General features: G+C 72.2%; 74 protein-coding genes and 1 pseudogene (1 of these 75 only partly in view). 44 read left to right on the top strand and 31 right to left on the bottom strand.

Annotation, left to right across the window (positions count from 1 at the left end):
• Both IF43_RS0119725 and IF43_RS0119730 read right to left on the bottom strand, forming a co-directional pair.
• Window positions 1-434 carry the 5' end (the start) of a M14 family metallopeptidase gene (locus tag IF43_RS0119725; protein ID WP_030202136.1) on the bottom strand. It extends 898 nt beyond the left edge of the window, so 434 of the gene's 1,332 nt are visible here — the first part of the coding sequence; it begins with the start codon at window positions 432-434; its stop codon lies off the left edge, out of view.
• A 242-nt stretch (window positions 435-676) separates the two neighbouring features.
• Window positions 677-2,395, bottom strand: a complete 1,719-nt coding sequence (locus IF43_RS0119730; RefSeq protein ID WP_030202139.1) for a chitinase — start codon at window positions 2,393-2,395, stop codon at window positions 677-679.
• Between the two features lie 258 nt (window positions 2,396-2,653).
• Between IF43_RS0119730 and IF43_RS36610 the strand changes: the two genes are divergently transcribed.
• The 14 genes from IF43_RS36610 to IF43_RS0119795 all read left to right on the top strand — a co-directional run bounded on the left by IF43_RS36610 (window position 2,654) and on the right by IF43_RS0119795 (window position 14,969).
• Complete coding sequence (locus IF43_RS36610) at window positions 2,654-3,640, top strand: hypothetical protein (protein ID WP_037889198.1); 987 nt, start codon at window positions 2,654-2,656, stop codon at window positions 3,638-3,640.
• A 228-nt stretch (window positions 3,641-3,868) separates the two neighbouring features.
• Window positions 3,869-4,567 (top strand): Flp pilus assembly protein CpaB, encoded by a 699-nt coding sequence (cpaB, locus tag IF43_RS0119740; RefSeq protein WP_030202144.1) that lies wholly within the window; start codon window positions 3,869-3,871, stop codon window positions 4,565-4,567.
• A gap of 7 nt (window positions 4,568-4,574) precedes the next feature.
• The gene (locus IF43_RS0119745) at window positions 4,575-5,930 is read left to right on the top strand and encodes an AAA family ATPase (RefSeq protein ID WP_051795653.1); all 1,356 of its coding nucleotides are present in this window, start codon (window positions 4,575-4,577) and stop codon (window positions 5,928-5,930) included.
• A 247-nt stretch (window positions 5,931-6,177) separates the two neighbouring features.
• A complete protein-coding gene (locus IF43_RS0119750; protein ID WP_234332333.1) occupies window positions 6,178-6,618 on the top strand; it encodes a TadE/TadG family type IV pilus assembly protein in 441 nt (146 codons plus the stop codon).
• Window position 6,619: 1 nt separating this feature from the next.
• Window positions 6,620-7,045 carry a TadE/TadG family type IV pilus assembly protein gene (locus IF43_RS0119755; RefSeq protein ID WP_078910293.1) on the top strand — a complete coding sequence of 142 codons (426 nt, stop codon included), beginning with the start codon at window positions 6,620-6,622 and terminating at the stop codon, window positions 7,043-7,045.
• On the top strand, window positions 7,045-8,382 hold the full coding sequence (locus IF43_RS0119760; RefSeq protein WP_030202152.1) for a CpaF family protein: 1,338 nt from the start codon (window positions 7,045-7,047) through the stop codon (window positions 8,380-8,382). The genes IF43_RS0119755 and IF43_RS0119760 overlap by 1 nt, the downstream gene beginning before the upstream one ends.
• Before the next feature lie 171 nt (window positions 8,383-8,553).
• Window positions 8,554-9,492 (top strand): type II secretion system F family protein, encoded by a 939-nt coding sequence (locus IF43_RS0119765; RefSeq protein WP_030202155.1) that lies wholly within the window; start codon window positions 8,554-8,556, stop codon window positions 9,490-9,492.
• A gap of 19 nt (window positions 9,493-9,511) precedes the next feature.
• Window positions 9,512-10,402 carry a DUF5936 domain-containing protein gene (locus tag IF43_RS0119770; RefSeq protein ID WP_030202158.1) on the top strand — a complete coding sequence of 297 codons (891 nt, stop codon included), beginning with the start codon at window positions 9,512-9,514 and terminating at the stop codon, window positions 10,400-10,402.
• 100 nt (window positions 10,403-10,502) lie between these two features.
• Window positions 10,503-11,945, top strand: coding sequence for a sensor histidine kinase (locus IF43_RS0119775; protein WP_030202160.1), 1,443 nt, complete (start codon window positions 10,503-10,505; stop codon window positions 11,943-11,945).
• Window positions 11,946-11,982: 37 nt separating this feature from the next.
• Entirely contained in the window at window positions 11,983-12,759 is a 777-nt protein-coding gene (locus IF43_RS0119780; RefSeq protein WP_051795655.1) for a response regulator transcription factor, read from the top strand.
• A 116-nt stretch (window positions 12,760-12,875) separates the two neighbouring features.
• Window positions 12,876-13,109, top strand: a complete 234-nt coding sequence (locus IF43_RS0119785) for a hypothetical protein (RefSeq protein WP_030202164.1) — start codon at window positions 12,876-12,878, stop codon at window positions 13,107-13,109.
• Window positions 13,109-13,687: a pilus assembly protein TadG-related protein gene (locus IF43_RS39610; RefSeq protein ID WP_078910294.1), complete on the top strand. Its 579-nt coding sequence runs from the start codon at window positions 13,109-13,111 to the stop codon at window positions 13,685-13,687. The genes IF43_RS0119785 and IF43_RS39610 overlap by 1 nt, the downstream gene beginning before the upstream one ends.
• Window positions 13,688-13,720: 33 nt before the next feature.
• Window positions 13,721-14,320: a hypothetical protein gene (locus IF43_RS42795; protein WP_030202167.1), complete on the top strand. Its 600-nt coding sequence runs from the start codon at window positions 13,721-13,723 to the stop codon at window positions 14,318-14,320.
• 4 nt (window positions 14,321-14,324) lie between these two features.
• Window positions 14,325-14,969, top strand: a complete 645-nt coding sequence (locus tag IF43_RS0119795) for an OmpA family protein (RefSeq protein WP_030202170.1) — start codon at window positions 14,325-14,327, stop codon at window positions 14,967-14,969.
• A gap of 84 nt (window positions 14,970-15,053) precedes the next feature.
• Here the strand turns inward: IF43_RS0119795 and IF43_RS0119800 are convergent, their stop codons facing one another.
• Together IF43_RS0119800 and IF43_RS0119805 are read right to left on the bottom strand one after the other, a co-directional pair.
• A complete protein-coding gene (locus tag IF43_RS0119800; protein ID WP_030202174.1) occupies window positions 15,054-15,839 on the bottom strand; it encodes an SDR family oxidoreductase in 786 nt (261 codons plus the stop codon).
• Window positions 15,840-15,983: 144 nt separating this feature from the next.
• Complete coding sequence (locus tag IF43_RS0119805; protein WP_051795656.1) at window positions 15,984-16,604, bottom strand: TetR/AcrR family transcriptional regulator; 621 nt, start codon at window positions 16,602-16,604, stop codon at window positions 15,984-15,986.
• Between the two features lie 114 nt (window positions 16,605-16,718).
• Between IF43_RS0119805 and IF43_RS0119810 the strand changes: the two genes are divergently transcribed.
• A complete protein-coding gene (locus tag IF43_RS0119810) occupies window positions 16,719-17,147 on the top strand; it encodes a nuclear transport factor 2 family protein (RefSeq protein WP_030202185.1) in 429 nt (142 codons plus the stop codon).
• A 6-nt stretch (window positions 17,148-17,153) separates the two neighbouring features.
• On the opposite strand, the gene IF43_RS0119815 is transcribed toward IF43_RS0119810, so the two are convergent.
• From IF43_RS0119815 to IF43_RS0119825, 3 genes are all read right to left on the bottom strand, one after another.
• A complete protein-coding gene (locus IF43_RS0119815; protein ID WP_051795658.1) occupies window positions 17,154-17,978 on the bottom strand; it encodes a DUF4239 domain-containing protein in 825 nt (274 codons plus the stop codon).
• Window positions 17,979-18,111: 133 nt separating this feature from the next.
• Window positions 18,112-18,303, bottom strand: coding sequence for a hypothetical protein (locus IF43_RS0119820; RefSeq protein ID WP_030202187.1), 192 nt, complete (start codon window positions 18,301-18,303; stop codon window positions 18,112-18,114).
• A 10-nt stretch (window positions 18,304-18,313) separates the two neighbouring features.
• Window positions 18,314-19,165 carry a helix-turn-helix transcriptional regulator gene (locus IF43_RS0119825; RefSeq protein ID WP_030202188.1) on the bottom strand — a complete coding sequence of 284 codons (852 nt, stop codon included), beginning with the start codon at window positions 19,163-19,165 and terminating at the stop codon, window positions 18,314-18,316.
• 270 nt (window positions 19,166-19,435) lie between these two features.
• On the opposite strand from IF43_RS0119825, the gene IF43_RS0119830 reads away from it, so the two are divergent.
• The 9 genes from IF43_RS0119830 (at window position 19,436) to IF43_RS0119870 (ending at window position 34,666) form a co-directional block, all read left to right on the top strand.
• The gene (locus IF43_RS0119830; protein WP_051795659.1) at window positions 19,436-19,957 is read left to right on the top strand and encodes a hypothetical protein; all 522 of its coding nucleotides are present in this window, start codon (window positions 19,436-19,438) and stop codon (window positions 19,955-19,957) included.
• A gap of 1,443 nt (window positions 19,958-21,400) precedes the next feature.
• Entirely contained in the window at window positions 21,401-22,201 is an 801-nt protein-coding gene (locus IF43_RS40865; protein WP_030202193.1) for a polysaccharide deacetylase family protein, read from the top strand.
• Between the two features lie 453 nt (window positions 22,202-22,654).
• The gene (locus IF43_RS0119840; protein WP_030202195.1) at window positions 22,655-22,879 is read left to right on the top strand and encodes a hypothetical protein; all 225 of its coding nucleotides are present in this window, start codon (window positions 22,655-22,657) and stop codon (window positions 22,877-22,879) included.
• 401 nt (window positions 22,880-23,280) lie between these two features.
• Entirely contained in the window at window positions 23,281-24,918 is a 1,638-nt protein-coding gene (locus IF43_RS42800; RefSeq protein WP_030202198.1) for a CHAP domain-containing protein, read from the top strand.
• 175 nt (window positions 24,919-25,093) lie between these two features.
• Window positions 25,094-26,353 carry a transglycosylase family protein gene (locus IF43_RS43720; protein WP_051795661.1) on the top strand — a complete coding sequence of 420 codons (1,260 nt, stop codon included), beginning with the start codon at window positions 25,094-25,096 and terminating at the stop codon, window positions 26,351-26,353.
• Between the two features lie 453 nt (window positions 26,354-26,806).
• Window positions 26,807-32,911 carry a DNRLRE domain-containing protein gene (locus IF43_RS0119855; protein WP_078910299.1) on the top strand — a complete coding sequence of 2,035 codons (6,105 nt, stop codon included), beginning with the start codon at window positions 26,807-26,809 and terminating at the stop codon, window positions 32,909-32,911.
• 120 nt (window positions 32,912-33,031) lie between these two features.
• Window positions 33,032-33,409: a hypothetical protein gene (locus IF43_RS0119860; protein WP_030202208.1), complete on the top strand. Its 378-nt coding sequence runs from the start codon at window positions 33,032-33,034 to the stop codon at window positions 33,407-33,409.
• A 160-nt stretch (window positions 33,410-33,569) separates the two neighbouring features.
• Window positions 33,570-33,896: a hypothetical protein gene (locus tag IF43_RS0119865; protein WP_030202209.1), complete on the top strand. Its 327-nt coding sequence runs from the start codon at window positions 33,570-33,572 to the stop codon at window positions 33,894-33,896.
• A 122-nt stretch (window positions 33,897-34,018) separates the two neighbouring features.
• The gene (locus IF43_RS0119870) at window positions 34,019-34,666 is read left to right on the top strand and encodes a hypothetical protein (protein ID WP_030202213.1); all 648 of its coding nucleotides are present in this window, start codon (window positions 34,019-34,021) and stop codon (window positions 34,664-34,666) included.
• Between the two features lie 313 nt (window positions 34,667-34,979).
• Here IF43_RS0119870 and IF43_RS0119875 read toward each other — a convergent pair whose 3' ends face one another.
• The 3 genes from IF43_RS0119875 to IF43_RS0119885 all read right to left on the bottom strand — a co-directional run bounded on the left by IF43_RS0119875 (window position 34,980) and on the right by IF43_RS0119885 (window position 37,782).
• Window positions 34,980-36,269 carry an extracellular solute-binding protein gene (locus tag IF43_RS0119875; RefSeq protein ID WP_030202215.1) on the bottom strand — a complete coding sequence of 430 codons (1,290 nt, stop codon included), beginning with the start codon at window positions 36,267-36,269 and terminating at the stop codon, window positions 34,980-34,982.
• Between the two features lie 432 nt (window positions 36,270-36,701).
• On the bottom strand, window positions 36,702-37,313 hold the full coding sequence (locus IF43_RS0119880) for an SMI1/KNR4 family protein (RefSeq protein ID WP_030202216.1): 612 nt from the start codon (window positions 37,311-37,313) through the stop codon (window positions 36,702-36,704).
• Window positions 37,314-37,356: 43 nt separating this feature from the next.
• Complete coding sequence (locus tag IF43_RS0119885) at window positions 37,357-37,782, bottom strand: DUF192 domain-containing protein (protein ID WP_030202219.1); 426 nt, start codon at window positions 37,780-37,782, stop codon at window positions 37,357-37,359.
• A 131-nt stretch (window positions 37,783-37,913) separates the two neighbouring features.
• Here IF43_RS0119885 and IF43_RS0119890 point away from each other — a divergent pair, with 131 nt between their 5' ends.
• Window positions 37,914-38,633, top strand: coding sequence for an A24 family peptidase (locus IF43_RS0119890; protein ID WP_030202222.1), 720 nt, complete (start codon window positions 37,914-37,916; stop codon window positions 38,631-38,633).
• Between the two features lie 202 nt (window positions 38,634-38,835).
• Here IF43_RS0119890 and mgrA read toward each other — a convergent pair whose 3' ends face one another.
• On the bottom strand, window positions 38,836-39,873 hold the full coding sequence (gene mgrA / locus IF43_RS0119895) for an L-glyceraldehyde 3-phosphate reductase (RefSeq protein ID WP_030202225.1): 1,038 nt from the start codon (window positions 39,871-39,873) through the stop codon (window positions 38,836-38,838).
• Window positions 39,874-39,995: 122 nt separating this feature from the next.
• Here mgrA and IF43_RS0119900 point away from each other — a divergent pair, with 122 nt between their 5' ends.
• From IF43_RS0119900 to IF43_RS0119910, 3 genes are all read left to right on the top strand, one after another.
• Window positions 39,996-40,757, top strand: a complete 762-nt coding sequence (locus IF43_RS0119900; RefSeq protein ID WP_030202228.1) for an isoprenyl transferase — start codon at window positions 39,996-39,998, stop codon at window positions 40,755-40,757.
• A gap of 354 nt (window positions 40,758-41,111) precedes the next feature.
• On the top strand, window positions 41,112-42,428 hold the full coding sequence (locus IF43_RS0119905) for a PhoH family protein (protein WP_030202229.1): 1,317 nt from the start codon (window positions 41,112-41,114) through the stop codon (window positions 42,426-42,428).
• Window positions 42,429-42,867: 439 nt separating this feature from the next.
• On the top strand, window positions 42,868-43,557 hold the full coding sequence (locus tag IF43_RS0119910; RefSeq protein ID WP_030202232.1) for a transglycosylase SLT domain-containing protein: 690 nt from the start codon (window positions 42,868-42,870) through the stop codon (window positions 43,555-43,557).
• A 116-nt stretch (window positions 43,558-43,673) separates the two neighbouring features.
• Here the strand turns inward: IF43_RS0119910 and IF43_RS0119920 are convergent, their stop codons facing one another.
• Window positions 43,674-44,060, bottom strand: a complete 387-nt coding sequence (locus IF43_RS0119920; RefSeq protein ID WP_030202235.1) for a hypothetical protein — start codon at window positions 44,058-44,060, stop codon at window positions 43,674-43,676.
• A gap of 3 nt (window positions 44,061-44,063) precedes the next feature.
• The gene (locus tag IF43_RS0119925) at window positions 44,064-48,053 is read right to left on the bottom strand and encodes a GDSL-type esterase/lipase family protein (protein WP_030202237.1); all 3,990 of its coding nucleotides are present in this window, start codon (window positions 48,051-48,053) and stop codon (window positions 44,064-44,066) included.
• A 553-nt stretch (window positions 48,054-48,606) separates the two neighbouring features.
• Between IF43_RS0119925 and IF43_RS0119930 the strand changes: the two genes are divergently transcribed.
• The 3 genes from IF43_RS0119930 to IF43_RS0119940 all read left to right on the top strand — a co-directional run bounded on the left by IF43_RS0119930 (window position 48,607) and on the right by IF43_RS0119940 (window position 51,506).
• Window positions 48,607-49,128, top strand: coding sequence for a hypothetical protein (locus tag IF43_RS0119930; RefSeq protein ID WP_051795668.1), 522 nt, complete (start codon window positions 48,607-48,609; stop codon window positions 49,126-49,128).
• A gap of 142 nt (window positions 49,129-49,270) precedes the next feature.
• Window positions 49,271-50,776 carry an AI-2E family transporter gene (locus IF43_RS0119935; protein WP_030202241.1) on the top strand — a complete coding sequence of 502 codons (1,506 nt, stop codon included), beginning with the start codon at window positions 49,271-49,273 and terminating at the stop codon, window positions 50,774-50,776.
• Window positions 50,760-51,506, top strand: a complete 747-nt coding sequence (locus tag IF43_RS0119940) for a hypothetical protein (protein WP_030202242.1) — start codon at window positions 50,760-50,762, stop codon at window positions 51,504-51,506. Before IF43_RS0119935 ends, IF43_RS0119940 begins: the two co-directional genes overlap by 17 nt.
• A gap of 107 nt (window positions 51,507-51,613) precedes the next feature.
• Here IF43_RS0119940 and IF43_RS0119945 read toward each other — a convergent pair whose 3' ends face one another.
• Entirely contained in the window at window positions 51,614-52,150 is a 537-nt protein-coding gene (locus IF43_RS0119945) for an alkyl hydroperoxide reductase (protein ID WP_030202244.1), read from the bottom strand.
• A gap of 2 nt (window positions 52,151-52,152) precedes the next feature.
• Window positions 52,153-52,707, bottom strand: a complete 555-nt coding sequence (locus IF43_RS0119950) for a peroxiredoxin (RefSeq protein ID WP_030202246.1) — start codon at window positions 52,705-52,707, stop codon at window positions 52,153-52,155.
• 135 nt (window positions 52,708-52,842) lie between these two features.
• On the opposite strand from IF43_RS0119950, the gene IF43_RS0119955 reads away from it, so the two are divergent.
• Window positions 52,843-53,790, top strand: coding sequence for a LysR substrate-binding domain-containing protein (locus IF43_RS0119955; protein WP_030202249.1), 948 nt, complete (start codon window positions 52,843-52,845; stop codon window positions 53,788-53,790).
• Between the two features lie 100 nt (window positions 53,791-53,890).
• Here the strand turns inward: IF43_RS0119955 and IF43_RS0119960 are convergent, their stop codons facing one another.
• From IF43_RS0119960 to IF43_RS0119980, 5 genes are all read right to left on the bottom strand, one after another.
• Window positions 53,891-56,185, bottom strand: coding sequence for an ABC transporter permease (locus IF43_RS0119960; RefSeq protein ID WP_030202250.1), 2,295 nt, complete (start codon window positions 56,183-56,185; stop codon window positions 53,891-53,893).
• 83 nt (window positions 56,186-56,268) lie between these two features.
• Window positions 56,269-56,967, bottom strand: a complete 699-nt coding sequence (locus IF43_RS0119965; protein ID WP_030202252.1) for an ABC transporter ATP-binding protein — start codon at window positions 56,965-56,967, stop codon at window positions 56,269-56,271.
• Window positions 56,964-57,488 carry a PadR family transcriptional regulator gene (locus IF43_RS0119970; RefSeq protein WP_030202254.1) on the bottom strand — a complete coding sequence of 175 codons (525 nt, stop codon included), beginning with the start codon at window positions 57,486-57,488 and terminating at the stop codon, window positions 56,964-56,966. The genes IF43_RS0119965 and IF43_RS0119970 overlap by 4 nt, the downstream gene beginning before the upstream one ends.
• Window positions 57,489-57,658: 170 nt before the next feature.
• On the bottom strand, window positions 57,659-57,841 hold the full coding sequence (locus IF43_RS0119975; protein WP_037889237.1) for a hypothetical protein: 183 nt from the start codon (window positions 57,839-57,841) through the stop codon (window positions 57,659-57,661).
• 149 nt (window positions 57,842-57,990) lie between these two features.
• Complete coding sequence (locus tag IF43_RS0119980) at window positions 57,991-58,929, bottom strand: SPFH domain-containing protein (protein ID WP_051795669.1); 939 nt, start codon at window positions 58,927-58,929, stop codon at window positions 57,991-57,993.
• A 269-nt stretch (window positions 58,930-59,198) separates the two neighbouring features.
• On the opposite strand from IF43_RS0119980, the gene IF43_RS0119985 reads away from it, so the two are divergent.
• Together IF43_RS0119985 and IF43_RS42160 are read left to right on the top strand one after the other, a co-directional pair.
• Window positions 59,199-61,445: a transglycosylase domain-containing protein gene (locus tag IF43_RS0119985; protein ID WP_030202257.1), complete on the top strand. Its 2,247-nt coding sequence runs from the start codon at window positions 59,199-59,201 to the stop codon at window positions 61,443-61,445.
• A 231-nt stretch (window positions 61,446-61,676) separates the two neighbouring features.
• Window positions 61,677-62,534, top strand: a complete 858-nt coding sequence (locus IF43_RS42160) for a hypothetical protein (RefSeq protein ID WP_051795670.1) — start codon at window positions 61,677-61,679, stop codon at window positions 62,532-62,534.
• An 80-nt stretch (window positions 62,535-62,614) separates the two neighbouring features.
• On the opposite strand, the gene IF43_RS0119995 is transcribed toward IF43_RS42160, so the two are convergent.
• From IF43_RS0119995 to IF43_RS0120005, 3 genes are all read right to left on the bottom strand, one after another.
• Window positions 62,615-64,852, bottom strand: a complete 2,238-nt coding sequence (locus IF43_RS0119995) for a SpoIIE family protein phosphatase (RefSeq protein WP_037889211.1) — start codon at window positions 64,850-64,852, stop codon at window positions 62,615-62,617.
• Window positions 64,853-65,082: 230 nt separating this feature from the next.
• Window positions 65,083-65,781 carry a DUF402 domain-containing protein gene (locus IF43_RS0120000; protein ID WP_030202261.1) on the bottom strand — a complete coding sequence of 233 codons (699 nt, stop codon included), beginning with the start codon at window positions 65,779-65,781 and terminating at the stop codon, window positions 65,083-65,085.
• Window positions 65,782-65,922: 141 nt separating this feature from the next.
• Entirely contained in the window at window positions 65,923-67,326 is a 1,404-nt protein-coding gene (locus IF43_RS0120005; RefSeq protein ID WP_030202262.1) for an aspartate ammonia-lyase, read from the bottom strand.
• A gap of 108 nt (window positions 67,327-67,434) precedes the next feature.
• Between IF43_RS0120005 and IF43_RS0120010 the strand changes: the two genes are divergently transcribed.
• The gene (locus IF43_RS0120010) at window positions 67,435-68,958 is read left to right on the top strand and encodes a ricin-type beta-trefoil lectin domain protein (RefSeq protein WP_030202265.1); all 1,524 of its coding nucleotides are present in this window, start codon (window positions 67,435-67,437) and stop codon (window positions 68,956-68,958) included.
• Window positions 68,959-69,248: 290 nt separating this feature from the next.
• On the top strand, window positions 69,249-69,740 hold the full coding sequence (locus IF43_RS0120015; protein WP_030202267.1) for a hypothetical protein: 492 nt from the start codon (window positions 69,249-69,251) through the stop codon (window positions 69,738-69,740).
• A 138-nt stretch (window positions 69,741-69,878) separates the two neighbouring features.
• Here the strand turns inward: IF43_RS0120015 and IF43_RS0120020 are convergent, their stop codons facing one another.
• The gene (locus IF43_RS0120020) at window positions 69,879-71,543 is read right to left on the bottom strand and encodes a fumarate hydratase (protein WP_030202271.1); all 1,665 of its coding nucleotides are present in this window, start codon (window positions 71,541-71,543) and stop codon (window positions 69,879-69,881) included.
• 159 nt (window positions 71,544-71,702) lie between these two features.
• Between IF43_RS0120020 and IF43_RS0120025 the strand changes: the two genes are divergently transcribed.
• Window positions 71,703-72,353: a DUF1707 domain-containing protein gene (locus IF43_RS0120025; RefSeq protein WP_030202274.1), complete on the top strand. Its 651-nt coding sequence runs from the start codon at window positions 71,703-71,705 to the stop codon at window positions 72,351-72,353.
• Between the two features lie 247 nt (window positions 72,354-72,600).
• On the top strand, window positions 72,601-72,978 hold the full coding sequence (locus IF43_RS0120030) for a WhiB family transcriptional regulator (RefSeq protein WP_030202277.1): 378 nt from the start codon (window positions 72,601-72,603) through the stop codon (window positions 72,976-72,978).
• 112 nt (window positions 72,979-73,090) lie between these two features.
• Here the strand turns inward: IF43_RS0120030 and glpX are convergent, their stop codons facing one another.
• Complete coding sequence (glpX, locus tag IF43_RS0120035) at window positions 73,091-74,122, bottom strand: class II fructose-bisphosphatase (RefSeq protein ID WP_030202280.1); 1,032 nt, start codon at window positions 74,120-74,122, stop codon at window positions 73,091-73,093.
• Between the two features lie 215 nt (window positions 74,123-74,337).
• Here glpX and IF43_RS0120040 point away from each other — a divergent pair, with 215 nt between their 5' ends.
• Entirely contained in the window at window positions 74,338-74,853 is a 516-nt protein-coding gene (locus IF43_RS0120040; protein ID WP_234332342.1) for a DUF4245 domain-containing protein, read from the top strand.
• A gap of 235 nt (window positions 74,854-75,088) precedes the next feature.
• Here the strand turns inward: IF43_RS0120040 and IF43_RS0120045 are convergent, their stop codons facing one another.
• The 4 genes and pseudogenes from IF43_RS0120045 to IF43_RS0120060 all read right to left on the bottom strand — a co-directional run bounded on the left by IF43_RS0120045 (window position 75,089) and on the right by IF43_RS0120060 (window position 79,058).
• The gene (locus tag IF43_RS0120045; protein ID WP_030202286.1) at window positions 75,089-75,676 is read right to left on the bottom strand and encodes a malonic semialdehyde reductase; all 588 of its coding nucleotides are present in this window, start codon (window positions 75,674-75,676) and stop codon (window positions 75,089-75,091) included.
• Window positions 75,677-75,897: 221 nt separating this feature from the next.
• The gene (locus IF43_RS0120050; protein ID WP_030202290.1) at window positions 75,898-76,149 is read right to left on the bottom strand and encodes an exodeoxyribonuclease VII small subunit; all 252 of its coding nucleotides are present in this window, start codon (window positions 76,147-76,149) and stop codon (window positions 75,898-75,900) included.
• 278 nt (window positions 76,150-76,427) lie between these two features.
• Window positions 76,428-77,633: pseudogene (gene xseA, locus IF43_RS0120055) on the bottom strand (exodeoxyribonuclease VII large subunit); the annotation flags it as partial.
• Between the two features lie 9 nt (window positions 77,634-77,642).
• A complete protein-coding gene (locus tag IF43_RS0120060) occupies window positions 77,643-79,058 on the bottom strand; it encodes an APC family permease (RefSeq protein WP_030202295.1) in 1,416 nt (471 codons plus the stop codon).
• 88 nt (window positions 79,059-79,146) lie between these two features.
• Here IF43_RS0120060 and IF43_RS0120065 point away from each other — a divergent pair, with 88 nt between their 5' ends.
• Window positions 79,147-80,142, top strand: coding sequence for a 4-hydroxy-3-methylbut-2-enyl diphosphate reductase (locus tag IF43_RS0120065; protein ID WP_199922750.1), 996 nt, complete (start codon window positions 79,147-79,149; stop codon window positions 80,140-80,142).
• Between the two features lie 96 nt (window positions 80,143-80,238).
• Entirely contained in the window at window positions 80,239-80,994 is a 756-nt protein-coding gene (gene ppgK / locus IF43_RS0120070; RefSeq protein ID WP_030202303.1) for a polyphosphate--glucose phosphotransferase, read from the top strand.
• Window positions 80,995-81,108: 114 nt separating this feature from the next.
• On the opposite strand, the gene IF43_RS0120075 is transcribed toward ppgK, so the two are convergent.
• Window positions 81,109-81,657, bottom strand: coding sequence for a DUF6542 domain-containing protein (locus IF43_RS0120075; RefSeq protein WP_030202309.1), 549 nt, complete (start codon window positions 81,655-81,657; stop codon window positions 81,109-81,111).
• A gap of 139 nt (window positions 81,658-81,796) precedes the next feature.
• Between IF43_RS0120075 and ychF the strand changes: the two genes are divergently transcribed.
• The 3 genes from ychF (at window position 81,797) to IF43_RS0120090 (ending at window position 83,618) form a co-directional block, all read left to right on the top strand.
• Window positions 81,797-82,885, top strand: coding sequence for a redox-regulated ATPase YchF (ychF, locus tag IF43_RS0120080; protein ID WP_030202312.1), 1,089 nt, complete (start codon window positions 81,797-81,799; stop codon window positions 82,883-82,885).
• A gap of 200 nt (window positions 82,886-83,085) precedes the next feature.
• A complete protein-coding gene (locus IF43_RS0120085; protein WP_030202315.1) occupies window positions 83,086-83,367 on the top strand; it encodes a type II toxin-antitoxin system Phd/YefM family antitoxin in 282 nt (93 codons plus the stop codon).
• Window positions 83,364-83,618: a Txe/YoeB family addiction module toxin gene (locus IF43_RS0120090; RefSeq protein WP_030202317.1), complete on the top strand. Its 255-nt coding sequence runs from the start codon at window positions 83,364-83,366 to the stop codon at window positions 83,616-83,618. Before IF43_RS0120085 ends, IF43_RS0120090 begins: the two co-directional genes overlap by 4 nt.
• Before the next feature lie 100 nt (window positions 83,619-83,718).
• Here the strand turns inward: IF43_RS0120090 and IF43_RS0120095 are convergent, their stop codons facing one another.
• Window positions 83,719-84,300 (bottom strand): Uma2 family endonuclease, encoded by a 582-nt coding sequence (locus IF43_RS0120095; RefSeq protein ID WP_030202322.1) that lies wholly within the window; start codon window positions 84,298-84,300, stop codon window positions 83,719-83,721.
• Window positions 84,301-84,861 lie beyond the last annotated feature (561 nt).

Genomic DNA, 84,861 nt, shown 5'->3' on the forward strand with positions numbered 1-84,861 from the left:
ATGATGGACGGGTACGCGGCCAGCCGGGTGTTGATCTCGGCGTTCATCTCCGCGTAGTTGTGGTAGCTCGCGTCCGAGGTCGGGAAGTCGAACGGAGTGGGCTTGACGCCCGTGCCGCTGCGGTTCCCCGGCCCCGGCAGGGCCTTGAGGACGTAGCCGAGCCGGCGCAGGTGCCGCGCCTGCGCCGTGTCGGCGCTGACGACGACCGAATGGGCGTCGACCTCGTCGATCGCGACCCCGGTCCGGGCGATCTTCGTCCGGTCCGCGACGGTCGAGGGTCCGTGGATCTCGTACTGGACGATCGCCTCGTCCTGCGTCGCGGTGGAAGGGGCGGGTGACGGGGAGGCGCTGGCGCTCACGCCGACGGCGGGTGCGCCGAGCGCGAGCGCGAGAAGGGCCGCGAGGGTGGCGGCCTTCCTGGGGCGTAGCCGCATTGAGATCTCCTGGGGTCGGAGGTGTGGGGGTGGCTCCGTGCGGACGCGCACAGCGTGCGCTCATGACATGGACCGGTCAAGAGTCGTAGTTCGGCCAAAGTTCGCGGCCGTCGCCGGACCGTCCGGAAGCCGTACGCGCATGTCCGCAAGTCGTACACCGCCCCACCCCCTCCCCCCGGGCGCGGCATGCCCGGGATGCCCCTTACGGCAGACCGTCCGCTACGGGAAGTCAGGACCGTTGGCTACGGCAGGCCGTGGACCTTCGGGCCCACCGAGCCGGACCACGCGTTGCCGGCCTTCGCGTCCCAGTTGGTCGACCACGTCATCGCCCCGCGCAGCCCCGGGTAGGTCCTGCTCGGCTTGAACGAACCGCAGCCGGCGCCCCGCGCCAGGCAGTCGAGGGCGCTGTTGACGACGGACGGGGAGACGTACCCGCTGCCCGCACCGCTCGGCGAGGCCGGCAGCCCGAGGCCGACCTGCGAGGGGGCGAGGCCGCCCTCCAGCTGGATGCAGGCGAGCGCGGTCAGGAAGTCCACCGAGCCCTGGGAGTACACCTTGCCGTCGCAGCCGAGCATCGAGCCGGAGTTGTAGTACTGCATGTTGACGACGGTGAGGATGTCCTTGATGTTGAGCGCGGTCTTGAAGTACGCGTTCGACGTGGACTGCATGTCGATGGTCTGCGGCGCCATGGTGAGGACCAGGCCCGGGCCGGCCTTCTGCGACAGCGCGCGCAGCGCCTGGGTCATGTAGGTGGCGTCGAGGCCGTTCTCCAGGTCGATGTCGATGCCGCTGAAGCCGTACTCCCGCATCAGCGCGTACGCCGAGTTCGCCAGGTTCGTCGCGGAGGCCGAGTCGTTGACCGTGATGGTGCCCTTCTCGCCGCCGACGGAGAGGACGACGGACTTGCCGGCCGCCTTCTTCGCGGCGATGTCGGCCTTGAACTGGGCGGCCGTGTAGCCGCCCAGGCCCGCCGAGTCGAGGTTGAAGGAGATGGCGCCGGGCGTGGTGGTGGCGTCGGCGAAGGCGACCGCGATGATGTCGTACTGCGCCTGGACGTCCGAGAGCTTCTGGACGGTGGCGCCGTTGTTGAAGTTCTGCCAGTAGCCGGTCAGGGCGTGCTTGGGCACCGAGGGGTTCGGGCCCGGGTCGGTGCCGCCGCCGGCGGTCGTGGTGGCGGTGACCGGCGCGGACCGCGGACCCTCGCCGGCGGCGTTGTACGCGCTCACGCCGAAGGAGTACGAGGTCGAGGCGGCGAGCCCGGTGATCGTGGCGGCGGTGGCGCCGGCGACCGTCCTGACCCGGACGCCGTCCTGGTAGACGTAGTAGCCGCTCGCCCCGGAGACCGCGCTCCAGGAGAGGTCGACGGAGGAGCTGGTGGCGCCCGCGGCGGACAGGCCGGCCGGGGCGCCGGGGACCGTCGGGCCGGGGTCCGTGCCGCCGCCGCCGTCCGGGCCGAAGACGCTGAACTCGTCGGCGAGGTAGGCGGGCTGGCCGTACCAGCCGTGGGTGTAGACGGTGACCTGGGTGGTGTTCGCACCGGTGGTGAAGGTGGTGGACAGCTTCTGCCACGCGCCGGTGCCGCCCGGGGTCCAGGTGGAGGCGTCGGAGGTGCCGGTGCCGGTGGCGCCGAGGTAGACGTAGCTGCCCTGGACCCACGCGCTGAGCGTGTAGGTGGAGTTCGGCCTGACCGTCACGGTCTGGGAGCACCTGGCGTTGTCCTGGCCGGAGGGGGTGGCCTTGAGGGCGGCCGCGCCGGCGTGCACGGGCGCGGCGACGGTGCTGCCGCTGCCGGCGCTGCACGACCAGTTGGCGAGGCCGTTCTCGTAGCCGCCGTTGCGGGCGACGTCGACGTCGGCGGCGTACGCGGTGCCGGCGGCGGCGACGGCGAGGGCTCCGGTCAGGGCCGCGGTGGCGGTCAGCGCACCGGCGCAGAGCAGGGCGGAGGGACGGATGCGGTTCACGAAGGCTCCGTGGGGGGAGGCGGATTCGAGTGGGGGCGCCCGCCCCCAAGTTGGTCCAGACCAATCCCGCTGTCAAGGCTTCGCGCAGCCGAAGGTTTCGGCCAACTCTGGTCAGAGGTCGGACAACAGGAAGCCGCAAGGCCCTGCCTTCCCAGGTGGCACGCGGATAAGGTGCTCCGCAGGAGGGACGAGCAGTGATCGTCCGTGGACGCGCAGTGAGCGCGCGCCCGCGGCGAACGGGGTGAATGGGGGATTCACGTGCCGACCGCCATCGCAGTGACCAGCCTCGACCTGGTGCTGCCCGCCCCCGACCGGCACACGCCCCCGGCCGCCGCCCTCCAGGCTCCCGAGGGCGCCGGACTGGAGGCCTCGCTGGCCGAGATGACGGGCTTGCTCGAACGCCACGGGTACGTCGTGGCGCTCGTACCGTCCTCCCTTCCGGTGGCCTTCGTCCGGCGCCTGCACACCGTTCGGGCGATCCTGGAAAGTGACCGGATCGCGCTGCTCGACATCGATCTGCCGCCGCTCGGGACCGCGCTGCTGGCCCGTCAGCTGCGCCAGCTCTCCGTCACCGACTTCAGCCCGGGCGTCCTGGCCTCCGCGGCCCGCCTGCTCGCCCACTACGTCTACGCCGGCGCCCTGCTCGGGTCGGTGGCCCGGCTGGACCGGGTCCCGGTCAGCCTGAAGACGCACGCGCGGTCGTGGGTGCCCGGCTCGCAGTTCGCGGTCATGGCCAATCCCGCGCCCTACCTGGCCCGGTTGGGCTCGGAGCGGGCAGGGGGCGGTGGTAGGTCCGCGGGTGGTGGCAGGTCGGGGGGTGGTGGCACATCCGCGGGTGGTGGCAGGTCCGCGGGTGGTGGCAGGTCCGGGGGTGGTGGCAGGTCCGGGGGTGCCGGGCGGTCGGTGGTCGCCAGGTCGTCGGTGGGGGCGGGGCTGCCGCCCGGGCCGGACTTCGCTACGCAGCTCACCTTCGCGCGCGGCCAGCTCGCCTCCGACTGGGTGGCCTCCGACCTCGCCCCCGCCTGGCAGGTGCAGGGCGTCCTCGAGAGCCCGCTGCCGGCGGACTCCGCCCGCTGGTGGGGGACCGGCCGGCTGGTCGAGTTCGCCGCGGGCATCCCCGACATCGCCGTGCTGTACCAGCTGGTCGCCTCGGTGCGCCGGGCCCAGTGCCACTGGTGCGGCCTCGAACTCATCGGCGACCGCTGCGGGTTCTGCGCGGCGCCGCTGGGGAAGGCGGCGGCGTGAGCGGCCGGGCGGCCGACCGGCGGGGACGGCCGGGCCGGCCGGGCGGCGGGGGCGGCTGGGGCAGATGGGGCGGTGGGGGCGGCTGGGCGGTGGGGGCGGCTGAGGCGGCTGGCGCGGCTGAGCAGCTGACCGGTCTGCGGACGACGACGTAGAGGGCGCGCACCACCCCGCACACGTGCGGCACGACCACGACGAACAGGGACAAGGACGAGGTAGGTAGCCCGGCTCATGAACTCACGCCAGCGACGCGGTGTCATCCTGCTCCTGCTGTCCGTCCTGTGCGCCCTGGGTGCCTTCTTCGGGGTCCTCTCCGTCATCGCCGACGTGAACTCCAAGGTCGGCCCCGAGGTCGTGGCGTACCGCGTGAAGGGCGACATAGCACCGTACACGGAGCTCGGCCCCGCCGACTTCGAGAAGATCAAGATCCCGAAGCGCTGGCTGCCGGACAACTCCGTGACGGACCTGGCCGAGGTCCGCGGGAAGACGGTGCTCACCACGCTCAAGGCCGGCTCGCTGCTCCAGGACGACATGTTCGTCGACCGGCCCGAGCTCAAGCCCGGCGAGCAGGAGATCTCCGTCAAGGTCGACGCCGAGCCGGGCGTGGCCGGGAAGATCCGCCCCGGTGACCGGGTCACGGTCATCGCGACCTTCAAGGGCAAGAAGGACGGCGCCGACGTCTCCAAGATCATGGTGGCCGACGCGCGCGTCCTGGACGTCGGCAAGGCCACCGTCGTCGAGCGGGGCGCCGCCCCCCGCAGTCCCTCCGAGGCCGTCCCCGTCACGTTCGCGCTCGAACCGAAGGACGTCCAGCGCGTCGTGTACGCCGACACCTTCGCGGAGCACCTGCGCCTCGCCCTGGTCGTGCCCGGCAGCACCACTTCCCTGAGCCCCGGCGACCGTACGTACACCCTCGAAGGGGACAAGTGAGGCCCGGATGACCACGCGAATCCTGCCCGCGGTCGGCGACCCGGACGCCACCCGCTCCATCACCACCCTCCTGAGCCAGCTGCCGGCCGCCGAGCCCGGCCCGCCCGTGACCGACTCCACCACCCTCCTCGACACCCTGGCCCGGCTGGCCGCCGAATCCCTCGACGAACTGCCCGAGGTGGTCCTCGTCCACGAGCGGATCGGACCGGTGCCGGCGCTGGAGCTGATCCGCGAGGTCGCGCTGCGCTTCCCGGCCGTCGGCGTCGTCCTCATCACCGCCGACGCGAGCCCGGGGCTGTTCTCCGCAGCCATGGACTCCGGCGCGCGCGGCCTGATCGGGCTGCCGCTGTCGTACGAGGAGCTCGCCGCCCGCGTCCAGGCGGCTGCCCAGTGGTCCGCGGGCGTCCGGCGGCACCTGGGGCGCGGCGGCGACGTGTTCACCGGCCCCGGCGGGCAGGTCGTCACCGTCACCGGCGCCAAGGGCGGGGTCGGCGCCACCCTCACGGCCGTCCAGCTCGCCCTGGCGGCGGCCGCGTCGGGGCGGCGTACCGCGCTGGTGGACATGGACCTCCAGGCCGGCGACGTGGCCTCGTACCTGGACGTGCAGTTCCGGCGCTCGATGGCGGACCTGGCCGGCATCCAGGACATCTCGCCGCGGGTACTCCAGGACGCCGTCTACGACCACCGCACCGGCCTCGCGCTGCTCCTGGCACCGGCGGAGGGCGAACGCGGCGAGGAGGTCACCGACCGGGCGGCCCGGCAGATCGTCAGTGCGATGCGCAACCGGTACGAGCTCGTCGTCATCGACTGCGGCACCCACCTCGACGGGGCGAACGCGGCCGCCGTCGAGATGGCCGACACGGCCGTGCTGGTCACCACCCCGGACGTGGTCGCGGTCCGGGCGGCCAAGCGGATGGTGCGGATGTGGGAGCGGCTGCAGGTGCGCAAGGCCGAGGAGACCACGGTGATCGTCAACCGCCACACCAAGAACACCGAGATCCAGCCCGCGCTGATAGAGAAGATCACCAAGACCCGGGTGGCCCGCATCGCGGTTCCCGCGGCCTTCAAGGAGCTCCAGGGCGTCGTCGACGCGGGCCGCGTCCAGGACCTCGACAACCGGTCGACGGTCAAGCAGGCCCTGTGGGGGCTGGCGGGGGAACTCGGGTTGACGAAGGGGCCGGAGGAGGACGGTGCCGGTGCCGGGCCTGCGGCTGGTTCGCGGGGGCGGGCGAAGGCACTGGCGTTGCGGGGTGGGGGCGGGGACCGCGGGTCGATCGGGGTGTGGAGGCGGCGGGGTGGGTCCGGGTCTGGGTCCGGGTCGGGGTCGCGGTCGGGTGCGGGGTCGCCGGCGGGGGAGGGCTGAGGGGTGGGTTCGGGGTGGGGTGCGGGTGCGGGCGCCGGTGTGGGTGCGGGCTGGGGTTCAGGTGCGGGTGCGGGTGTGTGCCTCTACCGGCCGCCCCGTGGTGTGTGGGGGAGGTGCTTGACGCGGCACGGCCTGCAGGCCCTGCGGCAGGCCCACCCCAGGGGCAAGGGGCTTCGCCCTGGCCTGCGGCCACCCCTGGCCCGGGCCTGCCTCCGGACCAGCCTGCCGGCGGCACTCCCTCGAGCCGTTGACCGGGGTCTCTGCCAACGGGGCGGCCTGGCAGGGGGCTTCGGAGGGCGCCGGCCCCTGGAACGGGCGGGGGGAGCGGTGGACGCGGCTGCGGAGGGAGGACCGCGGGCAGACCGCGATCGAGTTCCTCGGGGTCTGGCCGTTCATCCTGATGCTCCTGCTGATGGGCTGGCAGTGCATCGCCATCGGGTACGCCTTCAGCCTCGCCGGGGACGCCGCCGACAAGGCGGCCCGCTCGGGGGCCGTGCACGGCCCGGGCGCGTGCTCGGCCGGGGGGCAGGTCGGTGGTTCGTGGATCACCAGCACGTCGTGCGAGGACGTGGGCGGTGTCGTCCGGGCGACCGTCCGCATGAAGGTCCCCGTGCTCAGCCCCGGCCTGTTCAACCTGCCGATGACCATCGAGGCCAGCGCGGGCGCGCGGAAGGAGACGGACGACTGACATGTGCGCACACCAGGAACGTCGTCCCCGCCCCGCGCGGGTGCGGGGCGGCCGCACGCCGCGGGGCGCTGTCCGGCGCCACGACCGGGGGCAGGCCGCGCTCGAGACGCTCGGGTTCGTGCCGTTCCTGCTGCTCATCGCGCTGGCCGCGATCCAGCTCGGGATGGCGGCCTACTGCGCCCAGCAGGCCAGTACGGCCGCCCGGGCCGCCGCGCGTTCGGAGGCCACCCAAGCCGGCTACGGCGACGTGGCGGGGCACGCGGCCGTCAGCGGCTGGGTCTCGGCGCGGCTGACGGTCTCCGGGTGCGGTGGTGGGGACGCGGTGTCCTGCACGGCCTCGGTCTCCGTGCCCTCGATCATCCCGGGCCTGAGCTTCGGCCCCGCCACCCGTACGGCCACCATGCCCAACGACAACGGGACCAACTGATGAGCCTGCGCTCCCGCGTCAGCCACCCCGAGGACCGGCACAGCGCCCGCGAGGACGGCCACCTGGTCGCCTCCTACCGCGCGAAGCTGCTGGAGGAGATCGACCTCGCGGAGATGTCCGCGCTGGCCCCCGCAGAGCGGCGGGCCCGGCTGGAACGCGTCCTCGGCCACATCATCAGCCGCGAGGGCCCGGTGCTCTCGACGGTCGAGCGCTCGCAGCTGATCCGCCGCGTCGTCGACGAGGCCCTGGGCCTGGGCATCCTGGAGCCGCTGCTGGAGGACGCCTCCATCTCGGAGATCATGGTCAACGGGCCCGACCACATCTACGTGGAGCGCGGCGGCCGCGTCGAGCAGTTGCCCATGCGCTTCGCCTCGCACGAGCAGCTGATGCAGACCATCGAGCGCATCGTGTCCACCGTCAACCGCCGTGTGGACGAGGCCAATCCGATGGTCGACGCCCGCCTGCCCAGCGGCGAGCGCGTCAACGTCATCATCCCGCCGCTGTCGCTGACCGGGGCCACGCTCACCATCCGCCGCTTCCCCCGGGCGTACACCCTGCACGAGCTCCTCGGCCTCGGCTCCCTCGACGAGCAGATGCTGCTGCTCCTCGCGGGCCTCGTGCAGGCCAAGATGAACGTGATCGTCTCCGGAGCCACCGGCACCGGCAAGACCACGCTCCTCAACGCCCTCTCCGGTCTGATCCCGGACGGCGAGCGCATCATCACCATCGAGGACTCCGCCGAGCTCCAGCTCCAGCAGTCCCACGTCATCCGGCTGGAGTCCCGCCCCCCGAACGTCGAGGGCAAGGGCCACATCACCATCCGCGACCTCGTCCGCAACTCCCTGCGCATGCGCCCCGACCGCATCATCGTCGGCGAGGTCCGCGGCGGCGAGACGCTCGACATGCTCCAGGCCATGTCCACCGGTCACGACGGCTCGCTCGCCACCGTCCACGCCAACAGCGCCGAGGACGCGCTCATGCGCCTGCAGACGCTGGCCTCGATGTCCGAGGTCGAGGTGCCCTTCGTCGCCCTCCAGGACCAGATCAACAGCGCCGTCGACGTGGTCGTCCAGCTCACCCGCCATCCCGACGGCGCCCGTCGCATCACCGAGATCGCCATCCTCGACTCGCACGGCCGCGAGCCCTTCCGCATCACGTCCGTGTGCCGCTTCCACGCCCAGCCCATGGCGTCCGACGGCCGGGTGTACGGCCACTTCGAGTACTACCCGCTGCCGCGCCGCATCGCCGACCGCCTCTACATGAACAACCAGCCGGTCCCGCAGGCCTTCGGGGTCGCGGTCACGGACGACCAGCTCGCCACGCGGGTCGCCCGCTAGTCCGCACTCGTGACTCCGTACCCCGTACCCCTGACCCCGCACTCCTGACCCCGTACCCCGTACCCCGTACCCCGTACCCCTGACTCCTGCCGACTGCTCCTCCCCCCTCCCCGTCCCGTCGTCGTCAGCCCCGTCAACCGCCTCAGCTCCGCACAGGAAGCCGGACCACCCATGAACAAGCTCGTGCTCATCACGATCGGCGTGACCCTGCTGGGCTGCGTCCTCGTGGTCATGGGCGTGCACGCCTACTCCAAGGGCCGGGCCGAGCGGGCCGCGCTGATCGACCGGCTCACGGTGGCCGGCCCGTACGAGACCGCCGGCCGCCGGCGGCGCTTCCGGGGGCTGGACCGGCGCCTCCGCGGGACCGCCCTCGGGCGCCGGCTGGAGCGCAAGCTCGCCGTCACCGGCCTCGACGTGACGCCCGGCGAGTTCTTCGTCTACGCGGTCGCGGGCCTGGCCGCCGTCTGGCTGGTCGCCTCCGCCGCGCTTGCCAGCTTCTTCGGTCCGGTCGCCGCCCTGATCGGCCTGTGGGGCGCCAACGCCTTCCTCAACTGGCAGCGTGCCAAGCGGATAGAGAAGTTCATCAACCAGCTCCCCGAGCTCTCCCGGATCCTCGCCAACGCCGCCCAGGCCGGCCTGGCGCTCCGTACCGCCATCGGCCTGGCGGCGGAGGAGCTGGAGGCACCGGCGGGGGAGGAGCTGGCCCGGGTGACCGACCGGCTGGCCGTCGGCGCCTCCATCGACGAGGCCCTCGGCGAGCTGGCCGAGCGGCTGCCCTCGCGCGAGCTCGTCGTCCTCGTCACCACGCTCGTGCTGTCCAACCGCGCGGGCGGCGCGATCGTGGGCTCCCTGCGCAACCTGACGACCACCCTGGAGGAGCGCAAGGAGACCCGGCGCGAGGTCCGCACGCAGCTCTCCCAGGTCACGGTCACGGCGTACGCGGTCCCGGTCTTCGGCGTCGGGTCGCTGCTGCTCGTGGACGCCGTGATGCCGGGCGCGCTGGACCGGATGACCGGGGCGTTCGTCGGCCAGATGGCGGTGATCGTCTCCATCGCGCTCTACACGGTCGGCTTCGTCCTCATCCGTCGCATGTCCAAGATCGACGTCTGAGGCGGGAGGGACACACGACATGACCGCCCTGCTCCTCGCCCTGGCCGCCGCGCTGTGCGTGGTCGGCGCGTTCCACGGCATCCGCATGTACCGGGCGGAGGTCAAGCTCCCTTCCGATCTGGAGCTGGCCCTGGAGGTCGGTGCCACCCGCACCACCGCCGTGGGCTCCGCCGTCGACCGGCTCGGCATCCGCTGGGCCCCGGCCGTGCTGCGCCTGATGGGGGCGAAGCGGGTCGCCCGCAAGCGCCGCCAGATCGACATGGCCGGCAACCCCAACGGTCTGACCATCGACCGGTACGCCGCCCGGCGCGCGGTCTACGGCTTCCTGGGCGCGCTCGGCGCGGCCGCGATGCTCCTGCGCGGCCAGGTCGTCTTCGCGTTGCTGATGGTGGCCTTCGGGCTGTTCTGGATCGAGGTGGGCCTGTGGTCCGCGATCCGGGTCCGGCGGGACGACATCGAGCGCACGCTGCCCGACTTCCTGGACGTCCTGGCCGTCGTGGTCAGCGCGGGACTGGGCTTCCGGCAGGCCCTGGAGCGGGTGGCCGACAAGTACCAGGGACCCTGGTCGGACGAGGTGCGCATCACGCTGCGGCAGATGGACATGGGCGTCAGCCGCCGCCAGGCCTTCGACGAGCTGCGCCGGCGCAACGACTCCGAGCAGGTGGCCCAGTTCGTCACCGCCCTGCAGCAGGGCGAGGAGCTCGGCTCGCCGATCGTCGAGACGCTCATCCAGATCGCCGACGACATGCGGCGCACCGACGCCCAGATGGCCCGCCGCCGGGCCGCCCGCGCCGTCCCGAAGGCCACGTTCGCCGTGACCACCTTCCTGCTGCCGGGCACCCTGATCCTGCTGGTCTGCGGGTTCGTCTACGGCGCGGACATCGACTTCGACTCCTTCCTCGCGGGATGAGGGGGGAGCGGGCGACGTGGGCGGTGCGGGTGGTGTGGCCGGTGTGGGTGTGGGCGTGGGTGTGGGCGTGGGCGCGGGCCTGGGTGTTGGTGGTGCGGCGATGACCTTCCGGAGGGCCGAGGGGAGGGGGGCTTCCGGTGCGGGGACGGCGTCCGGTCCGGGGGCGGCCTCGGGCTCGGGGACCACCTCCGGAGCGGCGTACCCCAGCGGTGGGGCCGCTCCCGCCCTCCAGTTGGGCGGGCCGCTGCGCGAGGCGGTCGCGGTCGGCGGGCCGCTGGCCGCGGGCCAGGTCCGGCAGGACCCGGCCCCGGCGCTGCCGCTCCAGGTCAACGCGCTCCAGGCGCTGTGCCGGCAGGTCTTCGGCTTCCGGCTGGCGATGATCGCCCTCGGCACCCCGTTCGCCCTGGGCCGGGCGGCGCCGGGCGCGGCGACGTGGCTGGTGGCGGGGTCGGTGCTGGTCACGTTCATGGGCTCGTACGTCCTCTTCCGCGACTGGGAGCGGTTCGGCCCGTACCTGCTCCGGCACCGCTGGGTGCTCGCCGTGGACATGCTCCTCGGCAGCCTGCTGCTCATCTCCGCCACCCCCGAGTCGCCGCTCGGCTTCGTGACCGTGTGCACGCCCCTGCTGGCCGGCCTGGTGTACGGGTGGCGCGGCTCGGCCCTCTACGCGGCCGCCCAGGCGGTGATCGTCGCGGCGGTGTTCAAGGCCGAACCCGCCGTCCGCGGCTCGGTGACCGGCATGGTGACGCTGGCCTGCCTGTGCCTGGTGGCCGGCGCGGTGGGGGTCGCCCTGCGCAACCTCCTCTTCCGCTTCGGCGCCGCGAGCCAGGCCCTGACCGAGACCCGGGCCCGGCTCGCCGTGACCGAGGCCATCGGGGCCGAACGCGCCCGGCTGGCACGGGAGATGCACGACTCGGTCGCCAAGACCCTGCACGGCCTGGCCCTCGCCGCGGACGGCCTGGCCGCCTCCGCCTCCGCCTCCGCCGCGCCCCTTGACCCGCAGGTCCTGCAGCAGCAGGCCGAACTCGTGGCACGCTCCGCCCGCCGCGCCGCCGCCGAGTCCCGCGAGCTCCTGGCGGACCTGCGCCGCGAGGACCCGTCGACCGCCGGTGTCGACCTCGCCGCGGAACTGGACGCCCGGGTACGCGACTTCGCCGCCCGTACCGGCATCCCCACCGACTTCCGCCCGACCGGAGCTGGCGCACTCCCCCCGATCCCGCGTCCCGTGGCGCGCGAGATCCTCACCGTCACCGCCGAGGCCCTGGAGAACGCCCACCGCCACGCCGAACCCCGGCAGGTGGTGGTCGAGGCGGGCGTCGTCGAGGGCCTGCTCCGCGTCGGCGTCCTGGACGACGGCCGCGGCCTGCCCCCCGGCACCACCCTCGAAGCCCTCCGCACGGCCGGCCACTTCGGCCTGGTCGGCATGGTCGAGCGCGCCGCTGCCATAGGCGCGCGCATCCGCATCGGGCGCGGCCGCACCGCCTCCGGCACCGAGGTGCGCCTGGACCTGCCCGTGGCGGCGTTCACCCGTGCCGACCCGTGAAATCCGTGTACCCAACCCTCGGAGAGGAGGCCGCAGCATGCCGGAACCGGCACTGAGAATCCTGATCGCCGACGACAACCCCGTCGTACGGGCGGGCCTGACCGTGCTGCTCGGCGGCCGCGACGACATCGAGGTCGTCGCGGAGGCCGTCGACGGCCACGAGGCCGTCCGACTCGCACGGCTCCGCCGCCCGGACGTCGTCCTGCTCGACGTCCGGATGCCCGGCATGGACGGCATCTCCGCGCTGCCGTACCTGGTGGACGTCGCGCCGGTGATGATGCTGACGTACAGCAGCGAGGACGAGATCGTGCGCGAGGCGCTGCGGCTGGGCGCGGGCGGCTACCTGGTGCACGGCGAGTTCAGCGCCGAGGAGCTGCTCCGGGCCGTCCGCGACGTCCGCGAGGGCCGCGCCCACCTGACCCCGTCGGCGGCGACGGCGTTGCTCGCGCAAGCCCGCTCGATGCCGGGTGCGCCGGGACCGCTCCCGGATGGCCTGGGGGGCGTCCTCCCGGCCCTCCCGCCGCAACCCGGAATTCATCGCCGAACCTCTTCGCAAACGCAACCTCTTGTGGCACGCTCTTCTGAACGTGCGCACAACCATGCGGACCACGGGCTGAGTTCGAGGGAGGTGGAGATCATGGAGCTGATCGCGACCGGGATGAGCAACCAGCAGATCGCCGCCACCTGCTTCATCAGCGAGAAGACGGTGAAGAACCACATCAACCGCATCTTCGCCAAGCTCCACACCGCCAGCCGCAGCGAGGCGATAGCCCTCTGGCTCGGCACGGCCCGCCCGGGGGTGGGCCATGTCTGACCGCCGCCCGCTCCGCGCCCGGCTTTGGGCCCGCACGTGGGCCCAGGGACCCTCCGCAGCTCCCTCCGGCCGGTCCTACGGTGCTGCGGTCACGGACCTACCGGGAGGGGAATCGCATGTCGAACGACACGATGCTCAAGGCGACGGTGCGCGTGAACGGCTGGGCGAACACCGCCGCCGCGAAGATCCGCCGGCGCTACTCAGCCTCGGACCGCGGCCAGACGGCGTTCGAGTACCTGGGGATCATCCTGGTGGTGGTCGCGATCATCGGCGCGATCATGGCTACGGGTATTGGTGGGGCGATCAGCAGCCGTATCTCCGGGCTCGTCAACTCGATCGCGTCTGGCTGATGCCTCGCTGCTTCCGCAGCGATCGAGGGCAGGCCTTCCCCATGTACGCATGGATGATGGGGGGCCTGCTCTTTGCTGTCATCGCGTTCTTCGCCATCGGACAGGCAGGCGCAAGGCGCAATGAGACTCAAGGAGCAGCTGACGCAGCAGCGTTGGCGGCGGCGCAAGCGGCGCGGGACGAGCTGGCCTCGGGATGGGATCTGAGCCTGCTCCAGCGTGACGACTGGGAGCGGCTGCTGGAGGGTGGGGCCTTCAACACGGCCAATTCCTGCGCTGCGGCTGAGACGTTCGCCAAAGCCAACGGCGCCTCTCTGACCAGTTGCGGCGTCGGCGCTGTCTTCGCTGTTCGGGTACGGGCCAGCGAAGGTATCGGCAACCCCAAGGTGACGGATGTGCGGGCTACAGCGGGTGCATCAGCTGAGATCAAGCCTCGCTGCGAAATAGCCACCTGGGACGACCCACAAAAGCCCTTCGACATCACGTGTAAGGGTCGTCGTCTGATTTCCCTTGATCCCTCTCACCTGGACCCTTGGCGCACTTTGGCTAGAACGCTGTTCGATGTGCGCTTGGTCGACTGACAGCCCAGCGAACGAGACAAGGAAGCGGCACATATGAGCACTCGGTACACCACGAAGGCCCGTCGGGGGGCGGCAGCTATTGCCATGGCGGCTGCATTGGCTCTCGCAGTGTCCGGTTGCGGTGATGATGGCGGTGGTGGCGAGCCAAACGATTCCAAAGCGTCGTCAAAAGCGCCACGCCAGACCACCAGGCAGGCAGATGAGCCGACCGAGAGTGCGCAGCCAGAGGAGAGCGCGAAGCTTGCAGAGGTGAGAGGTTCGGGCGGCGCCGTGCTCATCGTGAGCGAAGCCAAGCGGGATGCGGGTGGCTTCGTCACGGTGAGCGGGACGATCACAAACAATGGCGGCGAGGCTGTTAACACGGTCCACTGGGCAGGGACCGAAACAGACGTCCTTGCCAAGAACCCGAACTCGGTGGCAGGGGCTACGCTGATCGACAAGGTGGGGAAGAAGCGTTATTACACGCTTCGAGACACCGATGGACGCTGCCTCTGCACGACCGGTCTGGGCGTCTTGGTGCCGGGCAAGACCAGCAATTTCTTCGTCCAGTTCCCCGCACCCCCCGAAGGCACCCAAGAAGTCGACTTCACCCTCCCCACCTTCGCCACGGCGACCATCAAGATCTCCGGGTGACGCCATGACCGAGACCACCAAGCGCCCGACGCTGGCGGCCGTGACGGCCGTGGCGGCGGTGCTCGTGTTCGCAGGGGCCGGGGTCGGGGCCGGCACCGCGTACGCCGACGACAATCCGAGCGTCCCGCCCGGGACCGAGCCGTCCGCCACCGCGCCGGTGCCGATCGACTCGAACTCGCCCGGGCTGAAGCTCCCGCAGGGGGCCACGCTCGCGCCGCCCAAGGTGCTGGACATCGCGCAGGTCGTCGAGGACCTCGGCGGTGAGGAGCGGCGGCAGGACACCAACGAGTCCGTCATGTTCGCCCTCCAGGCCGAGGTGCTCTTCGGCAAGGACAGCGCCGTGCTCAACGCCCAGGCCAACGCCCGCATCCGGGCCATCGCCGACGAGATCAACCGCCAGCACGCCACCAAGGTCCGCGTCTTCGGCTTCACCGACAACCTCGGCAGCTACGAGCACGGCAAGACGCTCTCCAAGCAGCGCGCCGACGCCGTCCAGCGCGAGCTCGCCAAGACCGTCGACCCCGGAATCACCTTCGACATCCGCGGCTACAGCGAGGACTACCCCATCGCCGACAACGCCACGGAGGAGGGCCGGCGCAAGAACCGCCGCGTCGAGATCACCTTCCCGCGCGGGGAGAGTGGCCAGTAGCCCGGCAGACCCCCCACACGCCCCCGTGACGCGGCCCCGCCACCACCCTTCCGGCGGGGCCGCTTCCGTGCCCGGAGGGCCGGCTCAGCCGGCGACCCGCTCCGCCAGGAACGCCTCCCACGTCCGCCGCCCCCGCTCGCTGCCGTTCACCGTGGCCAGGTTGTCGCCCGCCCGGTACGCCTTGCCCGCCCTGCCCGGCATCCGGACCCCGAGCTGGGGCCGCCGCTTCCGGCCGCTCGCCGCCGCGTACCCGGCCACCAGTTCCCCGAGCCCGTACACCCGCGGCCCCGCGAGGTCGGCGACCCGGCCGGCGGGCTCGCCGAGGGCCAGTTCCACCAGCCGCTGCGCGACCTCGCGCGCGTCCACCGGCTCCAGCCGTACCCCGCCGGGCACCGGTACCACCGGCAGCTTCGCCATCTTCTCCGCGACGGTCAGCACCAGGTCGTGGAACTGCGCCGCGCGCAGCACGGTCCACGGGATCGCGGCCCCGGTGACGATCCGCTCCGCCTCGCGCTGCGTACGGAACCACGCCAGCGGCACCGCGTCCGTCCCGATCACCGAGATGTACACCAGGTGCCGCACCCCGGCCCGCTCCGCGGCGGAGACCAGGTTCCGGGCCACCCGGTCGTCGTCCTTCACGCCGCCCGCCAGGTGCAGTACGGTCTCCACCCCCGCGAGCGCCGCGTCGAGTCCCTCGCCGGTGAGCAGGTCCACGGCCACGTACTCCACCCCGTCGGCGTCCGGGCGGGCCCGGCGCGACAGCACGCGCACGTTCCGCCCGGCCGCCCGCAGCAGGGGCAGCACGTGCGCCCCGAGCGTCCCGGTCCCGCCGGTGACGAGGATCGGTGCGGTGGTCCTCGTGTTCTCCATGGCCGTCCCCTTCGCGTGTTCCGCAGGTGCGTGCCGCCTGCGTCTCCTTGCGTCCTGCTTCCCTGACGGAGCGGGGGCGGGAGATGTGACAGGGCGGTGCGCCGGGGCCGTCACCCGGTCGTGCGGGTCGCCGCGACGGGGCCCTCATCCGGTCGTGCCGGCCCCCGTCCGCGGCGCGAGGATCGCCGCCGCCAGGCCGCGGGCGGTGGTGGCCGGGGCGGTCGGCGGGGCGTCCCCGGTGGCCAGTGCGGCCCGTACCGTCGCTCCTTCGACGAGCAGCACCAGTTGGTCGGCCAGCTCGGGCGGGCCCCCGGCGGCCTCCGCGAGCCGGGCCAGGAGGGCGTGCAGCCGGGCCTTGTGGGCGCGTACGACGACGGCGACCGGCTCCGAGGCCTCGCCCAGCTCGCCGAAGGCGTTGAGGAAGGCGCACCCGCGGAAGCCCGGCTCGGCGAACCAGCCGCCCAGCCAGTCGAAGACCCCCAGGACCCGCTCCCGCGGCTCGGGCAGGGCCGTGACGTATGCGGTGAGGTCGTCGATCCAGCGCCGGTCGCGCCGTTCCAGGTACGCCGCCACGAGCGCTTCCTTGGACGGGAAGACCCGGTAGAGCCGCTTGAGCGGGACCCCGGACCGCTCCCGCACCCGGTCCATGCCGACGGCCTGGATGCCGTGGGCGTAGAAGAGCTCCTCCGCGGCGTCGAGCAGGAGCGCCCGGGCCTGCGCGTCCGGGTCCGGGTCCGGGTTCGGTGTGCTGGGGGTGTGTGCCATGGGGGCATTCTCCCTTGCGTCGAGAACGAGCGTTCTCTAGGGTGCGGGGAGTCGGTGGAGAACGCTCGTTCTCCCCCTTGTCCGTGCCGCACCCGTCGCCTTCAGGAGCCCTTCATGAGCCAGGCCCGTCCGGCCCCGATCCTGCCCCCGTTCACCGAGGCCACCGCCCGCGCGAAGGTCCAGGCCGCCGAGGACGCCTGGAACACCCGCGACCCCGAGCGCGTCGCGCTCGCGTACTCGGAGGACTCCGTCTGGCGCAACCGCGACCGCTTCCTCACCGGCCGGGCCGAGATCCGCGACTTCCTGCGAGAGAAGTGGAACCGGGAGCTGGACTACCGGCTCCGCAAGGAGCTCTGGTCGTACACCGGCAACCGCATCTCGGTGCGCTTCGAGTACGAATGGCACGACACGGCCGGCCAGTGGTACCGCAGCCACGGCAACGAGCAGTGGGAGTTCGCCCGCGACGGCCTCATGAGCCGCCGCGAGGCCAGCATCAACGACGTCCCCATCGAGGAGTCCGAGCGCCGCCTCCGCCAGCTGTAGCTAGAGCTAGACGGCGGCTCGGGTGCGGACGCCCTGCGCGTCGCAGGGCAGCGGCCGGCCCGGATGGTCGTGGGTGAAGTCCTCGCCGATGTCGGCGGCCGTGTCGGCCATCGCCTCGCTGGTGATCGCGATCTGCCCGGAGAACGGCCGGTCGATGTCCTCGATCAGCAGCAGCGAGCCCGTGAAGAGCCCGGCCAGCACCACGAGGAGCACGAGGTGCGAGGGCCCGCGCTGCCGCGGCAGCCCGAACGCGAACGCCCCGACCGTCGCCGCCAGCGACAGCACCATGAACCAGTAGACAACGGACGGGATCGCCGGCATCGCCTCCGACAGCCGCGTCTGGCGCGCCACCGAGCGGTCGTCGTCGGTCTCGACGAGCAGCTGGAAGGTGTTGGCGTCCTTGCGCGCGAGGTCCTTGAAGTGCCGGCGGAAGTCCGTGGACCACACCGACGCCTCGGGGGCCTTCCGGCCCTCGTCGACCATCGCCGGCCACTCGTACGTCATGATGGCCCGCGCGTAGCAGACCGCGGCCCCCTGCAGCCGCTCGCGCTGCGGCTCGGGGGCGTAGTCGGCCACCTCGTACAACTGGTCCAGGCGGTGCGCCTCGGCCCCGACGGCCGAGCCGGCGGCTCCGTACGACTCGGCCGCCACGACGATCACGAACGCCACCAGCAGCACCGCCAGTGTCTCCAGCGGGCTGATCAGGTCGCTGACCGAGGCCTCTTCGTCGTCCGATCCGTCAGCCGCGTGGCGTCGGCGGCGGAGCTGGTTGGCGCACAGGCCGACCGCGAGCGCGGCGGCCATGATGACGACGGTGATCGCGGTGAGCATGAGTGCGGCGGCCCCGGGTCGGTGGTCGGTCGTTCCCTGTCGCGGCCCGACCCCACCACGTCCGTGATCTCCCGGGAACCCCCGTTACGCCCAACGGCCCAACGGCCCCACACCCGTCCGCCGTGCCCCCCGCCTACAGCAGGTGGTCGGCCTTGCCGGCCTTGATGTCCCGGATCATCTGGCGCAGGGCCTCCGCGGAGTCGGTGAGGTGGTTCTGCTCGGCGCCGGCTATCGCGACGTAGCCGTTCCCGTCGGCGTCCGTGCCCAGCCGGAAGCAGCTCGCGCCCTCCCCGCAGAATGCGTCTTCCCAGATGATGTCAGCCATGGTCGTCTCCTCAGAGGTGCCGGGCCAGGTCGCGGATGAAATCGCGTGACCGTTCGGGGGACAGCGACAGCTTCTCCAACACGTCGAGATGGGCGCGGTATTTCGCGAGCTGGTTCTCGCCGTGCAGGAACTCCGGCCCGTGGTTGCTGTCCAGCTGGACGGTGTCGAGCTGCGGCACCCGGGACTCCACGTAGTTCACCGTGTGCCCGGCGCCGGGGAAGCCGCCGGCCGTGAACGGCAGCACGCGGAGCTCGACGTTGTCCCGGTCGGTCATGTGCAGCAGGTACTCCAGTTGTGCCCGCACCACTTCCGGGCCGCCGAACCGCATCCGCAGCGCGGCCTCGTGCACGACTCCGGTGTACTGCGGAGCTCCGACGCCTTCGAGGACCTGCTGCCGCTCCAGCCGGTGGGCCAGGCGCATGGCCACCTCGTGCTCGGGCAGGGCCGGCAGGACGCACCGGAACACGGCGAGCGCGTGGTCGCTGGTCTGGAGCAGGCCGGGGATGTGGACGGTGTGCGAGTGCCGTACGCGCACCGCATGGGCCTCCAGCTCCGCGATGTCGAGCACGGCCGCCGACAGCAGCCCCCGGTACCGCTCCCACCAGCCCCGTTGTTTGGGCGCGGCCATCCTGACCAACTCGTCGACATAGGCCGCGTCCGCGCAGTCGCAGTGGCACATGAGCGTTCGGAGCCGCTCCTCGCTGATGGCGCGGGTGCCCGACTCGATGGCGGAGATCTTGCCGCGGTCCACGCCGAGCAGCCCCGCGGCCGACTCGGCGGAGACGCCCGCGGCCACCCTTGCCTTGCGCAGCTCAGCACCGAGCCGCCTCTGACGTTCCGTCGGCGAAGTCCTCTGGGCCATGCACGCAGTCTGCCCGGTACGTCAACCCCGGAGCGATGAGTTGGCTCATGTCCACACAGTGAGTGGCATAAAGACCACCTGACGGTCTACATTCGGTAATGCACCGCTCACGCACGGGAGTTGAAGTGCATCGGGAGGGGTATGCCCATGACCCCGCCGACAAGCCACAACCACCCCACCCGCCCCGCGTAGCCATTCGTGCGCATCGAACCTCGCCGCTCACCCTCCGGCACGTCTGCCGTATACGCCTCGTATTCAAGGGAGTTCGCGATGCTCAGCCCCTTCCTGCCCGCCGCCCGCCGTGCCGGCTGCCCGGTCTCGCCGCCCGCGCCGGTGCGGTTCGCGCCCCCGCCGCCCGAACTGCTCTCCTGCTCGCTCACCATGCCCGGCGAGCCCTGCAGCGGGCGCATCGCCCGCAACACCGTGCGGGCCGCGCTGTACGCGCACGCGCTCGAACCGCTCGTGCCGGCCGCCGTGCAGTGCACCGGCGAACTGGTCGCCGCCGCCTGCCACCTCAACCCGGGGGAGGACCTCTATCTGTCCGTCCGGTACCGGGACGAGGCGCTGCGGCTCATCGTGTACGACTCCCACGCCCCGCACACCCACCCGCGCATCGCGGCGGCCTGCGACGCCCGGCGCCGATCCGCCCTGCGGCTGCTGTCCATCGTCGTCCGGGAGTGCGGTGGGGACTGGGGTTTCGGGGAGTCCCGGGAGCCGGGCGGCGGGACGCGCTCGTGGGCGGTGCTGCCGGGTGTCGGCGCCGGTGCGTACGGAAACGGCCAACCGGATTGAACCTCCGCGTGAGATGTGGTTCTTGTTACTCCGACAGCTTCACGGGGCACGTGGCCCCAGGGGGGCGGGCCGTTCGGCGGTGCCGCCCGAGGGCCTTGGTCCTGAGGGTGTCCGAGTTGTCACAGAACGATCAAATACCGGCGCAACCTCCCGCTTGGAGATGACGTCATGGCAAGCGGGAGGAGCCGACCGATGAAGATGCCGAAGAATCCCCGGGCGACGACCGGGGTGAACCACCGCGTACCGCAGCAGCCGTCCGGGCCCGCTGCCGAACCGTCGCAGCCGCCGTCCGTACCTTCGGAACCGGCTCCCGCCGGTCCCGAGGCCCGGGCGGAGGACAACCCGCCCACGCCCGCCTCGTCCGGCCCCGCCCCGGATGCCGACGACACGGGTGCTGCCGCGCCGGGTGCTGCCGCCCCGGACGTGGCCGCGCCCGTCGAGGACGCGACCCTTGCTCTGGCGAAGGGTGCCGCCTCCGCCGCGTCCAAGGACGTCGGTCCCGCGGGCCGTACGCCGTCGAAGGACGAGACCGTCAAGCTCTCCAAGGTCGCTGCCTCCGTCCCGCGCAAAGGCGCCCCCGCGGGCGCTGCAGCGGCGAAGGACGACACCGTCACGCTGATGAAGGGTGCTGCCTCCCCCGCGTCCAAGGGCGTCGGCCCCGCGGATACCGCCGCCGCTGCCGCGGACGCCGGTCCGCCGAAGGAAGCGACCCTCACGCTCGCGAAGGGTGCCGCCTCCGCCGCGCCCAAGGGTGCCGCCCCCGCGGGCGTCACCCCGTCCAAGGACGCGACCGTCACGCTCGCCAAGGGCGCGGCCTCCGGCCCGCGCAAGGGTGCCGCCCCCGCGGGCGCCGCGGACGCTGCCCCGCCGAAGGACGCGACGCTCACGCTCGCCAAGGGCAGCAAGGGCACCCAGGACGCCAAGGGCGCCACGGGCGCCAAGGGGACCCAGGACGCCAAGGGCGCCCCGCCCAAAGGCGCGGGCTCCGCCCCGTCCAAGGACGTGACCCTCACGCTCACCAAGGGCGCCGCCTCCGCCGTGCCGAAGGACGCGACCCTCGCGCTGAAGAAGGGTGCCGCCACTGCGCCTGCCGGGGGTGCCGCCGCAGTACCTGCCGAGGCCGCCCCTGGGCCCGCCGAGGGGGTCCGCCCAGCGCCCGCCGAGCGGGCGACGGCCGCCCGGAAGAAAGCGGCCCCCTCGTGGGCCAAGGGCGCAGCCTCCGCACCGACGGACGACGTGGCCCCTGAGCCCGCCGAGAGGGAAGCGCCCGCGAGGGACGCGGCCTCCGCCCCCGCGAACGGCGTGGCCTCCGTGCCCGTCACCTTCACCGTCGCCGGCGCCGCCGCCGACGACGCCGACGTGCCGGCAGAGGAGGCTCCCCTCGCCCTCGTGCCGGGCCCGGCACGGGCCGCCGAGGGCGGCAGCCCCGCCCCGGGAGCGCGGATACGCAAGTTCAGGTACCGGGCCCAGCTCGCGGTCCTGGCCTCGGCGGCCTGCCTCAGCCTGGCGGTGTGGGGCGCGGCCGAACTGACCGCCACGGAGCGCGGCCGCGAGGCGGCCGCACCCGTCACGGGCCACCGCAAGCCTCCCGTCAAGGCGGCGGCCCCGCCGGCCGCGCCGCCCGTGGCCCGCGTGCCGGAGGACATCGCCCACGCCCCGGAGGGGGGCGGCACGGCCATCACCATCACCATCGACGACGGACCGGACCCGACCTGGACGCCGCGGGTCCTCGACGTGCTGCGCGAGCACCACGTCAAGGCGGTCTTCTGCATGATCGGCCCGCAGGCCGCCGCGCACCCGGACCTGGTCCGCAAGGTGGTCGCCGAGGGCCACCGGCTCTGCGACCACACCATGTCCCACGACGTCCGCATGGACAAGAAGCCGGTCGCCTACCAGCAGAAGGAGATCCTGGACGCCCAGCGCCTGATCGCACAGGCCGCCGGCGGCACGGCCGAGGTCGAGTACTACCGCGCCCCGGGCGGCGCCTTCACGCCGGACAGCCGCCGCATCGCCGCCGCCCACGGCATGCGCCCCCTGGGCTGGAACGTGGACACCAAGGACTTCGAACGCCCCGGCGCCGACGCGATCCTGCGCACCGTCCAGCGCGAACTCCCCTCCTCGGGAGGGACGGTCCTCTTCCACGACGGCGGCGGCGACCGCACCCAGACCGTCACCGCCCTCGACCGCGTCCTGGCCTGGCTCAAGGACCAGGGCCGCGCCACGGCCTTCCCGGTCCGGCGCTAGGCCGGCCGCTTTCGGACCCGGGCCGTGCGCCCGGCTCCCGTACGACCTTCCGCCCGGGCGGCGTCCCTGTGACGCCGCCCGGGCTCTTCTCGTCCCCTCGCGCAGGTCAACTCCCTGTCGGATAGGCCTAGTTCGTCCACTGCGCGCGCGTCGGGTGCGGAACGCCCGCCGGTGGCCCCTCTCGCTGCGCGTCCGCGCGGCCGGATCCGGCCCCGGACCGGCCCCGCTGACCGCAAGCGTCCACCGCCGGTTCCGTCCAGCCGGATGCCCTTCCGCCTGCCCTGAGCTGCGACGAAGCTATTGATCAACGGCAGGGACGAGCGAAGCGAAGCCCGCCGGAAGGACCGGAGAGACGTCACCGCGGGACGTGGAACCGGGCCGACGACGCAGTGAACGCGACGGCGCACCCCGTGCCGGAAGCGTCCGACCGACTCCAGGAAAAGGGCCACTCCCATGTTCCGCACCCGTATCGCCCAGGCCGCCGCGGTCGCCGCCTTCGCCCTCGCCGCCCTCGTCCCCGCCCTGGCCGCCCACGCCACCGCCGACCAGCACACCCGCACCACCGCCACCACCGTGTGGGAGACCGCCACCACCGGCAAGCCGAAGCCCACCACCGTGTGGGAGACCGCCACCACCGGCAAGGCCACCAAGCCCCAGGCCACCACCGTCTGGGAGTAACCCGGCCAGGCCGCCACCCGCCGGCCGTCCCCTCCAGCGGCGCCCTCCGCGCGAGGCCTTCCCCCGCGCCCGCCGCACCGCCCCACCAGGCGCCTTCCGCGCCCGGCCCCCAAGGCGCCTTCAGCGCCCGGCCCACCAGGCGCCCTCCGCGCCCCGCTCCACCCGCGCCTCCCGCGCCGCGCCCCACCGGCGCCCCGCGCGTCCGTGCCGCCGTCCGACTGCTGCGCCTGCAGGGCAGCCGTCCCCGAACACGGCCTCGACACGGGTCCCGACACGGCCACCACGGCCCGACCCGAACCGGCACGGCCGCCCCCAGTCTTCGGCCTTCGACAGGCCGGCCGCGCCCCGCGCGGCACCCACCAGACCTGCTCTTACTCCGTCCTGCCTCCAGGAGCCACGCCATGTCCAAGAACCTCAAGACCGCCGCGATCCGCCTCACCTCCGCCTCCGCCCTGGCCGTCTCCGTGCTCACCGCGGTCGTGGCCACCCCGGCCACCGCCTCGCCGCTCACCGACGGCATCGCGGCCACGGCCAAGGCCGAGAACGGCAACGGCTACTGCGCCCACGGCGGTTACGTCGGCGGCCCCAACCAGTCCAGCAGCTGCACCGGCGGCACGACCCGTACCCACGCCTGGTGCGCCGACTTCGCCGGCTGGGTCTGGGCCCGCAACGGCGTCACCGGCCTGGCCACCCTGGACGACCGGGCCGCCAGCTTCATGGACTACGGCAAGAAGTACGGCACCCTCTCGAGCACCCCGCACGTCGGCGACGCGGTCGTCTACAACTACAACGGCGGCGACTACGCCGACCACGTGGCCGTCGTCACCGGCGTCAGCGGCGACACGGTCACCATCACCGGCGGCAACCAGGGCGGTTACCCGGGCCACGTCTCCACGAACTCCACCCCCTACTGGCGGGTCGGCCAGTCGCCGTGGGGCCAGCGCATCAGCGGCTACATCTCCCCGGCCGGCACCACCAACCCCCAGTACCCCAACCCCGCCTCGCTCCCCAGCGGCACGCTCGTGAAGTCCCCGAACGGCCCCGAGGTGAAGGTGATGATCTCCGGAGCCGGCGTCCCGGTCGCGGCCTCCGACGTCACGCCCGACAACTACGACCTCAGCAAGCTCGTGCTGGTGGACGACGCGGCCTTCCGCGCCCTGCCGAGCGCGCCCCCGGCCGGTACGGTCGTCCACGACCAGGCGGGCGGCGCCGCCCGCTACGTGATCATCGACAACGCCGCCCTCCAGATCGGTGGCGACGACTGGGTCCCGGCCGGCTACAACCAGCGCCCCGACATGGGCGTCCCGACCGCCTGGCTGAAGGCCGCGGCGCAGCGCACCGTACCGACCGGCACCGTCGTGATGGACCAGACCGGCACCGACCCCGCCCGCTACGTGATGGTGAACGGCACGGCGCTGCACATCTCGGCCTCCGAGTGGACCGAGGACGGCTACAACACCCAGATGCTGATGGGCGTCCCGGGCGAGTGGCTGAAGGGTGCCGTCGCCAAGACGCTGCAGGCCGGCACCGTGATCATGAACCAGTCGGGTACCGACCCGTCCCGCTACGTGATGGTGGGCGGCGCGGCCGTGCACATCTCGGCGTCGGAGTGGACGGCGAACGGCTACAACACCCAGGCCGAGATGGGCGTCCCGGGTACGTGGATGGCCGCCGCCGCGGGTAGGCAGGTCGCCAACGGGACCATCGTGAAGGACTCCTCGGGCACCGACGCGACCGTGTCCGTGATGGCGGGCGGGGTGGCCGTTCCGCTGACGTACGCGGACTTCACCGGCCTGGGTTACGACAAGCGCACGCTCGAGCTGGCCCCGGGCGAGTTCCTGAAGGCGGCCATGGCGAAGGCCGCTCCGGTGGACGGCACGATGCTGCTCTCGCCCGACAGCACCACGGTGTGGCAGGTCGTCGGCGGCAAGAAGAAGGCCCTGACCGCTGACCAGTTCGGCCCGGGCAAGCTCAACCGCGACGACGTGGTCAGCGTCCCGACCGCCTTCACCGCGAAGTTCCCGACCGTCACCGGCTGAGCCCCGCCCGCCCCGGCCCCGCTCCGGGGCACCCCCCAGGCCCGGCCCGGGACACCGCCCGAGGCGCCGCCCCCGAGCCGCCCGCCCGCCCCTCCCCGGGCGGGCGGCCCGGGTCCGGCCCGGCGCCCGGCCCGGCCCCGCAGACCACCGCCCGCACCTGCCCGAGGGATCCACCATGCGCTCCGCCGCCCGCCAGAAGTCCGCGCTCGCCGTCACCGCCGCCGCCCTGCTCGCCCTGGCCGCCCCGCTCCTGACCACCACCGAGGCCGCCGCCGCCTCCGTGGCCACCTGGGACAAGGTCGCCCAGTGCGAGGCCAGTGGGAACTGGAGCATCAACACCGGGAACGGCTACTACGGCGGCCTGCAGATCTCGCTGTCGACCTGGCGCTCCTTCGGCGGCACGGCGTACGCCTCCCGCCCCGACCTGGCCACCAAGCAGCAGCAGATCCTCACCGGCGAGAAGATCCTGGCCGGCCAGGGCGAGGGCGCCTGGCCGTCCTGCGGCCCCGCCGCCCACCTCGGCTCCGACCACACCGACCCGTACCCGGCGGGCCCGAGCTACCCCAACCCCGCCTCGCTCCCCGACGGCACGCTCGTGAAGTCCCCGAACGGGCCCGAGGTGAAGGTGATGGTCTCCGGTTCCGGCGTCCCGGTCGCGGGCTCCGACGTCGCCCCCGACAAGTACGACCTCAGCAAGATCGTGCTGATCGAGGACGGGGCCTTCCGCGCCCTGCCCAGCGCGCCCCCGGCCGGTACGGTCGTCCACGACCAGGCGGGCGGCGCCGCCCGCTACGTCGTCATCGACGGTGCCGCGCTGCCGATCTCGGCGGCCGACTGGACCGCCGACGGCTACGACCGGCGCGCCGACATGGGCGTCCCGACCGCCTGGCTGCAGGCCGCCGTCCAGCGCACCGTCAACAACGGCCGCGTGGTCATGGACCAGTCCGGCACCGACCCGGCCCGCTACGTCATGCTGGGGGGCGCCGCCCTGCACATCTCGGCCGCCGAGTGGACCGCGAACGGCTACAACACGCGGACCCTGATGGGCGTCCCGGGTGACTGGCTGCACGCGGCCGCCGCCCGTCAGATCGGCAACGGCACGATCGTCAAGGCCGCGGACGCCGACCCGACGGTGTACGTGATGGCGGGCGGGGTGGCGGTACCGCTGACGTACGCGGACTACACGGGCCTCGGCTACGACAAGCGCACCCTCGAGCAGGCGCCCGGCGAGTACCTGAAGGCCGCCGCGGCGAAGGCCGCCCCGGTGGACGGCACGATGCTCCTGTCCCCCGACAGCAACACCGTGTGGCAGGTCGTCGGGGGCAGGAAGAAGGCCATGACCGCCGACCAGTTCGGCCCCGGCAAGCTCAGCTTCGACGACGTGGTCGCCGTCCCGACCGCCTTCACCGCGAAGCTCCCGACCGCCACCGCCTGACCTGCCGGCCGCCCGCCCCCGGCCACGCGGCCGCCCGACCACCTGACGCCCCCGACAGCCTGACCGTCCCCTGCCCGACCGTTGCCGGCCTCCCTCCCTCCGGAGTGGAGGCCGGCGCCGTTGCTGCGGAGGGGTTTGAGGGGCCGTCGGTTCCTGGATGTGACGCACGGCACTCGATCAACGTGATCTGGAATGTCTCATTCCGCCCCCGATCTTCATGTTTACTCCCCCTTTACCTGTGATCTTTTTCGATTATGTTCCACGTCACCTATGCAAATCGCGAGGACGCCCTCCGCTTGTCGAGGGCCGTGCCCCGCCGACCCCGGGCCGCCCGCGGTCCGGAATAGGAGACATGTGAACACCCCCTTCGCGGGCCGCGCCCGCGACCGCGCACTGCCGCGGCGCCGCCGGACACGAGGGATCCCCGCGATAGCCGCGGGACTCGCCCTCGTCATGTCCACCTCGGTCCTGTACGGGGCCGAGGCCGCCGTCGCCGCCGACCGTACGCGCGACGCCGGGCCGGACCGCCCGAGTACCCCCACCACCGCCCCCGACGTCCCCTCCGCGAGGATCGCCGCCCGTCTGTCGGGCAAGCGCGTCGAGGCGCTCGCGGAGCGCACCGAGACGTCGACGACCTGGGTCAACCCCGACGGCGACCTCACCACCGAACTCACCGCCGGCCCGGTCCGTTTCCGCGACGCCTTCACCGGGGACTGGCGCCAGGTCGACCTCGACCTCGCCGCCAACCCGGACGGCTCCGTCGAGCCCAAGGCCCACCCGCACCGCCTGCGGCTCGGCGCGCCGGGCGGCAGGAAGCTTGCCCGGCTCTCCGACAACGCTGTCGCCGCCGCGCGCGACCTGGTGACCCTCGGCGAGGGCGACCAGCAGGTCACGCTCCAGTGGAAGGGCGGCCTGCCGGCCCCGAAGCTCGACGACAACCGGGCCACGTACGAGAACGCCGTCCCCGACGGCGACCTGGTCGTCGAGGCCACCCGCACCGGCTTCGAGCAGTACGTCCGCATCAACAAGCGCCCCGCCGCCGAGGGCTACACCTACACGCTGCCGCTGAAGGCCAAGGGCCTGAAGGTCGAGCAGCAGGGCGACGGCAGCCTGCTCTTCCTCGACAAGAAGAACAAGAAGCAGGCCGTCATGCCCGCGCCCGTCATGTGGGACGCGAGCGTCGACAAGGTCTCCGGCGAGTCCGCGCACCGCGCGAAGGCGCAGATGAAGGTCGTCCGCCACGGCGGCACCATCGACCTCGTCATCACCCCGGACGCGAAGTTCCTGGCCGACCCGGCCACCCGCTACCCGGTGACCGTCGATCCGTCCACCGCGTCGCTCGGCAACGTCTTCGACACCTACGTCCAGCAGGGCGAGACCGTCGACTGGTCGACCGACACCGAGCTGGACCTCGGCAACCCGGGCACGAAGAACGCCGACGGCACGTTCCGCACCGCGCGCTCCTTCATCACCTGGAACACCGCGCCGATCTCCGACGCGCTGGTCACCAGCGCGACGCTGAGCCTGTGGAACTTCCACTCCGGCAACACCGACTGCGTGGCCTACCCGTGGGAGGTCTGGTCGGCGGGCAAGGCGTCCACCGCGTCCCGTTGGACCGCCCAGCCGGCCTGGACGGCGAAGAAGGCGACGTCCACGGAGACCAAGGGCAACCCGGGTTGCACCTCCGCCCCGGACGGCTGGATCAACGCCAACGTCTCCACGCTGGTCCAGGAGTGGGCCTCGGCCAAGGCCGCCACCTCCGGCATGGGCCTGCGCGCCACCGACGAGTCGGTGACCGCGCAGTGGAAGCGCGTGAACTCCGCGAACGCCGCGAGCAACCCGCCCAAGCTCGTCGTGACGTACAACTACCGGCCCCGCACCGGCACCAAGCAGGAGGCGGGCCCGCCGTACTTCTCGTACAGCGGCAGCTACGTGGTCAACACCGCCACGCCGACCCTGCGCGACACCTTCGTCGACCCCAACGGTGACAAGGTCAACGGCACCTTCGAGATCCGGGACGCGGTGACCGACACGCAGGTGGGCACCTACCTGGTCTCGCCGTGGACCCCCTCCGGCCAGGTCGCCTCGGTGACCGTGCCGGCCGGTGTGCTGACCAACGGCAAGACGTACAAGTTCCGCACCTCGCCGTACGACGGCACGCACTACAACCTGGGCTGGTCCGCCTGGAAGAACTTCACGGTGGACACCTCGGCCCCCTCGGCCCCCACGGCGATCACCTCGACGGACTACCCGTCGAACGCCTGGGTCAAGGGCGGCGGCCAGGCGGGCGTCTTCAACGTCACCCCGCCCGCGGCCGACCACAACTGGCTGGAGTGGTCCCTCGACGGCGTGACGTGGACCAAGGTCGCCACCGGCGGCACCGCCGGCGCCAAGGCCGTCACCGTCACCCCGCCGCGGGACGGCAACCACACCCTCCAGGTCCGCTCCGTCGACAAGGCGGACAACAAGTCGGAGCCCCTGGAGTACGCCTTCCACGCGGGCCCCGGCGGATTCGTCCAGCCCGCCGAGGGCACCCGCACCGCGCGCCGTCTCCCGCTCGTCGCGGAGGCCGACGCCTCCAAGTACGACGCGGTGTCGTTCTCGTGGCGCCGTTCCGCCGCCGACGCCTGGACCCCGGTCCCGGCCGGTGACGTCACCCAGGGCGGCACCGCCCTGACCGCCTGGCCCGTCGCCCTCACCGGCGGCAAGAGCCCGGCGCTGACGTGGAACGCCACCGACACCGTCGACCCGGACGGCAGCATCGAGATCAAGGCCGACTTCACCGGCCCCAACGCCGCCGCCGGCAGCACCGACCCGCTGGCCGTGGTCGTCGACCGCAACGCCGGTGTCGCCGCCACCGAGACGGTCGGCCCCGGTTCCGTCAACCTCCTGACGGGTGACTACACCCTCACCGAGGCCGACGTGAAGAGCCAGGGCCTGTCCGTGGAGCGGTCCGCCTCCTCGCGCACCCCGGGTGCCGTGCAGGAGGGCCAGCTGCCCATCTTCGGCAAGGAGTGGGTCGCCGGTACGCCCGCCGAGCTCACCGGTTCCGACTACGCCTTCGTCCAGCAGCTGTCCGCGACCGCGGTGGACGTCGTCACCTCGGACGGCACGCCCATCCACTTCACCGCCGACGCGGGACAGACCGGGTGGATCCCCGAGCCCGGCTCGGAGACGCTGACCCTGACCGGCTCGGTCACCGGCTCGTTCACCCTGACCGACTCGGAGGGCGTCACCACGGCGTTCACCAAGCCGGCCGGCGCCACCACGTGGCAGCTCAGCAGCACCGGCAACCAGGGCCAGTCCGACTCCACGTCGACCGTCGAGTCGAGCACGGTCACCGTGGGCGGCAAGCAGCTGGCGCGCCCGGTGCGGGTCTTCGCCCCGACCTCCGCGACCACCGTCGCGGCCTGCAAGGCGAACCCGTCCACCAAGGGCTGCCGCGTCCTCGAGTACGTCTACGCGACGGCGACCACCGCCACCTCCGGCGCCTTCGGTGACTTCGTCAACCAGGTCAAGGAGATCAAGCTCTGGTCGACCGCGTCCGGCGCCGCCGCCGCCACGGCCAAGACCGTGCAGAGCTACGCGTACGACGACAGCGGCCGCCTGCGCGAGACCTGGGACACCCAGATCACGCCGGCCGTGAAGACTGCGTACGACTACGACGCCGCGGGCCGGGTCACCAAGCTCACGCCCCCCGGCGAGCTGGCCTGGAACTTCACCTACGGCAAGGCCGGGTCGAGCAGCGCGGCCGGTGACGGCATGCTGCTCAACGTCTCCCGCGCCGGCCTGAAGCAGGGCACCACCGACGTCGTCGAGGGCAACGCCGTGACCACCCTGGTCTACGACGTCCCGCTGTCCGGCGCCGCCGCCCCGTACCAGCTCGGCACCGCCGACGTGAAGCGCTGGGCCCAGACCGACGCCCCGAGCGACGCGACGGCCGTCTTCCCGGCCGACTCGGTCCCGTCCTCCAACGACGGCGGCACGCTCACCGCGGGCGCCTACACCCGCGCCACCGTCCACTACATGGGGACCTCGGGCCGCACCGTCGACAAGGCCGAGCCCGGTGGCGACATCACCACCACCGAGTACGACCGCTTCGGCAACACCGTCCGCGAGCTGACCGCGGCGAACCGCGAGGTGGCCATCGGCACCTCGGCGGCCGCCGTCGCCGCCCGCACCGGGCTCGGCATCGCCCAGCTCACCGAGGCGGAGCGCGCCGACCTGCTCTCCACGAGCACGGTCTACGACGCCCGCGGCACCCGCGAGCTCGAGGAGTTCGGTCCGCTGCGCCGGATCGACCTGACGGCCGACCTGAAGTCCGGCGCCACCACCCTGGTCGCCGCCGGTACCCCGGTCACCGCCCGCTCGTGGAAGGTCACCTCGTACGACGAGGGCCGGCCCACCGACGGCAGCGCGGTCGTCAAGGACCAGGTCACGCACGTGACCACCGGTGCCCAGGTGCGCGAGCACCCGACCGTCCAGGGTGAGGCCCGGACCGTCGAGACCCAGTACGACTGGGCCAAGGGCCTGCCGGTCAAGACGATCGAGGACCCGGCGGGCCTGGCGCTCACCACCACCACGGAGTACGACGCCCAGGGCCGCGTGACCAAGGTCATCCAGCCCGGCGGCACCGGCACCGACGCCACCACGAAGGTCACCACCTACTGGTCGGCGACCGGTACCGGCGCCTGCCAGGGACGTCCGGAGTGGGCGGACATGATCTGCTCCACCGGCCCGGCCGGAGCCGTCACCGGGGGCGGGTCCAACCCGACCACGCTGCCGGTGAAGACGTTCGAGTACGACTGGTGGGGCATCACGTCGAAGGTCACGGAGACCTCCGGGGCCACGACGCGCACCACCACCACGACCACGGACGCGGCGGGCCGCGTCGCCTCGGTGTCGACCACCGGCGGCCTCGGACAGGCCACCCCGGCGACGACCGCCGAGTACGACCCGGCCACCGGTCGTGAGACCAGGACGGTCTCGCCCACGGGCGGCACCCTCACCACCGTCTACGACAAGCTCGGCCGTCCGACCTCGTACACCGACGCCGACGGTGGTACGACCACCACGGAGTACGACCTCCTGGGCCGGAAGGTCAAGACGTCGAACAGCGTTCCGTCCTCGGTGACCTACACCTACGACCACGCGGCCGAGCCGCGCGGTCTGGTCACCAAGGCCGTGGACTCCGTGGCCGGCACCTTCACCGCCTCCTACGACGCGGACGGTGCCCTGGTGTCGGAGCAGCTGCCGGGCGGCTACACGCTCAAGCAGTCCTTCGACCCGACGGGCACGCCCGTCGAGCGCGCGTACACCCGTGACAGCGACGGCGTCCTGGTCCAGTCCGACACCACCAGCCGCTCCATCCACGGCCAGGTGACCACGGACGCGCAGGACTCCGAGCAGGTCTACGGCTACGACGCCGTCGGCCGGCTCACCTCGGTGGAGGACACCGCCGAGACGGTCTGCACCAAGCGCACGTACGCGTTCGACGGCCGGTCCAACCGGACCTCGCTGACCACGGCCACCGGCACCCCGGGTGCGGACTGCCCGACCAGCGGGGGCACCACCACCTCCACCACGTACGACAGCGCCGACCGGCAGTCCACCGCCGGCTACGTGTACGACGCCTTCGGCCGCACCACCGCCAAGCCCGGCGGCGTGGCCCTCGGCTACTACACCAACGACCGGGTCTACCAGGAGACGCTGGGCAGCCAGCGCCAGACCTGGAAGCTCGACGGCTCCCAGCGCATCCGCTCCTGGACGGTCGAGTCCAACAGCGGCGGCACGTGGACCCAGACCCAGTCGAAGGTCAACCACTACGACTGCGGCTGCGACCGGCCCAGCTGGGTCCTGGAGGACTCCGCCACCGGAACGGTCACCCGCAACGTCGACTCGCTCGGCGGCGGCCTCGCGGCCACCACGAGCAAGACCGGCAACACGGTGCTGCAGCTCAGTGACATCCACGGTGACGTCTCCCTGCAGCTGCCGCTGGACACCTCGGTCGCGCCCACCGTCCTCGACACGGACGAGTACGGCAACACCCGTGCCGGCAGCAAGCCCGCCCGCTACGACTGGCTGGGCAGCCAGCAGCGGTCCGGCGACACGCTCTCCGGCCTGACGCTGATGGGCGCCCGCCTGTACGACCCGGCCACCGGTCGGTTCCTGCAGGCCGACCCGGCCGCCGAGGGAGGTGCGAACGCCTACGGCTACCCGGCCGACCCCGTCACGATGTACGACCTCGGTGGCAAGTGGTGGTGGTCGGAGAGCACCTGGTGGAAGATCGCCAAGTGCGCCTGGGCCATCATCGAGGTCGCCATGTGGGCCGGCGGCGTCGGCTGGCTGATGAAGGCGTACAAGATCCGCCAGGCGGTGCGCATCATCCGCCGGGTCGGCTTCAAGCGCATGTGGAACATGATCAAGGCGCTGCGCAACACCCCCAGGCGCAGGTGGTGGCAGACCGCCCGCCATGTCGGTGCCGGCCTGTACACCGCGTTCGGCGTGCTCATGGGCTTCTCGTCGGTCCAGGAGGACTGCTGGGACGCCTTCCACTGACGTGACGGCCGCCCGGCACTGACCGGGCGGCCCGCCACCGACGCGTGAGAACGGTACGGGGACCCGCGGCCCGCGGGTCCCCGTACCGCCCGCCCCTCTCCCACCGAAGGGAAATCCCCCATGTCCCCCGGCTTCTGGCAGGCCGCCGGCACCGTCGCCCTGATGGCCGCCGTCCTCATCGTCGCGACCTTCCTGGTCCTCCTCGTACGGGCGTCCCGCAAGCGGACGCCCCGGGACCGCCGCCCCCGCCTGTACTTCTCCGCTCCCGCGGTCATCGCCGCCGTCCTCGGCTTCGTCCTCGGCGCGCTGGCCACCGGCAGGTCCCTGCACCTCGGCCTCGACGAGTTCAGGGCCCTTTCCGTCCCGATCAGCGCCGGCCTCGCCGCCCACGGCGTCCTCCGCACCCGTGGCGCGCGCGTCGCCGAGTTCGCCGGAGCCGCCATCGCCCTCACCATCGGCACCCTGGTCTCCGGGGCCACCACCTACTTCGGCTTCTGACGGCCGCTTCCCGGCGGGGCTTCTGACGGCCGGTGGCGGCCACCGACGGGACCCCCTCCAACACGCCGACCGTCCGTCAGGCGGGTGAGGGTCGCCGGGGCCGGGCCGCCGGGGGTGTTCCCTGAGTGGGTCCGCACGCAGCACGTCCCAGGAGCCACCCGTGACCATCGCCCCCAAGAACCTCACCGACCCCACCGTCGCCAAGTTCGTGACCGCCGTGAACGCGCACGACAAGGAGGCGTTCACGGCGCTGCTCACGCCCTCGGCCACGATGTCCGACGACGGCGCGGACCGGGACCTCGACGAGTGGGTGGACCGCGAGATCTTCGACTCGAACGGCCACATGGACGTGCAGTCCGAGTCCGACCACGGCCGGGCGATCACCGTCAACTACCGCAACGACGCCTGGGGCGAGATGCGCACCGCCTGGCGCTTCACCGTCACCGACGGCGGCCAGGTGAGCCGCTTCGAGACGGGCCAGGCCTGAGAGCGCTTCGCGAGGAGTGTCCGGCGGTGGCACATTCCGATCATCGGGCGGCCGTACGGGTGAACGGGCGGCCCCCGCAGTTCCGGCGGGCCCGCGCCCCGCGTTGTCCGGGCATGACCCCCATGACCAGCCCCCGCACGGGCACCCGCACCCGCCGCGCCGCCCCGCTCCTCGCCGCCGGCCTCGCCCTGCTCGCGGCGGGCACCGCCGCCACCGCCACCGCCGCCGCGCCGCTCCCGGACGCGTACACCCAGGACCCGGCCGGCGGCGACAAGGCGATGCGCACCGCATGGACGAAGGACGAGCACCACCGGCTGGAGGCCCAGTTCCGCTTCCACCCGGGAGTCGTGTTCCAGACCCGCAAGCGCCCCGCGACGCAGGAGGCGCCCGACTGGGGCGGGACGGCGCCGGACCCGGCGACGCTGGCGTACGAGCCGAAGGTCGAGTTCGCGTACGACGTCTACAGCGGCCGGCTGCTGCGCGGCAGCTCGCTCGGCGACGCCAAGAAGGGCACGCACGACGTGACCCTCGACGCGACGGTGGTCTCGGAGCGGGGCGCGAAGGTCGCGGAGTTCCACGAGGCGAAGGCCGGCCGGCCCGCCGGCTTCCGTGCGGTGTACCCGCTGGGCCGCCGCGTCGCCTGCGACTCCGGGGCGTACACGGTGCGCTGGTCGATCACCCGGAACGGTCCCGCCGACGCGACGGCGACGGTGCGGGGCACGCTGCGCTGGGACTCCGACTGCGCCCGGCTCCGCAAGGCGTTCGGCTGAGCGGTGCGCGCGGGGAGGACGCGGAGGGCCAGGGCGGCACGGGGGAGAGGGCGAGGGCGGAGGGCGGAGCTGGGGAGGGGGGGCGGCGGATCGCCCCGCCGGCGCCTTGTGGGCGCGGTGCGGGCGACCGCCGGGGGCGTCGGATCGACGCCGTGCAGTCATCGTGCCGGGGCGGGGGTGGGCCGCGGCGGGGTCGAAGGTCCCGTACGCGCGGGGCGCAGGACCCTCGGGAGGGGCAGGGACGTGCCTCGGCGGGAAGCCGGTCGTACGGGGGGAGGACGGCCGGTCTCTCACGGGGGAGGCCCCGGCCCGGTCAGTCGCGCGCGGCCGACCGCGCCTTCTCGGCGATGTCCTCCAGGACGCGCTTCGGGTCCGCGTCGGGGGCGACGGCGCGCCCGATGTTGCGCTTGATGGTGTCGCTGACGCTCAGCCAGGACGGCGAGTTCACCGGGTAGAGCTGCGCGCCGCGCAGCGCGGTGAGGAACTGCGCGTCGGTCCCGTCCGCCGTCGTGTCCTTCGAGGCGCGGCCGGCGGTGACGGTCGAGGGCAGCAGATGGTAGCGGCCCGCGAACTCCTCGAGGTTCTTGTCCTCGTAGAGGAAATCGAGGAACCTTCCGATCGGCTCGCGGTTTCCGTTCTCCTTGAACGCCACCATCCAGTCGGCCACGCCGAACGTCGGCGGGGTTTCCCCGCTCGCCGCCAGCCAGTCCGCCTGGGGCATTTCGATGGCGCCGACGGAAATTCCGCGCCTGGCGGCCTCGTGCGAGAGCGACGGATAGCCGTTGAGCATGCCGACGTCTCCGCGCAGGAAGGCGTCGAAGGCGTCCTGGCGGTTGAAGGCGGCGGGCTCGCCGGGGCCGGTCAGGCCCGGGCGCACGAGGTTGTCGCGGATCCACTTGAACGTCTGGACGTTCGCGTCGGAGGCGATGTTGTAGCCGCCGCTGCTGTCGGCCCAGCCGCCGCCGTTGGAGAGCTCCCAGATCATCGACTCCGCGTGCGCCTCCTCGGGGCCCAGCGGCAGAGCGTACGGGTACTTCACCCCGGCGCTCTTGAGGGCCTTGGCGTCGGCCTTCAGGTCGGACCAGGTCTTCGGCGTGCCGTCGATGCCGGCCTGCCGGAAGAGGCTCTTGTTGTAGAAGAGGAGCCGGCTGCTGGCGACCCACGGGAGGCCGTACAGCCTGCTGCCGATCGACCCGGCCTCGGAGAGCGGCGGCAGGAAGTTGGCCTCGGCGGAGACCGACAGCAGCTCGTCGGCGCCGTAGAGCTCGCCCGCCACGGCGAAGTCCGAGTAGGCGCCCATCAGGGCCATGTCGGGCGCGTCGCCGTCCTTGACCATGCGGGTGACCTCGCGGTCCACGTCGGTCCAGGGCAGCAGCTTCACCTCCACGGAGGTGTCCGGGTTCTGGTCGTGGAACGCCTTGGTGACCTCGTCCCAGTACGCCTTGGAGCTGGTGGCCGCGGTGTCGCCGTATTCGGCGGCGACGAGCCGGAGCGTGGTGCCGCTGCCGGTTCCGGCGGACGTGCCGCAGCCGGTGAGTGTGAGTGTGCCGAGCAGGCCGAGCGCGGCGGTCGCCGCGGCCGGGCCGAACAGTCTTCGTCGCACGGTCGGTGTCCCCTGAATTCCTTTTGGTTCGTGTTGCTGCTTGTCGGTTTGGGTTGCTCAGGGTTGCCGTGTCCCTCGGTGGCCCGTTGCGCCGGAATTCTCTCCCGGGGTTCGGGCGGATGGATCCCCCGGGGCGGCAGTTGTGGGCAATGCTCCAACTGGCCGAATTCCTACTGGTGTTTTCCGATATCTGATCGACTTTTATGACGCGCGTAGACCCCGCTTCGCGGGCGTTTTCCGGGGGGCGGAGAGGGCCCGGCGGACCGACCGGTCGGTGCGACTGGCGGTGTGCGTGGCGCGATCCGGGCGGCGGCGCACGGGCATGCGGAACGCGACACGCGGAACGCGGAACGCCGCCCGCGCGAGGTGGCGCGGACGGCGTCGAGGGGCGAGGGCCCCGGGTGGGGGTGGCGGTGGAGGAGGAGGCTGCGCTCAGCGGCCGGCGTAGGGGTCCGGCTCGCCCGTCTCGGGGTTGAGGCCGGCGAGCCAGCGGCGCTGCGCCTCGCGCCAGTTCACGAAGGACTGGGGGCGCTCGCTGTCCCAGAAGACGAGGCTGACCGGGTTCAGGTCGAACTCGTCCTTGAACAGCCGGCACAGGAACTCGGCCATCCCGTACGGGTAGAGCGCGAACTCCTCCGCCGTGTGGCGGCCGCAGACGAGCACCGGCCAGCGGTCCGGATCGGGGTCCACGGTGTGCCAGCACAGTATGTCCGCGCCCGCGGTGACGCCCCAGGCGAGGATGTGCTCGGGGTCGGTGTCGAAGGCGGTCCGCCCGCCGAGCCCGTGCCAGGTGGTGCGGGCGTTGGCGGTCTCCTCCGCCATCTGGTCCGGGTCGTACTGGGGGCCGTGCGCGGCGAGCGGCAGCAGGACGCTGGCCTCGCCGTTGATCGAGCCCGCACCGAAGCGCTCCATGAAGGCCACGTAGTCGGCGGGGAAGCGGGTGCCCCAGGCGGCCTCGGCGGCCGTCCAGTCGATCTCCTCGTCGGCGCCGTGCACCGCGGGCATCAGCCGCTCCAGCGCCTCGACCTGCGCGTTCTTCGCCATCCCCGCTCCCCGACGCCCTGACGCTCCGCTCCGGCCAACCGCCCTAACCTACCGTGGGCCCGTCGGCCTCCGGTACGGGCCCGGCCCCGCCGCCGGGCACGAGGCCGACGGTCGTGCCGGGGACCAGGCCCCAGGAGGCGAACCGGCCGGCCTCGGCTTCCAGGACGTGGCGGGAGCGCGGGCGCGGGAGGCCCAGGCGGCCCGGGCGCATCGTCCGGACCGCGCGGACGCGCAGGTTCCGGTCCAGGTACGCGACGTCGATCGCGAAGCGCATCCCGAACGTGTGGACGCTCCCCGCCGGGGTCAGCAGCAGGGCCCCCTGGATGCCGTCCCGGCCCAGCAGCCCCCGCGTACGGGTCCGGTACGAGGCGGCCACCTCCAGCGGCACCTCGCGGTCGGCCGCGCCCCCGGGCGCCCCCGGGACCCTCAGGATCCCCGTCCCGTCCCGCCAGCGCCGCCCGCCGCCCATCGCGCCCCCACCCCTCCGTGCTCCGCACCCGTGCCCGTGCCCGTGCCGGCGAGCGTACGACCCCCGCACCCGCGTCCGAATGGGCCCAGGGGCCCATGACCGGGCCCCGGGGGCCTCCCTAGCCTCGGGGCGTGGTCATCGTCCTGATCAGCCTCGTCGCCGCCGCGTACGGCGCCGCTGCCGGGCTGCTGCTGCCCAAGGTCGCGTACCGGCTGGCGGTCGAGCCGGGGGAGCCGTGGCGCTTCGACTGCCCCCGGGGGCACCCCCTCACGGGCTGGCTCGGCACCGCGCGCTGCCAGGGCGCCGCGTACGGGCCCGACCCGGTGCGCACCGCCGTCCTGACCGCCGTCGTCTGCGGCGCGCTCGCGGGGGCCGCCGGGAACGTGCCGGAGGCCGCGGTCTGGGCGCTGCTGGCCCCCTTCGCGGTGCTCCTCGCGCTGGTCGACCGGGCCGTGCACCGGCTGCCGGACGTGGTCACCCTCCCGCTGGCCGCCGGTGCCGTGGCGCTGCTCGGCTGCGCGGCCCTCGCCCCCGGCGCGGCCGGGTCGTGGCGGGACGGGCTGCTGGGCGGGGCGGCACTCGCGGCGGGCTACTTCGTCCTCTTCCTGATCAACCCCGACGGCATGGGCTTCGGCGACGTCAAGCTCGCGCTCGCCCTGGGGGTCGCTCTTGGGTGGTACGGGTGGGGGGTACTGCTCGTCGGGGCCTTCCTCGGCTTCCTCTACGGGGGCCTCTACGGGCTCTCCCTTGTGCTCAGGGGCCGGGCGGGCCGCCGGACCGCCCTCCCGTTCGGACCCTTCATGGCCGCCGGGGCGTTCACCGGACTGCTCCTGGGCGGACTCGCTGCGTAATCGTGGCGCGCCAATGCACGCAGCACGCTTTACGAAGGGTTATGGTGGAACCCCCCCCTCGGGCCGGTCCGTATCCCCCCCACGGACCGGCCCGTTTTTCGTTCCCGGGCCCGGAGTCCGGGCCGCGGGGCGGGAATCCCCAGCTCAGCCGTGGCGAGCCGGCCCCGCCCGCGGGCCCCCTGCGCCGCGGAACGGGTGGCACTCAGCCCCGCTGGGCCCAGATGTTCGTCCCCGGCGTCGAGACCGCGTACGAGTCGATCTCCGCCAGCTCCTCGTCGGACAGCGGGGCGCCGCTCAGGGCCGCCACGTTCTCCTCCAGCTGGGCCACGCTCGACGCGCCGATCAGGGCGGAGGTCATGCGCGGGTCGCGCAGGACCCAGTTCAGCGCCAGCTGGGCCAGCGACTGGCCGCGCCGGGCGGCGATGTCGTCCAGCCCCCGCAGGCGGCGCAGCACCTCGTCCGACAGCAGGTCCGGGTTCAGGGACTTGCCCTGGGTGGCGCGGGAGCCCTCGGGGATGCCCTTGAGGTACTTGTTCGTGAGCAGGCCCTGGGCGAGCGGCACGAAGGAGATGCAGCCCATGCCCGCCTCCTCCAGGGTGTCCAGCAGCCCGTCCTCCTCCGTCCAGCGGTTGATCATGGAGTAGGAGGGCTGGTGGATCAGCGGGCGCACGCCCATGTCCGTCAGGATCCGCACCGCCTCCGCCGTCTGCTCGGCGGTGTAGGAGGAGACGCCGACGTACAGCGCCTTGCCCTGCTGGACCGCGGACGCGAGGGCGCCCATGGTCTCCTCGAGCGGGGTCTCCGGGTCGAAGCGGTGCGAGTAGAAGATGTCGACGTGGTCGAGGCCCATCCGCTGGAGCGAGGCGTCGAGCGAGCCCAGCAGGTACTTGCGGCTGCCCCACTCGCCGTACGGGCCGGGGTGCATCAGGTAGCCGGCCTTGGTCGAGACGACCAGTTCGTGCCGGTACGGCGCGAAGTCCTGCGCAAAGATCTTGCCGAAGTTCAGCTCGGCCGAGCCGGGCGGCGGCCCGTAGTTGTTCGCCAGGTCGAAGTGGGTCACGCCCAGGTCGAAGGCGCGGTGCAGGATGGAGCGCTGGGACTCCAGCGACCGGTCGTCGCCGAAGTTGTGCCAGAGGCCCAGGGAGACGGCGGGGAGCTTGAGGCCGCTGCGGCCCGTGCGCCGGTACTCCATGGAGTCGTAGCGGGTGGCCTCTGCCCGATAGGGATTGTTATCAGTCACGTTGTCCTCCCTATCACGGACTTGTGACGTCCCGGGTTGGGCCGCCGATCCCGACGCGCAGTAATGTGGCGCCGTCGGGGGACAGCACACGCACGGGGTCTACGCACGGAGGGGCTGAAAACGTGAGTCTGCGCGACCTGGTGTACGGAATCTACGCGCGCCGGGTGGAAGGCCGCCTCGATCACGCGGCGGTGCCGAAGCACATCGGCGTCATCCTCGACGGCAACCGCCGGTGGGCGAAGGCCGCCGGAGGCACCACGGTGCAGGGCCACCAGGCCGGCGCCGACAAGATCCACGAGCTGCTGGGCTGGTGCGCCGAGACGGACGTCGAGGTCGTCACCCTCTGGATGCTGTCCACGGACAACCTGGACCGCTCCGAGGAGGAGCTCCGCCCGCTGCTGAACATCATCGAGAACACCGTCCGCGGCCTGGCCGCCGACGGCCGCTGGCGCGTCCACCACGTCGGCAACCTCGACATCCTCCCCGCCCGGACGCAGAACGTCCTCAAGGAGGCCGAGGAGGCCACCCGCGACGTCCGCGGCATACTCGTCAACGTCGCCGTGGGCTACGGCGGCCGGCAGGAGATCACGGACGCGGTCCGCTCGCTCCTGCACGAGCACGCCCGCAAGGGGACCTCCATCGAGGAGCTCGCCGAGGTCCTCGACATCGACCACATCGCCGAGCACCTCTACACGCGCGGCCAGCCCGACCCGGACCTGGTGATCCGCACCAGCGGTGAGCAGCGGCTGTCCGGATTCATGCTCTGGCAGAGCGCGCACTCCGAGTACTACTTCTGCGAGGTCTTCTGGCCGGCCTTCCGGAAGGTGGACTTCCTGCGGGCGCTGCGCGACTACGCGGCCCGGCACCGGCGCTACGGGGCCTGACCCTCCGCCCCGGTCCTCCGGGGGAGTCCACCACGGCCCCCCGGAGCCTGACGCCGCATCCGCTCGCACCGCTCCCACCAGCAAGGCCTTCACCGGGGATTCACCGGCCGTCCGTCATATGCCATGGCATGGCGGCGCGTGTTCGGGGAATACCCCAAGCAGGTCGACGCCCGAACCACGGGTGTCGCATCTCAGCGGGCGGCACCGGGCCGTCCGCCCGGGAGGCCCTTTGCACCAGGACGCGCGTGCGGACCGCACGTACGAAGCGGAGGGCCGGAAATCGGCCCTGGCATTGCGGCCGATGACCGGTCCGGTCTTCATGGCCCGACCTCACTCGAGGGGGTACGTCCTTCCGTGGTGACCAGCACAAAGCGCCGCACACCCGACCGGCGCACCTACGTACTCGACACCAGCGTCCTGCTGGCCGACCCGCACGCCTTCTCCCGGTTCGACGAGCACGAGGTCGTGCTCCCGATCGTGGTGATCACGGAGCTGGAGGCCAAGAGGCACCATCCCGAGCTCGGCTACTTCGCCCGCCAGGCCCTGCGCCTGCTGGACGACTTCCGGGTCCGGTACGGCCGCCTCGACGCCCCCATCCCGCTGGGCGACCTCGGGGGCTCGCTGCGCGTCGAACTCAACCACTCCGACCCGGGGGTCCTGCCCGCGGGCTTCCGGCTGGGGGACAACGACTCGCGGATCCTCGCGGTCGCCCGCAACCTCCAGGCCGAGGGGTACGACGTCACCGTCGTGTCGAAGGACCTTCCCCTGCGCATCAAGGCCTCCTCGGTGGGTCTGCTCGCCGAGGAGTACCGCGCCGAGCTGGCGATCACCGGCGACGGCTGGACTGGCATGAGCGAGCTCGCGCTCTCCGGCGAGCAGGTGGACCTCCTCTACTCGGAGGAGCGGCTCTACGTCCCGGAGGCCGCGGAACTCCCGGTGCACACCGGCCTCGTCCTGCAGTCCGAGCGCGGCAAGGCCCTGGGCCGGGTCACCGCGGACGGCAACGTCAAGCTCGTACGGGGCGACCGCGAGGCCTTCGGGATCCACGGCCGCAGCGCGGAGCAGCGGATCGCGCTGGACCTGCTGCTGGACCCGGACGTCGGGATCATCTCGATGGGCGGCCGGGCCGGCACGGGCAAGTCGGCGCTGGCGCTGTGCGCGGGCCTGGAGGCCGTCCTTGAGCGCCGCCAGCACCAGAAGGTGATGGTCTTCCGGCCGCTGTACGCGGTGGGCGGGCAGGATCTGGGCTACCTGCCGGGCACCGAGGCCGAGAAGATGAGCCCCTGGGCGCAGGCGGTCTTCGACACGCTCTCGGCGGTGGCCGGGCGCGAGGTGATCGAGGAGGTGCTGGGGCGCGGGATGCTCGAGGTGCTGCCGTTGACGCACATCCGCGGCCGGTCGCTGCACGACGCGTTCGTCATCGTGGACGAGGCGCAGTCCCTGGAGCGGAACGTCCTCCTGACCGTTCTGTCCCGTATCGGGGCCAACTCCCGAGTTGTCCTCACCCATGACGTCGCCCAGCGCGACAACTTGAGGGTGGGCCGGTACGACGGCGTGGTCGCGGTCGTTGAGAAGCTGAAGGGCCATCCGCTGTTCGCCCACGTCACGTTGACCCGGTCGGAGCGCTCGCCGATCGCCGCTCTGGTCACCGAGATGCTGGAGACGATCTGAGCGCAAGCAGCCTGAAGACCCCGTGAAGGGGTAAATCGGACAGGCGAGTTGGCGCCGTCCGGCAAAGGTCCAGGAGCCTAGCCGGGCGGCGCACTCGTGCACAGCCGTTTCACCGAACTTACGTCGTCCCACGAGGTGTGAGCTTTCCCACGCAACGGGGAATTGCCTTGCGGTGTCGACCTCCGGCAGAGTCTTGCTTCCGTCAGGCCCCGCATACGGCACACCTGTATCTCCACGGAGGTTCTCCGCGGAGGTGCGCAGCGCCACCACAACTCAACAGCCACCGCCGTATGCCGCCCGGAAGCACCACGAGGCACTCCCTTCACGGGAGTTGTCCACGGGCCCGAGCCTCCAGTGACCATTGGCAAGTGGAGGCCAGCGCCAGGGGCACTCTTGCGTCCGCCAGGTCACGCCCCGGACGCTGCTGGAAGGAAACCGTGTGAGCCGGATCTCGGTCCGGGGATTCGCAGTGGCATCCGCCACCGCGGTCACCACTGTTGGTGCAGTCGTGGGCGTTGCCGCCGGCGACCCGGGCGCCTCGAACGACCTCGAGACGACCGCCGCGGGCACGACGCTCCTCACTGACATCCCGGTCGGCGACCAGGCCCAGGTCCAGACTGCGTCCCTGACGCAGCAGGCCGACGCCCTCGCCAACGCGGCCGACGCGGACGCCAAGAAGTCCGCCGAGGAGTCCGCCCGTATCCAGGCCGCCAAGGACGCCAAGGCGAAGAAGGAGGCCGCCGAGGAGAAGGCGAAGAAGGAGCGCGAGGCGAAGGACGACATCGCCAGCCGCTCCGAGCGCCGCGACCCCGGTTCCTTCGCGCCGCAGAGCTCCTACACCGTCGCCGAGGTCAAGGCGATGGCCCGCCAGATCGTGGGCGCCGGTCAGTTCCAGTGCTTCAGCAACATCGTGAACCACGAGTCCACGTGGAACTACCGCGCGGTCAACCCGTCCTCGGGTGCGTACGGCCTCGTCCAGGCCCTTCCGGCCTCGAAGATGTCGTCCGCGGGTGCCGACTGGCGCACCAACCCCGCGACGCAGATCAAGTGGGGCCTGAACTACATGAACGAGCGCTACGGCAGCCCGTGTGGCGCGTGGAGCTTCTGGCAGGCCAACAGCTACTACTAGGCCGCCCGTCCCACCGACGGACCCGTCCTGGCAGAGGAGGAGCCCCGCACCGATCCCGGTGCGGGGCTCCTCCCGTCGGTGCTCCTGCCGTCCGTGCTCCTCCGGCCCGTGGACCCTCAGCCCCGGCGCGCCGGCAGCACCGCCGCCAGCAGCGCCGGACCGGCGGCGCAGACCGCCGCGTGCGGCCCCGACCAGCCGAGCCCGACGTACTGGGCCCACACCATCTGGACCAGTACGCCGGTCAGCACGCAGGCCGGGACCGACAGGCCCAGCGGCCGGACGCGCAGCGCCCACAGGCCGATCCAGAACCCCACCAGCGTCAGGGCCAGCCACAGCGCCATCCCCTCGAACGGGTAGAGGGTCAGGCAGAACTCGTCCGGGCTGCTCTCGCACACCCGGTCGCCGGTCTGCTGCCCCCAGCGGACGGCCGCCAGCCCGGCGGCGCCGAGCACGGCGCCGAGCACGGCGCTGCCCACGATCCTGACGGTGCGGTGGGTTCCCATGGCCTACATCCCCATCGACCGGAGGGTCTTCTCCAGGGAGTCGGCGTAGTGCCGCGCACCCTGGATCTTCGGGTGGAAGGACTGCGCCGAGGCCGGCTGCTTCTTGAGGTCCGGGTTGTCGCCCGGCGTCCGGTCCAGCACGATGCCGTGGATCGTCTCCGGGTCACCGCAGATGCCCTGGCCCGCGAACTCCTGCTTCGGGTTCGAGAACGTGACGTCCACGCCGGCGGCCTTGGCCTCCGAGGTCGCGTCGGCCATCGTCTGGAGCATGACCTCGCCCATCTCGGAGATCCAGGGCGCCTCCGCGGCGCCCATGCCGATGATGCAGCTGCCCACGTGCTCCATCAGGATCGGGTAGCCCATGAGGACCACCTTCGCGTTCGGCGCCTTGACCTTGATCGCCTTGAGCGTCTCGACGATGGCCGCCTTGACCTGGTTCTTGATGTACTTCGGCTCGGCGGCCTTCAGCGGCTCGCTGTCGCCGTCCAGGGTGCCCTCCTGGCAGACCTCGGGCAGGCCGAAGCCGCCGAAGATGCACTTGGAGACGATGTCCGCGAAGCGGGCGTCGTTGCCGCCGATGGACATGGTGACGAGGGTGGTGTTCTCGTCCACGTAGCCCTGGTCGAGCTGGGGCAGCTCGCCGAAGTGCATCTGGTCCCAGGCCGTGTGGCCGCCGGTACCGCCGGGGACGATGTTCTCCGACGTGGCACCGGAGCACGCGATCAGGTGGTAGTCCATGCTCGCGTCCCAGTTGTCCGCGCGCTCGCCGATCGACTGGCCGGAGTCGGCCAGCTTCGCCTGGCGGGACCAGGCGAACTTCGAGCGGTGGCAGGCGTTGCGGAGCTTCTCGTCCTTGCCCAGCGTGTCGGTCTCGGGGTAGTAGTCGCCGCCGCCCGACTTCGAGGCGCCCTCGCCGGAGGAGTACGAGTCGCCCAGGGCGACCACGATGTCCTTCGGCTTGCCCGGCAGCTTCTGGAAGGCCACCGCGTCCCACGCGACGTCCTCGTTGCCGTTGCCGTCCATGCTGATGGTGGACAGCGACACCTTCGGCGTGCCGGCGAACGGGAACGCGCCGAGCGACACCCAGCGGTTCTCGCCCGTACGCTGCTGCGCCACGCGGAACTTCGTGCCCTTGCCGGTGTCGATCACGTACTTGGCCTGGCGGGTGTGGGCACCGTGGTCGGGCATGTGGACCATGACGCGGGCCCAGCCGTCGATCTGCTGGTTGAGCGTCCAGGTGCCGGTGACCTTCAGGCGGTTGCCCTCGTCACCGTCGGCGCGGGTGTGGGCGAACCAGAAGTGGCCGTTGTACCCGGCGCCGAGCTGGTGCGTGTCCATCTTGGACGGGTAGAGGCCGCCACCGCCGAGGTTGCCGGCGAACGTGAAGGCGAAGGAGCCGTCCGAGGAGACCGGCCCGCAGCCCGGCCGCGGGGTCGGCGTGCCGGCCGGCAGGTCGTCGACGACCAGGGCGCCGTTCGGCAGCCCCTTCTTCTCGCACACCGGCGGGTAGGCGGTACCGTCCGCCTCCTCCTTGTACGTGTCGTCGAAGCGCAGGATCTCGTTGCCGCAGGTGCCCGACTCGCACTTCTTCCAGGCGACCGGAGCGTGCCACCAGCACTTGAGGTCGGTGCGCGTGCAGGCGCCCCGGCCCGGGTCGTTGGCGTCGTTCGGGCCGATCTTGGACTTGTCGCACTCGTTGTCGGAGGTGCAGAACAGGCCCTCCTGCGGCTTCAGCATGGAGCGGTCCAGCGGCGTGGCCCACCACGCCGGCCGGAAGCCCACGACCATCTTGTCCGGCGACTCCAGGGCCTGCAGCGGGCGGGCGGCCCAGCCGAGGACCTTCTCCTGGTACGGCCAGTCCTGCGGGTGGGCGGCGTCGGAGTAGTTGTCGAAACCGCTGGCTCCCTCCAGGAACGGCAGCCGGTTGGCCTTCCACAGCGGGTTGGCCGGGTTGTTGGTGAAGCCCACGCCCCACAGGCCGCCGTTCTTGCCGGCATCGGCCTTGGGGTAGTAGCCGGCGTTGTAGGCCCAGAGCGCGAAGAACCAGTTCTCCATGTACTGGGGCTTGCCGCCGTTGACCGTCAGGCCGTCCCTGCGGGTCAGGTTCCACTTGTCGATCAGGACGTTGATGCCCGCGGCGATGTTGGCCGTGTAGTCGAGGGCCGCGGCCTCCTGGCGCAGCGGGTCGAGGGCGGTCTCGCCCTTCTTCTCGTGACCCTTGATCCGCATGCCGTCGGTGATCTGGGTGATGCCGTAACCGCAGTCGGCCTCTTCCCAGTTGATGCCCCACGGGTCGGTCTGCTTGCCGTCCGAGGTGTGGCCGATGCCGTAGAAGTTGCCGATGAGCGGGTTGCCGGTGACGCCGGGGACGACGAACCGGGTGGCCTGCCACATGTTCGACTCCTGCGCGGTGATGCCGAGCATCACCTGCGCCGGGACACGGCCGCCGCCCTCCAGCTCCAGGCGCGGGAACAGCGACTGCGGCTGGTACGCGCCCATCCCGGTGTTCTTCCAGTTCGCCGGGCGCGAGATGTGCTTGTTCAGGTTGTTGGTGATGGCCTGGTCCACCGCCCACTCGACCTGGCGCGGCTTGGGCTGCATGGCCTGCTTGCGCGGGTCGTTGCGGGGGACCGAGCAGTACCGCTCGGTTTCCATCGGGCTGTTCGCCGAACCGGCGGACGGCGCGGCGGCCGGGTGCCCCTGGCCGGACGGTGCCGGGCGGACGGCGGCCCGCAGGACCGGGGACATGTCGCGCCCCTCGGCGGAGTGCCGGCCCTCGTTGCCCGGGGTGACCTCGAAGGAGGCGTTCCGGCCGGTGTCGACGGCCTTGAGCGAGATCTTCATCGCCCGGGAGGCGTCGGCCTTGGTCCTGCGGGCCGTCGGCTTCACGACGTCCGCCCACTCGCTGCGGGTGACCAGGGCCTGGCCCTGGGTCGAGGCCTGGGTGTCCTTCGGGAGGTCCGCCGGGGAGGCGACGGCGCGCGGCAGCTTCGACACGGGCCGGGCGGCACCGGTGATGAAGACCTTGCCCGACGCGCTGCGCGTCAGGTCGATCTTCGCCAGCGGCCCGGAGGCGAGCAGGGCGGGCTTGGCCCTGCGCGCGTCGCCGCGGGCGATGTCCTGGGCGCTGACCCGCTTGACGGTGCCGGGGGCGTCGACGGGGGACTTGGTCCTGGCCGTGGCGGCGGGGCGGTCCAGGAAGACCACGCCGCCGTCCGCGTCGGCCTTGAGCTGGAACGGGATCCGGTCCGTGGCGGCGACCGCGGTACGCCGGCCCCGGTCGTCGATCCGGACGATCCGGGCGGAGTCGGCGGCCACGATGTCCTTGCCGACCGGCACCGCGGAGGTGACCTGTCCGGTGAGCGCGATGGGCTTGGCGAGCCGCGCGGTGGCCGCGTCGACCTTCACCAGCCGGGTGGCGTTCCTCTTCTCGCCGCCCAACTGCGTGAACACGGCCGTCTCGCCGGTGCCGCAGCCCGGGCTGAAGTAGGCCAGCGAGGTCTGCCGGTCCAGCTTGCGGACGGCACCGGTGTCCAGGTCCACGACGGCCGTGAAGGCACCGCGCGCCATCAGGTCGGCCTTGTTGGTGAACGTACGGGGCGCGTAGGCGACCACGGCCCGCTTGCCGGAGCCCGTCACACAGGCGTTGCCGATCCACATGTCGGCCTCGAAGCCCGGCTCGGACAGCGTGGCGGCGGTGCGCCAGGCGTAGCCGCTGCGCTCGTCGGCGACCAGCAGGTGGAAGCCGTCCGCGTCGCTCGACGTGGTCCACGCCCGGTCCTTGGACCGCTTCCAGCCCTTGCCCAGCAGCGCATCGCGCTGGGGCGGGGCGACCGCGTCACCGGCGCCGGCGGCCTCGGCCGGGGCCGGCGCGACCACCGCGCCCGGTCCGGCGGGCTGGGCCGCCAGGGCGACGCTCTGCCCCAGTGTCGCCATCACCGCGGCCGCCGCCATCGCGGCGAGCGGGACGCGTGCTCTTCTCCGTAGTCTCAACGTTTTCCCCTCAAACGCACGGGGAGAAGCAGATTCACGTCGTGGCCACGAAATCGAAATGAGTCCCCCATTGACGCCGGTCTGGTCGAACCGGCGGTGAGCACCTTAATCACAGGCCGACGGGGAGCGGCAAGCGTGAATTCTCAATTTGAGCGAAAGCTGAGGATCGGAATGGGAGCCTCCGGTTCTGGGGGTGGGAGGGGTATGGGAATCAGTCCTTCCGGTCGCGCTTTAGTGGTTGATTATTGGATTTTAAGTGCCGCATTGTGCTGCATATCTGCAGGTCAGAGGTATGTGAGGGGAGAATTTCGGCCCTCTGGCGCGCCGCGCATTTCACTCTTGTGATTCATGTCGCTCACTGATTGGTCAGAGGTGGGGTTCGCGTCCGGCTAGGGTCGTTGAGCAGGCGTCGAGCCCATCGGATAATCGCTGCCCGGACCCGTATATGTATTGCGGCCGCGGCGTTGTTCCGGGCTTTTGGGCGCCTTCGCGCGGCACTGACCGAGCCGCGCCCGCACCACATCACGCATTTACGCACCGAGGGGGACCCATCATGTCCATCACCATGGGAGTCGTTCGTACCGGCGTCGTCGCGGCACTCGCCGCGACCGCGCTCGCCGGCCCGCAGGCGGTGGCCGCCGACGCTCCCCGCGTGCCGCTGGCCAAGACCGCGGACGCCCAGACGAAGGCCTTCGTCGCGTCCCACCCGAGGGCCGCCATGTCCTCCGCGACCGCGTGCGGCGCCGGTTACGAGCTGGCCCGCGCCGTCCCGCTGCCCAAGGGCACCGACCCCAAGATGCGGCTCGCCACGCTGTTCACCTACACCAAGGGCGGCAACGACTCCGGCTGCGCGATCCTCGACAACAACATGGGCTCGAAGAGCTACAAGCTCAAGGTCCAGGCCTGCGACCCGCGGGGCCGGACCTGCCAGACGGACGAGGGCCACTTCGCGAACTACGCCGGCCCGGTGCGCACCAACGACCCGGTGTGCGGGCTCGTCACCGCCGCCATGTGGAACCCCGCCGGCCAGGAGATCTTCACCTACAAGACCGAGTACGGCTGGCTCTGCGACTGAGGCCCGGCGGCAGCCGCCGCGCCCCCGGCCCTGACGGGACCACCCCGGCTCCGGCCCGGCCCCGCACCGTACTTCGGTGCGGGGCTCCGCGCGTGTACGGTCGACCGGGTGCGTGTCCGGGGGGCGGGGGAAAGGGATGAGGATGTCCAAGAGGCGTGAGTGGCTGAGCCAGCTCGCGAAGCGGCTCGACCAGGTGGAGGCCCGCCTCGACGAACGCCGTGCCGAGTTGGAGGCCGCCGAGGCGGCGGACCTGCCGCCGGGCGCCGCGGCCGCCGCGACCCCTGCCCCCACCGCCGGCCCCGCCCCCGCCCCCACCGCCGGCCCCGGCGCCGTGCCGAGCGCCGGTACCGCGCCCGCGGGCGGCACCGTGCCCGCCGTCGCCGGTACGGCCCTCGCGGGGGCCGTGGCCGGAGCGGACGTTCCCGCCGCGGCGGGCGGCCCCGGCGGTCCGCCGACCGGTCACCGGCCCCACGGCCACGGAGCCCCCGGGTCCGCCGGCCTGCCCGATCCCGTCAGCGTCCTGCCCTGGGGCATGCGGGTGGCCGCGGAGGCGTCCTGGCGGCTGCTGATCGTGGGCGCCGTCGTCTGGGCGCTCATGCGGGTCATCGGCGAGATCCGGCTCGTGGTCTTCGCGTTCGCCGCGGCCATGCTCGTGACCGCGCTGCTCCAGCCGTTCGTCGTCCGGCTGCGCCGACTGGGACTGCCGCGCGGGCTGGCCACCGCCCTGACCGCCGTCGCCGGGTTCGTCGTCATCGGACTGGCCGGCTGGTTCGTGGTCTGGCAGGTGATGGAGAACATCGACACCCTCGGCGACCAGGTCAAGAGCGGTATCGAGGACCTCAAGCACTGGGCCCTCAAGAGCCCGTTCCACGTCACCGAGAAGCAGATCAACGACCTGGCGAAGAACCTCCAGGAGACCATCACCACCAACACCGACGAGATCACCTCCGCCGGTCTGCAGGGCGTGACGGTGGTCGCGGAGGCGCTCACCGGGATCCTGCTGGCGATGTTCTCGACGCTCTTCCTGCTCTACGACGGCCGGAAGATCTGGCAGTGGACCCTGGGCCTGATGCCCGCGGCCGCCCGCCCCGGCCTGGCCGGCGCCGGCCCGCGCGCCTGGCGCACCCTGACCGCGTACGTGCGCGGCACCGTCATCGTGGCCCTGATCGACGCCGTGTTCATCGGTCTCGGCATCTACTTCCTCGACGTGCCCATGGCCGTGCCGCTGGCCGTGTTCATCTTCCTGTTCGCCTTCATCCCCCTCGTCGGCGCGGTGGTCTCCGGCGCGCTGGCCGTGGTGGTGGCGCTGGTGACCCAGGGCGTGTGGACCGCCCTGATGACCCTGCTCGTCGTCCTGGCCGTACAGCAGATCGAGGGCCACGTCCTGCAGCCGTTCATCCTGGGCCGGGCGGTCCGGGTGCACCCGCTCGCGGTTGTGCTGTCGGTCGCCGCGGGTGGCATGATCGCGGGAATCGGGGGCGCGGTGGTCGCGGTCCCGCTCGTGGCCGTCACCAACACCGTGGTCGTCTACCTGCGGGCGTACTCCCGTGAACACGAGCCGCAGCTGGGGCCCGGGCAGCACGGGGCGACCGCCCTCGCCGCGGCTCCGATCGGCCAGGGGGACGACCAAGGTGATATCCGAGCCTGAGCTCAACGGCGCGTACGGGGACGCGTTCGGCCCGACGGTACCGGCGGCACCCCTCGAAGGGGCGCCGCCGCCGACCCGCGAACGCCGCCCGCCCGCGGGCTGGGTGTGGGCGCTGGGCGGCGCGCTGACGGCCTCCGCGGTGTGGGCGGGCGGGCTGTACGCGCTGGGGGACCGGGGCGACCACGACGCCCCGCCGGTCGCGTACCGGGTGCCGACCGACCTGTGCGCCGAGGTGAAGCCGACCGGACTCGCGCGGCTGATGGGGAAGCTGACCGAGCAGCCCCGCCACACGGAGACCCCGCACGCGGCGGTGGACTGGTTCAGCTGCACGCTGTCGGTGCAGGGCGCCGCCACCAAGTCCGGGTGGAAGAAGGAGTCCCAGGTGTACGTCACGATGGCCGTGCACAAGAAGACCGACCCGGAGCCGGAGTTCGACGCGGACGTCGACCACGACCGCTGGGCCCTCGGGACGGCGGAGCGGTCGGGGATCGTCGGGCTGGGGGAGCAGGCCGTCATGCTGACCGGCGAGTCGCTGCCGGGTCCGCAGCTGCGGGTGGTCGACGGCGGCGTCGTCTTCTCGATGGAGGCGAGCGAGAACTGGGGCTGGGCGGAGGCCCACGAGCCCAAGGGCGACCAGCCGGAGGGCGACCTCGACGACACGGCCCTGCAGTCCGCGCTGGTCGAGGACATGGGCACGCTCATGAACGCGCTGAAGAAGCGCGCGGGGTGAGACGAAAGGACCCCCGCCACCGGTGGTGTCGGGGGTCCGTCCGGGGAGTCCCCTGGACAGGGACGGTTCCGGGGGCGTACGGCCCGGGGCCGTACGGTGCGCGGGTCCTACTCGGCCAGCGCGGCCTCGGCGTCGAGGGTGACGGCGACCGCCTGGACCACCGAGGCGACCTTGAAGGCCTCCTGGATCGTCTCGCGGTCGACGCCCGCCGCGCGCAGCACCTGCTCGTGCGAGTCGAGGCACTGGCCGCAGCCGTTGATCGCGGAGACCGCGAGCGACCACAGCTCGAAGTCGACCTTCTCCACGCCCGGGTTGCCGATGACGTTCATCCGCAGACCGGCCCGCATCGTGCCGTACTCCGGGTCGGAGAGCAGGTGGCGGGTGCGGTAGAAGACGTTGTTCATGCCCATGATGGCCGCGGCCGCCTTGGCGGCCGTGTACGCCTCGGGCTTGAGGTTGGCCTTGGCCTCCGGCTCCAGCTCGCGCAGGACCTGCGGGGAGCGGGCGGCGATGGCGCAGGACAGGACCGTGCCCCAGAGCTGCTGCTCGGTGAGCGTGCTCTGGTTGCCGATGACCGAGCCGAGGTTCAGCTTCAGGTCCTTGGCGAAGTCCGGTATCGCGGCCTTCAGCTCATCGAGGGCCATGCTCACTCACCGGCCAGGAGGGCGCCCGCGTCGAGGGTGTCCTCGCCCTTGGTCCAGTTGCAGGGGCACAGCTCGTCGGTCTGCAGGGCGTCGAGGACCCGCAGGACCTCCTTGGGGTTACGGCCCACGGAGCCGGCGGTCACCATCGAGAACTGGATCTCGTTGTTCGGGTCGACGACGAACACGGCGCGCTGCGCGTAGCCGTCCTCGCCCTGCACGCCGCAGGCCTGCATGAGCTCGTGCTTGCCGTCGGCCAGCATCGGGAAGGGCAGGTCGCGCAGGTCCTTGTGGTCCTTGCGCCAGGCGTGGTGGACGAACTCGGAGTCGCCGGAGACACCGAGGATCTGGGCGTCGCGGTCGGCGAACTCGTCGTTCAGCTTGCCGAACGCGGCGATCTCGGTCGGGCAGACGAAGGTGAAGTCCTTCGGCCAGAAGAACACCACGCGCCACTTGCCCTCGTAGGTCTTGTGGTCGATCTGGGCGAACTCCTTGCCGGCCTCGAGCGAGACGCAGGCGGTCAGATCGTAGGTGGGGAACTTGTCACCGACAGTGAGCACGTGCACTCCATTGCGCAGGGAAAGTGGCCCTTTTGGGGGCTTTCCGAAGGGGTTGGACGGATCTCACATGCTGGCACAGCTGCATTGATTACGGAAATAGCTAAGCTTGTGCGATGCGATCGGAGGTTCCTATCAGTGGCAGTGAGTAGTAGGGGAGCGAAGCAGCCCACCCTGGCGCAGCTGCGCGCCTTCTCGGCTGTGGCGGAGCACCTGCACTTCCGCGACGCGGCCGCCGCGATCGGCATGAGCCAGCCCGCCCTGTCCGGGGCCGTCTCCGCCCTGGAGGAGTCCCTCGGGGTGCAGCTCCTGGAGCGCACCACCCGCAAGGTGCTGCTCTCGCCCGCCGGGGAGCGGATCGCGGCCCGCGCCAAGACGGTGCTCGACTCGGTCGGTGCGCTGATGGAGGAGGCGGAGGCGGTGCGGGCCCCGTTCACGGGCGCGCTGCGGCTCGGCGTCATCCCCACCGTGGCGCCGTACCTGCTGCCGACCGTGCTCTCGCTGGTCCACCGGCGCTTCCCCCGCCTCGACCTCCAGGTGCACGAGGAGCAGACCGCCTCGCTGCTGGACGGACTGGCCGCCGGCCGGCTGGACCTGCTGCTGCTCGCCGTGCCGCTGGGCGTCCCGGCGGTGACCGAACTCCCGCTCTTCGACGAGGACTTCGTCCTGCTGGTGCCGCGCGACCACCCGCTGGCCGGGCGCCGCGACATCCCGCGCGAGGAGCTGCGGGGGCTGCAGCTGCTGCTGCTCGACGAGGGGCACTGCCTGCGGGACCAGGCGCTGGACATCTGCCGGGAGGCCGGCCGCACCGACGGCGCCGACGTCACGACCACGGCGGCGGGCCTGTCCACCCTGGTCCAACTCGTCGCGGGCGGACTCGGGGTGACGCTGCTGCCGCGCACGGCGCTGAGGCTGGAGACCACCCGCAACGAGCACCTGGGCACGGGGTACTTCGCCGAGCCGGCGCCCACCCGCCGCATCGCCTTCGCGATGCGCGCCGGCACGGCCCGGCAGGAGGAGTTCACCGCCCTCGCCGCCGCCCTGCGCGAGCAGGTCCGACCGCTGCCGGTCTGGCCGACGGACTGAGGGCGGTGTCCGTACGACACCCCGGCCCGGGTACGGCGGGCGGCCCGCGCCGTGGTGCCACCGCGCGGGCCGCCCGCCCCCCGTTCCCGTACCGCCCGCGCTACTCGGTGCGCAGGCCGTCCGGGCGCATCAGCCGCAGCAGCGGCGGCAGGCTGAGGACCGTGACCAGCAGCACCACGCCCGCGCCGATGCCGGCCATGCCGGCCACCGACGTCCAGTCGACCGCCACCGGGACGTCGGTCATCCGCATCAGTACGGCACCCAGCGCCAGGCCGGTGGCCGTGGCCAGGCCGAGGCCCAGGCCGATCGGCAGCGCCGTCTGCCAGAACACCGACAGGGTGAGGGTGCTGCGCCGGGTACCGAAGGCGACCAGGGCCGACAGCAGCTTCTTGCGCTCGCGCAGCTGCTCCAGCTGGGAGACCAGCATGCTCGCGCCGATCAGCATCAGCACCAGGACCGCGCCGATGTAGAGGCCGGTCCGGATGCTCGCGAAGCGGTTGCTCTGCTCGGTGCTCTTCAGGGTCATGACCGTGGCCAGCGGGTCGGCCTTGAAAGCCGCGGTACGGGCCCGCTCCCCGGCGTCCGCGACGGCGGGGTCGAGCTGGAGGTAGATGGAGGTGTACCCGGCGACGGCCGTGCCCTTCGGTGCGGCGCCCGGGGTGGCGAGGAGCCCGCCGCGCCTGGTGCCGGCCGGGTCCTCCCGGCTCGGCACGGCGCGCAGGCCCTTCGGCACGGTCCAGGCCACCGGCCCGGCGGTGTCGTTGCCACCGACCATTAGCCCGGCGCCCGGCCTGGCCAGCGCCTGCGCGTTGCCGTCGTCGTACCCGCCGCGCAGGAGGAACGTGTCACCGTCCTTGCAGGAGGGCAGGTCCGCGATCTCGCGCAGTGCGGAGCAGGAGGCGATGGTCAGTTCCGTCGTCCGCTCCGGGTTGCCGGCGTCGGCGGCGGTGACGCTGGTCAGCGGGGTGACCCGGGTGACGCCCGCCGCCCGTCGCAGCTCGCCCGCGACCGCGTCGGCCTGCGCGAGGATGCTCGTCCCGGGGTGCTGGCCGCCGCGGATCCACACCGACAGCGCCGCACGGGAGGGGTCCTCGCCGGTCCGCTTCGTGTAGTCCCCCTCGACGCCCGCGAAGAGCATCTGGAGGGCGATGGCCCCGGCCACCGCCACGGCGATGCCGTTGACCAGCCGCGCGGCGGTGCCGCTGCTGAGCTGCAGCCGGCGGACGGCCAGCTGCCAGGCGACCCCGCCGCCGGAGAGCCGGGCGACGACGCTCTCGACCAGCCAGGGCAGGATCGCGGTGATGCCGACGAGCAGCAGCACCACGCCGCCGATGACCTGCCACTGGTTGAAGTCGCCGTTCTCGCGGCCGCGTCCCATCAGCGGGGCCAGCAGACCGAGCCCGGCCAGCGGGAGCACCAGGCGCCACCAGATCCGGCGGCGGGCCGGCTTCGAGGTGCGCACCACCCCGAGCGGCTCGATGACCACGCCCCGCAGGGCGAAGAGCGTGACCCCGACGGCGGCCGCCGGCACGGCCAGCACCACCAGGGCCGTCAGCCAGGGGCTCGGCGTGAGGTCGGCCGGGAAGACACTGCGGTCCATGACGGTGAAACGGTCGGCGAACTGCCGTACCGCGGAGAAGAGCCCGGCACCCAGGGCGAGGCCGACCGCGGCCCCGGCGAGGGCCTCGCCGGCCGCGATCCGCCGGGTCATCCGGCCGTCGGCGCCGACCAGGCGCAGCGCGGCCAGGCGCCGGTCGCGGCGCTCGCCGCCGAAGCGGACGGCGGCGGCGACGAACACGGCGACCGGCATCAGCAGGGCCACGAAGACCATGACCAGCAGCAGGGTCAGCACCGGGTCGAGCGGCTCGGGCCTGATGCCGTTCGCGAAGCCCGTGACGCGCTTGACGGAGCTGTCGTCGCGCAGGGTGTCCGAGCCCCTGTAGAAGGCGAGTTCGCCGGGGCCGATCAGACCCTCGTCGCCGATCGTCCGGGTGATCGGCCCGTCGAGGCGCTCGCGCAGCAGCGCGCCCCCGGGGGAGGCGAGGAGGTCTTTCAGGGCGGGGGAGACGGCCAGTTCGCCGGGACCGGGGAAGCGATCGAGGCCGGGCGGGAGCGGGGCGTCGGGGCCCTCGGGCCGCAGCTCGGCGCCGTACAGGTCCTCGCCGTGGAAGGACGTCTGGATCTCGGCGAACAGCAGGGTGCCGGGACCGGCTTTCTCCGCGGTGGGCGCGGTCCAGGTGCTGCGGGCGTCCGAGCGGGCGTCGCGGGCGGACAGGGCACCGGGCAGGGCGGTGGTCAGGAGCAGCAGGGCCACGCCCAGGCCCACCCCGACGCCGGTGAGCAGCGTGCGGATCCAGCCCTCGCGGCCGCCGCCCAGGGCGAACCGGGCGCCCATGCGCAGGTCCTGGAGCCAGACGGCGAGCGCGCCGCGGGCGGCCGGGCCGCGGTGCGCGGAGCCGGCCGGGTGGTGCGGGGAACTCATATGGCGCGCTCCATGTCGCGGGAGCGGCCGTCGCGCACGACGATCTCGCGGTCCGAGTACGCGGCGACCCGGGTCTCGTGGGTGACCAGCACGACGGCGGCGTTGGCGGACCGGGCGGCCTCGGTGAGCAGCTGCATCACCAGCTCGCCGTTGAGGGAGTCCAGGGCGCCGGTGGGCTCGTCGGCGAAGACCACGCGGGGGCCGGTGACGAGCGAGCGGGCCACGGCGACGCGCTGGCCCTGGCCGCCCGACACCTCGCCGGGCCGCTTGTCCCTGAGGTCGTCGACCTCCAGCCGCTGCATCCACTCCAGGGCGGCCCCCTCGGCGGCCTTGCGCTTGGCGCCGGCCAGGCGCAGCGGCAGGGCCACGTTCTCCACGCAGGTCAGCTCGGGCACGAGCTGGCCGAACTGGAAGACGAAGCCGAACTCGCTGCGGCGCAGGGCGCTGCGCTCGGCGTCGCTCATGGTCGTGAGCTCGCGCCCGGCGTAGGTGATGGAGCCGGAGTCCGGGGTGACGATGCCGGCGAGGCAGTGCAGCAGCGTGGATTTGCCGGAGCCGGAGGGGCCCATGATGGCGACGACCTCGCCGGGGTGGATGGAGAACTCCGCCCCGTCGAGGGCGTGGGTGGGCCCGTAAGCCTTGTGCAGGGCGCTCGCGGCGAGGAGGGAGCCGGCGGGCGGGGCGGCGGGGGTCATCGGCGTACCTCCTGGGCGAGCTGCTCGAGGCGGGCGGCGGTGAGTTCCAGCCAGCGCAGGTCGGCCTCCAGGTGGAACAGGGCGTGGTCGCAGACGAGTTGGTCGGCGAGGTCGCCCTTGCGCTTGCGGGTGGTCAGGAGGCGCATGAGGCGCAGGTGCTCGGCGCGCTGGGTGTCGAGGAGGTCCGCGGCGCTCCGCCCGGTCAGGAGCGCCAGGACGACCTTGGTGTAGAGGGTCGACTGGAGGTACGGCTCGGGCTTCTCGGGCTGGGCGAGCCAGGTCTCGACGTCGGTGATGCCGGCGTCGGTGATGGCGTAGCGCTTGCGGTCGGGGCCGTCGCCGGCCTCTATGCCTTCGACCTCGACGAGGCCGTTCTTCAGCAGGCGGGACATGGTCGAGTAGACCTGCCCGTAGTGCAGGGGCCGGTCGTGCCCGAACTTCTCGTCGAAGGCGCGCTTGAGGTCGTAACCGTGGCGTGGTCCGGCCTCCAGGAGGCCGAGGAGTGTGTGGCCGATGGACATGCCGACGACTGTACACGCGGTGTATACCTGCGGTGTATACACGGGGTGCATAGTCGGCCCGGGCGGTCCCGTCCTGGCAGCTCAGAGCCCTTTGTCACGGTTCGGAACGCGACCCTGCCGGGGCCGTGGAACGCCGAAGGCCCCGCACGGGTCGGGGCCTTCGCCCGACGTCAGGACTCGGGGGACTTGCGGGGGCGGCCGCGCCGGGCGATGGGTGCCGCCTCGTCCGGCAGGCGCCCGGACTCGGAGAGCGCCCTGCGCAGCAGGAACTCGATCTGCGCGTTCGCCGACCGCAGCTCGTCCCCGGCCCACCGCGCCAGCGCGTCGTACACCTGCGGATCCAGCCGCAGCAGTACCTGCTTGCGCTCGGCCCGCCGCGCCTTCGCGGGCCGCCCGCGGCCGGCGTCGCCCGCGCCGCCGGCGTCGCCCGCGGTGGCGGGGTCGGGCCGGTCGGCGGGTCCGGCCGGGTCGGCCGGGTCGGCGGGGTCCTTGCCGGTGGGGCTCACTGGTACAGCGTGCCCGTGTTCACGACCGGCTGCGCCGCGCGGTCACCGCACAGCACCACCATCAGGTTCGACACCATCGACGCCTTCCGCTCCGGGTCCAGGTCCACGATGTCCTCCTCCGCCAGCCGCGTCAGGGCCAGCTCCACCATGCCCACCGCGCCCTCGACGATCTGGCGCCGGGCGGCGACGACCGCACCGGCCTGCTGCCGCTGGAGCATCGCGGAGGCGATCTCCGGAGCGTACGCGAGGTGGGTGAAGCGGGACTCGACGATCCGCACGCCCGCCGCCTCGACCCGCGCGTGCAGCTCGGCCGCCAGCTTCTCGGTGATTTCCTCGGCGTTCTCGCGCAGCGAGAGGCCGTCCTCCTCGTGGGCGTCGTACGGGTACTCGATCGCGATGTGCCGCACCGCCGCCTCGGTCTGGACCGACACGAACTCCTCGAAGTCGTCCACCTCGAAGCTCGCCTGCGCCGTGTCCTCGACCTGCCAGACCACCACCGCGGCCAGCTCGATCGGGTTCCCGTACGCGTCGTTCACCTTGAGGACGGCGGTCTCGTGGTTGCGCACGCGGGTCGAGATCTTCGTGCGCGAGGTCAGCGGGTTCACCCAGCGCAGGCCGTCCGTGCGGATGGTGCCCCGGTAGCGGCCGAAGAGCTGGACCACGCGCGCCTCGCCCGGGGCCACCGAGTTCAGCCCGCACATCATCACGAAGGCCGTGACGGCGAGGAGGACGCCGACGACGACCAGGGCGATCTTCACGCCGTCGGTCCCGCTCGCCGCGCCCGCGACGATCAGGCCGACGCCGCCGAAGAGGCCCAGCATGCCGAGCAGGAGGGCGAGGCCGCCGCCGACGCTGCGGGCAGGGAACTCGCGTACCTGCTGGCGCTCCGCGCCGCTCGTGGCGCCGCTCACGGCGTCTTCGATGGTCTTGCTCATGGTCCGCCCCGTTTCATCAAGGTGCCGACAGAGGTTCCGCCGGCGTGGTCGGCAGGTTCACTGCCTAGCAAAGTGATATCACTTTTTCGGTGAAGGGCAAGCGCCGGTGCGGTTCCGGGCAACCCGGAGCGGCTTTCCCGCGTCGGTTCCAGGTGGGGTGGGTGCTCATTCTCACGTCCGGAAAAGCCCGGATTGGGAGTCCTTTGTCCAATACCGCGGTGTTAGCTTCGTGAGCTGACGTCGGGGGGTACACGAGCGGAGCAGGAGCGATGGGCCGAGCAGAAGCGCGACGCGGGCAGCAGCGCCGTGGGGCGCGAAGGGCGCCGCGCGCCCGGCAGCGAGACGGAAAATCCGGCATACGCAGGTTCTTCACCTGGAAGCGCGTCCTCGGCACCGTCCTCGGCGCCTTCCTGCTCGGCATGGCCGGCCTGATCGGCCTCTACTACTACCTGCCGGAGCCCCAGCCCAACGAGCAGGCCACCCTGCAGTCCAACATCTACCGGTGGTCCGACGGCTCGGTCATGGCCCGCACCGGTGAGCTCAACCGTGTGATCCTCAAGATCGACGACATCCCCTCCCTGCTCCAGGAGGAGTTCATCGCGGCGGAGAACATGTCCTTCCGCGACGACCAGGGCGTCGACATCAAGGGCCTGGCCCGCGGTCTGTTCAACACGGTCACGGGCAAGGGCAAGCAGGGCGGCTCGACGATCACTCAGCAGTACGTCAAGAACTACTACCTGAACCAGGACCAGACGGTCACCCGAAAGCTCAAAGAGCTGATCATCTCGATCAAGGTCGATCAGCGCATGGAGAAGGGCGACATCCTCGCCGGCTACATGAACACGAGCTACTACGGCCGCGGCGCGTACGGCATCCAGGCCGCTGCGCAGGCGTACTACGGCGTGGACGTCGACAAGCTCACCCTCGAGCAGGGCGCGTACCTGGCCGCCCTCCTCCAGTCGCCCAACGGCTACGACTGGGCCATCGCCACCCCGCGCGGCAAGGCCTTCGCCAAGGAGCGCTGGAACTACGTCCTGAACAACATGGTCAAGATGGGGAAGCTGGAGCAGGGCAAGCGCGCCGCGATGCAGTTCCCCGTCCCGATCAAGCCCAAGCCCGCCCCCGGCATGGAGGGCCAGAAGGGCTACCTGATCCAGGCCGCCGAGGCCGAGCTCAACCGCCAGGGCGTCAAGGACGAGGCCATCAAGGCCGGCGGCTGGGACATCACCCTCAGCATCGAGAAGAAGAAGCAGGCCGCGCTGGAGCAGGCCGTCCAGGACGAGCTGGAGTCCAAGCTCGACCGCAAGGAGCGCAAGGTCGACGCCGCCGTGCAGGCCGGCGCCACCTCCGTCGACCCCAAGACCGGCTACATCGTGGCGATGTACGGCGGTCAGGGCCTGAAGGAGCACTGGATCAACAACGCGACCCGGCAGGACTACCAGCCGGGCTCGACGTTCAAGCCGATCGTGTTCGCCTCCGCCCTGCAGACCGGCGCCACCACCCAGGACGGCCGCCCGATCACCCCGAACACGGTGTACGACGGCACCAGCCGGCGCCCGGTCGTGGGCAGCGACACGCCCTTCGCGCCGCAGAACCAGGACGACCACGACTACGGCAAGCGGATCACGGTCCAGAAGGCGACCAACTCCTCCGTGAACTCCGTGTACGCGCAGATGCTCGTGGACGTCGGCCCGGCCACCGTCAAGAAGACCGCGCTCGCCCTCGGCATGAAGGACCGCGGCGCCTTCGACGAGAAGCCGGCCATGGCGCTGGGCTCCATGCAGTCCACCACCGTCGACATGGCGGGCGTGTACGCGACCTTCGACCGGCACGGCAAGAAGGTCACGCCCTCGATCGTGAAGTCCGCGAAGAACGAGATCCGCGCGTACGAGGCGGTCGAGCGGATCGGCGACCAGGTCATCGACCGGTCGACCGCGGACACCGTCACCAAGGTCCTCACCGGCGTCGTGAAGAACGGCTCCGCCAACGCCGTCGAGTCCAGCGCCTACGACGCGGCCGGCAAGACCGGTACGACCGAGTCGAACAAGGCCGCCTGGTTCACCGCGTACACCCCCGAGCTGGTCACCGTCGTGGCGATGTTCGGCGAGGAGCCCGGCACCGGCACCCAGGTCACCCTGACCGGCACCGCCGGCGGCGGCCGCGCCGGCGGCTCCAGCTTCCCGGCCGACATCTGGCGGGCGTACACGCTGGAGGTGCTCTCGGGCACCGGCACGTCGGAGTTCGACCTGGAGGACGCGATCACGGGCAAGGTCGAGGAGACGGAGGACCCGACCCCGACCCCGACCAAGTCCAAGAAGGACAAGAGCCCGACGCCGACGCCGACCAAGTCCAAGAAGGACCGGGACCCGACGCCGACCCCGACCGAGCCCACCGAGGACCCGGACCCGAAGCCGACGAAGACCCGGACGCACAGGCCGGACAAGCCCACGCCGACCCCGACGAAGACCGGTGGCGGTGGCGGGGACGAGCCGGAGGGCGACGCCCCCGACGCCTAGCCTCCCGCCGGCCCTCCCGGGTCCGGACCCCTCCGGTCGTGACGCCCGCAGCGCCCGCCGCCTCCTTCGGAGGTGTGCGGGCGCTCGTGCGTCCACGAGGAGTCAGGTTGTAGGCCAATCTGCTCATACCTGAATAAATCATTCAAGATCCTGCTCCCGCCGGCCGATGCGCTCAACGAACGACCGAATCCGCTTCGGCACGTGACTCGACCGGTTCGACAAGGAGCACGCATGAGTCCTGGGCACACCCGTTCCTCTCTGGGCCCGCTTCCCCGCCGCAGGGCGGCGCTGGCGGGCGGCGCGGTCGCCTCGCTCGCCCTGCTGCTGGGAGGCTTCGCGAACCCCGCCGTCGCCCTGACCGCCCGCCCCGCGCTGTCGGGCCCGACGGGCAGTGACCACTGCCCGTCACGGGAGAAGGAGGAAGGGAAGGAGAAGGGGAACGACGACGGGCGGGAGCGCGGCGACCGTCCGATGAGCGCCCGGCACCAGGCCGGCGGCGGCGACGGCGGCAGCAAGGGCTGCCCGGGCCCGACCGGCCCGACCGGACCGACCGGACCGCAGGGCGGTACCGGTCCGACGGGCGCCACAGGAGCTCCGGGCACGACCGGCGCGACCGGCGCCACGGGCGTGACGGGTCCCACGGGCCCGACGGGTCCGGGCGGCGGTGCCACCGGCGCGACGGGCCCGACCGGTCCCGCCGGCCCCTGCTCCGACATCGACGCCTACAGCCCCTCGAACTCCGAGGACTTCCAGGCGGCGCTGACGGGCGGCAGGGCGTTCGTCGGCAAGGCGAACGTACCCGGTGGGACGATCGTCTGGCAGGACCTCAGCAACACGGTCGCGGGCCCGGGTGACCCCGTGAACCCCGACTTCCCCGCGAACGCCTGCGCCATCGCCATCGAGGCCCAGGGCAACGACGCGTTCGTCAAGGTCCTCACGACCACCGGCACCGTCTGGCAGACCCACGGCGACACCAACGGCGGCACCTTCGTCTGGGACGAGCCCTGGACCCAGCAGGCGACCCCGACACCGGTGGTGCTGCGGTCGATGGGGTTCAAGGGCGACGTGACGGCCAGGAGCCGCCACTGATCCGCCCCCGAGCCTGACCCCGCACCGAGTCGGCGGGCCGGTCCACCCAGGGAAGGGGGAGGCCGGCCCGCCTCCGCGTGTCAGCCGCGCCCGCGCCCCGAGGGCAGCGGCAGCTCGAACCAGACGACCTTGCCGCTGCTCAGCCGGGTCGCACCCCAGCGCCGCGCCATCCGGTTGACCAGGAACAGGCCCCGGCCGCCCTCGTCGGTGTCCCGGGCCCGGCGCTGGCGCGGCAGCTGCGGCGAGTCGTCGCCGACCTCGCAGCGCAGGATGTCCGTCTTCAGCAGACGCAGCGTCACCGGCCGCTCGGCGTACCGCACGGCGTTGGTGACCACCTCGCTCACCAGCAGCTCCAGCGAGTCGCTGAGCTCCTCCAGGCCCCACCGGGCCAGCGCCCGCCGGGCGAGCCGCCGGGCCCGGCCGGGCGCGGTCTCCTCCGGGTCGAGGAACCAGTACGCGACGTCGCTCGGCGCGATCCCGTCGAACCGGGCCGCGAGCAGCGCGATGTCGTCGTCCCGGTCGCCGGGCCCGAGCATGTCGAGCACGTCGTCGCAGAGCGCCTCCAGCGGCGGCGGGTGGTCCAGCCCCGTCAGCTGCGCGGTGGTGGCCAGCCGCTCCCGCAACTGCTCGATGCCGGTCCACACGTCCCGCAGCCGCGACTCCACCAGGCCGTCCGTGTAGAGCAGCAGGGTGGCCCCGGCGGGGGCGTCCAGCTCGACCGCCTCGAAGTCCACGCCGCCGACGCCGATCGGGGCGCCCGGCGGCACCCGCAGCACCTCGGCGCGGCCGCCGAGGTGGAGCAGGACCGGCGGCGGGTGGCCCGCGTTGGCGATGGTGATGCGGTGCGAGACCGGGTCGTAGACGGCGTACAGGCACGTGGCCATGCGGTCCGAGCCCAGCCGCTGGGCCTGCTCGTCCAGGTGGTGGAGCACCTCGGCCGGGGGCAGGTCGAGCTGGGCCAGGGTCTGCGCGGTGGTGCGCAGCTGGCCCATGATCGCGGCGGAGGTCATCGAGTGGCCCATGACGTCGCCCACCACCAGCGCCACCCGGCTGCCGGGCAGCGGGATCGCGTCGTACCAGTCGCCGCCGACCCGGGCGGTCTCGGCCGCCGGCAGGTAGCGCGAGGCCAGCCGCACGCCGGTGGGCTGCGGCAGGCTGTCGGGCAGCATCGTGCGCTGGAGCTCGTCCGCGATGTACGCCTCGCGGCCGTAGAGCACCGCCTTGTCGATGCCCAGCGCGGTGTGCGTGGCCAACTGGGCCGCGACGAGCAGGTCGTTCTGCTCGAACGCGGGCCGGTCGGGGCGGCGCAGGAACACGGCCGCGCCGATCACCCGGCGGCGGCCGCGCAGCGGCGCCAGGATGGAGCGCTGACCGCGCGGTACGGGATGCTCGGTGCCCAGCAGCTCGGGCAGCGCGGCCCGGGCGGCCGGTGTGGAGCCGAAGACCGGCCGGACGCCGCGCAGGACCTCCTCCAGCGCGCCGCCGGTGCGGATCTCGCACAGCTCGGCGGCCGGGAGGTCGCCCTGCGGGCCGACCAGCGGGAGCCGGCTGAAGTCGAGCTCGGAGGCCTCGGAGCCGTCCGCCGCGCCCGCGGTGGTGCTGTTGACGGCCTCGGTGAGGTCCTCGATGGGGCGCAGCCGGTCCGTACGACGCAGCCTTAAGACGACGGGGCCGACCGGGCGCTCGTCGCCGACCGGGAGCGGGTCGCGCAGGTAGACGAGGATGGCGTCCGAGAAGGTCGGCACCGTGGCCCGGCAGAGGCCGAGCACGATCTCGTCGAGGTCGATGCCGCGCGCGATGCGGCGGGTGGCGGCGCCGACGAAGCGGAGCCGGTCGCCCTCGCGGCGGGCGACGGTGTCGGGGCCGGTGCCGGGCCCGGGTATGCCCGCGGCGGACGCCGTGCCCGTGCCCGGACCGGCTGCGGCGGCCGCCCCGCTGCCCGGGGCGGCGGCGTCGGAGCCCAGGCCGCCCGCCGGGGCCACCAGGGGGTCGTCGTCCAGGCCCGCGCCGGGCGACCCGCCGCGGGTGGCCTGGCGGGAGGGCGCCGGCGCCTTGTCGTGGCCCTCGGGGTCGGCGGACGCGGTGGCGGAGGCGCGCTGGCCGGGGCTGGAGCCGGAGCCGGCGCCCGTGCCGGCGGGGCCGGTGGCGCCCTTGGAACCGGACGCGCCCATGGCGGAGGGGCCGGCGGCGACCGCCCCGGCCTGGTGTCCCGGCTGCGCGGGCACGGCGAGGCCGCCCGGAGCATGGTTCTGCGCCGCGCTCGCCGCTGCCCCGGCACCCGGCTGCGGGCCCTCGTGAGAGGTGGGGTACTCCGTCACGCGTGGAATTCCGTCCGTTTGCGCTCGATGTGCGCTGCACACAACTCGTCAGTCGCGGTATACCCGCTCAGCGGCGCGGGCACCGTCGCCCGTCACACCGCTCCCCGCTCGTTACCTCTCCGCTCGTTCGGTGATGCCCGGTCAAGTCCTGCGCACAGCTTGAGGATTACGGAAGTGCAGCCTTGCGGAGGACGATCCTACGTTTGAACCCCGGGGGCGCATCAAGGGTCTCATGACGTCATATGCGCCGGGGTGCGGTCCCAGTCGTCCGGCAGAACCGGAACCTCCCAGGTCGGATCGGGTCGCCAGTCCTGCCAACCGTCCGAGAACGGAGCCCCCCAGGCCTCGATCCGCTCCACCGCCGCCCGTCCGGCCGCCCGGACCCGGTCGGCCCGTCCGGCGTCCATGAGGCCGACGCGCTGGGCCTGTGCGAACTCGTCCTCGTCGCGCCACTTCCAGCTCCGGTCGGGGTAGACGGAGATGTCGAGGAAGTGGTCCTCGGAGTCGACCCCGCCGGCCCAGCGCCGACGCGGCTCCTCGAGGTTGACGTACCAGCTCTTGAAGCGCCACCCGTGGTCCCAGAAGAGCCAGACCGACCACGGGTCGTCGGGCCGGGCCAGCTTCAGCACACCCGTGCCCCACCAGGGCGCGCGCTCGGTGGTGCGCGGCGCGGTGTAGCGGGTGGCGAGCGGCTCCTCGTGGACCGGGGTGCCGTCGGCGAGGACGGGTTTGACGCACTCGGTGCCCGGGGCCATCCACACCGCGAGCAGGTCGGGGGTGTCCTGGACGACGGTCACGGGGCGGCAGATGTGGACCTGGCCCTTCAGGTCGGGGGCCGCGTCGCGGTAACGCCAGAGGATGTGGTCCCCCGGCGCCCAGTGCGTCCCCCGTGGCGCGCCGTGCGCCGCCGTGCCTGCCGTACCTGTCATGCGCAGATCTTAGGCGCGGGGCCGGGCGCGGTGCTGCGGTGCAGGTCACCTGTGAGATTCGGCTGGAATTGAACGGTCCCGGGCGGCCGTACGGCGCCCGGGACGGGGGTGTTCGGCGGGCCGGCGGGGTCCCGCGGACCGTCACGGCCGGGTCATGCGCAGGACGTCGAGTGCCTCGTCGAGCTGCTCCAGGGTGAGGTCGCCGCGTTCGACGTAACCGGACTCCAGGACCACCTCCCTGATGGTCCTGCGCTCCGCGAGGGACTTCTTGGCGACCTTCGCGGCCTCCTCGTACCCGATGTACTTGTTGAGCGGGGTGACCACGGAGGGCGAGGACTCGGCGTACTCGCGGGCCCGCTCGACGTTGGCGGTGATCCCGTCGACGGTGCGGTCGGCCAGCAGCCGGGAGGCGTTCGCGAGCAGCCGCACGGACTCCAGCAGGTTCTTCGCCATGACGGGGAGCATCACGTTGAGCTCGAAGTTGCCGGCCGCGCCGGCCACCGCGACGGTGGTGTCGTTGCCGGTCACCTGGGCGGCCACCATGAGCACCGCCTCCGGGACGACCGGGTTGACCTTGCCCGGCATGATCGACGACCCCGGCTGCAGGTCGGGGAGGTTGATTTCGGCCAATCCGGTGCGCGGCCCGGAGGACATCCAGCGCAGATCGTTCGCGATCTTCGTCAGCGAGACGGCGATCGTGCGCAGTTGTCCGGAGGTCTCGACGAGTCCGTCCCGGGCGCCCTGGGCCTCGAAGTGGTCGCGGGCCTCGGTGAGCGGCAGTCCGGTGGCGGCGGCCACCTCGGCGATGACGGCCGCGGAGAACCCGGGCGGGGTGTTGATGCCGGTGCCGACGGCCGTCCCGCCGAGGGGGAGTTCGGCGAGGCGGGGGAGGGCCGCCTCCAGGCGCTCGACGCCGTGGCGGATCTGGGCGGCGTACCCGCCGAACTCCTGCCCCAGGGTGACGGGGGTGGCGTCCATGAGGTGCGTCCGGCCCGACTTCACGACCTTCCCGAACTCCGCGGCCTTGCGCTCCAGCGCGGCCCGCAGGTGGTGCAGGGCGGGGACGAGGTCCTGGACGACGGCGGCGGTGGCGGCGATGTGGATGCTGGACGGGAAGACGTCGTTGGAGCTCTGCGAGGCGTTGACGTGGTCGTTGGGGTGGACGTCGCGGCCCAGGCGCTCGGCGGCGAGGGTGGCGATCACCTCGTTGGCGTTCATGTTGGACGAGGTGCCGGATCCGGTCTGGAAGACGTCGACCGGAAACTGGTCGTCCCAGCGGCCCTCGGCGACCTCCTCGGCGGCGCTCGTGACGGCGTCCGCGATGTCCTGATCCAGTACCCCCAGGCGGGCGTTGACCTGCGCGGCGGCCGCCTTGATCCGGCCGAGGGCGGCGATGTGGGCGGATTCGAGCCGCTGCCCGGAGACGGGGAAGTTCAGCACCGCCCGCTGGGTCTGCGCACGCCACTTGGCCTGGGCGGGCACGCGCACCTCGCCCATCGAGTCGTGCTCGATCCGGTACTCGGCCGGGGTCTGATCGTCGGTCATGTTCGTGGCCTCCTCCAAAAGTTGAGCTCTTGTCTTGTTCGAACTATTCCCAAGCCCACTACCGGCCAGTAAATACCGGGGGTAACACTGACGTCGGGAGGGCGTTCCATGGCGCGTACCACACCCATGTTCAGATCTACCGTCGCCGCGGTGGCGGCGTTCGCGGCGGCCCTCGGGGGCATGGCCGCGATCACTCCCCTGGCCCACGCGGCCACCCCGTCGGGATCCGCCGTCGCACCGCTCCCACCCGAACTGGAGGCGATCCGGGCCGCCGAGGCCGTCAGGATCTACGGGGACTCCGCGGTCCGCCCGCTCGCCGAGCGCAGGACCGGGCTCATCTCCCTCGGGGACAGCGAGATCTCCGGCGAGGGCGTCGGGAACTACGACCCGGCCACCAACACCACGTCCAACCAGTGCCACCGCTCGCCCGACACCGCGATCCACCGGACCGGGATCGCCGCCGACTACACCTTCAACGTCGCGTGCTCGGGCGCGTACACCGGCAACATCCGCATCGGCGGCTCGAAGCAGTACGCCGACGAGCTGGTCCAGAGCGACAGCCTGGCCGTCAAGGCCCGCAACACCCGCATCAAGATGGTCGTGCTGGTGGCCGGCGCCAACGACGACCTCCAGTTCGGCCCCGTCATGACCGACTGCGTCACCCGCTGGGTGCTCAGCCAGGGCACCTGCGAGCCGAAGTACGGTCCCGGCTGGCAGGCCCGGGTCGACGGCCTGCGGCCGAAGGTCGAGGCCACCATCGGCGACCTGAAGACCGTCATGCGCGACGCCGGGTACGCCGACTCCGACTACAAGCTCGTGGTCATGGGCTACCCGAGCCCGATCGGGCCCGACTTCAACGACAACCCGAACTTCCCCGGCAAGCTCCCGGGCGGCTGCGCCGGCTACGACTCCGACGCGTCCTGGGGCCGCAACTACGCGGTGCCGACCTTCGAGAAGGGCATGCGGGCCGCGGCCCGCAACGCGGGCGCGCTGTACCTCGACGCCTCGCGGCTCTTCCACGGCCACGAGGTGTGCATGGAGGACACCTGGGCCCGCGGTCTCTACCTGGACCTGGGCGACCACTTCCCGTGGGACGAGAACACCGCCCGGCAGTCCTTCCACCCCAACTACAAGGGGCACGGCGCCTTCGCCGCCTGCCTGACCCGGTTCTACGACTCCGGGCTGCGCGAGGCCTCCTGCGCCGACCCGGCGTCGACCGGCACGCCGGTACTGGAGCCGGTCGCCTGGGACGACGCGTTCAAGCCCCTCAAGAACGAGGCCGGCGGCACGTGCCTCGACGCCGACGGCGGCGCCAGCGCCAACGGCACCAAGGTCATCGGCTGGGACTGCCACGGCGGCCGCAACCAGGGCTGGTGGTACGACGCGGCCCGCAAGGCCCTGCACGTCGAACTGACCCACGACCGCTGCCTGGACGTCCCGGGCGCCGCCTACACGGCCGGCACCGGGCTGATCCTGTGGAACTGCCACGGCGGCGCCAACCAGCAGTTCACCCGCGACGGCGCCACCTACCGCCCGACGGCGGCCCCGTCGCTGTGCCTGACCCTGTCCGCCCCCAAGGACCAGCTCCGCCTGCAGCCCTGCAACGGCTCCGCGGGGCAGCGGTTCGCGTAGTCGCCGCACGCCGCCACCCGCACCACTCGTAACCCCCGCAGCCCGGCCGGGAGCATCCGGCCGGGTGTTGTGCTGTTCCGGGGCTGCGTGCTGCGGGAGCCGCCGCCGGCCCCCGACACGCCCTCGGGAGACGGGTCCGACCCGTACCGCGCGGTGGTGGACCCACACCCCCTGCACCCGTCACACCGCGCCCCTACGGACTCGCCGGGCGAGCGGCGGGGGAGCGTCGGACAATGAAGGGGGCCCGGAGGGGAGGGCGCAGGGGGGTTCCCCATGCCAGGAGGCAGCACATGTCCCGCAGCTTCAGGAGACTCGGTGCGCTCGGCGCCTGCGCGGCCGCCGCCGTGGTCCTCAGCGGCCCGGTCCCCGCTTCCGCGGCCGTCGATCTGGACTTCACCCTGTACGCCAAGGAGGTCGCGTCCCAGCAGAGCGGCCCGACCGGCCAGCCGGCCGAGACCGGGGCCGTCTACACGTTCGCCGACGACATCTACCGCACCAAGGGCGGGGACGTGGTCGGGCGGGACGGTGTGACCTGCACCGTCGTGCGCACCGGGAGCTCGGGCAACGACGTGCTGTGCGTCGGCAACGTCGTCCTGAACGGCGGTCCCGGCGGGCAGCTGACCCTCCAGTCCCTCACGTCGGTGGACCCCTCCAACACGCAGACGGCCGCCTTCGACGCCGCGGTCACCGGCGGCACCGGCGACTTCAAGGACGTGGGCGGCTACGTCCGCCTGACCGTGGACGGCGACTACGAGCGGATGGAGTTCCACCTCACCCGCTGACCGCGGGTCAACCAGCCCGTGCGCAAGCGCCTGTGGGGCCACCGGGGCTTCGGCAGCCACGGACGCCGGGGCCGGACGCGCCGGAGCCCGCCCGCGCCCTGGCGGGGCGGCGGGCTCCGGTACGCGGGTCGGGTGGGCCTACAGGCCCGGGCCGCGGACCGGGATGTGGGTGAAGGTGGGCTCGGGGGCAGGGTTCTGGAAGAAGTCGTTGCCCTTGTCGTCGACGACGATGAAGGCCGGGAAGTCCTCGACCTCGATCTTCCAGACCGCCTCCATGCCGAGCTCCTCGTACTCCAGGACCTCGACCTTCTTGATGCAGTCCTGGGCCAGGCGCGCGGCCGGGCCGCCGATGGAGCCCAGGTAGAAGCCGCCGTGCGCGTCGCACGCGTCGGTCACCTGCTGCGAGCGGTTGCCCTTGGCCAGCATGACCTTCGAGCCGCCGGCCGCCTGGAACTGGGCGACGTACGAGTCCATGCGCCCGGCCGTCGTCGGGCCGAAGGAGCCGGACGCGTAGCCCTCGGGCGTCTTCGCCGGGCCGGCGTAGTAGACCGGGTGGTCCTTAAGGTACTGCGGCATGTCCTCGCCCGCGTCCAGCCGCTCCTTGATCTTGGCGTGGGCGATGTCGCGCGCCACCACCAGCGGGCCGGTCAGGGACAGGCGGGTCTTCACCGGGTGCTTGGTGAGCTCGGCGAGGATGTCGTCCATCGGCCGGGTCAGGTCGATCTCGACGACGTCCGAAGCGGCGTCCAGGTGCTCGTCGGTGGTGTCCGGCAGGAAACGGGCCGGGTCGCGCTCGAGCTGCTCCAGGAAGACGCCCTCGGCGGTGATCTTCGCGACGGCCTGGCGGTCCGCGGAGCAGGACACGGCGATGGCCACCGGCAGCGAGGCGCCGTGCCGCGGCAGGCGCACCACGCGCACGTCGTGGCAGAAGTACTTGCCGCCGAACTGGGCGCCGATGCCGATCTTCTGGGTGAGCTCGAAGACCTGCTGTTCCAGGGCCTCGTCGCGGAAGCCGTGGCCCAGGGCCGAGCCCTCGCGGGGCAGCTCGTCGAGGTAGTGGGCGGAGGCCAGCTTCGCGGTCTTCAGCGCGTGCTCGGCCGAGGTGCCGCCGACGACGATCGCCAGGTGGTACGGCGGGCAGGCCGCCGTACCCAGCGAGCGGATCTTCTCCTCCAGGAACTTCATCATGGAGGCCTCGTTGAGGACCGCCTTCGTCTCCTGGTAGAGGAACGACTTGTTGGCCGAGCCGCCGCCCTTGGCCATGAAGAGGAACTTGTACGCGCCGCCGTCGGTCGCGTAGAGCTCGATCTGCGCGGGCAGGTTCGAGCCGGTGTTCTTCTCCTCCCACATGGTCAGCGGGGCCATCTGCGAGTAGCGCAGGTTCAGGTTCGTGTACGCGTCGTAGATGCCGCGGGACAGGGCCGCCTCGTCGCCGCCCTCGGTGAGGACGTTCTGGCCGCGCTTGCCCATGACGATCGCGGTGCCCGTGTCCTGGCACATGGGAAGGACGCCGGCGGCGGCGATGTTCGCGTTCTTCAGCAGGTCCAGCGCGACGAACTTGTCGTTCGAGGAGGCCTCGGGGTCGTCGATGATCCGGCGCAGCTGCGCGAGGTGCGCGGGGCGCAGGAAGTGCTGGATGTCGTGGATGGCCTCCTCGGCGAGCTTGCGCAGCGCCTCGGGCTCGACCTTGAGGAACGTACGGCCGCCGGCCTCGACGGTGGAGACACCCTCGGAGGTCACCAGGCGGTAGGGCGTGTTGTCCTCTCCCAGGGGGAGCAGATCGGAGTACGCAAACTCTGGCATGGGACGGCCATTCCTCACTCGGCGGACGGCGCTGACGACCTATTGGCAGCGCGACACTCCAGCGTAGGTCCTCCGTCGAGCGCCTCGTCTGTGAGGTAAGGCTCACTGGGGCCGGAAACGGCCCTATCGCGATCTATCGCGTCTCGCTATGCTGCTGGCGTGGACCTCGAAAAGCACCCCGCGGGCGATGCCGCCCTCCGTGCCTCCGACGCCGACCGCGACCGGATCGGGCAGATCCTGGCCGACGCCCTGGCCGAGGGCCGGCTCACCGCGGAGGAGCACGCCGAGCGGCTGGACTCGCTGTACGCGCTGAAGACCGTCGGGGAGCTCGAGACGCTCGTACGGGACCTCCCGGGTGCGCACCGGAACCGGCCGGCGCCCCTCCCGGCCCCGGAGGCCGCCCCCGCGTACGCAGCCCCCGGCGAGGCCGACACGGTGGTCGCGGTGTGCAGCAGCGCGGTCCGCAAGGGCCGCTGGCGCCCCCGGGCGCGCACGCAGGTGGTCTCCGTGATGGGCGACGTGGAGATCGACCTCTCCGAGGCCGTTTTCGAGCAGCAGGTCGTCGAGCTCAGGGTGGTCTCGGTCCTGGGGAACATCGAGATCAAGGTGCCCGAGAACGTGACCCTGCGCAGCCACGGCGGCGGCATCCTCGGTGCGTTCGAAGTGGTCACCACCGAGGCGCCGGACCCCGGCGCGCCCGTGGTGATCCTGCGCGGATTCTCGTTGCTGGGGAACGTGGAGGCCAAGCCGCGCGCCGGCCGCCGGCTCGCGGACCTCTCCGGCCGGCTGCGCGGGCGCGCCGGTTCCTGAGCGGCCGGGGGCGGTGCTCCGACCCAGCCAGGGCCCGCGGCGCGCGGTCTCCAGGACGGCGGTCCCCGGGCCCCGCTCGGAGGCCCCCGGCGGACCCGGCCGGAACTCGTCCGGGGGGACGGGCGAATTCCGGTCAGAAGTCCGCGGCCCGATCCGGGGCGACGGCACGCAGTGCTTAGGCGCGCGCACAGCGGGTAGGGACTGACGCATCGTCTCTCGCTCGCGAATCCGTCGTCAGGAGAAGACCGTGCTTCAACCGCCGCATCAGTCCTTGCAGGTAGCCGCTGTTCCGAGTCTTCCGAACCAGCGGGTGCCAAGCAGGGAGGAGGACGGCCCATGGCATCTGGACGCGGTCTGCCGCCGGGACGAGGCCGGACTCTTCTTCGCCCCCTCCAAGGAGCCGACGGCCGCGCGCCTGTCGCGCGAGGAGGCCGCGAAGCGGGTGTGCGCCCGCTGTCCCGTGATGGTCGCGTGCCGCGAGCACGCGCTGCTCCAGCCCGAGCCGTACGGCGTGTGGGGCGGGCTCACCGCCGCCGAGCGGCGCGTGGTGCTGGCCCGCCGCCGGCGTCGTGCGGGGGACCTGCGCCAGGCCCCGCCCGCCGGCCCCGTGGCCGCCGCCGGCTGACCGGCGTACGGCGGGCCGGGCGCCGTACCGACGCGAAAGGGGCGGTCCCCCGCACAGGGACCGCCCCTTCGTCGCGTCCGGCCGCGGGTCCGGAGCGCCGGACCCGGTCGCGCTACTGCGCGCGGTCGAAGTCGATCGCGCTGTAGGCGCGCAGCTTCGAGAGCCGGTGCGTGGAGTCGATCTTCCGGATCGTGCCCGACTTCGAGCGCATGACCAGCGACGACGTGGTGGCCGTCTCCGAGCGGTAGTGGACGCCGCGCAGCAGCTCGCCGTCGGTGATGCCGGTGGCGACGAAGAAGACGTTGTCGCCGGAGACCAGGTCGTTGGTCGACAGCACGCGGTCGAGGTCGTGGCCCGCGTCCAGGGCCTTCTGGCGCTCGGCCTCGTCCTTGGGCCACAGCTTGCCCTGGATCACGCCGCCCAGGCACTTTATGGCGCAGGCCGAGATGATGCCCTCGGGGGTGCCGCCGATGCCCATCAGCAGGTCGACGCCGGTGCCCTCGCGGGCGGCCATGATCGAGCCGGCCACGTCGCCGTCGGAGATGAACTTGATGCGCGCGCCGGTCTCGCGGATCTCCTTGACGATGCCCTCGTGGCGGGGGCGGTCGAGGATGACGACGGTGATGTCCTCCACGGCCATGTTCTTGGCCTTGGCGACGCGGCGGATGTTGACCGACACCGGGGCGTTGATGTCGACGAAGTCGGCGGCCTCGGGGCCCGTGACCAGCTTCTCCATGTAGAAGACCGCGGACGGGTCGAACATGGTGCCGCGGTCGGCGGCGGCGAGGACGGCGATGGCGTTGGGCATGCCCTTCGCGTTCAGGGTGGTGCCGTCGATCGGGTCGACCGCGATGTCCACCTCGGCGCCGGTGCCGTCGCCGACCCGTTCGCCGTTGAACAGCATCGGGGCCTCGTCCTTCTCGCCCTCGCCGATGACGACCACGCCGTTCATCGACACGGTCGAGACGAGGGTGCGCATGGCCCGGACCGCCGCGCCGTCCGCGCCGATCTTGTCGCCGCGGCCCACCCAGCGGCCGGCGGCCATGGCGGCGGCCTCGGTGACCCGGACGAGCTCGAGGGCCAGGTTGCGGTCGGGAGCCTCGGGAGAGACCACGAGCTGGGGCGGCAAGTTGTGCTCGGTCATCGGAGCGCACCTTCCTGTACGACGACGGCCGGAAAGAAGAGAGGGTGCTGCGACTCTATCGGTAGGTCGACAAACTGAGCAGAGGGGGGCACGTATGAGCGGCATATCGCGGCATATGGTCATCGGCTTGGTATCTGCCCGCTTTGGTCCCCTCCACCACACCCCCCTGCGGATGATCGCCCCCATGGATGGGGGACGATGTGTCCGTGGCAGGTATGAAAGGCAAGCAGACGGTCTGGGACATGGTGCGGTCCCTGGCGGTGATCGGCCTCGTGGTCGGCGCCATCTACATCTTCATCCCGCATGACGACAAGGCCGATCCGACCCGCGTGGTGGACTACCGCGTCGAGCTGATCACCGCCCGGCGCGCGGCCCCGTACCCGGTCGCCGCGCCGCAGGGGCTTTCGGCCGACTGGCGGGCGACCTCGGTGTCGTACGAGCGCAGGAGCGGCAACGCGTGGCACCTCGGCTTCCTCGACCCCGCGGGGCAGTACGCCGCGGTCGAGCAGTCGACGCTGCCGGCGCGGACGTACGTTCCGAAGGTGACGCAGAAGGCGGAGCTGACCGACCGCACGCAGGCCGTGGGCGACGCGACCTGGCAGGTGTGGGAGGGCGAGAAGTACGACGCCCTCGTGCGCGAGGAGAAGGGCTCCACCACCGTCGTGACCGGTACGGGCTCGATCGCGCAGCTCACGGAGCTGGCGCGGGCGCTCAAGGCGGAGCGGGGCTGACCCCGCGGGCGGCCGCCGAGGGTCGGCGGCCGCACGGCCGGACCGCGTGCCGGCGGGCCGGACCTCATGCCCGGCAGCCCGGACCGCACCCCCGGCGGGCCGGACCTCATGCCCGGCAGGCCGTGCCGCACCCCCCGGCACGGCAAGCGAAAGAGGCCGCCCCCGGCATCCGGGGTGCGGCCTCTCGTCGCTTCGGCGTCTCGCCTACGCCGTTCGGGGGTCTGGATCCGGTGGATCAGACGGTGGTGACGACCTCGTCGAAGGACAGGCGCGGGCTGCGGTCGTACCAGGCGCCCTCGCCCGGCTTGCCGATGTTGACGATCATCAGCGGGGTGTGGTCGTCGTCCAGGAACTCCTTGCGGACGCCCTCGAGGTCGGCGCCGGTCATCGGGCCGGCGGCCAGGCCGGCGGCCCGCACGCCCACGATGAAGTACGCGGCCTGCAGCGCGGCGTTCATGCCGGCGAAGCCCTCGCGGACCGGGCGCTCGGTGAAGAAGCCGGCGGCCTGCGGGTAGCTCGGCAGCAGCTTCGGGATCTCCTCGTGGAACTCGTTGTCCGCGGAGAGGATCGCGACCAGCGGGGCGGTGGCGGTCTTGGCCTTGTTGCCCTCGGACATGAGGTCGACCAGGCGCTGGCGGGCCTCGGCGGAGCGGACCAGGGTCACGCGCAGCGGGGTCGCGTTGAAAGCGGTCGGGCCGTACTTGACCAGGTCGTAGATGGCCTGGACCTGCTCGTCCGTGACGGGCTCGTCCGTGAAGGTGTTGGCGGTGCGGGCCTCGCGGAACAGGAGGTCCTGGGCGGCGGTGTCGAGAACGAGGGACATCGGATGCCTTCCATGTGCGGGTCGAAGCGACGTGGACGACTCTAGGCGCGAAATAGATGAAACTTCAACTAAACCGGCCTCGGAGTGGTTCACTTCACAGATTGTTCATCTGTCAACGAGTCCGGCTTCGTCGGCGGACCCAGCGCGCAACAACCTGCCCGCGCAGGTACGTTATTCCCGGGCGCCTCGAAATGCCCCGGAGTCCCGCTCGACGCCCCCGATCAACCGTCCTCGCGGCCGTCCTCGCCACCGTCCCCGCGCTCCTCCGCCCGCTCCCGGGCGGCCAGCGCCGAGTCGAGCCGGGCCCGCGCCCCCTCCAGCCAGTGCCGGCAGACCTGCGCCAGCTCCTCGCCGCGCTCCCACAGGGCCAGCGACTCCTCCAGCGTCGTACCGCCCGCCTCGAGGCGGCGTACCACCTCGATGAGCTCGTCGCGGGCCTGCTCGTAGCCCAGTGCCGTGTTCGTCTCGGCCATGCGGGATCACCTCAAGTCGATGGGGAAGGGGATGGGGAAGCGGAAGCGGAAGCGTTGCGTCACGACGGAGTCTCGGCGGCCGCCGCCGCCCCATCGGCACCGGCACCGGCAGGGGCCCCTGCGTCGGCACGGGCCCCTGCGTCGGCACGGGCCCCTGCGTCGGCACGGGCCCCTGCGTCGGCACGGGCCCCTGCGTCGGCACGGGCACCGGCACCGGCAGGGGCACCTGCATCGACACGGGCCTCTGCGTCGACACGCGCACCCGCGTCGGCACCGTCACCGGTCACGCGCACCGCGAGCTCGCCCTCGGCCACCCGCGCCCGGAGCACCTCGCCCGGCGCGGCCTCCGCCGGCGCGCGCACCACGTGCCCGTCCGCCCGCTGGAGCACCGCGTACCCGCGCTCCAGGGTCGCCGCCGGAGACAGCGCCACCACCCGCGCCCGGGTGTGCGACAGCTCCGAGTCCGCCCGGTCCAGCAGGTGCCCGAACGTCCGCCGACTGCGCGCCAGCAGGGCCTCGACCTGCTCCTCCCGGTCCTCGATCATCCGCTGCGGATGGACGAAGACCGGCCGGCCCAGCGCGTGCGCCAGCCCCCGCTCCTCCCGGTCCAGCAGGGCGTGCACGCACCGACGCGCGCGGTCGCGCAGCAGCCGGACCCGGTCCAGCTCCTCGCCCACGTCCGGCACCACCTTCTTCGCCGCGTCCGTCGGCGTCGAGGCCCGCAGGTCCGCCACGAGGTCCAGCAGCGGCGAGTCCGGCTCGTGCCCGATGGCCGAGACGACCGGAGTACGGGCCGCGGCCACCGCCCGTACGACCTGTTCGTCCGAGAACGGCAGCAGGTCCTCCACACTGCCGCCGCCGCGCGCCACGATGATCACGTCGACGCCGTCGTGCGCGTCGAGCTCCTCGACCGCCCGGACCACCTGCGGCACCGCGTGCACGCCCTGCACCGCCACGTTGCGCACCTCGAAGCGCACGGCCGGCCAGCGGCGCCGCGCGTTGTCCAGCACGTCCCGCTCGGCCGCCGAGGCCCGCCCGCAGACCAGCCCGATCAACTGCGGCAGGAACGGCAGCGGCTTCTTGCGGTCCAGCGCGAACAGGCCCTCGGCCGCCAGCGACCGCTTCAGCTTCTCCAGCCGGGCCAGCAGCTCGCCGATGCCCACCGGCCGTATCTCGGTGGCCCGGAGCGACAGCTCGCCGCGCTTGGCGTACCACTCGGGCTTGGCCAGGACGACCACCCGGGCACCCTCCTGCACGGCGTCGGCCACGTCGTCGAACACCTGGCGGTAGCAGGTCACGCTCACCGAGATGTCGTGCGAGGGGTCGCGCAGCCGCATGAAGACAACCCCCGCACCCGGCCGGCGCGAGAGCTGGGTGATCTGCCCCTCCACCCACACCTGGCCGAGCCGCTCGATCCAGCCCCCGATGAGCCGGGACACCTGACCGACGGGCAGCGGCGCCTCGGCCGACGTATTGAGACCCATGCAGGCAGGCTAACGGCCCGCGCCGACAGAGCCGTCCCGCCCGGACCGGCGCCGCTGGACCAGCAGGACGGCCAGCCCCACCACCAGCCACGCGCCCCCCACCAGCTGCGCCGTCCCCGACGCCGCCGTGATCACCGCCACCGTCACCCCCGCCCCCGCCACCGGCACCGCCAGGTGCCGCCACCACCTCGGTGCCCCGCCCGCCCGACGCACGACGAACCAGCCCACCACCGACGCGTGCAGCAGCAGGAAGGCCGTCAGCGCCCCGACGTCGACCACCGACACCAGGTGGTCGAGCCCGTCGTCGCGGCGGGCCGCCCACACGGCCGCCACCAGCGTCACCGCCGCCGCCGACAGCAGCGCGGCCCGCGGCACCCCGCCCCGCGAGGTCCGCGCCAGCGCCCGCGGCAGCCGCCGCTCCCGCGCCATCGCGAACAGCAGCCGGCCGGCCGCCGCCTGCCCGGCCAGCGCGGCGAACGCGGCGCCGACGGCCTTGCTCAGCGCCACCAGGTCGTGCAGCCAGGCGCCCACCGCCGCGTCGACCGTGTCGTAGAACGCGGACCCCTGCCCGGCCGGGTCGGCCGCCAGCTCCGCCGCCGACAGCGGCTCCAGCAGCGCCGCCAGGTAGGTCTGCGCCACGAACAGCACGCCCGTCAGCGCGAGGCAGAACAGCAGGGCCCGGGCCACCCGTTCCGACCCGCCGGTCACCTCCTCCGCGAACGCCGCGACCGCGTCGAAGCCCAGGTACGACAGCACCGCCACCGACACCGCCGCCAGCACCGCCCCGAACGAGAACCCCAGCGAGCCGTCCCCGGTCAGCGGGGACAGCCAGCCCCGCCGCGCCCCGTCCCGCGCCAGCACGGTCACCGCCGCCACCAGGAACACCAGGAGCACCGCGACCTCCACGGTCAGCACCGCGAAGCCGACGCGTGCCGCCGCCCGTACGCCCCACAGGTTCAGCAGCGTGGTGACCACCACCGCGAGCGCCGTCCACGCCCACCGCGACACCTCGGGCACCAGCGCGTTCATGGCGATCCCGGCGAAGAGGTAGGCCACCGCCGGGATGAGGAGGTAGTCCAGCATCGCCATCCAGCCCGCGGTGAGCCCCGCCCCCTCGCCGAGCCCCCTGCGCGCGTACGTGAAGACCGAGCCCGCCTGCGGGGCCACCCGCACCATCTCGGCGTAGCTGAACGCGGTGCACGCCATCGCGACGGTGGCGACCAGGTAGACGAGCGCGACGGCGCCGTGCGAGCGGGCGTCGAGGGTGCCGAACACCCCGACCGGCGCCATGGGGGCGATGAACAGCAGCCCGTACACGACCAGGTCGCGGAACCCGAGGCTCCGGCGCAGTCGGCCCCCGCCGGCCGAGCCGCCCGGACCCGCGCCGGGGCCCCCGCCCGGGCCGAGGTCCTGGGGCGCCGTCATCGTTCCTCCCGGGGCCACCCGTAGACGATCTTTTCGAACCAGTCTGGGCTACGGGCACGATCTCCGGCCTGCCGCGCACGGCCTTACGATGGACCGCATGACTGCTCCTGCCGCCCGTCGCCGTGTCCTGCTCGCCGCCCCCCGTGGCTACTGCGCGGGCGTCGACCGCGCCGTGATCGCCGTCGAGAAGGCCCTCGAGCAGTACGGCGCGCCCGTCTACGTGCGCCACGAGATCGTGCACAACAAGTACGTCGTGCAGACCCTGGAGAAGAAGGGCGCGATCTTCGTCGAGCGGACGGAGGAGGTGCCGCCGGGCAACATCGTGATGTTCTCCGCGCACGGCGTGGCCCCGGTGGTCCACGAGGAGGCCCGCCGCGGCAAGCTCGCGACCATCGACGCGACCTGCCCGCTGGTCACCAAGGTGCACAAGGAAGCGATCCGGTACGCCAACGAGGACTTCGACATCCTCCTCATCGGCCACGAGGGCCACGAGGAGGTCATCGGCACCTCCGGCGAGGCCCCCGACCACATCACGATCGTGGACGGCCCGCACGACGTCGAGAAGGTCACCGTCCGCGACGAGTCCAAGGTCGTCTGGCTCTCCCAGACAACCCTCTCCGTCGACGAGACGATGGAGACCGTCGACGCGCTCAAGACCAGGTTCCCGCTGCTCGTCTCGCCGCCCAGCGACGACATCTGCTACGCCACGTCCAACCGCCAGGCGGCCGTCAAGGCCATGGGCGCGGACGCCGACCTGGTCATCGTCGTCGGCTCCAAGAACTCCTCGAACTCGATCCGCCTGGTCGAGGTGGCCCTGGACGCCGGCGCGGGCGCCGCGCACCTGGTCGACTTCGCGCACGAGATCGACGAGGCCTGGCTGGAGGGCGTCACCACGGTCGGCCTGACCTCCGGCGCCTCGGTCCCCGAGGTCCTGGTCGAGGAGGTCCTCGAGTGGCTGGCCGCGCGCGACTTCGAGGACGTCGAGATCGTCAAGACGGCCGAGGAGTCCATCACCTTCTCGCTGCCGAAGGAACTGCGCCGCGACCTGCGCGCCGAGGCGGCGGAGCTGACCGCGGAGCAGTAGACCCGTGCGGGGCTGACCGCGGAGCGGTAGACCCGTGCGGGTGGCCGGACCGGCCGTCCCGCTGCCGACCGGTCCCGGCATCCGTACGGTGATTCCATGCAGCAGATATTCGGCGTGGACATCGGCGGATCCGGGATCAAGGGCGCGCCCGTCGACCTGGACCGCGGCGACCTCGCGCGCGAGCGCTACAAGGTGCTGACCCCGCACCCCGCCACCCCCGAGGCGGTGGCCGACGGCGTGGTCCAGGTGGTCTCCCACTTCGGCTGGTCCGGCCCGGTCGGGGTCACCTTCCCCGGCGTCGTGACCGAGGGCGTCACCCGAACGGCCGCCAACGTCGACAAGGCGTGGGTGGACGTGGACGCCCGTGCCCTCCTGTCGGGACGACTGGCCGGCCTGCCGGTGACGGTCCTGAACGACGCGGACGCCGCCGGGGTCGCCGAGATGACCTTCGGCGCGGGTCGCGGCCGTACCGGCACCGTCATCCTCCTGACCTTCGGCACCGGCATCGGCAGCGCGGTGTTCACGGACGGGCGGCTGGTGGCCAACAGCGAGCTGGGCCACCTTGAGCTGCACGGCCACGACGCGGAGAAGAAGGCCTCCACGAAGGCGAAGGACGACGAGCAGCTGAACTGGGAGAAGTGGGCCAAGCGGGTGCACAAGTACCTCGCCCACGTGGAGATGCTCTTCTCGCCCGAGCTCTTCATCATCGGCGGCGGCGTCAGCCGCAAGGCCGACAAGTTCCTGCCGATGGTGGCGGACGGGATCCGCGCCGAGATCGTGCCGGCCACCCTGCAGAACAACGCCGGCATCGTGGGCGCCGCCATGGCGGCCCGCCGCTCGGCCGCGATCTGAGGTCCGCGGGGGCGCTGCGGGGGGCTGCGGGGGGGAACTCCCCGCCGTCCCCGCCGTCCCCGCCGTCCCCGGCGGGCAGGCCCCCCGGGCAGGCCCCCCGGGAAGGGGAATCCCTCAGCCCGCCGCCGCCCGCTTCGGGCGGCGGCGACGGCTGATCAGCACCGCCTTGCGGACCAGCACGATCAGGGCGGCCAGCAGCGTCCCCGCGTACAGCCAGCCGGCGTGCAGCGCGAGGGCGGTCACGACCCCCATCAGCTGCCCGCCGAAGCCGCCCGAGCCGCCGGCGATCGGCCACACCCCGGCCGCGAACGCGATCGGTACGGCGATGGGGGCGGTGACGAGGTCCGCGGGCCGCACCCACAGGGCCGTCGTGGCGGCGACGAGCACGAAGAGCAGCCCGTACGCGATCATCGACCCGTCGAAGAGCAGCCAGTCCAGGCCCGCCACGACGGCCATCGCGGCGCAGGCGAACAGGCCGCCGCCCAGCCCCGTCAGCCGCGGGTTGGGCAGCCGCCGCAGCAGCGGTACCCGGCGGCCACCCCGCGCGCCCCGCAGCTGCGCTCCGCGCGGCCGGGCCTCGGCGTACTGCGGGGGCAGGGCGGGCCGCCGGCCCTGGGGCCGTCGCTGTGGGTGGTTCGGCGATCGCGTCCTGTGTTGCTCCACCCGACAAAACTAGGCCGCGCGGGACCGGGAGGGCCCCTGGACACGTCGACCGCCACTCATCGGAAAGTAAACTGTCCGGTGGTCCGTCTCCGGACCGGGTGTCCATGCCCCCCCCTCCAGCTCACGGGAAGTCGTCAACGTGTCGCTCACGATCGGAATCGTCGGTCTGCCGAATGTCGGCAAGTCGACCCTGTTCAACGCCCTGACCAAGAACGACGTGCTGGCGGCCAACTACCCGTTCGCCACCATCGAGCCGAACGTCGGCGTCGTCGGCGTCCCGGACGCGCGCCTCGCCGTCCTGGCGGGCATCTTCGGCTCGGAGCGCATCCTCCCGGCCACCGTGGACTTCGTCGACATCGCGGGCATCGTCCGCGGTGCGAGCGAGGGCGAGGGCCTCGGCAACAAGTTCCTGGCGAACATCCGCGAGTCGGACGCGATCTGCCAGGTCATCCGCGCGTTCAAGGACGAGAACGTCGTGCACGTCGACGGCAAGGTCTCGCCCAAGGACGACATCGAGACGATCAACACCGAGCTGATCCTGGCCGACCTGCAGTCCGTCGAGAAGGCGCTGCCGCGCCTGACGAAGGAGGCCCGCCTCCAGAAGGACAAGGTCGCGGTGCTGGCCGCCGTCGAGGAGGCCAAGAAGATCCTCGAGGAGGGCGACACCCTCTTCTCGCACGGCATCACCAAGGGCACCGAGAAGGGCCAGCTCCTGCACGAGCTGTTCCTCCTCACCACCAAGCCCTTCCTCTACGTCTTCAACGTGGACGAGGACGAGCTGACGGACGACGCCTTCAAGGACGAGCAGCGCGCCCTGGTCGCCCCGGCCGAGGCGATCTTCCTGAACGCCAAGCTCGAGGCGGACCTCGCCGAGCTGGAGGAGGACGAGGCCCTGGAGCTCCTGCAGTCCGTCGGCCAGGACGAGCCGGGTCTGGCGACCCTGGGCCGCGTCGGCTTCGACACCCTGGGCCTGCAGACCTACCTGACGGCCGGCCCGAAGGAAACCCGCGCCTGGACCATCAAGAAGGGCGCCACCGCCCCCGAGGCGGCCGGCGTGATCCACACCGACTTCCAGCGCGGCTTCATCAAGGCCGAGGTCATCTCCTTCGCCGACCTCGTCGCCTGCGGCTCCGTCGCCGAGGCCCGCGCCAAGGGCAAGGCGCGCATGGAGGGCAAGGACTACGTCATGCAGGACGGCGACGTCGTCGAGTTCCGCTTCAACGTCTGAGCGTGTGAATGAGCACCACGTTGTGCCCCTGGCAAACGTGGTGCTAGTCGCAAGGGCCCACCTCCTCGGAGGTGGGCCCTTGGCTTTCTACCGTGCTGGGATGGTGCTGGGATAGCTGACCGGCCATCAGCAGCCTCTCCTCCCGAAAGGCACGCAGAGTGGTACGTTATTAGGTACCACTTGAGGGAAGAGGTCAGGTCGTGTCGATAACTGCGAGTGAAGCCCGCAAGGAGCTCTTCCCGTTGATCAAGAAGGTCAACGAGAACCACGAGGCCATCGAGATCGTCTCGAAGCACGGCAACGCCGTGCTCGTCTCGGCCGAGGATTACGCGGCGCTGCGCGAGGGCTCGTATCTGCTGCGCTCACCGGCGAACGCTCGCCGGCTCCTCAAGGCGTACGAGAACGCCCTGGCGAACATCAACCTGTCGGAGCGCGAGCTGATCGATCCGGACTCGGCGGACGCGGGTGCGGGTGCCGCGTGAGGCTTGTCTTCGAGGATCAGGGCTGGGAGGACTACACGTCCTGGCTCAAGAACGACCGCAAGATGCTCGCCCGGATCAACAAGCTCATCGAGGACGTCAGGCGTGACCCGTTCTCAGGGATCGGCAAGCCCGAACCCTTGAAGTACCACCTGCCTGGGGCGTGGTCGCGGCGGATCGACGACGAGCACCGCCTCGTCTATCTGGTGACGGACAAGGAGATCATCGTCCTCGCGGCTCGGTACCACTACTGACCGCCCGTGCTGGGATGGTGCTGGGATGACCCCCAGAAGGGATCGGACTCTGTCGAGTCCGATCCCTTCCACGTTCCCGTGCTGACTTGCTGCCGACTTCTCAGCTGCTGCGCGGAGGCGTGAGCTTGTCGAGGTCCAGGCTGATCTCGAAGGGCACCGGGCGCTGGAGGGCGCCCCGGAAGATCCCGGCGGGCGCGTAGGCGCCAGTGGGTTCGTCGAGCTCGTAGACGTGCACGACGGGCGCCCCGTCCTCGTCCTCGATGCACCAGTAGTGGGGGATGCCGGCCTCCGCGTACTTGCGCAGTTTGACCGTGCGGTCCCGGTGCGCGGACTCGGGTGAGACGACCTCGATGACGAGTCGCACCTCGTCCGGCGCGAACCAGGTGCGGTCTCCGTCGTAGTCGGCCGTCGTCAACAGCAGATCCGGCTCGGGCCGGTTTCGCGCGTCGAGTTTTATGGTCATCTCGCGGCCGACCCTGACATCGCCGGGCGCCTGCTCCATGAGAGCGACGGTGAGCATGGTGACGAGGTGGCCGTGCCACCACCTCTGCGGCGACATCATGAAGACGAGCACTCCGTCGATCAGCTCGGTGTGGCGGGGTGCCTCGGGCAGACGGTCGAGGTCCTCCGCGAACCAGCCTTCAGCGCGCGGCGGGCGCATCCAGTCGGGCAGTGCGGTCATGGCTCAACCGTAGCGATTCGACGAGGCGCGGGCCACGAGATCGTCACCGGGGGCTCGATCGGGATGCCGCGTGCTGGGTTGGCCATCCGCTCGTCGATGATCCGATTGATCGGCCTCCTGTCGTCCGCACCGCCGTCCGCGCCGTCGGCCCGCGCATGGCCGGGGCGTGAAGTTGACACGCTGTTCCGCGATCCGTAATGTTCTCCGAGCTGTTCGACGTGAGCACCGACCCCGGTCGGCCCCGGACAGCCATTCCGCAAGACCCACAGAAGCTGACGGTGCTTTGTCGTGCCGTTCTGCCGTTCGTGCGTTTTAGCGAAATGAGGAACCCGCGCACGAACGCTTCGAGCGCGAGCCGCCCGATTAGCGTCGGGGGCAGGGAATCCGCTAAAGTCTCACTCGTCGGAACGGCCCAAAAGCCGGGAAGACGAATCCCGCTGACTGGGAATCAGACGCCGAAAGGATCTGATAGAGTCGGAAACGAAGGAAGCGCCCGGAGGGCCCGGAAACGGGAACAAAGGAAGCGTCCGCACCTTGAGAACTCAACAGCGTGCCAAAAGT

This window comes from Streptomyces sp. NRRL S-87 (genome assembly GCF_000719335.1).
Classification (GTDB): Bacteria; Actinomycetota; Actinomycetes; order Streptomycetales; family Streptomycetaceae; genus Streptomyces.

Coding starts and splice junctions, on each gene's coding strand:
- IF43_RS0119870 (WP_030202213.1), top strand. CDS start 34,019: ATGACCAGCCCCCGCACGGGCACCCGCACCCGCCGCGCCGCCCCGCTC.
- IF43_RS0119755 (WP_078910293.1), top strand. CDS start 6,620: ATGTGCGCACACCAGGAACGTCGTCCCCGCCCCGCGCGGGTGCGGGGC.
- IF43_RS0119770 (WP_030202158.1), top strand. CDS start 9,512: ATGACCGCCCTGCTCCTCGCCCTGGCCGCCGCGCTGTGCGTGGTCGGC.
- IF43_RS0119860 (WP_030202208.1), top strand. CDS start 33,032: ATGTCCCCCGGCTTCTGGCAGGCCGCCGGCACCGTCGCCCTGATGGCC.
- IF43_RS0119970 (WP_030202254.1), bottom strand. CDS start 57,488: ATGTCCATCGGCCACACACTCCTCGGCCTCCTGGAGGCCGGACCACGC.
- IF43_RS0119880 (WP_030202216.1), bottom strand. CDS start 37,313: ATGGCGAAGAACGCGCAGGTCGAGGCGCTGGAGCGGCTGATGCCCGCG.
- IF43_RS0119945 (WP_030202244.1), bottom strand. CDS start 52,150: ATGGCCCTCGATGAGCTGAAGGCCGCGATACCGGACTTCGCCAAGGAC.
- IF43_RS0119760 (WP_030202152.1), top strand. CDS start 7,045: ATGAGCCTGCGCTCCCGCGTCAGCCACCCCGAGGACCGGCACAGCGCC.
- IF43_RS0119980 (WP_051795669.1), bottom strand. CDS start 58,929: ATGAGCAAGACCATCGAAGACGCCGTGAGCGGCGCCACGAGCGGCGCG.
- IF43_RS0120050 (WP_030202290.1), bottom strand. CDS start 76,149: ATGGCCGAGACGAACACGGCACTGGGCTACGAGCAGGCCCGCGACGAG.
- IF43_RS0119830 (WP_051795659.1), top strand. CDS start 19,436: ATGCTCAGCCCCTTCCTGCCCGCCGCCCGCCGTGCCGGCTGCCCGGTC.
- IF43_RS0120000 (WP_030202261.1), bottom strand. CDS start 65,781: ATGACAGGTACGGCAGGCACGGCGGCGCACGGCGCGCCACGGGGGACG.
- IF43_RS0119765 (WP_030202155.1), top strand. CDS start 8,554: ATGAACAAGCTCGTGCTCATCACGATCGGCGTGACCCTGCTGGGCTGC.
- IF43_RS0120005 (WP_030202262.1), bottom strand. CDS start 67,326: ATGACCGACGATCAGACCCCGGCCGAGTACCGGATCGAGCACGACTCG.
- IF43_RS0120010 (WP_030202265.1), top strand. CDS start 67,435: ATGGCGCGTACCACACCCATGTTCAGATCTACCGTCGCCGCGGTGGCG.
- IF43_RS0120045 (WP_030202286.1), bottom strand. CDS start 75,676: ATGTCCCTCGTTCTCGACACCGCCGCCCAGGACCTCCTGTTCCGCGAG.
- IF43_RS0119935 (WP_030202241.1), top strand. CDS start 49,271: ATGTCCAAGAGGCGTGAGTGGCTGAGCCAGCTCGCGAAGCGGCTCGAC.
- ppgK (WP_030202303.1), top strand. CDS start 80,239: ATGCAGCAGATATTCGGCGTGGACATCGGCGGATCCGGGATCAAGGGC.
- IF43_RS42160 (WP_051795670.1), top strand. CDS start 61,677: ATGAGTCCTGGGCACACCCGTTCCTCTCTGGGCCCGCTTCCCCGCCGC.
- IF43_RS0119745 (WP_051795653.1), top strand. CDS start 4,575: ATGACCACGCGAATCCTGCCCGCGGTCGGCGACCCGGACGCCACCCGC.
- IF43_RS0119825 (WP_030202188.1), bottom strand. CDS start 19,165: ATGGCCCAGAGGACTTCGCCGACGGAACGTCAGAGGCGGCTCGGTGCT.
- IF43_RS0119820 (WP_030202187.1), bottom strand. CDS start 18,303: ATGGCTGACATCATCTGGGAAGACGCATTCTGCGGGGAGGGCGCGAGC.
- IF43_RS0120095 (WP_030202322.1), bottom strand. CDS start 84,300: ATGACCGCACTGCCCGACTGGATGCGCCCGCCGCGCGCTGAAGGCTGG.
- IF43_RS0120060 (WP_030202295.1), bottom strand. CDS start 79,058: ATGACGGCGCCCCAGGACCTCGGCCCGGGCGGGGGCCCCGGCGCGGGT.
- IF43_RS0120015 (WP_030202267.1), top strand. CDS start 69,249: ATGTCCCGCAGCTTCAGGAGACTCGGTGCGCTCGGCGCCTGCGCGGCC.
- cpaB (WP_030202144.1), top strand. CDS start 3,869: ATGAACTCACGCCAGCGACGCGGTGTCATCCTGCTCCTGCTGTCCGTC.
- IF43_RS0119795 (WP_030202170.1), top strand. CDS start 14,325: ATGACCGAGACCACCAAGCGCCCGACGCTGGCGGCCGTGACGGCCGTG.
- IF43_RS39610 (WP_078910294.1), top strand. CDS start 13,109: ATGCCTCGCTGCTTCCGCAGCGATCGAGGGCAGGCCTTCCCCATGTAC.
- IF43_RS43720 (WP_051795661.1), top strand. CDS start 25,094: ATGCGCTCCGCCGCCCGCCAGAAGTCCGCGCTCGCCGTCACCGCCGCC.
- IF43_RS0119780 (WP_051795655.1), top strand. CDS start 11,983: ATGCCGGAACCGGCACTGAGAATCCTGATCGCCGACGACAACCCCGTC.
- IF43_RS0119785 (WP_030202164.1), top strand. CDS start 12,876: ATGTCGAACGACACGATGCTCAAGGCGACGGTGCGCGTGAACGGCTGG.
- IF43_RS42795 (WP_030202167.1), top strand. CDS start 13,721: ATGAGCACTCGGTACACCACGAAGGCCCGTCGGGGGGCGGCAGCTATT.
- IF43_RS0119985 (WP_030202257.1), top strand. CDS start 59,199: ATGGGCCGAGCAGAAGCGCGACGCGGGCAGCAGCGCCGTGGGGCGCGA.
- IF43_RS0119855 (WP_078910299.1), top strand. CDS start 26,807: ATGTCCACCTCGGTCCTGTACGGGGCCGAGGCCGCCGTCGCCGCCGAC.
- IF43_RS0120020 (WP_030202271.1), bottom strand. CDS start 71,543: ATGCCAGAGTTTGCGTACTCCGATCTGCTCCCCCTGGGAGAGGACAAC.
- IF43_RS0119885 (WP_030202219.1), bottom strand. CDS start 37,782: ATGGGCGGCGGGCGGCGCTGGCGGGACGGGACGGGGATCCTGAGGGTC.
- IF43_RS0119930 (WP_051795668.1), top strand. CDS start 48,607: ATGTCCATCACCATGGGAGTCGTTCGTACCGGCGTCGTCGCGGCACTC.
- IF43_RS0119805 (WP_051795656.1), bottom strand. CDS start 16,604: ATGGCACACACCCCCAGCACACCGAACCCGGACCCGGACCCGGACGCG.
- IF43_RS0119815 (WP_051795658.1), bottom strand. CDS start 17,978: ATGCTCACCGCGATCACCGTCGTCATCATGGCCGCCGCGCTCGCGGTC.
- glpX (WP_030202280.1), bottom strand. CDS start 74,122: ATGACCGAGCACAACTTGCCGCCCCAGCTCGTGGTCTCTCCCGAGGCT.
- IF43_RS0120065 (WP_199922750.1), top strand. CDS start 79,147: ATGGACCGCATGACTGCTCCTGCCGCCCGTCGCCGTGTCCTGCTCGCC.
- IF43_RS0119840 (WP_030202195.1), top strand. CDS start 22,655: ATGTTCCGCACCCGTATCGCCCAGGCCGCCGCGGTCGCCGCCTTCGCC.
- IF43_RS0119810 (WP_030202185.1), top strand. CDS start 16,719: ATGAGCCAGGCCCGTCCGGCCCCGATCCTGCCCCCGTTCACCGAGGCC.
- IF43_RS42800 (WP_030202198.1), top strand. CDS start 23,281: ATGTCCAAGAACCTCAAGACCGCCGCGATCCGCCTCACCTCCGCCTCC.
- IF43_RS0119920 (WP_030202235.1), bottom strand. CDS start 44,060: ATGGGAACCCACCGCACCGTCAGGATCGTGGGCAGCGCCGTGCTCGGC.
- IF43_RS0119775 (WP_030202160.1), top strand. CDS start 10,503: ATGACCTTCCGGAGGGCCGAGGGGAGGGGGGCTTCCGGTGCGGGGACG.
- IF43_RS0119965 (WP_030202252.1), bottom strand. CDS start 56,967: ATGACCCCCGCCGCCCCGCCCGCCGGCTCCCTCCTCGCCGCGAGCGCC.
- IF43_RS0120040 (WP_234332342.1), top strand. CDS start 74,338: ATGAAAGGCAAGCAGACGGTCTGGGACATGGTGCGGTCCCTGGCGGTG.
- IF43_RS0119960 (WP_030202250.1), bottom strand. CDS start 56,185: ATGGGCGCCCGGTTCGCCCTGGGCGGCGGCCGCGAGGGCTGGATCCGC.
- IF43_RS0119800 (WP_030202174.1), bottom strand. CDS start 15,839: ATGGAGAACACGAGGACCACCGCACCGATCCTCGTCACCGGCGGGACC.